The 113,253-nt window shown below is 62.3% G+C and carries 97 protein-coding genes, 2 tRNA genes, 3 rRNA genes and 1 riboswitch (2 of these 103 cut by a window edge); of the genes, 61 read left to right on the forward strand and 41 right to left on the reverse strand.

The genetic code is table 11. From position 1 onward, the window contains the following. The 20 genes from ACN9MW_RS10620 to ACN9MW_RS10715 all read left to right on the forward strand — a co-directional run. A protein-coding gene (locus tag ACN9MW_RS10620) for an ExeM/NucH family extracellular endonuclease (protein ID WP_426170570.1) crosses the window boundary here: on the forward strand, positions 1-2,602 show its 3' portion. It extends 392 nt beyond the left edge of the window; only the last 2,602 of its 2,994 coding nucleotides appear in the window; its start codon lies beyond the left edge, outside the window; its stop codon occupies positions 2,600-2,602. Positions 2,603-2,613: 11 nt separating this feature from the next. Beyond that, positions 2,614-3,225, forward strand: coding sequence for an NF038129 family PEP-CTERM protein (locus ACN9MW_RS10625; protein WP_426170572.1), 612 nt, complete (start codon positions 2,614-2,616; stop codon positions 3,223-3,225). Positions 3,226-3,416: 191 nt separating this feature from the next. Next, the gene (locus ACN9MW_RS10630; RefSeq protein ID WP_426170573.1) at positions 3,417-4,106 is read left to right on the forward strand and encodes a winged helix-turn-helix domain-containing protein; all 690 of its coding nucleotides are present in this window, start codon (positions 3,417-3,419) and stop codon (positions 4,104-4,106) included. Then, positions 4,100-4,795: a LuxR C-terminal-related transcriptional regulator gene (locus ACN9MW_RS10635; RefSeq protein ID WP_426170574.1), complete on the forward strand. Its 696-nt coding sequence runs from the start codon at positions 4,100-4,102 to the stop codon at positions 4,793-4,795. The genes ACN9MW_RS10630 and ACN9MW_RS10635 overlap by 7 nt, the downstream gene beginning before the upstream one ends. A gap of 194 nt (positions 4,796-4,989) precedes the next feature. Further along, entirely contained in the window at positions 4,990-5,715 is a 726-nt protein-coding gene (locus ACN9MW_RS10640; RefSeq protein ID WP_426170575.1) for an NF038120 family PEP-CTERM protein, read from the forward strand. 49 nt (positions 5,716-5,764) lie between these two features. Further along, a complete protein-coding gene (locus ACN9MW_RS10645) occupies positions 5,765-8,929 on the forward strand; it encodes a S8 family serine peptidase (protein ID WP_426170576.1) in 3,165 nt (1,054 codons plus the stop codon). Between the two features lie 144 nt (positions 8,930-9,073). Next, entirely contained in the window at positions 9,074-9,430 is a 357-nt protein-coding gene (locus ACN9MW_RS10650; protein WP_426170578.1) for a hypothetical protein, read from the forward strand. A gap of 354 nt (positions 9,431-9,784) precedes the next feature. Next, a complete protein-coding gene (locus tag ACN9MW_RS10655) occupies positions 9,785-10,456 on the forward strand; it encodes an NF038120 family PEP-CTERM protein (RefSeq protein ID WP_426170579.1) in 672 nt (223 codons plus the stop codon). A 31-nt stretch (positions 10,457-10,487) separates the two neighbouring features. Continuing rightward, entirely contained in the window at positions 10,488-13,661 is a 3,174-nt protein-coding gene (locus tag ACN9MW_RS10660; RefSeq protein ID WP_426170581.1) for a S8 family serine peptidase, read from the forward strand. A 163-nt stretch (positions 13,662-13,824) separates the two neighbouring features. After that, positions 13,825-14,259, forward strand: coding sequence for a type II secretion system major pseudopilin GspG (gene gspG, locus ACN9MW_RS10665; protein ID WP_426170583.1), 435 nt, complete (start codon positions 13,825-13,827; stop codon positions 14,257-14,259). 19 nt (positions 14,260-14,278) lie between these two features. Further along, entirely contained in the window at positions 14,279-15,463 is a 1,185-nt protein-coding gene (locus ACN9MW_RS10670) for a type II secretion system F family protein (protein WP_426170585.1), read from the forward strand. Beyond that, positions 15,460-17,145 (forward strand): GspE/PulE family protein, encoded by a 1,686-nt coding sequence (locus tag ACN9MW_RS10675; RefSeq protein WP_426170586.1) that lies wholly within the window; start codon positions 15,460-15,462, stop codon positions 17,143-17,145. The genes ACN9MW_RS10670 and ACN9MW_RS10675 overlap by 4 nt, the downstream gene beginning before the upstream one ends. Next, complete coding sequence (locus tag ACN9MW_RS10680) at positions 17,138-17,917, forward strand: hypothetical protein (RefSeq protein ID WP_426170587.1); 780 nt, start codon at positions 17,138-17,140, stop codon at positions 17,915-17,917. The genes ACN9MW_RS10675 and ACN9MW_RS10680 overlap by 8 nt, the downstream gene beginning before the upstream one ends. Continuing rightward, positions 17,914-18,459, forward strand: a complete 546-nt coding sequence (locus ACN9MW_RS10685; protein WP_426170588.1) for a hypothetical protein — start codon at positions 17,914-17,916, stop codon at positions 18,457-18,459. The genes ACN9MW_RS10680 and ACN9MW_RS10685 overlap by 4 nt, the downstream gene beginning before the upstream one ends. Next, positions 18,456-18,986 (forward strand): hypothetical protein, encoded by a 531-nt coding sequence (locus ACN9MW_RS10690; RefSeq protein WP_426170589.1) that lies wholly within the window; start codon positions 18,456-18,458, stop codon positions 18,984-18,986. Before ACN9MW_RS10685 ends, ACN9MW_RS10690 begins: the two co-directional genes overlap by 4 nt. Further along, positions 18,983-19,543, forward strand: a complete 561-nt coding sequence (locus ACN9MW_RS10695) for a hypothetical protein (RefSeq protein WP_426170591.1) — start codon at positions 18,983-18,985, stop codon at positions 19,541-19,543. Before ACN9MW_RS10690 ends, ACN9MW_RS10695 begins: the two co-directional genes overlap by 4 nt. Next, positions 19,540-21,561, forward strand: coding sequence for a secretin N-terminal domain-containing protein (locus tag ACN9MW_RS10700; RefSeq protein WP_426170593.1), 2,022 nt, complete (start codon positions 19,540-19,542; stop codon positions 21,559-21,561). Before ACN9MW_RS10695 ends, ACN9MW_RS10700 begins: the two co-directional genes overlap by 4 nt. 2 nt (positions 21,562-21,563) lie before the next feature. Next, positions 21,564-22,034 (forward strand): prepilin-type N-terminal cleavage/methylation domain-containing protein, encoded by a 471-nt coding sequence (locus ACN9MW_RS10705; protein WP_426170594.1) that lies wholly within the window; start codon positions 21,564-21,566, stop codon positions 22,032-22,034. After that, a complete protein-coding gene (locus ACN9MW_RS10710) occupies positions 22,028-22,402 on the forward strand; it encodes a type II secretion system protein (protein ID WP_130314880.1) in 375 nt (124 codons plus the stop codon). The genes ACN9MW_RS10705 and ACN9MW_RS10710 overlap by 7 nt, the downstream gene beginning before the upstream one ends. Then, positions 22,368-23,183, forward strand: coding sequence for a type II secretion system protein (locus ACN9MW_RS10715; protein ID WP_426170596.1), 816 nt, complete (start codon positions 22,368-22,370; stop codon positions 23,181-23,183). The genes ACN9MW_RS10710 and ACN9MW_RS10715 overlap by 35 nt, the downstream gene beginning before the upstream one ends. A gap of 12 nt (positions 23,184-23,195) precedes the next feature. Here the strand turns inward: ACN9MW_RS10715 and murJ are convergent, their stop codons facing one another. Further along, entirely contained in the window at positions 23,196-24,746 is a 1,551-nt protein-coding gene (gene murJ, locus ACN9MW_RS10720; protein WP_426170598.1) for a murein biosynthesis integral membrane protein MurJ, read from the reverse strand. A gap of 195 nt (positions 24,747-24,941) precedes the next feature. Here murJ and rpsT point away from each other — a divergent pair, with 195 nt between their 5' ends. Continuing rightward, positions 24,942-25,208, forward strand: coding sequence for a 30S ribosomal protein S20 (rpsT, locus tag ACN9MW_RS10725; protein WP_055937377.1), 267 nt, complete (start codon positions 24,942-24,944; stop codon positions 25,206-25,208). An 88-nt stretch (positions 25,209-25,296) separates the two neighbouring features. Here the strand turns inward: rpsT and ACN9MW_RS10730 are convergent, their stop codons facing one another. Together ACN9MW_RS10730 and ACN9MW_RS10735 are read right to left on the reverse strand one after the other, a co-directional pair. Then, on the reverse strand, positions 25,297-25,581 hold the full coding sequence (locus ACN9MW_RS10730; protein WP_426170600.1) for a hypothetical protein: 285 nt from the start codon (positions 25,579-25,581) through the stop codon (positions 25,297-25,299). 76 nt (positions 25,582-25,657) lie between these two features. After that, positions 25,658-26,224, reverse strand: a complete 567-nt coding sequence (locus ACN9MW_RS10735) for a pseudouridine synthase (protein WP_426170601.1) — start codon at positions 26,222-26,224, stop codon at positions 25,658-25,660. Positions 26,225-26,326: 102 nt separating this feature from the next. On the opposite strand from ACN9MW_RS10735, the gene icd reads away from it, so the two are divergent. Both icd and ACN9MW_RS10745 read left to right on the forward strand, forming a co-directional pair. Next, positions 26,327-27,580, forward strand: a complete 1,254-nt coding sequence (icd, locus tag ACN9MW_RS10740; RefSeq protein WP_426170603.1) for an NADP-dependent isocitrate dehydrogenase — start codon at positions 26,327-26,329, stop codon at positions 27,578-27,580. A 135-nt stretch (positions 27,581-27,715) separates the two neighbouring features. Then, positions 27,716-28,438 carry a hypothetical protein gene (locus tag ACN9MW_RS10745; protein ID WP_426170604.1) on the forward strand — a complete coding sequence of 241 codons (723 nt, stop codon included), beginning with the start codon at positions 27,716-27,718 and terminating at the stop codon, positions 28,436-28,438. On the opposite strand, the gene ACN9MW_RS10750 is transcribed toward ACN9MW_RS10745, so the two are convergent. Next, positions 28,435-28,947, reverse strand: a complete 513-nt coding sequence (locus tag ACN9MW_RS10750) for a GNAT family N-acetyltransferase (protein WP_426170606.1) — start codon at positions 28,945-28,947, stop codon at positions 28,435-28,437. The genes ACN9MW_RS10745 and ACN9MW_RS10750 overlap by 4 nt on opposite strands. Positions 28,948-29,030: 83 nt before the next feature. Continuing rightward, complete coding sequence (gene cspE, locus ACN9MW_RS10755; RefSeq protein ID WP_130314874.1) at positions 29,031-29,234, reverse strand: transcription antiterminator/RNA stability regulator CspE; 204 nt, start codon at positions 29,232-29,234, stop codon at positions 29,031-29,033. A 324-nt stretch (positions 29,235-29,558) separates the two neighbouring features. On the opposite strand from cspE, the gene clpS reads away from it, so the two are divergent. Continuing rightward, a complete protein-coding gene (gene clpS / locus ACN9MW_RS10760) occupies positions 29,559-29,861 on the forward strand; it encodes an ATP-dependent Clp protease adapter ClpS (protein ID WP_055937573.1) in 303 nt (100 codons plus the stop codon). After that, the gene (gene clpA, locus ACN9MW_RS10765) at positions 29,858-32,158 is read left to right on the forward strand and encodes an ATP-dependent Clp protease ATP-binding subunit ClpA (protein ID WP_426170608.1); all 2,301 of its coding nucleotides are present in this window, start codon (positions 29,858-29,860) and stop codon (positions 32,156-32,158) included. Before clpS ends, clpA begins: the two co-directional genes overlap by 4 nt. Before the next feature lie 51 nt (positions 32,159-32,209). On the opposite strand, the gene ACN9MW_RS10770 is transcribed toward clpA, so the two are convergent. The 6 genes from ACN9MW_RS10770 to prpR form a co-directional block, all read right to left on the reverse strand. Further along, positions 32,210-32,968 (reverse strand): LytR/AlgR family response regulator transcription factor, encoded by a 759-nt coding sequence (locus ACN9MW_RS10770; RefSeq protein ID WP_426170610.1) that lies wholly within the window; start codon positions 32,966-32,968, stop codon positions 32,210-32,212. Next, positions 32,965-33,606: a LytR/AlgR family response regulator transcription factor gene (locus ACN9MW_RS10775; protein WP_426170612.1), complete on the reverse strand. Its 642-nt coding sequence runs from the start codon at positions 33,604-33,606 to the stop codon at positions 32,965-32,967. The genes ACN9MW_RS10770 and ACN9MW_RS10775 overlap by 4 nt, the downstream gene beginning before the upstream one ends. Next, positions 33,603-34,643, reverse strand: coding sequence for a sensor histidine kinase (locus ACN9MW_RS10780; RefSeq protein WP_426170614.1), 1,041 nt, complete (start codon positions 34,641-34,643; stop codon positions 33,603-33,605). The genes ACN9MW_RS10775 and ACN9MW_RS10780 overlap by 4 nt, the downstream gene beginning before the upstream one ends. Positions 34,644-34,758: 115 nt before the next feature. Further along, entirely contained in the window at positions 34,759-35,223 is a 465-nt protein-coding gene (locus ACN9MW_RS10785; protein WP_426170616.1) for a DUF6328 family protein, read from the reverse strand. Then, positions 35,193-37,172, reverse strand: a complete 1,980-nt coding sequence (locus ACN9MW_RS10790) for an acyltransferase family protein (protein ID WP_426170618.1) — start codon at positions 37,170-37,172, stop codon at positions 35,193-35,195. The genes ACN9MW_RS10785 and ACN9MW_RS10790 overlap by 31 nt, the downstream gene beginning before the upstream one ends. Before the next feature lie 79 nt (positions 37,173-37,251). Beyond that, positions 37,252-38,880, reverse strand: a complete 1,629-nt coding sequence (prpR, locus tag ACN9MW_RS10795; RefSeq protein WP_426170620.1) for a propionate catabolism operon regulatory protein PrpR — start codon at positions 38,878-38,880, stop codon at positions 37,252-37,254. A gap of 146 nt (positions 38,881-39,026) precedes the next feature. On the opposite strand from prpR, the gene prpB reads away from it, so the two are divergent. The 4 genes from prpB to prpF are packed head-to-tail and all read left to right on the forward strand — an operon-like array spanning position 39,027 to position 44,876. Next, positions 39,027-39,914: a methylisocitrate lyase gene (gene prpB / locus ACN9MW_RS10800; RefSeq protein WP_426170622.1), complete on the forward strand. Its 888-nt coding sequence runs from the start codon at positions 39,027-39,029 to the stop codon at positions 39,912-39,914. Positions 39,915-39,939: 25 nt separating this feature from the next. Further along, positions 39,940-41,091, forward strand: coding sequence for a bifunctional 2-methylcitrate synthase/citrate synthase (gene prpC / locus ACN9MW_RS10805; RefSeq protein ID WP_426170623.1), 1,152 nt, complete (start codon positions 39,940-39,942; stop codon positions 41,089-41,091). Positions 41,092-41,093: 2 nt separating this feature from the next. Further along, positions 41,094-43,691 carry a Fe/S-dependent 2-methylisocitrate dehydratase AcnD gene (acnD, locus tag ACN9MW_RS10810; protein WP_426170624.1) on the forward strand — a complete coding sequence of 866 codons (2,598 nt, stop codon included), beginning with the start codon at positions 41,094-41,096 and terminating at the stop codon, positions 43,689-43,691. Beyond that, positions 43,692-44,876, forward strand: a complete 1,185-nt coding sequence (gene prpF, locus ACN9MW_RS10815) for a 2-methylaconitate cis-trans isomerase PrpF (RefSeq protein ID WP_426170626.1) — start codon at positions 43,692-43,694, stop codon at positions 44,874-44,876. Positions 44,877-44,911: 35 nt separating this feature from the next. Here prpF and ACN9MW_RS10820 read toward each other — a convergent pair whose 3' ends face one another. The 6 genes from ACN9MW_RS10820 to tssI all read right to left on the reverse strand — a co-directional run bounded on the left by ACN9MW_RS10820 (position 44,912) and on the right by tssI (position 51,270). Next, on the reverse strand, positions 44,912-45,331 hold the full coding sequence (locus ACN9MW_RS10820; protein ID WP_426170628.1) for a hypothetical protein: 420 nt from the start codon (positions 45,329-45,331) through the stop codon (positions 44,912-44,914). Between the two features lie 395 nt (positions 45,332-45,726). Then, positions 45,727-46,098, reverse strand: coding sequence for a hypothetical protein (locus tag ACN9MW_RS10825; protein ID WP_426170630.1), 372 nt, complete (start codon positions 46,096-46,098; stop codon positions 45,727-45,729). Between the two features lie 52 nt (positions 46,099-46,150). Next, positions 46,151-46,534, reverse strand: coding sequence for a hypothetical protein (locus ACN9MW_RS10830; RefSeq protein WP_426170632.1), 384 nt, complete (start codon positions 46,532-46,534; stop codon positions 46,151-46,153). Then, positions 46,535-47,776, reverse strand: a complete 1,242-nt coding sequence (locus tag ACN9MW_RS10835) for a PAAR domain-containing protein (protein ID WP_426170633.1) — start codon at positions 47,774-47,776, stop codon at positions 46,535-46,537. A gap of 2 nt (positions 47,777-47,778) precedes the next feature. Further along, complete coding sequence (locus ACN9MW_RS10840) at positions 47,779-48,609, reverse strand: DcrB-related protein (protein WP_426170635.1); 831 nt, start codon at positions 48,607-48,609, stop codon at positions 47,779-47,781. Positions 48,610-48,621: 12 nt separating this feature from the next. Continuing rightward, positions 48,622-51,270: a type VI secretion system tip protein TssI/VgrG gene (gene tssI, locus ACN9MW_RS10845; protein WP_426170636.1), complete on the reverse strand. Its 2,649-nt coding sequence runs from the start codon at positions 51,268-51,270 to the stop codon at positions 48,622-48,624. Between the two features lie 249 nt (positions 51,271-51,519). On the opposite strand from tssI, the gene ACN9MW_RS10850 reads away from it, so the two are divergent. After that, on the forward strand, positions 51,520-54,816 hold the full coding sequence (locus ACN9MW_RS10850) for a sensor domain-containing protein (RefSeq protein WP_426170638.1): 3,297 nt from the start codon (positions 51,520-51,522) through the stop codon (positions 54,814-54,816). On the opposite strand, the gene xth is transcribed toward ACN9MW_RS10850, so the two are convergent. Next, complete coding sequence (gene xth, locus ACN9MW_RS10855) at positions 54,813-55,577, reverse strand: exodeoxyribonuclease III (RefSeq protein WP_426170640.1); 765 nt, start codon at positions 55,575-55,577, stop codon at positions 54,813-54,815. The two genes, ACN9MW_RS10850 and xth, sit on opposite strands and share 4 nt — an antisense overlap. 364 nt (positions 55,578-55,941) lie before the next feature. Here xth and ACN9MW_RS10860 point away from each other — a divergent pair, with 364 nt between their 5' ends. Continuing rightward, positions 55,942-56,289, forward strand: a complete 348-nt coding sequence (locus tag ACN9MW_RS10860) for a hypothetical protein (RefSeq protein ID WP_426170642.1) — start codon at positions 55,942-55,944, stop codon at positions 56,287-56,289. Between the two features lie 10 nt (positions 56,290-56,299). Then, positions 56,300-56,758: a hypothetical protein gene (locus ACN9MW_RS10865; RefSeq protein WP_426170643.1), complete on the forward strand. Its 459-nt coding sequence runs from the start codon at positions 56,300-56,302 to the stop codon at positions 56,756-56,758. 47 nt (positions 56,759-56,805) lie between these two features. Here ACN9MW_RS10865 and ACN9MW_RS10870 read toward each other — a convergent pair whose 3' ends face one another. Further along, positions 56,806-58,302 (reverse strand): leucyl aminopeptidase, encoded by a 1,497-nt coding sequence (locus ACN9MW_RS10870; protein WP_426170645.1) that lies wholly within the window; start codon positions 58,300-58,302, stop codon positions 56,806-56,808. Positions 58,303-58,344: 42 nt separating this feature from the next. On the opposite strand from ACN9MW_RS10870, the gene lptF reads away from it, so the two are divergent. Genes lptF through ACN9MW_RS10890 form a run of 4 tightly spaced genes read left to right on the forward strand, consistent with a single transcriptional unit; the run spans position 58,345 to position 61,756 of the window. Beyond that, complete coding sequence (gene lptF / locus ACN9MW_RS10875; protein ID WP_426170646.1) at positions 58,345-59,460, forward strand: LPS export ABC transporter permease LptF; 1,116 nt, start codon at positions 58,345-58,347, stop codon at positions 59,458-59,460. Then, complete coding sequence (gene lptG / locus ACN9MW_RS10880) at positions 59,457-60,626, forward strand: LPS export ABC transporter permease LptG (RefSeq protein ID WP_426170648.1); 1,170 nt, start codon at positions 59,457-59,459, stop codon at positions 60,624-60,626. Before lptF ends, lptG begins: the two co-directional genes overlap by 4 nt. A gap of 1 nt (position 60,627) precedes the next feature. Next, positions 60,628-61,008, forward strand: coding sequence for a sirohydrochlorin chelatase (locus tag ACN9MW_RS10885; protein ID WP_426170649.1), 381 nt, complete (start codon positions 60,628-60,630; stop codon positions 61,006-61,008). Beyond that, a complete protein-coding gene (locus ACN9MW_RS10890; protein WP_426170651.1) occupies positions 60,998-61,756 on the forward strand; it encodes a carbon-nitrogen hydrolase family protein in 759 nt (252 codons plus the stop codon). Before ACN9MW_RS10885 ends, ACN9MW_RS10890 begins: the two co-directional genes overlap by 11 nt. On the opposite strand, the gene ACN9MW_RS10895 is transcribed toward ACN9MW_RS10890, so the two are convergent. From ACN9MW_RS10895 to ACN9MW_RS10925, 7 genes are read right to left on the reverse strand one after another with little or no spacing between them, the layout of a single operon-like run. Further along, entirely contained in the window at positions 61,753-62,487 is a 735-nt protein-coding gene (locus tag ACN9MW_RS10895) for a hypothetical protein (RefSeq protein ID WP_426170652.1), read from the reverse strand. The genes ACN9MW_RS10890 and ACN9MW_RS10895 overlap by 4 nt on opposite strands. 31 nt (positions 62,488-62,518) lie before the next feature. Continuing rightward, positions 62,519-63,235: a uroporphyrinogen-III C-methyltransferase gene (cobA, locus tag ACN9MW_RS10900; protein WP_426170654.1), complete on the reverse strand. Its 717-nt coding sequence runs from the start codon at positions 63,233-63,235 to the stop codon at positions 62,519-62,521. A 26-nt stretch (positions 63,236-63,261) separates the two neighbouring features. Then, a complete protein-coding gene (locus ACN9MW_RS10905) occupies positions 63,262-64,569 on the reverse strand; it encodes a sulfate adenylyltransferase subunit 1 (protein WP_426170656.1) in 1,308 nt (435 codons plus the stop codon). Continuing rightward, positions 64,569-65,492: a sulfate adenylyltransferase subunit CysD gene (gene cysD, locus ACN9MW_RS10910; protein WP_426170658.1), complete on the reverse strand. Its 924-nt coding sequence runs from the start codon at positions 65,490-65,492 to the stop codon at positions 64,569-64,571. Before cysD ends, ACN9MW_RS10905 begins: the two co-directional genes overlap by 1 nt. Beyond that, on the reverse strand, positions 65,493-66,206 hold the full coding sequence (locus ACN9MW_RS10915) for a phosphoadenylyl-sulfate reductase (RefSeq protein ID WP_426170659.1): 714 nt from the start codon (positions 66,204-66,206) through the stop codon (positions 65,493-65,495). A 2-nt stretch (positions 66,207-66,208) separates the two neighbouring features. Next, positions 66,209-66,757, reverse strand: coding sequence for a DUF934 domain-containing protein (locus tag ACN9MW_RS10920; RefSeq protein WP_426170660.1), 549 nt, complete (start codon positions 66,755-66,757; stop codon positions 66,209-66,211). Beyond that, the gene (locus ACN9MW_RS10925; RefSeq protein ID WP_426170662.1) at positions 66,750-68,441 is read right to left on the reverse strand and encodes a nitrite/sulfite reductase; all 1,692 of its coding nucleotides are present in this window, start codon (positions 68,439-68,441) and stop codon (positions 66,750-66,752) included. The genes ACN9MW_RS10920 and ACN9MW_RS10925 overlap by 8 nt, the downstream gene beginning before the upstream one ends. Positions 68,442-68,589: 148 nt before the next feature. On the opposite strand from ACN9MW_RS10925, the gene ACN9MW_RS10930 reads away from it, so the two are divergent. The 3 genes from ACN9MW_RS10930 to ACN9MW_RS10940 all read left to right on the forward strand — a co-directional run bounded on the left by ACN9MW_RS10930 (position 68,590) and on the right by ACN9MW_RS10940 (position 71,153). Then, positions 68,590-69,531, forward strand: coding sequence for a CysB family HTH-type transcriptional regulator (locus tag ACN9MW_RS10930; protein WP_426170664.1), 942 nt, complete (start codon positions 68,590-68,592; stop codon positions 69,529-69,531). Next, a complete protein-coding gene (locus ACN9MW_RS10935) occupies positions 69,528-69,980 on the forward strand; it encodes a hypothetical protein (protein ID WP_426170665.1) in 453 nt (150 codons plus the stop codon). The genes ACN9MW_RS10930 and ACN9MW_RS10935 overlap by 4 nt, the downstream gene beginning before the upstream one ends. Positions 69,981-70,070: 90 nt before the next feature. Continuing rightward, positions 70,071-71,153: a porin gene (locus tag ACN9MW_RS10940; RefSeq protein WP_426170666.1), complete on the forward strand. Its 1,083-nt coding sequence runs from the start codon at positions 70,071-70,073 to the stop codon at positions 71,151-71,153. Between the two features lie 83 nt (positions 71,154-71,236). Here ACN9MW_RS10940 and ACN9MW_RS10945 read toward each other — a convergent pair whose 3' ends face one another. The 3 genes from ACN9MW_RS10945 to ACN9MW_RS10955 form a co-directional block, all read right to left on the reverse strand. Next, the gene (locus ACN9MW_RS10945; RefSeq protein ID WP_426170668.1) at positions 71,237-71,908 is read right to left on the reverse strand and encodes a sensor histidine kinase; all 672 of its coding nucleotides are present in this window, start codon (positions 71,906-71,908) and stop codon (positions 71,237-71,239) included. 71 nt (positions 71,909-71,979) lie between these two features. Then, positions 71,980-72,747: a LytR/AlgR family response regulator transcription factor gene (locus tag ACN9MW_RS10950; RefSeq protein WP_426170669.1), complete on the reverse strand. Its 768-nt coding sequence runs from the start codon at positions 72,745-72,747 to the stop codon at positions 71,980-71,982. 64 nt (positions 72,748-72,811) lie between these two features. Next, positions 72,812-74,182, reverse strand: coding sequence for a sensor histidine kinase (locus ACN9MW_RS10955; protein WP_426170671.1), 1,371 nt, complete (start codon positions 74,180-74,182; stop codon positions 72,812-72,814). A 446-nt stretch (positions 74,183-74,628) separates the two neighbouring features. On the opposite strand from ACN9MW_RS10955, the gene ACN9MW_RS10960 reads away from it, so the two are divergent. The 5 genes from ACN9MW_RS10960 to rrf all read left to right on the forward strand — a co-directional run bounded on the left by ACN9MW_RS10960 (position 74,629) and on the right by rrf (position 79,636). Then, positions 74,629-76,159: ribosomal RNA gene (locus tag ACN9MW_RS10960) — 16S ribosomal RNA — on the forward strand. A gap of 67 nt (positions 76,160-76,226) precedes the next feature. Further along, a tRNA-Ile gene (locus ACN9MW_RS10965) sits at positions 76,227-76,303 on the forward strand. A 7-nt stretch (positions 76,304-76,310) separates the two neighbouring features. Next, positions 76,311-76,386: transfer RNA gene (locus ACN9MW_RS10970), tRNA-Ala, on the forward strand. A 179-nt stretch (positions 76,387-76,565) separates the two neighbouring features. Beyond that, positions 76,566-79,437: ribosomal RNA gene (locus ACN9MW_RS10975) — 23S ribosomal RNA — on the forward strand. Between the two features lie 86 nt (positions 79,438-79,523). After that, positions 79,524-79,636, forward strand: a 5S ribosomal RNA gene (gene rrf / locus ACN9MW_RS10980). The 16S, 23S and 5S rRNA genes sit together here with 2 tRNA genes alongside, the layout of an rRNA operon. Positions 79,637-79,704: 68 nt before the next feature. On the opposite strand, the gene ACN9MW_RS10985 is transcribed toward rrf, so the two are convergent. Beyond that, positions 79,705-80,478 (reverse strand): LytR/AlgR family response regulator transcription factor, encoded by a 774-nt coding sequence (locus ACN9MW_RS10985; protein ID WP_426170673.1) that lies wholly within the window; start codon positions 80,476-80,478, stop codon positions 79,705-79,707. 112 nt (positions 80,479-80,590) lie between these two features. Between ACN9MW_RS10985 and ACN9MW_RS10990 the strand changes: the two genes are divergently transcribed. From ACN9MW_RS10990 to ACN9MW_RS11000, 3 genes are all read left to right on the forward strand, one after another. Then, the gene (locus ACN9MW_RS10990) at positions 80,591-81,595 is read left to right on the forward strand and encodes a formylglycine-generating enzyme family protein (protein ID WP_426170675.1); all 1,005 of its coding nucleotides are present in this window, start codon (positions 80,591-80,593) and stop codon (positions 81,593-81,595) included. Between the two features lie 19 nt (positions 81,596-81,614). Beyond that, positions 81,615-82,814, forward strand: coding sequence for a sensor histidine kinase (locus tag ACN9MW_RS10995; protein ID WP_426170676.1), 1,200 nt, complete (start codon positions 81,615-81,617; stop codon positions 82,812-82,814). A gap of 162 nt (positions 82,815-82,976) precedes the next feature. Then, entirely contained in the window at positions 82,977-84,059 is a 1,083-nt protein-coding gene (locus tag ACN9MW_RS11000) for a tetratricopeptide repeat protein (protein ID WP_426170677.1), read from the forward strand. A gap of 42 nt (positions 84,060-84,101) precedes the next feature. Here ACN9MW_RS11000 and ACN9MW_RS11005 read toward each other — a convergent pair whose 3' ends face one another. Together ACN9MW_RS11005 and ACN9MW_RS11010 are read right to left on the reverse strand one after the other, a co-directional pair. Beyond that, complete coding sequence (locus tag ACN9MW_RS11005; RefSeq protein WP_426170679.1) at positions 84,102-84,683, reverse strand: C39 family peptidase; 582 nt, start codon at positions 84,681-84,683, stop codon at positions 84,102-84,104. Between the two features lie 12 nt (positions 84,684-84,695). Continuing rightward, entirely contained in the window at positions 84,696-85,340 is a 645-nt protein-coding gene (locus tag ACN9MW_RS11010) for a hypothetical protein (RefSeq protein ID WP_426170680.1), read from the reverse strand. A gap of 155 nt (positions 85,341-85,495) precedes the next feature. After that, positions 85,496-85,590: riboswitch (glycine riboswitch) on the reverse strand. A gap of 169 nt (positions 85,591-85,759) precedes the next feature. Here ACN9MW_RS11010 and ACN9MW_RS11015 point away from each other — a divergent pair. The 8 genes from ACN9MW_RS11015 to ACN9MW_RS11050 all read left to right on the forward strand — a co-directional run bounded on the left by ACN9MW_RS11015 (position 85,760) and on the right by ACN9MW_RS11050 (position 96,013). Further along, positions 85,760-86,983 (forward strand): ABC transporter substrate-binding protein, encoded by a 1,224-nt coding sequence (locus ACN9MW_RS11015; protein ID WP_426170682.1) that lies wholly within the window; start codon positions 85,760-85,762, stop codon positions 86,981-86,983. Positions 86,984-86,998: 15 nt separating this feature from the next. Further along, entirely contained in the window at positions 86,999-87,817 is an 819-nt protein-coding gene (locus ACN9MW_RS11020) for a carbohydrate ABC transporter permease (protein WP_426172170.1), read from the forward strand. Beyond that, positions 87,814-88,659: a carbohydrate ABC transporter permease gene (locus ACN9MW_RS11025; RefSeq protein WP_426170684.1), complete on the forward strand. Its 846-nt coding sequence runs from the start codon at positions 87,814-87,816 to the stop codon at positions 88,657-88,659. Before ACN9MW_RS11020 ends, ACN9MW_RS11025 begins: the two co-directional genes overlap by 4 nt. A gap of 4 nt (positions 88,660-88,663) precedes the next feature. Next, entirely contained in the window at positions 88,664-89,758 is a 1,095-nt protein-coding gene (locus ACN9MW_RS11030; RefSeq protein ID WP_426170686.1) for an ABC transporter ATP-binding protein, read from the forward strand. Positions 89,759-89,774: 16 nt separating this feature from the next. Further along, positions 89,775-90,806 carry a LacI family DNA-binding transcriptional regulator gene (locus tag ACN9MW_RS11035; RefSeq protein ID WP_426170688.1) on the forward strand — a complete coding sequence of 344 codons (1,032 nt, stop codon included), beginning with the start codon at positions 89,775-89,777 and terminating at the stop codon, positions 90,804-90,806. Between the two features lie 81 nt (positions 90,807-90,887). Beyond that, the gene (locus ACN9MW_RS11040) at positions 90,888-92,255 is read left to right on the forward strand and encodes a GH1 family beta-glucosidase (RefSeq protein ID WP_426170689.1); all 1,368 of its coding nucleotides are present in this window, start codon (positions 90,888-90,890) and stop codon (positions 92,253-92,255) included. 11 nt (positions 92,256-92,266) lie between these two features. Then, on the forward strand, positions 92,267-94,747 hold the full coding sequence (locus tag ACN9MW_RS11045) for a glycoside hydrolase family 3 N-terminal domain-containing protein (protein ID WP_426170691.1): 2,481 nt from the start codon (positions 92,267-92,269) through the stop codon (positions 94,745-94,747). Beyond that, complete coding sequence (locus tag ACN9MW_RS11050) at positions 94,748-96,013, forward strand: sugar MFS transporter (protein ID WP_426170693.1); 1,266 nt, start codon at positions 94,748-94,750, stop codon at positions 96,011-96,013. Here ACN9MW_RS11050 and ACN9MW_RS11055 read toward each other — a convergent pair. The 4 genes from ACN9MW_RS11055 to ACN9MW_RS11070 form a co-directional block, all read right to left on the reverse strand. Continuing rightward, a complete protein-coding gene (locus ACN9MW_RS11055) occupies positions 95,971-97,494 on the reverse strand; it encodes a tryptophan halogenase family protein (RefSeq protein WP_426170695.1) in 1,524 nt (507 codons plus the stop codon). The two genes, ACN9MW_RS11050 and ACN9MW_RS11055, sit on opposite strands and share 43 nt — an antisense overlap. Before the next feature lie 11 nt (positions 97,495-97,505). Continuing rightward, positions 97,506-98,537 carry a cupin-like domain-containing protein gene (locus ACN9MW_RS11060; protein ID WP_426170697.1) on the reverse strand — a complete coding sequence of 344 codons (1,032 nt, stop codon included), beginning with the start codon at positions 98,535-98,537 and terminating at the stop codon, positions 97,506-97,508. Continuing rightward, positions 98,521-99,228, reverse strand: coding sequence for a SapC family protein (locus ACN9MW_RS11065; RefSeq protein WP_426170698.1), 708 nt, complete (start codon positions 99,226-99,228; stop codon positions 98,521-98,523). The genes ACN9MW_RS11060 and ACN9MW_RS11065 overlap by 17 nt, the downstream gene beginning before the upstream one ends. A gap of 64 nt (positions 99,229-99,292) precedes the next feature. Continuing rightward, on the reverse strand, positions 99,293-102,211 hold the full coding sequence (locus ACN9MW_RS11070) for a TonB-dependent receptor (RefSeq protein ID WP_426170699.1): 2,919 nt from the start codon (positions 102,209-102,211) through the stop codon (positions 99,293-99,295). Positions 102,212-102,592: 381 nt separating this feature from the next. On the opposite strand from ACN9MW_RS11070, the gene ACN9MW_RS11075 reads away from it, so the two are divergent. Genes ACN9MW_RS11075 through ACN9MW_RS11085 form a run of 3 tightly spaced genes read left to right on the forward strand, consistent with a single transcriptional unit; the run spans position 102,593 to position 105,978 of the window. After that, positions 102,593-103,081, forward strand: a complete 489-nt coding sequence (locus tag ACN9MW_RS11075; RefSeq protein ID WP_426170701.1) for a hypothetical protein — start codon at positions 102,593-102,595, stop codon at positions 103,079-103,081. Further along, positions 103,082-104,488: a DUF2868 domain-containing protein gene (locus ACN9MW_RS11080; protein WP_426170702.1), complete on the forward strand. Its 1,407-nt coding sequence runs from the start codon at positions 103,082-103,084 to the stop codon at positions 104,486-104,488. Further along, a complete protein-coding gene (locus ACN9MW_RS11085) occupies positions 104,485-105,978 on the forward strand; it encodes a DUF3482 domain-containing protein (RefSeq protein ID WP_426170703.1) in 1,494 nt (497 codons plus the stop codon). Before ACN9MW_RS11080 ends, ACN9MW_RS11085 begins: the two co-directional genes overlap by 4 nt. On the opposite strand, the gene ACN9MW_RS11090 is transcribed toward ACN9MW_RS11085, so the two are convergent. Beyond that, positions 105,930-106,658: an SDR family oxidoreductase gene (locus tag ACN9MW_RS11090; RefSeq protein WP_426170705.1), complete on the reverse strand. Its 729-nt coding sequence runs from the start codon at positions 106,656-106,658 to the stop codon at positions 105,930-105,932. The two genes, ACN9MW_RS11085 and ACN9MW_RS11090, sit on opposite strands and share 49 nt — an antisense overlap. A gap of 103 nt (positions 106,659-106,761) precedes the next feature. Between ACN9MW_RS11090 and ACN9MW_RS11095 the strand changes: the two genes are divergently transcribed. Continuing rightward, positions 106,762-107,685: a LysR substrate-binding domain-containing protein gene (locus ACN9MW_RS11095; protein WP_426170706.1), complete on the forward strand. Its 924-nt coding sequence runs from the start codon at positions 106,762-106,764 to the stop codon at positions 107,683-107,685. Between the two features lie 51 nt (positions 107,686-107,736). Further along, complete coding sequence (locus tag ACN9MW_RS11100; RefSeq protein WP_426170708.1) at positions 107,737-108,660, forward strand: exopolyphosphatase; 924 nt, start codon at positions 107,737-107,739, stop codon at positions 108,658-108,660. A 55-nt stretch (positions 108,661-108,715) separates the two neighbouring features. On the opposite strand, the gene ACN9MW_RS11105 is transcribed toward ACN9MW_RS11100, so the two are convergent. Both ACN9MW_RS11105 and ACN9MW_RS11110 read right to left on the reverse strand, forming a co-directional pair. Next, positions 108,716-109,975 carry a nitronate monooxygenase gene (locus ACN9MW_RS11105; protein WP_426170709.1) on the reverse strand — a complete coding sequence of 420 codons (1,260 nt, stop codon included), beginning with the start codon at positions 109,973-109,975 and terminating at the stop codon, positions 108,716-108,718. A gap of 13 nt (positions 109,976-109,988) precedes the next feature. Beyond that, the gene (locus ACN9MW_RS11110) at positions 109,989-110,474 is read right to left on the reverse strand and encodes a YajQ family cyclic di-GMP-binding protein (RefSeq protein WP_057262600.1); all 486 of its coding nucleotides are present in this window, start codon (positions 110,472-110,474) and stop codon (positions 109,989-109,991) included. 134 nt (positions 110,475-110,608) lie between these two features. On the opposite strand from ACN9MW_RS11110, the gene murB reads away from it, so the two are divergent. Beyond that, complete coding sequence (murB, locus tag ACN9MW_RS11115) at positions 110,609-111,634, forward strand: UDP-N-acetylmuramate dehydrogenase (RefSeq protein WP_426170712.1); 1,026 nt, start codon at positions 110,609-110,611, stop codon at positions 111,632-111,634. Positions 111,635-111,715: 81 nt separating this feature from the next. On the opposite strand, the gene ACN9MW_RS11120 is transcribed toward murB, so the two are convergent. After that, the gene (locus tag ACN9MW_RS11120) at positions 111,716-112,732 is read right to left on the reverse strand and encodes a diguanylate cyclase (protein WP_426170714.1); all 1,017 of its coding nucleotides are present in this window, start codon (positions 112,730-112,732) and stop codon (positions 111,716-111,718) included. Between the two features lie 9 nt (positions 112,733-112,741). Further along, on the reverse strand, positions 112,742-113,253 hold the 3' end of the coding sequence (cheB, locus tag ACN9MW_RS11125) for a chemotaxis-specific protein-glutamate methyltransferase CheB (protein WP_426170716.1). 517 nt of this gene lie beyond the right edge of the window; only the last 512 of its 1,029 coding nucleotides appear in the window; its start codon lies off the right edge, out of view — the gene reads right to left on this strand; its stop codon occupies positions 112,742-112,744.

Raw genomic sequence — 113,253 nt, forward strand, 5'->3', positions numbered from 1 at the left:
GGCGCTGACCGGCGCCCAGCCGAGCAGCGCGGCGATCCAGGACGTGGTCGGCTACGGTTCGGCGAATTTCTCCGAAACTGCGGCGGCGCCGGCAATGAGCGCCACCACCAGCCTGCTGCGCGCCAATAACGGCTGCACCGACAGCAACAATAACGCTGCCGACTTCACTGCCGTCGCGCCGCAATTCCGCACTGCCGCTTCGCCGGCCAATATGTGCGATGGCGGGCCGTTGCCGCAACCTGTCGTGCCGGTTTGCCCGGCCAGCGCCAAGCTGACTTTCGGCACGGGCGGCAGCATCGCCTTGTCAGCCTCGGACGCAGACGGCATCGTCAACGGCGCTGTGATCACGTCGGCAGCCGTGCCAGGCCTGAGCCTGGGCAGCCTGACTGCAGCTGGCGGCATCGGCGGCAGCGCCAGCGTGTCGCTGGTGGCGTCGCCATCGGTGGCAACCGGCACGTATCCGGTAGCCGTCAAGTTCAGCAACGACCAGGGCCAGGACGCCAGCTGTACCGTCAGCGTGACCGTGGAAATGGGAGCCGGCACCGTGGTGCCGGTGCCCCAGGTGCAGGGTTCGGGCGCCACCAGCCCGTACAACGGCGTGAAGCTGACCACCGAAGGCGTGGTGACCGCCAGGGTTGGCAGCGGGTTCTTCATCCAGGACCTGGCTGGCGACGGCGATCCGAATACCTCGGACGGCATCTTCGTCTACATGGGCTCGTCCCCGGTTACCGTGGCGCAGGGCGACCTGGTGCGCGTAAGCGGCACCGTGACCGAGTACAAGCCCAGCGGCGCCACGCGCTCCTACACCGAACTGTCGACGGTGACCAGCGTCGTCACCCAGAGCACGGGCAACAGCATTACCCCTGTCAATATCGACCTGCCCGGCACCAACCTGGCCAATGTGGAAGGCATGCTGGTACGCTTCCCCGCCAAGTTGACCGTCAACGGCACCGAATCGCTGGGCAGCCGCGGCGAACTGGCCTTGGCCGATGGCCGCCGCGAAGTGCCGACCAACCGCTATCCGGCACGCAGCGCTGAAGCCATTGCCATGGCGGCCGCCAACGCGGCCAATATGATCACCCTGGATGACGGCCTGTTCGTCACCCCCGATAGCGTGCCATATCTCGGCCAGGACGGCACCGTGCGCAGCGGCGACACCGTCAGCGGCCTGACCGGCGTCATCGATTTCGGCGCGCTTGGCAGCGGCGGCGCCGGCTTCAAGCTGCAGCCGACGGAAACCCCGGTCTTCGCGCGCGAGAATCCGCGCAGCCTGGCTCCTGAAGTGGCGGCGGGTAACGTGAAGGTGGCCAGCGCCAACGTGCTGAACTTCTTCACCACCTTCACCGACGGCACCGACGTGCTGGGCCAGTCCGGCCAGGGCTGCACCCTCGGTTCGGGCACCAGCAAGAGCAACTGCCGCGGCGCCGACAATATGACCGAGTTCGTTCGCCAGCGCGACAAGATCGTGGCGGAACTGAAGGCAATCGATGCGGACGTGGTCGGCCTGATGGAAATTCAGAACAATGGCGACTATGCCGCCAGCTACCTGGTCGACAGCCTGAACGCCGCCTACGGCAAGGTGGAATATGCCTATGTGCCGAAGCCGGACGCGACCGGCACCGATGCAGTTCGCGTGGCGATGATCTACAAGCCTGCCAAGCTGGCACTGGTGGGCGGTGCGCTGTCCGACGCGAACAGCGTCTATGAGCGTCCGCCGATGGCGCAGACCTTCAAGGCCGCCAACGGCGCGAAATTCAGCCTGGTGGTCAACCACCTGCGGGCCAAGCGCTGCAATAACGCAAGCGGCGCAAACGCCGACCAGGGCGATGGCCAGGGCTGCTACAACCCGGTGCGCATGGCTCAGGTGCAACAGCTGTCCGACGGCTTCGTGCCGCAAGTGGTGGCCGCGTCCGGCGACGCCGACGTGCTCCTGATCGGCGACTTCAACGCCCATGGCATGGAAGACCCGATCCTGTACCTGGCGTCGCAGGACCGCCAGGTCCGCTTCGAAAACCAGCTCGAGCGCTTCGTGCGTCCGAACGGCATTCCGCATTCCTATGTGTTTGGCGCCGAGAGCGGCTACCTGGACCAGGCATTGGCCAGCACTTCGCTGAGCCAGCAAGTGGCCGGCGCCGTGCTGTGGAATGTCAACGCCGATGAACCGGAAGTGCTGGACTACAACCTCATTGGCAAGAACGCTGCAGCCCAGGCGCTGTACAACACGCTGCCTTACCGGGCCTCCGACCACGACCCGGTGGTGGTCAGCCTGAACCTGCCGGCCGCGTATGTGGATGTGACGTCCAGCGTGCAGATCCAGCGCTCCGGCCTGGTACAGGGCCGCTTCAGCAGCGTCGGCACCGCGACTGCCTGGATCACCAACACCAGCGGCGCCGACATGGCCGCGCCGGTGCATTATGTGCTGCAGGGCCTGCCGGCCGGCGTGACCCTGGCCAACGCCACCGGTTACGTCAACGGCATGCCCTACATCACCGCCGCGCCGGCGCTGGCTGCCGGCGCCCAGGCCACCGTCCAGCTGCAATTCAATAATCCGAGCCGTGTAGCCGTCAACTACACGCCAAAAGTCTACAACGGCAGTTTCTGAGGACAGCAACCATGCAAAACACATTCATCACCCGTTTCCTGCGCAGCTTGGCGCTGCTGCTGGCTTTTAGCGCCAGCAGCCACGCCATGGCCGACGTCGTGCGCCTGGTGACGCTGGATACCGCCATTTATGGCGCCGGCCGCGCCGGCTACCTGGACTTCACCTTCAATGGCGTCGATGGCGCGCCGGCCGTGACTGCGACCATGTCGCAACTGCAGGGCTTTGACATGGACCCGGCCAATTTCTCGCCATGGGGCGATGCCGCCGCCGTGCCGGGCGGCTTTGCCCTGTTGAATACTGCCACCCCCAACGATGTGCTGTACCAAGGGGTGTTTGGCGGCGTGTTCAGCTTCCTGCTGACCATTTCCGGCGATCCGTCGGCATTGATGTTTTCCAATTTCGGCGTCCTGGCCCTTGACGATGCCGGCGTCCAGATCAAAGGCAAGGTCCTGGACCTGATGTTTGTCGCCGCGGCGGACGGCAGCCCGGACCTGCAAATCCTCAGCATCAACGACGCGGTGGCCAGCGTTGCGGCGCCGGCCGCCGTGCCGGAGCCGGCTTCGCTGGCCCTGGCGGCACTGGGCTTGCTGGCGCTGGCCTGCGCGCGCCGGCGCCGCGCTTGAATACGGCCGGTTGCACAAACACCACAAGCATCCTGGGAGTTTCGGCTTCCAGGGTGCTTTTTCATTTGGATGGCACAGAGTGAAGCGGGGTATTTATTTCGGCAGAATATTAATACTTAATTAAAATTGTATTAGCGTGCAGGACTTGGCATGATTCATAGTTTTCCGCATAACGACCTGCGTTTTTTGCCATGTCCTTCAACATTCTCGTCATCGACAGCGACCCCGCTGTGCAGCAACTGCTGGCCCATAACCTGGGGCAGGCGGGCTACGCGGTGCAATGCCACGGCGATGCGATGAGCGCGCTCGCAGCGCTGCAGGGGACGTTGCCGGAAGCGGTGCTGCTGGAGTGGGATTTGCCGGGCCAGTCGGGCCTGTCGCTGATCTGTCATGTGCGTGCCGCGCCGCGCACCAGCGAGCTGCCGCTCCTGATGCTGAGCGCGCGCTGCGCCGAACAGGACAAGGTGCTGGCGCTGGAAAGCGGCGCTGACGATTTCATCTGCAAGCCCTTCGGGCCGCGCGAAACCATCGCCCGCCTGCATGCGGTGCTGCGGCGCCGGCGCCCGGCTGGCATGCCGGGGACGCTGCAGGTGGCGGGCCTGCGGCTCGACCCGCATACCCTGAGCGTGACCGCGGGCGACCGCCAGTTGAACCTGGGACGTGTCGAATTCCGCCTGCTGAACTACCTGATGCACCATCCGGGCCGCGTGCACAGCCGCGCGCAGTTGCTGGACCAGGTGTGGGGCAGCCACGTCTTCCTTGACGAACGCACGGTCGACGCCCACGTCGGGCGCTTGCGCAATGCGCTGCAACCGAGCGGCCTGCACCAGGCGATCCAGACCGTGCGTGGCAGCGGCTACCGCTTCCACACCCAATGCTGAGCCCCGACGCCCGCGAACAGGAATACCTGCTGCACGCCATCGATGGCGCGCATGGCCTTGCCACGCTGGGCGAGTTATTCCTGTGGAGCCAGGGCGCCTTGCAGGCCTTGTTGCCGCATGGCGTGCTGCTCTGCATGCAGCTCGACGAACAGGGGCGGGCGCGCAGGGTGGACTGCCTGCACAGCACGATGCTGGCGCCGGCCGAGCGCGCCTTGCTGTGCGATGCGCGGCAAGGGCCGGTGCCGGCCTGGCTGCGGCTCTGGCAGCAGGCCGGCGGCCGGCCGCTGCCACTGCAGGCCGGCGCCATGGGCCATGGCCTGCTGCACGGCAGCGGGCCGCTGGCCTCCGGCGGCAGCGCCGTAGCCCTGCTTGGCTTGCACGCGGCGGCCGGCTTGCGCGAATGCTGGCTGCTGCAATTGCTGCTGCCCTACCTGCACCTGGCGCTGCAGCGTATCGCCACGGCGGCCCAGGCCCCGGCCATCTCGCCGCGCCAGGCGGAAATCATGCAATGGCTGCGTGAGGGCAAGAGCAACGAAGAAATCGGCCGCCTGCTCGGCATCAGCCCCTTGACCGTCAAGAACCACCTGCAACGCCTGTACCGCCAGCTCGGCGTGAGCAACCGCGCCCACGCCGTGGCGCAATTCCCCATCCTGCCTCTGCCTGATTTGTCGAAGATCTTTACAGTTTGATTAATTGCCAATAGTGGCATGACAGCAAGCGATTGATTCTTTTGGAAATGTTGTTTTGGCATGTTTTTTGCGTGCGCCGTCCCCCACGCACAAGTATCCGTGCGTAAAGTTGTGTTGTAGGCAATAGATTGGAGTCAGGCACCTATCCACGAGGCAGGCGCCATTTTCGAGAGTTCAACCATCCAGGGGATTCCGTGGCTAATTTTTCTAAGAACCAAACACATCGCGCAGGCAAGGCGATCAAACAATTCCTGTGTGCGGCAGCGCTGGCAATGGGCAGCGTGGCGCAGGCAGGGGTACTCGATTTCGAAGGCCAGGTAGATTCGCCGTTCGTCTTCGCCGGCGACCACATCAAGGTCGGCTCCTATTGGATCGAGTCGTATGGCGGCAGCCTGACTTCCGACCTGGTCGGCGCCTTTGTCGACGGCAGCGATCCTGCCAGCTGCTTCGGCGTCAGCTGCCCGGTCAACAACGCGTCGCAGTACTACAGCGGCCTGGATGATGGCTACTTCTACTTTGGCATGAATAACGATTCCCTGTTCCGGCTCGGCAGCCTGCGCGCCAGCTTCATCGGCAACGGCCAGGCCAGCTTCCCGGCCGTCGCCGGCATGCTGGTGCTGCAAGGTTTTAATGCCATGGGCCAGGCGGTGGGCGCGGCGCGCCAGCTCGGCCTGTCCGGTCCTGTCGGCGGCCAGTTCCGCTTCGGCACCTTCGACCTCAGCTCCATCAAGGAACAATTCGCCTTCGTGCGCGTGCTTGGCTATGCCTGCGATGCCGCTGGCAGCTGCAACCGCAATTCCAACCTTGGCAACTTCGCCATCGACGATATCGTCACCGTTCCCGAACCAGGCAGCCTGGCGCTGTTCGGCCTGGGCGTGGCCGGCCTCGGCCTGGCCAGCCGCCGCCGCCGCGCGCGCTAAGCCGACGCTCTTTCGCTAACCTGAACCGGGAATCCAAATGAAAATGACCATGAAACTGCGTCCTGCGGCACTGGCGGTGCTGGCCGTGCTGTCCTGCCTGGCCGTGAGCGCCGGCGCGCAAGAGGCGCGCAAAACCTATATCGTGCAATTGAGCGACCAGCCGGCGACGACCTATGTCGGCGGCATCAGCGGCTATCCGGCTACCCAGCCGGCGCCAGGCGCGGTGTTCGACTACCGCGATCCCAACGTGCAGAACTATGTGCGCTACCTGGGCGACCGCAAGGCCGACGTGCTGGCCAGCGTCGGCAATCCGACCGTGATTGCCAATTACGATGTGGTGCTGAACGGCTTTGCCGCGCTGCTGACCGACAGCGAAGTGCTGGCCCTGAAGAACAATCCCGCCGTGGCCGACGTGCAAGCCGATTCGGTGCGCCGCATGGAAACGATTTCGACGCCGCGCTTCCTGGGCCTGAGCACCGCCGGCGGCCTGTGGTCGCAATTTGCGAGCGGCAGCCAGGTCAAGGGTGAAAACCTGGTGGTCGGCATCGTCGACGGCGGCATCTGGCCGGAAAACCCGGCCTTCGCCGACCGCGTCGATGGCAACGGCGTGCCGACCTTCGATGCCGGCGCCAGCCTGGCCTACACCGCGGCGCCGGCCACGTTCACCGGCGGCTGCGTGGGCGGGGAGGGCTTTGATCCTGCCACTCACTGCAACAACAAGCTGGTGGGCGCCAAGTACTACAACGCCGGCTTCCTGGCCAGCGGCCGCCCCAAGAACTGGACGGAATTCTATTCGCCGCGCGATTCCAACGTCGGCAGCAATGGCGTCAGCAGCGGCCATGGCGGCCATGGCGACCATACCGCCTCCACCGCGGCCGGCAACAGCAATGTCCCTGCCGTGGTGGCAGGCATCCCGATGGGCCCGGCATCGGGCATCGCCCCGCGTGCGCGCGTGGCCGCCTACAAGGTGTGCTGGACCTATGACGATCCGGCGGCCGACGACGGCACCGGCGCCTCCAACGGCTGCTTCAATTCCGATTCGGTGCAGGCCATCGACGACGCCGTCAAGGACGGCGTGAACGCCATCAACTTCTCGATCAGCGGCGCCCAGAACACGGTCAACGACCCGGTCGAACAAGCCTTCTACCGCGCTTCGCTGGCGGGCGTGTTCGTTGCCGCTTCGGCCGGCAACAGCGGTCCTGCCAACGCGGTGGCCCACATCAGCCCGTGGCTGACCACGGTGGCAGCTTCCACCCATGACCGCAGCCTGGTGGCCGACGCCACCACCGGCGGCGGCGTCAAGTACACCGGCGCTTCGCTGAACACCCATGCGCTGCCGCAGACGTCCCTGGTGCGTGCCGAGGATGCCGGCGTGGGCGGCGGCAACGCCAGCCTGTGTTTCAGCAGCTCGCCGCCTGCTGGCCAGGTGCTGCTCGATCCAGCCAAGGTGGCCGGCAAGGTGGTGATCTGCACCCGCGGCACCAACGCCCGCGTGGACAAGAGCCTGGCCGTGCTGAACGCCGGCGGCGCAGGCATGATCATGATGGACAATGGCGCCGGCCTGGTGGCCGAGGCGCATTCGGTGCCGAGCGTGCATGTCAGCTCCGCCGACGGCGCTGCCATCAAGGCTTATGCGGTGGCCCAGGGCGCTGCTGCCACCAGCGCCATCGGCACGTTCTACCCGGGCAGCAAGCCGGCGCCGGTCATGGCCGGCTTCTCGTCGCGCGGGCCGAACATGGGCGACGCCAACGTGCTCAAGCCCGACCTGACCGCGCCCGGCGTGGACATCATCGCCAGCGTGTCGGCAGCCTTGACACCGGCCCAGCACAACGCGGTGGTGGCGGGCAGCTTCGTGCCGCCGGCGGCTTACGAGTCCTACCAGGGCACGTCGATGTCGAGCCCGCACGTGGCGGGCCTGTCCCTGCTGCTGCGCCAGGCGCATCCCGACTGGTCGCCGGCCGCCATCAAATCGGCCCTGATGACCACCGCCTATTCGACCCTGAACGACGGCCTGGCCGGCGCGCAGAACGGCTTGCTGCCATGGTCGCAGGGCGCCGGCCATGTGGATCCGAACAAGGCGGTCGACCCGGGCCTGGTGTACGACATGGGCAAGGCCGACTACGTGCAGTACCAGTGCAAGGTCAACCGGCCTGCCGTGCCGGCAGCCGATTGCACCGCCATTGGCACGCTGGACGAGACCTATAACCTGAACCTGCCGTCGATCACGGTCGCTTCGGCACTGGGCGGCGTCGGCACCACGGTGCGCCGCAAGGTGACCAATGTGGGCCCGGCAGCCACCTACACCGCCAGCGCGGTGCTGCCAGGCTTCACCGCAGTGGTTTCGCCGTCGTCGCTGACGCTGGCGACCGGCCAGAGCGGCAGCTTCACTGTCAAGCTGACCCCGAACGGCGCCCCTGCCAACGCCTGGCAGTTCGGCAGCCTGACCTGGAACGATGGCAGCCATAGCGTGCGCATTCCGGTGCAGGCCAAGGTGGGCAAGGCGGTGACGGCGCCCGCCATGCTGAGCGGCGACAAGGTTTCCGGCAGCCGCCTGTTCCCGGTCCTGACCGGCTTCTCCGGCCGCATGGGCTATGCGAAGGGTGGCCTGAAGGCGGCCAGCTATGGCGATGCCGTGACCCTGGAAGCCCAGGCGATCAACTCCGCCACCCTGAAGACCCTGTGCACGGCCGGAGTCGATACGGCCAACGTCAAGGTCTACAAGGTTAGCGTCCCGGCCGGCGCCGTGGCTGCCAAGTTCGCCCTGTTCGGCAAGGACTCCGGCGCGACGGACGACCATGACCTGGGCGTGCTCTCGCCAGGCGGCACCTGGGGCTACTCCGGCAACGACGGCAGCAACGAGTCGGTGCAACTGGCAGCACCTGCGGCCGGCACCTACAATGTCTGCGTGGTGGCATACGGCAGCACGACGCCGCAAGCCATGCAGCACAAGCTGGCATCGTGGGTCGTGACCACGGCCGACGCTGGCGGCAAGTTCGTGGTGGCAGTGCCGAGCAAGGTGGTGGCGGGCAACAACACCACCGTGGGCGTCAGCTGGTCCGGCCTCGACAATGACCAGAGCTATGTCGGCGCCGCCCAGTTCATGGACCTGAATGGCGTGGTGCAGGCGACCACCCTGGTCAATGTCAACACCGGTACCGCGGCCGTTCCGATTGCCGAGACCGACCGCGTGGCGGCTGCCAAGCTGAAAGACTAAGGCCTGGTAGGAGGCATCAGCTCCGCCCTGGCATGCGCAGCAGCGCATGCCAGGGCGGTTTTTTTTTTGCGGCGGGCTGCCGGCACGGTTGACCGGGCGGGCGGCGGGGCCGATGATAGGCCATCGCCTTTGGAGCAATATGTCATGAAACAGTTTGCCATCCTGCTGGCCTGCCTGGGCGCCGCTGCCTGCAGCCACGCCACCCCCGACACCTTGTCGCAGTTGCGCGCGATGGGCCGCGATGCTGGCTGCGACAGCGACCAGCAGTGCCGGACTGTGCCGCTCGGCGCCAAATCCTGCGGCGGGCCGGAAGGCTACCTTGCCTATTCCACTGTGCGCAGCGACCCCGCCAAGGTCGCGCAGCTCGCCGAGCGCTACCGCAAGGAGCGCAGCGATGCCAATGCCCGCTCGGGCATGGCCAGCGACTGCCGCTTCATGGCCGATCCCGGCGCTGCCTGCGTGGCCGGCAAATGCCAGTTGGGCGGCGCGCTGGACCGCTGACCTCCTTTCTTCCTCCCCCGACCAAGCCGGCCAAGTGTCGGCTTTTTGTCGTGCATTCGTATGCAAAGTGTCGGAAATCTTTACACTTTTTGTGGTTAAATAAATCTTGCCAAGATAACATATTGATTCTTTTGATAATTATTTCCTTGGCATGAAATATGCTTCCTACCGGCAACTTGTGGTTAGAAAATTTTCCACAAGTAAAGTTGCTCGATAAGCAACCGTGTTGTAGTGGAGCCGGGCGGTGCGGAGCAAAAGTTCTGCCATCGCCTGTCATGATGATAATTCGCAGAGGAATCGAAGTTGAAATTTTTTAATAATCAAGCACCTCGCGCAGGAAAAGCATTCGGTCAAATGATGTTGGCGGCAACGCTGGCCATTGGCGGCCTCGCCCAGGCAGGAACCTTGAGTTTCGAGGGCAAGCCGCAATCGCCATGGGTGACGGCTGGCCAGCATGTCCAGATTGGCGACTATTGGATGGAAGCCTATGGCGGTAGCCAGCTGGGCGATCTGGTGGGGGTCTTTGTCAAAGGCAGCGAGCCGGAAACGTGCGTCTCGGCCAGTTGCCCCGTCAACAATCCCAGCCAGTATTACGCCGGCCTGGACGATGGTTATTTCTATTTCGGCCGCAATGACAATACTTCCTTCCGCCTGGATAGCCTGAACGCCAGCTTCGTGGGCGCCGGCCAGCAGAGCTTCCCGGACATGGCCGGCCAGCTGCTGCTGCAGGGCTTTGATGCCGCGGGCAAGGAACTGGGCCCGCTGGTGCGCCTGGCCCTGGCCGCGCCGGAAGATGGCCAGTTCAGCTTCCAGCATTTCAACCTGGGCAAGCTGACCGATTACTACAACTCCGTGCTGGTGTTCGGCCTGCAGTGCGACGACGTTGGCCAATGCTTCCGCGGCGCCGGCATGGCGAACTTTGCGATCGACGATATTGCGACTATCCCGGAACCGGGCAGCCTGGCGCTGTTTGGCCTTGGCATGGGCGGCCTCGCCCTGGCCAGCCGTCGCCGCCGCGTGCGCTGAACCTCCCGCTAACCTGAACCGGAAAGATTCCATGAAACTGAATTTGAAACGCCGTCCAGCCGCCCTGGCAGTGCTGGCGCTGCTGTCCAGCTTTACCCTGTCCGCCGCCGCGCAAGAAGAGCGCAAGGCCTATATCGTGCAACTGCAAGACCAGCCGGCCGCCACCTATACCGGCGGCGTCACCGGCCTGGCCGCCACCCAGCCGGCCAAGGGCGAAGTCTTCGATTACCGCTCGTCCAAGGTGCAGAACTACGTCAGCTACCTGGGCGCCAAGAAGGATGAAGTGCTGGCCAGCGTCGGCAATCCGACCGTGGTCGGCAATTATGACGTGGTGCTGAACGGCTTTGCCGTGATGCTGACCGATGCCGAAGTGCTGGCGCTCAAGGCCAATCCGGCCGTGGCCGACGTGCAGGCCGACGCCGTGCGCCGCATGGACACCGTGTCCACTACCCGCTTCCTGGGCCTGAGCACCATCAATGGCCTGTGGTCGCAATTTGCCGGCGGCAGCCAGGTCAAGGGCGAAAACCTGGTGATCGGCGTGATCGACGGCGGCATCTGGCCGGAAAACCCGGCCTTTGCCGACCGTGTCGATGCCAACGAGGTGCCGACCTTCGACCCGGCCGGCACCCTGGCTTACACCGCGCCGCCGTCGACCTTCAAGGGCGGCTGCGTGGCGGGCGAGGGCTTTGACCCGGCCCAGCATTGCAACAACAAGCTGGTGGGCGCCAAGTTCTATAACTCCGGCTTCCTGGCCACCCGCAAGCCGAAACACTGGACTGAATACTTCTCGCCGCGCGATTCGAGCTCCGGCACCGACGGCCATGCCATCGGCCACGGCGGCCACGGCGACCATACCGCGTCGACCGCAGCCGGCAACGCCAATGTGATGGCCACCATCGGCGGCATTCCGATGGGGCTGACTTCCGGCATGGCGCCGCGCGCCCGCGTGGCCGCCTACAAGGTGTGCTGGAGCACGGCCGAAGAGGGCGCAGCCGACGGCACCAATGTCAACAACGGCTGCTACAACTCGGACTCTGTGCAAGCGATCGACGACGCCGTCAAGGATGGCGTCAACGTGATCAACTTCTCGATCGGCGGTTCGCAGACCAGCACCGGCGATGCCGTTGAACAGGCCTTCTACCGCGCCTCGCTGGCAGGCGTGTTCGTGGCTGCGTCGGCCGGCAACGCAGGCCCGGCCAATACCGTGGCCCACATCAGCCCATGGCTGACCACCGTGGGCGCATCGACCCATGACCGCAAGTTCCAGGCCGACGTCAAGCTGGGCAACGGCAGCAAGTATTTCGGCGCCTCCAACAACCTGAACAGCCTGCCCGATACGGCCCTGATCCGCGCCGAAGATGCAGGCGTGGGCGGCGGCAACGCCAGCCTGTGCTTCAGCGCCGCGCCGCCGGCCGGCCAGGTGCTGCTGGACCCGGCCAAGGTGGCCGGCAAGGTGGTGATCTGCACCCGCGGCAACAACGCGCGCGTCGACAAGAGCCTGGCCGTGCTGAACGCCGGCGGCGTCGGCATGGTGCTGAGCGACAACGGCACCGGCCTGGTGAGCGAGATCCACTCGGTGCCAACCGTGCACGTGAGCGCCGCCGACGGCAGCGCCATCAAGGCCTACGCCGTGGCGCAAGCTGCCGGCGCTACCGCCTCCCTGAGCGCCTTCTATCCTGGCACCAAGCCGGCGCCGGTCATGGCCGGCTTCTCTTCGCGCGGCCCGAACATGGGCGACGGCAACATCCTGAAGCCGGACGTAACCGCGCCGGGCGTGGACATCATTGCCAGCTACGCGGCACCGCTGAACCCTGCCGAAACGGCAGCGGTGGCAGCCGGCGCGCCGGGCCAGCAAGCCTATGCGTCGATCCAGGGCACTTCCATGGCCAGCCCGCACGTGGCCGGCCTCGGCCTGCTGCTGCGCCAAGCGCATCCGGACTGGTCGCCAGCGGCCATCAAGTCGGCGCTGATGACCACGGCATACGATACGCTGGACGACGGCCTGGCAGGCGCGCAAAACGGCAAGCTGTCATGGTCGCAGGGTGCCGGCCATGTGGCGCCGAACAAGGCCAACGATCCTGGCCTGGTGTACGACATGGGCAAGGCGGAACTGGTGTCCTACCAGTGCAAAGTGAACCGCGCACTGGTGCAGCCGGCTTCCGACTGCACCACCTACGGCACGCTGGATGAGACCTACAACCTGAACCTGGCATCGATCACGGCCGGCGCGATCCAGAACAGCGTCACCATCAGGCGCAAGGTCACCAATGTGGGCGGCGCAACGGCCACCTACAATGCCAGCGCCTCGGTGGCCGGCTTCAGCACCGTGGTGACGCCTTCCACGCTGACCCTGGCGCCTGGCGCCACCGGCAGCTTCACCGTCAAGCTGACCCGCACCACGGCGCCGGAAACCGTGTGGCAGTTCGGCAGCCTGGTATGGAGCGATGGCAACCACGTGGTGCGCAGCCCGATCCAGGCCCGCACCGCCAAGCCGGTCATTGCGCCGGCGCTGATGACTGGCGACAAGGCTGACGGCACCCGCCTGTTCACCGTGCGCACCACCTTCAGCGGCCGCATGACGGCGCTGAAGGGCGGCCTGAAAGCGGCCACCTTCGGCGACAGCGTCACGCTGGCTGCCCAAGGCCTCAGCTCGGCGGCACTGAAGACGGCCTGCGCGGCCGGCGCCGATACCGCCAACGTCAAGGTCTACAACGTCGCCATCCCGGCCGGCGCGGTAGCGGCGCGCTTCGCACTGTTCCAGAAGGATACCGGCAACGCCAGCGACGACCATGACCTGGGCATGCTGGCGCCGGATGGCAGCTGGAACTATTCCGGCCATGACGGCAGCGCCGAAGCGGTGCAGGTGGCATCGCCGGCAGCTGGCAACTACAAGGTGTGCGTGGTGGCTTACGGCGGCGAGAACCCGGCAGCGATGCAGCACAAGCTGGCATCGTGGATCGTGACCCCGGGCGACAGCGGCGGCCAGTTCACAGCGGCCCTGCCAGGCCGCGTGTACAGCGGCGCCAACGCGATCGTGGGCGTGAGCTGGGCCGGCCTGGACGAGAACCAGAGCTATGTCGGCGGCGTGCAGTTCCAGGACCTGAGCGGCACCGTGCAGGCGACCACCCTGGTCAACGTGAACACCGGCAGCGCCACCGTGCCGGCGGCGGACTCGGACCGCGCCCAGGCCAAGCTGCAGGACTGATTGCGGCTGGCTGAGTGAAAAACCGCCTGGACGCATGCCGTCCGGGCGGTTTTTTTTGCCATTGACTGCAAAGACACACACTATTGCGCAAAATGTTGTTGAATACTTAAACCGCATGGTAGGCTTGCGAGTTTCTTCAGCGGTCATCATAGGAGTCGTCCGGATGCAAGTAGCAAAGTTTCAAGGTCAGCGCCGCGCCACCGGCTTCACCCTGCTTGAGTTATTGGTGGTGATCGTCATCATCGGCCTGCTGGCCGCCTATGTTGGCCCAAAATATTTCTCCCAGCTGGGTAAATCCGAAGTCACGGTCGCCAAGGCGCAGATCGAAGCCTTCGACAAGGCGCTCGACACCTACCGCCTGGATGTCGGCCGCTATCCGAGCACGGAAGAAGGCCTGGCTGCGCTGCTGACGGCGCCGGCCACGGCGGGCGCCAAATGGAATGGCCCCTACCTGAAGAAGGTTGTGCCGGCCGATCCATGGGGCCGTCCTTACCAGTACAAGGCGCCGGGCGCCAAGGCTGAATACGAGATCATCTCCCTCGGCAAGGATGGCCAGCCGGGCGGCGATGGCGAGAACGCCGACATCGGCGCCCAGTAAGAACAGCGCAGACTGGATTATGCAGTTCGACGTTCGCACCCTGTCGCCGGACATGGCTATCGGCCAGATGGTGGTCGACGGCCGCGACGAGGCCGATGCCCGCCGCCAGGTGGAAGCGCGCGGCCTGTTTGTCAGCGCCATCACGCCGCGCAGCGCCGGCCTGCGCGCAGGCAAAGCCAAGGCGCTCTCGCTGGTGCTGTTCAGCCAGGAGCTGCTGGCGCTGCTGAACGCCGGCCTGGGCGTGGTGGAGGCGCTGGAAGCGTTGCTGGAAAAGGAATCGGCGCCGGCCACGCGCGGCGTGCTGGAACGCCTGCTGGCCGGGCTGCGCGAGGGCCAGCGTTTTTCCACGGTGCTGGCGGACCAGCCGCAATTGTTCCCGCCGCTGTATGTGGGCATTGTCAAGGCGGCCGAAGGCACCAGCGACCTGCCGCGCTCGCTCGAACGTTTTATCGATTACCAGCAGCGGGTGGACCTGGTGCGCGCCAAGCTGGTGAGCGCGGCCATTTATCCGTGCATCCTGCTGCTGGTGGGCGGCGGCGTGTCGCTGTTCCTGATTGCCTATGTGGTGCCGCGCTTTGCCGAGGTCTACCAGGGCGCGGGGCGCAACCTGCCGTGGATGTCGCAAGTGATGCTGAGCTGGGGCCAGTTTGCGGCCGCGCATACGCTGCCGCTGCTGGCCGGCATTGCCGCGGCGATCGGCAGCGCGGTATTTGGCGTGCGCCAGCTGGTGCGCAGCGGCGGCATGGCGCGCCTGCTGGCCCGCCTGCCGGGCGTGGGCGAACGCGTGAAGATTTACGAGTTGTCGCGCCTGTACCTGACGCTGGGCATGCTGAGCGAAGGCGGCATCACCATCCTGAATGCGGTGGACACGGTGCAGGCCATGGTGTCGGCCAATGTGAAAGAGGGCCTGCAGGGCGCACGCGCCATGATCGAGGCGGGCTTGCCGCTGTCGTCGGCCTTCGAAGCCAACGGACTGACCACGCCGATTTCGCTGCGCATGCTGCGCGTGGGCGAGCGCACCGGTGAGATGGGGGCGATGCTGACGCAGTCGGCGGCCTTCTACGACGGCGAGATCGGGCGCTGGATCGACCGCTTCACCCGTACTTTTGAACCGCTGCTGATGGCCGGCATCGGCCTGGTGGTGGGGGCTATCGTGGTACTGCTGTATATGCCGATTTTTGACCTGGCCGGAGAAATGGCATGACCTTGCCGGTGCTTGACGCAACCCTGCTGTCGAAGGCGCGCGCGCAAAGCGCGTTGTCGAAACGCAGCCTGGTGGAGGAGCTGGAAGAATTGTCCGGCATTGAACCGCGCATGGCGGTGCGGGCGCTGGCCCAGCCTTTCGGCCTGGCCGTGCTGGAAACGGCGGACATGCTGGCTTTCGCGCCGGCCTTCGACCTGCTGCCGCTGTCGCAAGCGATGGCGCGCCACTGCGTGCTGCTGCGTTCACACGAGGGGGCGGCGGTGGGCGTGATTGCCGATCCTTTCGACCTCGATTTGCAGACCTGGCTGGCGACGCAGGCGCGCTGCTCGGCGGCGGCGCCGCTGCAATTGCGGCTGGCGCTGCAGGCCGATATCCAGGCCTACCTGTCCAAGCAGGAAGAGTCGGCGCGCGCCGTCGACACCCTGGTGCCGGGCGCGGAGGGCACGCGGCGCGACGGCAAGACGGCTGCGGTGCTGTCCTTTGCCTCGGTGTCGGAGGGCGCCAGCCCGGCCGTGAGGCTGGTGAATTCAACCCTGTACGACGCGCTGAAGGCGGGCGCTTCCGACATCCACCTGGAGTCGACCGCCGGCGGCCTGGCGGTCAAATACCGCGTGGACGGGGTGCTGGACCATGCCACGGCCGTCAACGGCATCGACGTGGCGGAGCAGATCATTTCGCGCCTGAAGGTGCTGGCCGAACTGGACATCGCGGAGCGGCGCGTGCCGCAGGACGGCAGCTTCCGCGTCGAATCGATGGGACGCGAGATCGACTTGCGGGTATCGATCATGCCTTCCATCCATGGCGAAGACGCAGTGATCCGTATCCTGGACAAGCGCGCCATGATCGAATCCTATGGCTCGCTGACGCTGGAAGCGCTGGGCTTCGACGAGTCCTCCCTGTCGACCTTGCGTGCGCTGGCGCAGGAGGCATACGGCATGCTGCTGGTGACCGGGCCGACCGGTTCCGGCAAGACCACCACGCTGTATGCGGCGCTGACCGAGATCCACAATGGCCGCGAAAAGATCATCACCATCGAAGACCCGGTGGAATACCAGCTGCCGGGCATCCTGCAGATCCCGGTCAACGAAAAGAAGGGCCTGACCTTTGCCAAGGGCCTGCGCTCGATCCTCCGCCACGATCCGGACAAGATCATGGTGGGCGAGATCCGCGACCGCGAAACCGCGGAAATCGCCGTGCAATCGGCGCTGACCGGCCACCTGGTGCTGACCACCGTCCACGCCAACAACGTATTCGACGTGTTCGGACGCTTTACCCACATGGGCATCGATCCCTACGCATTCGTGTCGGCGCTGAACGGCATCTGGGCGCAGCGCCTGGTGCGCATCAACTGCCCGCATTGCGCGGTCGAAGTGACGCCGTCCGACGAGGAACTGGCCAGCGTGGGACTGTCGCGCGCCGACGTCTACGAATACAACTTCAAGGAAGGCAAGGGCTGCGGCGATTGCCGCGGCACCGGCTACAAGGGGCGCCGTTCGATCGCCGAGATCCTGACCCTGAACGATGAAATCCGCGAACTGATCGTGGAAAAACGGCCGATCCGCCAGATCAAGGCGGCCGCCTATGCCAACGGCACGCGCAGCCTGCGCCACGCGGCGCTGGAAGTAGTGCGGCGCGGCGATACGACCCTGGCAGAAATCAAGCGGGTGACCTTGCATGCTTAAGAATTTCACGCAATCGCTGCGCATCGACGTCACGCCGCAAGCCCTGCGCCTGCTGCGCGTGCGTCGCTGGAGCCCGGCCGCGCCGGAACTGCTGGCCGGGCAAGGCCTGGCCGCCGGAACCGCAGGGCCGGCCGGCGTGGCGGAAGCCTTGCCTGGCGCGCTGGCCGCGCTGCTGGCGGGGCAGGACGCTGCCGGCATGTGCGCCAGCTTTGTCCTGTCCGATGAACTGGTGCGGCTGTGGCAGGTAACCCCGCCGGTGCAGGCCGCCCGCCTGGCCGACCTGGAGGGCGCCGCCGCGCTGCGGTTTTACACGCTGTACGGTGAAACCCCGGCTGCCTGGCACGTCAGCGCGGACTGGAACCCTGCCGCCCCCTTCATGGCCGCTGCGGTTCCGCGCTTGCTGAAGGCTGCCATTGAAAACGCCGCTGCGCAGCATGGCCTGGCCGTCATTGCCATCGTTCCGCATTTCGTGGCGGCCTGGAACCGCCATGCCGGCGCCTTGAAGAACGACGCCTGGTTCGGCGTGGCACAAGACAATGTGCTGGCCTTGGCGGCCTGCGAAGACGGCAAGTTGCGCGCCGTGCGCCACGTCGCGATTCCGCATGGCGCCGATCATTACTGGCTGACGCAAGCGGCGCAGCGCGAGGCGCTGCTGCTTGGCCTTCAGCCGCCGGCGCTGATCCAGTTGAGCGGCGACATCCCGCCGGCGCTGGCAAAGCCGGCCGGCAGCGACAAGCATATCGCCACCGCCGCGCTGGGAGTGGCAGCATGAGGCCGATGCAGATCGATTTCGCCGCTGCGAGCTGGCGCGGCACGCTGTATCGCGTGCATCCGGCCTTCCTGGCTGCCGGCGCGCTGGGCGCCGCATTGCTTCTGGCCGGCGCCGCCTTCGGAATGCAGGCCGCAAAACAGCAAGCGCTGCGCGAAGAAAGCCTGCACGCCCAGCAGCGCAAGCAAGCCGCCGCCGTGCGTGCGCCGGAGCGCAAGCCGGAAACCGTGATTCCGGAAGCGCAGGCCGTGGCCGTCAACGCCGCCATCCTGCAATTGAACCTGCCATGGCGCGACCTGCAGGACGCCGTTGCAGCCGCCAATACGCCGGCCGTGGCCTTGCTGGCGCTGGACCCCGACCCGCGCAAGCAAACGCTGAAAATCACGGCCGAGGCCAAGAACAGCGACGACATGGTTGGCTACATCGAACAATTGAAGCAGCAGGAATTCTTCGCCGGCGCGGCGCTCTTGCGCCATGAAATCAACGACCAGGACCCGAACCGCCCGCTGCGGTTCCAGGTGGAAGTGCAATGGAGGGCGCGATGAACCTTGCCGCCCTGTTGCTGCGCCTGCGCCTGGTGGCGATGCGCCTTGGCGTTGCCGGCTGCGTTGCGCTGGCGCTGCTGCTGGCGGGGGCTTGTGCGCTGGCATGGTCGCTCAAGGCGCGCCAGCAGGCAGCCGAGCCTTTGCCGCCGGCGCCGCCGGTGCTGGTGCAAGCGGCGCCGCCGCCAACTGCCAACGAGAACCTGGCCCATTTCTATGCCACGCTGGGCGAAAAGCGCCTGGCGGAGCAGCAGGTCAAGCAACTGTTCGACATCGCTGCCAAGACCGGGCTGGCGCTGGAGCAGGGCGATTACAAATTCAGCGTAGACAAGGCCAGTGGCGTGTCCGCCTACCAGGTGACGCTGCCGCTGAAAGGCGCCTACCAGAATATCTGGCAGTTCAGCATGCAGGCGCTGTCGGCGATCCCGTTCGCGGCGCTGGACGACATCGCCTTCCGCCGCGAAACCATCAGCGAACCGGTGGTCGAGGCGCGGATGCGCTTTACGCTGTACCTGAAGGAGAAACCATGAAGCCTCGCCACATGCTGATGGGCGTGGCGCTGGCGGGGGCTGCCGCGCTTGTGCTGTTCGGCGACAAGGCGCCCAGCGACACGGTGGCGGAAGCGGTCGAACGCAAGCCTGCGCGCGCCCCGGCAACCAGCGTGGCGCCCGCCACCAAGGCGGACAGTGCGGCCAAGGGGGCGCTGGGCGAAGCATCGATCCTGCGCCTGGTGCCGCGCGAAGAATTGATTGGCGAAGTTGGCGAAGGTTCCTTCAAGAGCAAGGACGGGGTGTTCGGCGGCCAGAACTGGAATCCGCCACCGCCGCCGCCAACGGCAGCGGAACTGAAGCCGCCGCCCCCGCCGCCGCCAACCGCGCCGCCGCTGCCGTTCCAGTTCCTGGGCAAGGCGGCCGCCGACGGCCAGTGGGAAGTCTACCTGGGCCGCGGCGAACAAACTTTTGTTGTGAAAAAAGGCATGCAGATTGACGGCACTTACCGCGTGGATGCCATTGCACCGCCAACCCTGACGATGACCTACCTGCCCATGAACCAGGTGCAGCAGTTAAATATTGGAGTGATTGAGTGAAGCCAAGTCTGAGAACGCTGTCGCTGTCCGTGCTGGTCCTGGCACTGTCCGGCTGCGCGGCCGAAATGGCCTACCGCGACGGCCGCAACCTGGTCGAAAAGGACCAGGTGGAAGCGGGGCTGCTGAAATACCAGGAAGCGATGCGGAGGGAACCGGACAACGCGATCTACCGCTCCGCCTACCTTGACACCCGCGACCGGGCCAGCGCGCGCCTGCTGGTGCAGGCAGACCAGTTCGTGAACGAGGGCAAATACGTCCCGGCTGCACAAAATTTCCAGCGCGTGCTGTCGATGGACCCGCAGAACGAGCGCGCGCGCGCCGGCTTGCGTTCGCTGGAAATGGCCGATCGCCATGATAAGCTGCTGGCGCAGGCCGGCGCGTCCCTCGAGCAGAAGGAATTCGAAGCGGCGAAGAACCGCATCGGCACCATCCTGGCCGAGAAGCCTGACCATGCGCGCGCCCGCGCCATGATGCGCGAGATCAATGAGCAGATGCCGCAGCCGCCGGCTGAAAGCGGCTTGTCCAAGGCCTACAAGACGCCGATCACGATCGAATTCCGCGAGGCGCCGCTGAAGCAGGTGTTCGACATCATTTCTCGCCGATCAGGACTGAACTTCATTTTCGACAAGGACGTCAAGAGCGACGCCCGCACTACCATCATGCTGAAGAACAGCACGGTGGAATCGGCGATCTACTTCCTGCTGATGACGAACCAGCTGGAACAGCAGGTGATGGATGCCAACACCATCCTGATCTACCCGAACACGGCGGCCAAGCTGAAGGAGTACCAGGAAACGGTGGTGCGTACCTTCTACCTGTCGAACGCGGAAGCCAAGACTGTCGCCAACACGCTGAAAACCATTCTCAAGTCGCGCGACGTGGTGGCCGACGAAAAGCTCAACCTGGTGATCCTGCGCGACAGCGCCGACGCGGTGAAGCTGGCCGAGAAAATCATCGCCACGCAAGACCAGGCCGAGCCCGAAGTGATGCTGGACGTGGAGATCCTGGAGGTCAAGCGCAGCCGCCTGCTGAAGCTGGGCGTGGATTGGCCGAACACGGTAGGGCTGTCGGTGCTGAACAGCGCTGGCGCCGGCGACAAGCTGAGGTTGCGCGACCTTGATTCCATCAACCGCGATACCATCGGCGTGTCCGCGCTCGGCACGACCGTCAATATCAAGAAGACCGACGGCGACACCAACCTGCTGGCCAGCCCGCGCATCCGCGTGCGCAACAAGGAAAAAGCCAAGGTCGTGATCGGCGAAAAGGTGCCGGTGATTACCACCACCATTTCGCCGGGCACGGGCGGCTTCGCCTCGGAGTCGGTGAGCTATGTCGACGTCGGGCTGACGCTCAATGCGGAGCCGATCATCTACCTGAACAACGAAGTGGGCATCCGCATTGCGCTGGAGGTGTCGAACCTGATCGACCGGGTGACCACCGCCACCGGCACCACCGCCTACCAGATCGGCACGCGCCAGGCCTCCACCTTCCTGCAACTGAAGGATGGCGAGAACCAGGTGCTGGCGGGCCTGATCAACAGCGAAGAGCGCAGCACGGGCAACCGCGTGCCGGGCCTGGGCGACCTGCCGATCCTGGGCCGCCTGTTCGGCACCCAGACCGACGACAACCAGAAAACCGAAATCGTGCTGTCGATTACGCCGCACCTGGTGCGCAACCTGCAGCGCCCGGAAATCTCGGCCGCGGAATTCTCGGCCGGCACCGAAGCGAACTTCCGCCGCAAGCCTGATGTCGCGCCGCGCCAGGCCGTGGTGTTGCCGGGTGCACGCCCGGCCGGAGCCGCTCCGGCACAGGAGGCGGCACCGGCAGCCGTGCCGACCGCCGTGCCGACCCCTGGCGCCGCGCCAGCAGCCCCGGCCGACCTGTCCGCGCCGCAGAAGCTGCCTTTGTCGAACACCCAGCCCGGCCCCGCGTCTAGCGTGACCAAGCCGCTGCCGCCGCCGGCGCCCGCGCCGGCCAACACCGTGCAGCCGCCTGCCAGCACGGAGCGTAAAGAGTAAGCATGCGCGCGCGCGGATTCACCCTGATCGAACTGCTGGTGACGCTGGCCATCCTTGGCCTGCTCGCCGCGCTGGCGATCCCGGTCGGCCAGACCGTGGTCCAGCGCCGCAACGAGCAGGAGCTGCGCAGCGCGCTGCATGTGATCCGCAAGGCGCTGGACGATTACAAGACCGCCTACGATGAAGGCCGCATTGCCAAGTCCATCACCGGCAACGGTTACCCGCGCACGCTGGAGGTGCTGGTGGAAGGCGTGGTCGACGTGCGCAGCCCGAAGCGCGCCAAGATCTTCTTTCTGCGGCGCATTCCGCGCGACCCTTTCAACGCGGACTCGAACGCCAGCAATGGGCAGAGCTGGGGCAAGCGCAGCTACGCCAGCGACGCCGACGATCCGCGCGAAGGCGAGGATGTTTTTGACGTGTATTCGACTTCGGAGCAGGTGGGCCTGAACGGCGTGCCTTACAAGAAATGGTGAACAAGAAGGGCTTCACGCTGATTGAACTGCTGGTGGTGCTGGGCATCATCGCCTTGCTGCTGACGCTCGCCGTGCCGCGCTACTTCCCGAGCGTGGACAAGACCAAGGAAACCATCCTGGCCGACAACTTGCGCAGCACGCGCGCCATCATCGACCAGTACTACGGCGATACCGGCCGCTTCCCGGACAGCCTGGAACAGCTGGTGGAAAAAAAATACCTGCGCGCGGTGCCGATCGACCCGATCACGGAGAAAAGCGACAGCTGGACCATCGTGCCTCCGGACGACGTCGGCAAAGGCGGCGTGGCAGACATCAAGAGCGGAGCGCCCGGCAATGACCGAAGCGGCAAGCCTTATTCGGAATGGTAGGCAGCGCGGGTTCACCTACGTCAGCGTAGTGATCCTGGTGGCGATAATCGGCCTGGTTGGCGCCATGTCGCTGCGGCTTGGCACGACCATGCAGCGGGCGGCGGCCGAGCAGGCCCTGCTCGATATCGGCATGGAGTACAGCAATGCGCTGGCCAGCTATGCCGCCGCCACGCCACAGGGGCAGCCCAACTATCCGAAGTCTTTTGCCGAACTCCTGAAAGATCCGCGCTTCCCGCAGTTGCGCCGCCATTTGCGCCGCGTGTATGTCGACCCGATGACAGGCAAGGCTGAATGGGGGCTGGTGAAGGCCACCGAAAACGGCGGCATCCTGGCCATCTACAGCCTGTCCAAGGCCACGCCGATCAAGATCGGCAATTTCCCGCCGCGCTTCGTCGCATTTGAAGGCAAGACCAGCCTGGCGGACTGGAAATTCAGCGGCGAAGGCGTGCAGGTCGCGGGAGCCAAGAGTGGGGACGGACAGCAGCCCGCCCAGCAGCCGGGCCAGCCGGCCAAGCCGGGATCGGGCATGCAGCCAGGCAGCCCGCTGACCGGCATGGACGGCACCCAGCCGGGTGGCTTGAATGGCACGCCGCCCGGCAGCAAGACCGGCACGCCGCAAGAGCCGCCAAGGCCGGCCGAGCCGCCAGAGCCGCCACAGGAGCCGCAGGAACCGCCCCAAGAACCGGCACAGGAACCGCAGGAACCGCCGCAAGAACCGCCGCCAGGACAGTCCGGCGAGCAGCCGCGCGAGGAGCCGCCAGCACCGCCGCCGCGGCGCTGAGGCTGCGCCGCCTTATTTGGCGCGGCGCTTGAAGTCGCGCAGGCGGAAACCGAGCGCGAACAAGGTGCCGAAGTACACCACCACGCAAGCGCCGATCACCAGGAACAGCGCACCTGCGCGCAGGAACGCATGGTGGCGCATGGCCAGCCAGTCAAACTGCTGCGCACCGAACCAGCCGGCAAGGCCCATCAGGACGACAGCCAGCAGCAGGCGGGCCAGGAACTTCGGCCAACCCGGTTGCGGCGCGTAGATGCCCTTTGCGCGCAGGCCGCGGTACAGCAGGGCAGCGTTCAGCAGTGCCGCCACGCTGATCGACAGCGCCAGGCCGGCCACCTTGAACTGCCAGACGAAAGCCAGGTTCATCACCTGTGTCGCGAGCAGGGTGATGATGCCGATGCGTACCGGCGTACGCACGTCCTGGCGCGCGTAGAAGGCCGGCGTCAGCGACTTGACCAGGATGATGCCGAGCAGGCCGACCGCATAGGCCAGCAAAGGCTGGGCCGACATCACGGCAGCGAAGTCGGTGAATTTGCCGTTGTGGAACAGGGTCGCCATCAGGGGCAGGGCCAGCACGGCGATGCCCACCGCCGCCGGCATGGCAAGCAGGAAGGTCAAGCGCAGGCCCCAGTCCAGCAGGGCCGAATATTCCGCGTGGTCCTGTTCCTGGCTGGCCTTGGACAAGCTTGGCAGCAGGATGGTGCCAAGCGCCACGCCGAGCAGGGCGTTGGGAAACTCCATCAGGCGGTCGGCGGCGGTCAGCCAGGAAACGCTGCCTTCCTGCATCCAGGACGCATAGGTGGTGTTGATCATCAGGCTGATTTGCGCCACCGAGACGGCAAACAGGGCTGGCACCATGTTCTTCAGCATGCGGCGCACGCCCGGATCGGCCAGGCCGGCGCGCGGATTCCACGACAGGCGTGGCAGCATGCCGATCTTCACCAGCGAAGGCACCTGGATCGCAACCTGCAGGATGCCGCCGACCATGACGGCAATCGCCATCGCGTAGACCGGCTGCTTCAGGTGCGGCGCCAGGAACAGCGCGGCGCTGATGAAGGAAATGTTCAGCAGCACCGGAGTGAAGGCCGGGATCTTGAACTGGCGCCAGGTATTCAGCACGCCGCTGGACAGCGCGACGAAGGACATGCAGGCGATATAAGGGAACATCAGGCGCGTCATCCAGACGGCGGCGTCGAACGATGCCGGATCCTTGCTCAGGCCGGAACCAATCAGGTAGATGAACAGCGGGGCGCCTATAATACCGACTGCGCTGGTGAGCAGCGTGGCCCAGACCAGCACGGTCGCCACATGGTCAACCAGGGAGCGGGTCGCTTCTTCGCCCTGTTTGTTTTTGTATTCTGCCAACATTGGCACAAATGCCTGCGAAAACGCGCCTTCGGCAAACAGGCGGCGCAGCAGGTTGGGAATGCGGAAGGCAATGTAGAAGGCGTCGGTCATGCCGCCCGCGCCGAAAGCGCGGAAGAACAGGACCTCACGAAGCAGTCCCGTAATGCGGGACAACATTGTCATGCTTGAAATAGCGGCGAGGGTCTTGAGCAAGTTCATGGGCGCTGATTATAGCGAAAGCGGCAACGCCCCGATATTTAGAATTGCCCTGGCAGCAAAACCCCGTTATAATTTAAGGCTGTACAGAATTCAGTAAGGCAGGCAGCGACGTTCAGCCGGCTCTGAAAACACCGCACCGGTTTGGCAAACGCTATTGTTTGCAAACGAACTTTGACAACGAATTAGGATTCTCAAATGGCAAATACCGCACAAGCGCGCAAACGCGCTCGTCAAGCAGTCAAGCAAAACGCTCACAACTCCGCTCAGCGTTCGACCCTGCGTACCGCTATCAAGGCTGTTCGCAAGGCAATCCAGGCTGGCGACAAAGCTGCTGCTACCACCATCTTCCAGGCTTCCGTGTCGACCATCGACTCGATCGCTGACAAGAAAATCATCCACAAGAACAAGGCCGCTCGTCACAAGAGCCGCCTGGCAGCTGCCCTGAAGGCACTGTCCGCCTAAGTTCGTGTGCTGGCGGCACTAGCCGCCAAACAGGTGTACCGGAATAACCCGCATGGCATTGCGCCATGGCGGGTTTTTCGCTTTGTGCTTACTTCATCGAAGCAGCCATGGAAGCGGCGGAGGCTGCCGATGCGGCAGCGGAAGCTGCAGCAGAGGCGGCTTTCTTGGCTTTCTTGGCCGATTTCTTGGCGGAGGCCGCGTCCGAAGCGGCAGCCGAGGCGGCCATGGAAGCGGAAGCCATCGGCGCGGCCGACGCCATCGAGGCGGCGGATGCCGCAGCGGAAGCCGACGCGGAAGCTTTCATATGGTGGTCGGCAGCGAAGGCGGAACAGGACAGCAGGGAGGCAAGCAGCACGACAGTAGTCTTAGACATGACGAACTCCTTTTATAGTGGATGCAGGTTCAGGTGAACCTGATTCATCAACGCTGTCGCAACTTGCCTGGTTGACTTATTTCTCCGGGCGCAAATTGTCCGGGGATACTTCCATCCATTCTCCCGGCATCAGCGGGTGGCTGGCCAGCGAAACGCCGCCGATGGCCGAGCGTACCAGGCGCAGCGTGGGGTGGCCGATGGCCGCTGTCATGCGCCGCACCTGGCGGTTCTTGCCTTCCTGCAGGGTGATGGCCAGCCAGGAAGTCGGCTGGTCGGCGCGCTGGCGGATCGGCGGATTGCGCGGCCACAGCCAGGCCGGTTCAGCGATACGTACCGCCTTGCAGGGCAGGGTAGTGAAGTCGCCCAGGTCCAGCGGCGCCTGCAGGCGCGCCATGGCGCCGGCATCCGGCACGCCCTCCACCTGCACCAGGTAGGTCTTGGCCTCCTTGCGGTCGGGGTGGGCGATCTTGTGCTGCAGCTTGCCGTCGTCGGTCATCAGCATCAGGCCTTCGCTGTCGTAGTCGAGGCGACCAGCGGGATAGACGTTCGGGATCTTGATGTAGTCGGCCAGCGTTTCCTTATCTCCGGAGGGGGAAAACTGGCACAATACCTGGAAAGGTTTATTAAAAAGTATCAGAGGCATAGATAGCTAGTATAGCGCCCAGTAAAATACTGGTGCATAATGTGGAATGCTAGTGTCTTATGTCTTATAGAAGACTGCCAAAACCCTTCTTCGGAGAACACGATGTACCAACATATCAAAGTACCTGCCGACGGCCAGAAAATCACCGTTAACGCCGACTTTTCCCTGAACGTGCCTGACACCCCAATCATTCCTTACCTGGAAGGCGACGGCACCGGCGTGGACATCACCCCGGTGATGATCAAGGTGGTGGACGCGGCGGTTGCCAAGTCCTACGGCGGCAAGCGCAAGATCAGCTGGATGGAGATCTTCGCCGGCGAAAAGTCGACCAAGGTCTACGGCCCGGACGTGTGGCTGCCGGAAGAGACCCTGAAGGTACTGAAGGATTATGTGGTGTCGATCAAGGGCCCGCTGACGACCCCGGTCGGCGGCGGCATCCGTTCCCTGAACGTGGCCCTGCGCCAGGAACTGGACCTGTACGTCTGCCTGCGCCCGGTGCGCTACTTCAAGGGCGTGCCTTCGCCAGTGCGCGAGCCTGAGAAAACCGACATGGTGATCTTCCGCGAAAACTCGGAAGACATCTACGCCGGCATCGAGTGGCAGGAAGGCTCGGAAGGCGCCAAGAAGCTGATCGAGTTCCTGACCAAGGAAATGGGCGTGAAGAAGATCCGCTTCCCTGGCACCTCCGGCATCGGCGTCAAGCCGGTCTCGCGCGAAGGCACCGAGCGCCTGGTGCGCAAGGCGATCCAGTACGCGATCGACAACGACAAGCCTTCCGTGACCATCGTCCACAAGGGCAACATCATGAAGTACACCGAAGGCGGTTTCCGTGACTGGGCCTACGAACTGGCGCAAAAAGAATTCGGTGCCGAGCTGATCGACGGTGGCCCATGGTGCAAGTTCAAGAATCCGAAGACCGGCCGCGAGATCACCGTCAAGGATTCGATCGCCGACGCGTTCCTGCAGCAGATCCTGCTGCGTCCGGCGGAGTACTCGGTGATCGCCACCCTGAACCTGAACGGTGACTACATTTCCGACGCGCTGGCGGCACAGGTAGGCGGTATCGGCATTGCGCCGGGCGCCAACCTGTCCGACTCCGTGGCCATGTTCGAAGCGACCCACGGCACCGCGCCTAAGTACGCGGGCAAGGATTATGTGAACCCTGGCTCCCTGATCCTGTCGGCTGAAATGATGCTGCGCCATATGGGCTGGACCGAGGCGGCGGACCTGATCATCGCCTCGATGGAGAAGGCGATCACCTCCAAGAAAGTTACCTACGACTTCGCCCGCCTGATGGAAGGCGCGACCCAGGTGTCGTGCTCCGGCTTCGGTGACGTCATGATCGAGCAGATGTAAGCCAAGCTCGTTTCCATGCAAACCCCGCCATCCGCAAGGAGGCGGGGTTTTTTATTGTGCGCCTGACGCGGCTCAACATGGCGGCGTGTGAAGCGGCAGAGAATAAACCGCTTACGCTCACTCGAGGAGGCTGCCATGCCGCAGAGCTTGCTTGACGATGAATCGTCCCCGTCCGAAGATGATGATGACGCGCGACTTCACCGGCTGGAGAAACAGGTGGATGCCCTTAATTGCGAACTGGCCTTATTACGTCAGCACATGGACAGTGGCTTTGCCCTGGTGCGGTCCGATATGGCGGCGCGCTTTGCCGAAGCCGACCTCAAGAGCTCCGAGCGCTTTGCCGAGGCGGAATGCAAGAATACGGAGCGCTTTGCCGAGGCCGAACGCAAGAATATGGAGCGCTTTGCCGAGGCCGAACACATGAATAGCGAGCGCTTTGCTGAAGCCGAACGCAAGAATACGGAGCGCTTTGCCGAGGCCGAACGCAAGAATACGGAGCGCTTTGCCGAGGCCGACCGCAAGAGTATGGAGCGCTTTGCCGAAGCCGAACGGAAGAATCTCGAGCGCTTTGCCGAAGCCGAACGGAAGAATCTCGAGCGATTTGCCGAAGCCGAGCGCACGACCTGCGAGCGCTTTACCGAGGCGCGCCGAGAGTCGGAACAGCGTTTCGTTCGGCAGGATGACAATATGAAGGCGCTCATAGGCCAGTTGCAAACGCAGATGCTTGAAATGGACAAGCGTCAGGATGCACACATGGTCGAGATGAGACGTCGGCACGATACGTTCAGCCGCTGGATGGTAGGTCTGACGCTCGGTGTCGTTGTGTTGGTGGCGGATCTGGCCAGCCGCATGTTTTAGCGAATTGCGCGAGCGTGACAAAAGTGCAGGCAATCGAGTGCGCTGCCGGCGACTTCTGCCTGGATAGGGGAGGAGCCGGCAAAGATGAAGCCGGCCCGCTGCAGGACGCGGGCGGAGGCGGCGTTGGCGATAGTAACGTGGGCGTCGAGGCCACGTAGCTGCCAGTGGCCGTAAGCCAGTTCCATCAAGTGTGCCAGCGCGGCGCCGGCAAGCCCCCGGCCGCAGGCATAAGAGGCGATCCGGTAGCCGACTTCGGCGCGCAATGAGACCTGGTCGATACCTTTCAAGTTGCAACGGCCAATAATCTCCCCGTCTTCAACCAGCAGGCAGGGATGCATGGTGCCGCTCGCATGGCGCGCCAGGTAGTCTTCGATATGCGCAGCCACGCCGATAAGATTGTAAAAGTCTGGCGCACGGGCATCGACCTGGGATTCGAACCAGTCGCGGTTGGCGAGCTCGAATTCCAGCAGCGCGGGCGCATCGGCTGTTGTCAAAGTGCGGATTTGCATGACGAAATCGGCATAGTGCGGGTATGATGGCAGGCGAAAAAAAACCCCGCGGGGCGGGGCTTTTCGTTGTCCGAGGCCAGGGATTAGTTGGTCTGGATGTTGGAAGCTTGCTTGCCTTTAGGGCCCTGAGTAACTTCGAACTGCACTTTTTGACCTTCTTTCAGGGTCTTGAAGCCGTTCATGTTAATCGCGGAGAAGTGTGCGAACAAATCCTCACCGCCATCATCAGGAGTGATGAAGCCAAAACCTTTGGAGTCATTGAACCACTTAACGGTACCAGTTGCCATTTTAAAAAAACTTTCAATAAAAACGAATCACACGAGCCATAAAAGCAAGAAGCTTCCTGCCCCCTCCTCGACAACTCACTTCTTACCAACATGTACAGATCTGCACAAAGTCGATATCGCATTGTTGGCGGAACAATTTTTAATGTCAAGCGCTTTCACTAGCACATGGTGAGCTTTTTGCAACAGCTTTTTTCGAGCTCTTGATTTTGACCAAGCTGACCGCCATCTGCGGCAATCGGCGAAAACGCGTAAGATGAGTACTGGTGGAAATGGCCCTCTGAAATGGGCGTTGCAACTAGTCTGAAAGCATTAGAATATAAGCGTATGGCAACCAAGCATGACACCGAAACCGTCCTGGAACGGCAGGCAATCAAGCCGCCACCTATGTACCAGGTGGCGCTGCTGAACGACGACTACACTCCAATGGAGTTTGTGGTCGCCATCATCCAGGAGTATTTCAATAAGGACCGGGAAACGGCCACACAAATTATGCTGAGTGTCCATCGCTACGGCAAAGGCGTGTGCGGCGTTTTCTCTAAAGATATAGCTTCAACCAAAGTGGAGTTCGTTTTAACGCATGCACGCAAGGCGGGGCATCCCCTGCAATGTGTGATGGAGGAAGTATGATTGCGCAGGAATTGGAAGTAAGTTTGCATATGGCGTTTGTCGAAGCGCGGCAGGCGCGACACGAGTTCATCACCGTGGAGCACTTGCTGCTGGCGCTGCTCGACAATCCATCGGCAGCCGAGGTGCTGCGCGCCTGCGCAGTGAATATTGAGGACCTGCGCAAAACGCTGACCAACTTCATCGGCGACAACACGCCGACCGTGCCTGGCACCGGCGAAGTGGATACCCAGCCTACCCTGGGCTTCCAGCGCGTGATCCAGCGCGCGATCATGCACGTGCAGTCGGCTTCCAACGGCAAGAAGGAAGTGACCGGCGCCAATGTGCTGGTGGCCATCTTCGGTGAAAAAGACTCGCACGCTGTTTACTACCTGCACCAGCAGGGAGTCACCCGCCTGGACGTGGTCAACTTCATCTCGCACGGCGTGCGCAAGGACCAGCAGATGGATTCAGGCAAGGCATCCGAGGGCGTGGAAGAAGGCGCCGCACCGGAAGGCCAGGCCAAGGAATCGCCGCTGGACCAGTTCACCCAGAACCTGAACAAGTCTGCCGCCGAGGGCAAGATCGACCCGCTGATCGGCCGCGAAGACGAAGTGGACCGCGTGATCCAGGTGCTGTGCCGCCGCCGCAAGAACAATCCGCTGCTGGTGGGCGAAGCCGGCGTGGGCAAGACCGCCATTGCGGAAGGCCTGGCCTACCGCATCACCCAGGGCGACGTGCCGGAAGTGCTGTCGAACGCGGTGGTCTACTCGCTGGACATGGGCGCGCTGCTGGCCGGCACCAAGTACCGCGGCGACTTCGAGCAGCGCCTGAAGGCCGTGCTCAAGCAGCTGAAGGATAATCCGAACGGCATCCTGTTCATCGACGAGATCCACACCATCATCGGCGCCGGCTCGGCGTCGGGCGGCACGCTGGACGCGTCCAACCTGCTGAAACCGGCCCTGGCCAACGGCCAGCTGAAGTGCATCGGCGCGACCACCTTCACGGAATTCCGCGGCGTGTTCGAGAAAGACCATGCGCTGTCGCGCCGCTTTCAGAAGGTCGACGTCAACGAGCCGACCGTGGAGCAGACCGTGCAGATCCTGCGCGGGCTGAAGTCGCGCTTCGAGGAGCACCATGGCGTGAAGTATTCGTCGTCGGCGCTGTCGACCGCGGCCGAATTGGCTGCGCGCTTTATCAACGACCGGCACCTGCCGGACAAGGCGATCGACGTGATCGACGAGGCTGGCGCCGCACAGCGCATCCTGCCGAAGTCGAAGCAGAAGAAAACCATCGGCAAGACCGAGATCGAGGAAATCATTTCCAAGATCGCGCGCATCCCGCCGCAGACCGTCAACCAGGACGACCGCAGCAAGCTGGCTACCATCGACCGCGACCTGCGCAACGTGGTGTTCGGCCAGGACCCTGCAATCGAAGCGCTGGCATCTGCGATCAAGATGTCGCGCGCCGGCCTGGGCAAGCAGGACAAGCCTATCGGTTCCTTCCTGTTCTCCGGCCCGACCGGCGTCGGCAAGACCGAGGTGGCCAAGCAGCTGGCCTTCATCCTGGGCATTGAGCTGATCCGCTTCGACATGTCGGAATACATGGAGCGCCATGCGGTGAGCCGCCTGATCGGCGCGCCTCCTGGCTACGTGGGCTACGACCAGGGCGGCCTGCTGACCGAAGCGATTACCAAGAAGCCGCATGCCGTGCTGCTGCTGGACGAGATCGAGAAGGCGCATCCGGATATCTTCAATATCCTGCTGCAGGTGATGGACCACGGCACGCTGACCGACAACAACGGCCGCAAAGCCGACTTCCGCAACGTGATCATCATCATGACCACCAATGCGGGTGCGGAAAGCCTGCAGAAGCGTTCGATCGGCTTCACCGACAGCAAGGAAGCGGGCGACGAGATGGCGGACATCAAGCGCATGTTCACACCGGAGTTCCGCAACCGCCTGGATGCGACCATCAGCTTCCGCGCGCTGGACGAGGAAATCATCCTGCGCGTGGTGGACAAGTTCCTGATGCAGCTGGAAGAGCAGCTGCACGAGAAGAAGGTGGAAGCCATCTTCAGCGAGAAGCTGCGCAAGTTCCTGGCGAAGAAGGGCTTCGATCCTTTGATGGGCGCGCGTCCGATGTCGCGCCTGATCCAGGACATGATCCGCAAGGCGCTGGCCGACGAACTGCTGTTCGGCCGCCTGGTGTCCGGCGGCCGCGTGATTGTCGACCTGGACGAAGCCGAAGCGATCAAGCTGGAGTTCCCGGAACCGGATGCGGCGCCTACGCCGCCACCGGAGACCGTCGAAGTCGAATAAGCGGTGTGACGCTTCGGAAAACCCGCTCGCCGAGCGGGTTTTTTTATTCCCTCAAAGTTCCTGGAGTTGCTTCAATGTCGCCAGGCGGCGGCGCGACACCTCTACGCTCATGCCGTCGACGCGCAGCAGGACGGCGCCGCCGTCGCCATTCTCGATGCTGCGCACGGCGGCCAGGTTGACGATGTGGCGGCGATTGGCGCGGAAGAACTGCTGCGGATCGAGGCGCTGTTCCAGTTGCAGCAGCGAGCGCGCCAGCAACGGCGCGGCGCCGTCGAAGTAGAGGCGGGTGTAATTGCCCTCAGACTCGAACAGGCGGATGTCTTCCAGCCGCACGAACCAGCAGCGTTCACCGTCGCGGATGAACAGTTTTCGCGGAATGGCGCTGGGCGCAGGCGCGAAGCCAAGCCGCGCAGCGGCACGCTCCAAAGCCGCAGCCAAGCGTCGCGGCTCGATGGGCTTCATCAGGTAGTCGAGCGCACTGGCTTCGAAGGCCTGCAAGGCGTACTGGTCGAAGGCGGTGGTGAAGATCACCTCGGGCGGGTCGTCGAGCGCGGCCAGCAGGTCGAAGCCGCTGGCGCCGGGCATTTGCACGTCCAGCAGCAGCAAGTCGGGCTGCAACGCAGCCACCTGAAGCGCCGCTTCGGCGGCATTGGCCGCCTCTCCAACCACGGCGACGCCGGCGTGGCAGGCCAGCAAACGCCGCAGTTCGGCGCGAGCCAGGCGCTCGTCGTCAACGACCAGGACGCGTATCATGCGGCCCGTACCGGCCAAGCTTGCCAGAAGCGGATGCAGGGTGTCCGCCATTGTCATTGGGTGACACCCGTGACTTCCACAGCCACGCCCGCCACATTCAGCGCCAGTGAACCGCCGGCGGTTTGCACGATGCGATCGACATCGGCCAGGTTGACCAGGTGGCGGCTGCTGGCGCGGAAGAATTGCTGGCGGTCGAGCATTTGTTCGAGCTGTTGCAGGGAGCGCGGGATCAGCGGCGCAGCGCCGTCGAAATAGGCGCGCGTATGCTCGCCTTCCGCCTCGAACAGGCGGATGTCGGTCAGGCGCACGAACCAGCAGCGCTCCCCCTCGCGGATGAACAGCTTGCGTGGCTTGCTGCCCATGCCGGCGCGGACGGCAGCACGTTCCAGTGCGGCGGCAAGGCGTTGCGGGTGGATCGGCTTGAGCAGGTAGTCGGCCGGGCAGTGGCCATGGCCCGTGGTGAAAATAACTTCCGGCACGTCGTCCAGCGCATCGAGCAGGTCGAAGCCGCTGCCGCCCGGTATCTGCACATTCAGCAGGAGCAGGTCCGGCGCCAAAGCCTTGGCCCGCGCGATGCCATCGGCAACATCGGCGGCCTCGCCGACGATTTCAAATTGCTGCTGGCCTGCCAGCAGGCGGCGCAGCTCCTTGCGGGCCAGCCGCTCATCGTCGATAACCAGCACGCGCATCGTCATGACAGAGGGAAGCTCAGGGTGGCGCGTACCCAGCCATCGCGCTCCACCAGTTCAAGGCTGGCGTTGCCGCCCTTGGCATGCAGCAGCCTTTTGCGGGCGTTGGCCAGGCCGACGCGCGTCGAATTGCCTAGCCTGGCCAAGGCGCCGCGGTTGGCCACCTCGATAGCGGCGTGGCCGTTGGCATGGCTGGCACTGATGCGGATTTCCGTGCCGGCGCTGCTTTGCTCGACGCCGTATTTCACCGCGTTTTCAACCAGCGTCTGCACGGCCATCGGCGGAATGGTCACGCTATCCATGCCGTCGGCGATGCAGACGGTGACGTTCAGGCGCTCTTCGAAGCGGATCTTTTCGATGGCCAGGTAGGATTCAACAGCTTCCATCTCTTCTTTCAGCGGCACGGTATCGGCATAGCTGGCAGCCAGCGTATAGCGCATCAGCGTTGCAAGCTGGTCGATCATTTGCGCGGCCGATTGCTGGTTCTCGAAAATCAGGGCGCGCACGCTGTTCAGGCTATTGAAGAAAAAATGCGGGTTCACCTGGGCCTGCAGGGCCTTCAGTTCGGCTTCCTTGGCGAGCACGTCGAGCCGCAGCGCTTCCGATTCGAAGCGGTTGGCGCGCCGCAGGGCCGTGGCAGCCATATATGAGACCTGCCATGCTGTCATGATGCCGGACCAGAACAGCAAGAGCATGGGTAGCCAGCTGCCGCCGTCTGCCACGCCGACCAGCGAACGGGCAATGATGGTGACGAGCGCCAACTGCACGGGGCCGAGGATGAAGATGGCGACAAGGACCTGCCGCCAGTCCACGCTGCGCTTATTCCAGTCGCGCAGCTTCATGTAGCGGCGCCACAGGTCCGTCAGCAGCAGGCCGCTGAGGCCGTCCAGGATGCAGGTCAGGACGGCGCCCGGCCGCGCCAGGAACGGCCCGTTGACCAGCATGAGGAAGGCAATCACGGCGCTCCAGCCAAGCCCTTGCAAGATCCAATACCAGTTGAGCCGCGCCAGCAGCGGCATGTCGCTGCCGTCGGTGCGGTTCATTTGGTCGTTTTCCGTCCCGGTGAGTGCTCTTTTCATGGCATGGGAGCATACCGTATCCATCCAGCTGGCGCTCCAGCGATATGACGAGCGGTCGAATCGGATGACAAGCGGTTGCTCAGGAGCTGTGCCGGCGGCGCCGGGCGCGCAGGGGGAAGACGAACCACGTGCCGATCAGCAGCAGGAAGGCGGCCAGTCCTCCGGCCGCGCTGCCCATATCGCTGCCGGTGACCATGTAGAGCACCACGGCGATGTCCAGCGCCAGGCCTGCGGCCAATGGCGCGAGGGCGTAGCAGATGGCGCGCGAAGAAATGGTGATCGCATGCATGGAAACCTGGCCTGGTTCGGCGAGGCGATGGTAGGCGGCCGGCAACATGACCAGCGCGATGGCCACCACCACCAGGGCCAGGGCGGCAGCGTGGCAGTCCTGGGCATAGACCGGCAGCTGCTCGAAACGGTCGTTGAAGACGGCAATGGCCTGGAAGCCGAACAGGGCCTGGATACCTGGCAGTATCATGCGCGCCTCTTCGATGATGCGGCCCATCTGCTCTTTTAGTGACTCTTGCTCGGTGTGCTCGTCCATGCCGTCGATTCTAGCGAGCAGCCGTTTTGACAGGCGCGCGCCTGTGCTGCCACGACCTGCTGCGCCACCAGCCCGGCGCCGTAGCTGGACATGTGGTCATCATCGAAATACAAGGCCTTGCCATCCTTGACGGCGTAACAGCGCGCAGCGTCACAGAACAGCGTTTCCGGCCGCAGGATGCGCACGCCGGCAGGCAATTCACCCAGCCGCTGCTCCACGAAGGCGCTGCGACGTCGCCACCAGGCGGTCGTGACCCCATCCACCGTGCGCGGGTCGTCGGCCTGGCGTATCAGCTTATCCACCTGGCGCGGGAGTTCGGGCGCCTGCAATACCACGGTGACATGCTTGCCCGCGCTGGCAAAGCGGTTCAATATCGTCTTGTACGAGGCCCAGATGGCGTCGCGCTTGGCATCGCTGAATTCGTCCGGCAGGCGCGGGTAAATGCCTTCATGGTCGCCAAACAGGGCACTGTGAATGCGGTAGCTGACCACGACCTCCTTGATATGCGGATCGGCGGCGATGAAGTCGACAGCCTCGCGCGTCCAGTCGCTGCAGCCGGGATTGGTGTCGGCGCGATGGTAGGAAGGCGAGCAGCCGCTGAAGCTGAACTGGCGCACACCCTGGTGGCGGCCGTTCAACTGTACCGCCAGCGCGTGCGCCAGTTCGATCGCATGGCTGTCGCCGAACACTGCCCATTCCCCGGCGGGACCGTTGAAGGCGCAGGCGTCTTGCGGCTTGCGGTACTCCAGACCCTTGGTATGGCAGGCAGCGCGCTCCGGGCTTGCAGTGACAGTGCGCAGCACCTCTTCCTGCTGCGGGGTGGTCTTGACACTGCGCATGCCGTTGGTCTTGTGGCCTGCCATGCCGATGCCGAAGAACAGCAGCGAGCCGGCAATGGCGAAGGCGAAGATTTGTTGGCGGCCAAACCTGCTGCGGTTGCGGAACGGCTTTTCGACGAACTGCCAGCTAAGATAGGCCAGCACCAGCGTCAGCACCACCAGCGCGGCCATCAGGGCCGGACTTGGCCCGTCCAGGCTACGGTGGCGCGCGAATGCCAGGATAGGCTGGTGCCACAAGTAGGCGCTGTAGCTGACCAGGCCGACGCCGACCATCAGCCGGCTGCCCAGGATCTTGCCGACCGTGGTCGACGGGACTGCGAACAGGATGATCAGCGCTGCGCCGACCGTGGGCAGGAGCGCGTACACACTAGGGAAGGGCGTGTATTTGCTGAAGGCGAAAATGCCGGTGCCGATCAGGCCGAGGCCGGCAAGGCTGGCAAGTTCGCGCGTGCGTTGCGAATGCCGGCCGGCGCCGGGGCGCGACATGTAATAAGCGCACAGCGCGCCGATGGCCAGCTCCCAGGCGCGTGTGGGCAGCAGGAAGAAGGTGGCGGAAGGCTCCCTGGCCACGCCCCATTGCGCCGCACCGAGGCTGGCCAGCGCCGTTCCGACCAGCACCGCCAGCAGCAGCCGCTGGCCGCGGCGCCAGAACAGCATCAGGAACAAGGGGAACAGCAAGTAGAACTGTTCTTCGACCGCCAGGCTCCAGGTGTGGAGCAGGGGCTTGAATTCGGCTGAGCTGTCGAAGTAGTCGCTCTGCTCCCAGAACAGGATATTCGACGCGAAGGCGGTGACGGCCACCAGGCTTTGCGAAAAGCCTTTCAGGTCGTCCGGCACCAGCCAGAGCCAGGCGAACGGCAGGCAGGCAAACAGCAGCAGGAATAGCGCCGGCAGGATGCGGCGCGCCCGTCTTTCATAGAAATTGAGAATGGAGAACTGGCCAGCTTCCAGCTCGTGGATCAGGATCGTCGTGATCAGGTAGCCGCTGATGACGAAAAAGACGTCGACGCCAACGAAGCCGCCGCCAAAGAACTGGAACCCTGCGTGAAACAGGATTACCGGCAGGACGGCAACCGCCCGCAGACCATCAATTTCCCTGCGATATTCCATGTAATGCCCCTGAATTCAACGCAAGAAGATACTACGGGATTGTCATTGATGCAATATGCTGTGGCGTCGATGCCTCGGCTCAGGGTTCCTGCTCTTCGCGCAGGCGGCGCCACAGCGTCGTGCGGCTGATGCCAAGGTAGTCGGCGGCGGCGTCACGGCGGCCGCCGAAGCGGGCCAATACTTCGGTGACGCTGTTCGGCGCGGGGGCGGATGCATGGGGCGCAGGCAGTTGCGTTACCGCGGGCGGCAAGGAATTCAGTTCGGGCGCGACGCCTGCAACGAAGCTGGGCGTCAGGGCCTGCAGCGGTTCGGCGGCGAGGAACAGGGCGAGGCGTTCGGTGAGGTTGCGCAGTTCGCGTACATTGCCGGGCCATTCATAGCGCAGCAGCAGGGGGGCGCAGGCGGCCAGTTCGGCCGGCAGGTTCGGGTGGGCGCGCGCGCCCAGGCTGGCCAGGGCGGTACGCAGCGACCATTCGGCCAGCGGCAGGATGTCGGTCGGGCGCTCGCGCAGCGGCGGCAGCGACAGGCGCAGCACGGCCAGGCGGTAGAACAGGTCGGGGCGGAAGCGCCCCTCGCGCACCCTCGCTTCAAGATCGCAATGGGTGGCGCTGATGATGCGCACATTGACCGGAATCGGCCGCGTGCCGCCGACCCGCACTACTTCGCGTTCTTCCAGCACGCGCAGGAGCCGGGTCTGCAGTGCAAGCGGCATTTCGCCGATTTCGTCGAGGAACAGGGTGCCGCGGTTGGCTGCTTCGAACAGGCCTGCGTGGCCGCCGCGACGGGCACCGGTAAAGGCGCCTTCCTCATGGCCGAACAATTCCGACTCCAGCAGCGATTCGGCGATGGCGCCACAGTTCACCGCGACAAAGGGACGGTTGGCGCCGCCCAGCGTGCGCGGGGATTCGCGGTGGATGGCTTGCGCCACCAGTTCCTTGCCGCAGCCGGTTTCGCCCTGGATCAGCACCGTGGCGGGCGACTTCGCGTACAGCACGACAGCCTGGCGCACGCGCTCCATCGCATCGGACTCGCCGCGCAGGTCGGCCAGTCCATGCTTGGCGCGCAAGGTGTCGGCCACCACGTGGCGCCTGCTACGGTTGGTTTCCAGCTGCGCCAGGCGCGCCAGTTCAAGTGCGTCGTCGAAGGCCTGGCGGATCGATGCGGCGGAATAGACAAAAACGCCGGTCAGGCCGGCTTCTTCGGCCAGGTCGGTGATCAGGCCGGCGCCGACGATGGCCTTGATGCCGGAGGCCTTCAGGTCATTGATCTGGGCGCGTGCATCTTCCTCGGTGGCATAGGTGCGCTGCTCGATCGGCACGCCGAAGGTGGCGGCGAATTCCGCCAGCGCAGGCATGTCATCCTGATAGGTGATCACGCCGATGCGGTCGGAAACCTTGCGGGCGCGCGCCAGGGCCTGCATGAAATCGAAGCCGCTGGCCTTGGCGATTACCACGGGTACCGACAGGCGTCCCTTCAGGTAGGCTGCATTCGAGCCGGCCGCAATGACGGCATCGCAGCGCTCCGTCGCCAGGCGTTCGCGGATATGGCGCGCGGCCTCGTCGAAGCCAAGGTTGATCGGTTCGATATCGGCCAGGGCGTCGTATTCCAGCGTGATGTCGCGGAACAGCTCCGACAGGCGCGAGACGGAAACCGTCCAGATCACCGGCTTGTCGGCCGGGTCGAAGGGCAGGGGAGTGGAATGTCGCATGTTTCACCTGAAACGTTTCACGTGTTTCAACCTGAAACATTATACTCTGGCGCCCGCGTTGCAAGTGCTTGATTTTGCTGGGAAGCCACGGCTGGCATGCCACTTGCACTATGGACGGCAAACATTCCTCAAACAGAAAGGACATCATGAGCCAATATTCCGCAGGCGCCGCCTTCCGCAAGGCCGTGCAAGAAGAATCCCCGCTGCAGGTGGTGGGCGCGATTAACGCCAACCACGCCCTGCTGGCCAAGCGCGCCGGCTTCAAGGCGATCTATCTGTCGGGCGGCGGCGTGGCTGCGGGCTCCCTCGGCCTGCCGGACCTGGGCATCTCCAACCTGGACGACGTGCTGACCGACGTGCGCCGCATCACCGACGTGTGCGACCTGCCGCTGCTGGTGGACGTGGACACCGGATTCGGCGCCTCCGCCTTCAACGTGGCGCGCACCGTGAAGTCGATGATCAAGTTCGGCGCCGCCGCCATGCATATCGAAGACCAGGTGGGCGCCAAGCGTTGCGGCCACCGCCCCGGAAAGGAAATCGTCTCCAAGGGCGAAATGATCGACCGCATCAAGGCTGCCGTGGACGCGCGTACCGACGAAAACTTCGTGATCATGGCCCGTACCGATGCGCTGGCCGTGGAAGGCCTGGACGCCGCAATCGACCGCGCAATGGCCTGCGTGGAAGCCGGCGCCGACATGATCTTCCCTGAAGCGATGATTTCGCTGGATATGTACAAGCAATTCGCCGCAGCGGTAAAAGTCCCGGTGCTGGCGAATATCACCGAATTCGGCTCCACCCCGCTGTTCACCGTGGAAGAACTGAAGTCCGCCGACGTGGGCCTGGTGCTGTACCCGCTGTCCGCCTTCCGCGCCATGAACAAGGCTGCGGAGAATGTGTACACCGCGATCCGCCGCGACGGCACCCAGCAGAACGTGGTCGACACCATGCAGACCCGCGCCGAATTGTACGAGCGCATCAACTATCACGATTTCGAACAGAAGCTGGACGCCCTGTTTGCAGCCGCCAAAAAATAATTCGACGATCCGAGGAGAGACCAAAATGACCGAGCAAGCCCCAACCTTCAAGCCTAAGAAATCCGTCGCCCTGTCCGGCGTCGCAGCCGGCAATACCGCCCTGTGCTCCGTAGGCAAGACCGGCAACGACCTGCACTATCGCGGCTACGACATCCTGGACGTGGCCACCACCTGCGAATTCGAAGAGATCGCCTACCTGCTGGTGCACGGCAAGCTGCCGAACATGGCCGAACTGAAAGGCTACAAATCCAAGCTGAAATCCCTGCGCGGCCTGCCGCAAGGCGTGAAGTCGGCGCTGGAAGCGCTGCCTGCATCGGCTCACCCGATGGACGTGATGCGTACCGGCGTTTCCGTGCTGGGCTGCTGCCTGCCTGAGAAGGACGACCACAATATCGCCGGCGCGCGCGACATCGCCGACCGCCTGATGGCTTCCTTCGGTTCCATGCTGCTGTATTGGTACCACTACAGCCATAACGGCAAGCGCATCGATGTGGAAACCGACGATGAAACCATCGGCGGCCACTTCCTGCACCTGCTGCATGGCGAAAAGCCGTCCGAATCGTGGGTGCGTGCAATGCATACCTCGCTGATCCTGTACGCGGAGCACGAGTTCAATGCCTCCACTTTCACCAGCCGCGTGATCGCCGGCACCGGTTCCGACATCCATTCCGCCATCACCGGCGCGATCGGCGCGCTGCGCGGTCCCAAGCACGGCGGCGCCAACGAAGTGGCGCTGGACATCCAGCAGCGCTACGAAAACGCGGACGAAGCGGAAGCCGACATCCGCAACCGCGTCGCCAACAAGGAAGTGGTGATCGGCTTCGGCCATCCCGTGTACACCGTGTCCGACCCGCGCAACGTGGTGATCAAGGAAGTGGCGCGTTCCCTGTCGCAAGAAGCCGGCTCGATGAAGATGTTCGACATCGCCGAACGCCTGGAGTCGGTGATGTGGGAAGTCAAGAAGATGTTCCCTAACCTGGACTGGTTCTCCGCCGTGTCGTACCACATGATGGGCGTTCCGACCGCCATGTTCACCCCGCTGTTCGTGATTTCGCGCACCTCCGGCTGGTCGGCGCACATCATCGAGCAGCGCATCGACAACAAGATCATTCGTCCAAGCGCCAATTACGTCGGACCTGAAGACCTGGCCTTCGTACCGATCAAGGATCGCAAGTAATCATGAACTCCCAATACCGTAAGCAACTCCCTGGCACCAAGCTGGATTATTTCGACGCGCGCGAAGCGGTCGATGCGATCAAGCCGGGCGCCTACGCCACGCTGCCGTACACCTCGCGCGTGCTGGCGGAGAACCTGGTGCGCCGCTGCGATCCGGCCACGCTCGCCGCGTCGCTGTCGCAGCTGATCGAACGCAAGCGCGACCTGGACTTCCCATGGTTCCCGGCCCGCGTGGTGTGCCACGACATCCTGGGCCAGACCGCGCTGGTCGACCTGGCCGGCCTGCGCGATGCCATCGCAGAGCAGGGCGGCGATCCTGCCCTGGTCAATCCGGTGGTGCCGACCCAGCTGGTGGTCGACCACTCGCTGGCAGTGGAATGCGGCGGTTTCGATCCGGACGCCTTCAACAAGAACCGCGCCATTGAAGACCGCCGCAACGAAGACCGTTTCGACTTCATCAACTGGACCAAGAAGGCGTTCCAGAACGTCGACGTGATCCCGCCGGGCAACGGCATCCTGCACCAGATCAACCTGGAACGCATGTCGCCGGTCATTCAAGTGAGCGATGGCGTGGCCTATCCGGACACCCTGGTAGGCACCGACTCGCACACTCCGATGGTCGACGCGCTGGGCGTGATCGCCATCGGCGTGGGCGGCCTGGAAGCGGAAACCGTGATGCTGGGCCGCGCCTCCTGGATGCGCCTGCCGGACATCATCGGCGTTGAGCTGAGCGGCAAGCCACAGCCCGGCATTACCGCGACCGACATCGTGCTGGCGCTGACCGAGTTCCTGCGCAAGGAGAAAGTGGTTTCGGCCTACCTGGAGTTCTACGGCGAAGGCGCCGCCGCACTGACCCTGGGCGACCGCGCCACGATCTCGAACATGGCGCCGGAATTCGGCGCCACTGCCGCGATGTTCTCGATCGATGCGCAGACCATCAAATACCTGAAGCTGACCGGCCGCGACGACGACCTGGTGGCGCTGGTTGAAACCTACGCGAGGCACACCGGCCTGTGGTCGGACGACCTGGCCAAGGTGGAATACGAACGCGTGCTGAAGTTCGACCTGTCGACCGTGGTGCGCAATATCGCCGGCCCGTCGAACCCGCACAAGCGCGTCCCAACCTCCGAATTGGCAGCGCGCGGGATATCGGGCGTGGTGGAAAACGAGCCAGGCAAGATGCCTGACGGCGCCGTGATCATCGCTGCCATCACCAGCTGCACCAACACCAACAACCCGCGCAATATGATCGCGGCAGGCCTGCTGGCCCGCAACGCGAACAAGGCCGGGCTGCTGCGCAAGCCGTGGGTCAAGTCTTCGCTGGCGCCAGGCTCGAAAGCCGTGACGCTGTACCTGGAGGAAGCAGGCCTGATGCCTGAGCTGGAAAAGCTGGGCTTCGGCGTCGTGGCGTACGCCTGCACGTCCTGCAACGGCATGTCCGGCGCGCTCGACCCGGTGATCCAGAAGGAAGTGGTGGAGCGCGACCTGTACGCCACCGCAGTCCTGTCTGGCAATCGCAACTTCGACGGCCGCATCCACCCGTACGCCAAGCAGGCCTTCCTGGCATCGCCGCCGCTGGTGGTGGCCTACGCCATCGCCGGCACCATCCGTTTCGACATCGAGAAGGATGTGCTGGGCCACGATGCCGCCGGCAAGCCGGTCACCCTGAAGGACCTGTGGCCGAGCGATGAAGAGATCGACGCGATCGTGGCAAGCAGCGTCAAGCCGGACCACTTCCGCAAGGTCTACATCCCGATGTTCGCGCGCAGCGAAGAAGCTGCGGAACGCGCCGAGCCGCTGTACGACTGGCGTCCGCAATCGACCTACATCCGTCGCCCTCCTTACTGGGAAGGCGCGCTGGCAGGCGAACGCACGCTGAAGGGCATGCGCGCGCTGGCCGTGCTGGGCGATAACATCACCACCGACCACCTGTCGCCATCGAACGCGATCATGATGGACTCCGCTGCAGGCGAATACCTGCACAAAATGGGCCTGCCGGAAGAGGACTTCAACTCCTACGCCACCCACCGCGGCGACCACCTGACCGCGCAACGCGCTACTTTCGCCAACCCGACGCTGAAAAACGAAATGGTGCGCAATGCCGACGGCAGCATCAAGGCCGGTTCGCTGGCCCGTGTGGAGCCGGAAGGCAAAGTGACCCGCATGTGGGAAGCCATTGAAACCTATATGGACCGCAAGCAGCCGCTGATCGTGATCGCCGGCGCCGATTACGGCCAGGGCTCTTCGCGCGACTGGGCAGCCAAAGGCGTGCGCCTGGCGGGCGTGGAAGCCATCGTTGCCGAAGGCTTCGAGCGCATCCACCGCACCAACCTGGTGGGCATGGGCGTTCTGCCGCTGGAGTTCAAGGCTGGCGTCAACCGCCTGACCCTGGGCATCGACGGCACCGAAACCTTCGACGTGATCGGCGAACGCGCGCCACGCGCCACGCTGATCCTGGTGATCAACCGCAAGAACGGCGAACGCGTGGAAGTGCCGGTGACCTGCCGCCTCGACTCGTCGGAAGACGTATCGATCTATGAGGCAGGCGGCGTGCTGCAGCGCTTCGCGCAGGACTTCCTCGAAACCGCAAAGGCTGCGTAAATGGCACACAAACCGCAAATCAAGGTAGCTGCCACGTGTATGCGTGGCGGCACCAGCAAGGGCGTGTTCTTCCGGCTGCAGGACTTGCCGGAAGCGGCCCAGGTGCCAGGCAAGGCGCGCGACGCCTTGCTCCTGCGCGTGATCGGCAGCCCGGACCCGTACGGCAAGCAGATCGACGGCATGGGCGGCGCGACATCGAGCACCAGCAAGACGGTGATCCTGTCCGCCTCCACCCGCGCCGGCCACGACGTGGATTACCTGTTCGGCCAGGTCAGCATCGACAAGGCCTTTGTCGACTGGAGCGGCAACTGCGGCAACCTGTCGGCGGCAGTGGGCGCGTTTGCCATCAGCGGCGGCCTGGTGGCGCCGGCCCGCGTGCCGCGCGACGGCATGGCCGTGGTGCGCATCTGGCAGGCCAATATCGGCAAAACCATCATCGCGCACATTCCGATGACCAACGGTGAAGTGCAGGAAACCGGCGACTTCGAACTGGATGGCGTGACCTTCCCGGCGGCCGAAGTCCAGCTTGAATTCATGGACCCTGCGGCGGAGGAAGAGGGGGCAGGCGGTTCGATGTTCCCGACCGGCCGCCTGGTCGACGACCTGGAAGTTCCGGGCGTCGGCACGCTGAAGGCGACCATGATCAACGCCGGCATTCCGACCATCTTCATCAACGCGGATGCCATCGGCTACACCGGCACCGAGCTGCAGGAAGTGATCAACGGCGATGCCGCTGCCCTGGCAAAGTTCGAGACGATCCGTGCGCACGGCGCAGTGCGCATGGGCCTGATCAAGGACGTGTCGGAGGCGGCCACCCGCCAGCACACGCCAAAGGTCGCCTTTGTCGCCCCGCCCACCGGCTATGCCGCGTCCAGCGGCAAGCAGGTGCAGGCCGGCGATATCGACCTGCTGGTGCGTGCGCTTTCGATGGGCAAGCTGCACCACGCGATGATGGGTACCGCCGCCGTGGCAATCGGCACGGCGGCGGCGATTCCCGGCACGCTGGTCAACCTGGCCGCCGGCGGCGGTGAACGCGAAGCAGTGCGCTTCGGCCATCCATCCGGCACGCTGCGCGTCGGCGCCCAGGCCAGCCTGGAAAACGGCGAGTGGACCGTGAAGAAGGCCATCATGAGCCGCAGCGCGCGGGTCTTGATGGAAGGTTGGGTACGAGTACCGGCCGAATAAGCCTTGCGCGCCCGGCTGCCGGCCGGGCGCGCATTTTAAAGCTGCAGTGAGAGCGCGTCCAGCATGCGGGATACCGCCGCACCGGCGTTGGACCTTGCTTTGGCGATGGCGCCCCGCAGTTGCGTGGCTTGGCCGCTGATGTCCAGGCCGTAGCAGGCCAGGGCATTGATCGAGTCGAGCGCGGCGATCGTCACCTCATCGTCTCCCTCTTGCATCAGCCGAAGCAACAAATCGAAACTCCGAGTCTGATTCGTGACTTCGCTGAGCGTTTCTGCGCATGAGCGCTGCCAGAGCCGGGGGCGTTCTGCCAGCAGGTCTTGCAACATGATCCACTCTTGGTCGGAAAATGCCTCCAGGAAGGCAATGGCGTCGAGGATACCGACGTCAGCCCAGTAGTCATCGCATTCGCGCACGACCCTCAGCAGGGCATCATAATTTTTCAGCGTGTAGTTCATCCGAACAGACCGAGATCAGACCTTGCACGTCTTCTGCACGCGTGCTGTGGCGAGAGGTCAACTGATCCAGTAATTGCTGCAGCCTTCCTCGCAGGGAAACTGGCAGTTGAACCTCCATATCGTCTAGTTGGCTGGCAGCGATTGCCGCGACATCGAGGCAGGACGATGACATAAGCAGCGTCGTCAAAACGCCAATCCATCGTTGCTCCTGGACTCGCCAACTGCCTCGGCACAGCGCTCCTGAAGGCATGCGGAAAATGACAGGACCCTGGACTGCAGGTCGCTCCAATCATCGGAGGTAAATTCATTCAAGGCTTCGCTAGCGATCTCCAGGTTGTATTCAAACCAGGGGGAGCTTTCATTGCCAAGCAGTCTTTCAAATTCACCTGTACTCATCATCCGATATCGTCTTCATCATAGAACTTTCCAGGAGGGCCATATTCCCCGTTCTCTAGTACCGGACACCAGCCAAAGCTTGTGTCGAACATGGCCAGGTCGATGATCTTGTAAATGCCCGGCTGCGCAATTTCCAGGGTCACCATGCCAAACGTGTAGTGGGTGTACAGACCGCCAATGCCCGAAATAACCCGCTCGTGAAGCAGCTTCCAATCCCAGCCCTGCACAACACCTGTCGATCCCGGTAATGGATCCAAAAATTCGATCTCGAATTCCTCGGCTACCTTGCAAAGGCAAGGGATGTTTTTTTGCCGGGTCACTTCTTCCGAACTGAGGTTCTTTGGCAAATCAATTTGCAGGTACAAACTCACTACTTCTCCTGGAGCTCATTAGCAGTGCATCGTATCTGCTTAGCGCTGGCCCTCATCTTCCGAAATCGTCTTCTTCGTCATCATCAGAGAATTTTCCTGGGGGAGCGTATTCTCCGTTTTCCAGGATCGGGCACCAACCAAAGATTCTGTTAAAGAACGCCAAATCGACGATCCTGTAAACGTCCGGCTGTACCTGGTCGAGGGTCACGAGACCAAATGCATAGTGCGTATAAAGCCCTCCCGCGCCGGCGACAGCACGTTCATCGAGCAATCGCCTGTCCCAGCCCTGAACCACGCCGGTCGCCTCTGGCAGCGGGTCCATGAATTCGATCTCGAATTCCTTGGCTACTTTACATAGGCATGGGATATTCTTTTGCCGGATCAGGTCAGCGGTGACCAGGTTCTTGGGCAGAGAAATGTTTAACTGCAGACTCACTTATTTACTCCTCGGTACTATGACTTCCCGCGTATAGTTTTTCTCAAATGTGCTAACCGGGCTGAAATACTGCTTGCCGTGAGGGTCCCGGATCGCAACAACCGGTACGCCGTTCCTCGTCGTCACGCCATCGACAACAATGAAGTGACGGAAGCTGGAACCGCCCGTTCTATCTTCAATGACAGCAACGACAGGTGTTCCATCCTTAGTATAACGTGCCAGGTCATTCACGTTGCGCCCAGTCCTGTAATTGGCGCGAACGCCTTCGGACTTGAACAGGGCAACGACGTCCTGCGGATAAATGCCATCCTTGCCGGGTGGGATGCGTTCAATCAGCGCGCCAATCTCAACGGGTTTTCCCATCGTGTCCAGGACCATGCCGCAGGAATTATGGCCGCAGGTCGGTACCCGCCCCTGGTTGACCACCAAGCGGTCCCCATCGCGCGGCATCGCATCGTCCTTCAGCGGGTTGCGGGCCGGGTTGGTATTAACAGTCGGTTCGCCTGCAGGACTCTTTGGAGACCAGAGCTTGCCGCCTTTGGCACCCAACAAGCCACCCAGCAAACCGCCGCCCAACATCGACCACTTCTGTCCATCGGACCCTTCGCCAAAGACTTTTCCACCCACCCAACTGCCGCCCATGCCACCAAGTATGCCGCCGGCAAGGCCGCCAATCGCTACGAGGGGCGCCGCCAAGACAAATGCAGCGCCTGCCCCCACGACGAACATGGTCACATGTACCCAGGTGGGCACCAGGTCTTCGGCGTGAATTTCGTCGGTCTGCACAGTCTCGCCGCCGATGTTCACGTTGGGAGAACCCTTGGTGATGGTGGCGCTGCAGGTCGTCTTGTCGTCGACACGCGCGGCAGGCCAGCTGTTGATGAACACCTTATTGCTGCCGGTCGCCACCTTTTCAGTGTCCGTATGCTTGTCGCATTTTGCCGTGTCGAGATGGGCACGTATGGCGCGCAGGCTGTTGGTGAAGACATTGGGCGAGCCAGTCGTGGTTATATTTCCCACTTCTTCCTTGGGAGCCCAACTCATGGTGCTCAATACTTCGCCGATGCCGCCGCCGGCGGCGGCAGCGCCGCCAATGATGGCAGCGGCAGCCAGGCCGCCAGTGCCGACGACAGCAACCGCCGTCACGGCGATGGCCGCGGCGGCAATCACGCCGGCCAACAGCCAGCTCATGGTCGGGCTATGGCCGATCGGGTCATTCAGCCTTGCAGCAGCCTGCGCCATGGCTAGCCTGCCTGCCGCTCAAGGAAGCTGCGCACCGCATCGAGGTGCGGAAGGCCCGGGATGTCCATCGGGGGATCGTAGATAGCCGCCAGGTGCAGGTTGTCGAGCAGGGTGGCCGCATCAGGATCGGAATGGGCGGCGAGCTGGTACATGCCTGTGTTGCGCAGCCCCGGATCGTAGGAATTGGGCGCCGTGAAATGCGGCTGCAGACGGTTGCCGGCAGCGTCGAAAAACGCCCAGGTTTCCAGCTCCACTTCGCGCGGATCGGTCCTGCGGCAGGCCTCGCCCTGGTTTGCGAAGACGTGCAGGCTGCGCCGGCGGGCGGAAAGCGCGAAGGTATAGGGCTGCGTGGCCACGACGACTTTGCGTTTTGGAGCTGCCGCGGCCACGCTCAAGGGATTGCGCAGCGTCATGCTGGCGAGGAGGCCGTCGAACGCTGCGTTCCATTCGTCGCTGAAGGCATTCAGGCAGGTGGCGGCGACCATCATGGCTTGCCGCGTGCCGGGCGCTGGCCCTTCGACCAGCACGATGGCCTGGCGCTGGTGCATGAAGTTGCCGTCCTTGCGCCAGCTATAGGCCAGCTCGATCGCCGGCGAGCCGCCGACTTGGCATTCCTTCAGGCCCCGCAGCTGGAAGCGGGGCAGGGCGCGGCCCAGTTCCTTTTGCAGGCGGTCGCCGAAGTCGGCCAGGCTCTCTTCCCGCTGAACGTCGGCTTGGGTGATCACTACGCTGAATTCACTGGGCCCGTCGTCGCGCACGACGAACATGTGCATGGACTTGTCCTTGAGCGGTGCCGGAAGCTCGAAGGTGGCGCTGTTGGTGTGATATTGCATGGTTGTCGGCTCCTACTTGTTCAGGTCGATACGGTCGCTACCGACGATGTCGACATACTTGCCCTGGATCGTGATGGTGCCGTCGGCGCGCAGTTCGATCTTACTGGCGCCGACCTGCAGCGTGATGTCGGTGTTGGCCGTCAGGTGAATGTGCTGGGTGTCGGATTTAATGTCGACAAATTTGCTGGCGCCCACTTCCACGTGCTCGGTTTCGGCTTTCAGCTGGATGTGCTTTTTCGCCGTGGCGGCAATGTGTTCGGTCTCCGCCTTGAGTTCCACGAATTTCTTTGCCGTGGCGGCGATATGCTCCGTCTGCGCCACTACTTCGACATGTTTTTTCGCGGTCAGGGCGATATGTTCGGTCTCCGCCGTCAGCGCGATATGCTGCTTGGCCCGCTGGTCGATATAGGATGTCTCGGAAACGATTTCGATCTGCTGCTTGACCGTGTTGCGCTGGTAGCCCTGGCTCACCGTGTTGGTCTGGTGCGGGCCATTGACGGTCGTCGCGTGCGCATTCTGCACGGTCGTGACCATGTCCTTCTGGGCGTGGATGTTGATCAGCTCCGAGCCCTTGGAGTCGTGGATCACCATTTCGCTGTAGCCGCCACCGCCCGGCGTGGAGCGGCTCTTGAAACCCATCATATGGGCGCCGCCGGGCAGCGCATAAGGCGCCGGCTGGTCGGCGTTGAACAGGCGGCCGGTACAAACCGGGCGGTCCGGATCGCCTTCCAGGTAGTCGATCAGTACTTCCTGCCCGATGCGCGGGATGGAAACCGTGCCCCAGCCCTTGCCGGCCCACGGCTGCGAGACGCGGATCCAGCAGGAACTGGCTTCGTCGCGGCGGCCGTACCGGTCCCAGTGGAACTGCACCTTGATGCGGCCATACTGGTCGGTGTGGATTTCCTGCCCTTTCGGGCCGACCACGGTGGCGGTCTGCGGGCCGGGCATGCGCGGCGAACGATGCTCGCGCACCGGGCGATAGGGGATCTTGCGGCGGATCGCCGTGAAGCTGTTGCGATAAACGTCGCTCTGGTCGCTGCCGAAGAAATTGTTGCGGCAGTTGATTTGCACGCCGATGACCAGGAAATCGTTGTCCTTTTCGTCGGTGACGTCGAACCAGTGGTGGCCGTGCAGCTTGAAGGTGTGGCCCGGCGCCAGGCCGCGGCAATCGGATTCGCCTGCAAACAGCTTGGCCTGCCATTCCATGGCTTCCATGCGCAGCTGCGCCTCGCGTTCGCCGCTGTCGCGGTCCTTGTAGGAGAAGGCCGGGTTGCCGTCGTAGACCTCGAGCGTCGGCACGTCACCCTGTCGCGCGGCGGTCGGCAGTTCCACATATTGCACCGTGTTGGGCGACTTGAAGTCGAAGGTATTGAGGGCGACCTTGGTCGGTTGCAGCACACGCCGTGCGGTGAAGGCCGTGACGGCATCGCGGTCGTGCCAGCGGTTGCCGCCATTGAATTCGATGTCGGCATGTGCGGACTGCGGCGGGCAGAACGAGCTGTCACGCGAGTCGTCGCTGATCACCATGACGTGGCCTTCTTCGCTGTGCTCGAAGTAGTAGAACAGGCCATACTTCTCCATCAGGCGGCTGGCGAAGTGTTCGTCGGTTTCGTCGTACTGGACGATGTAGTTTTCCGGCAGGTAGGTCCTGGCGGTGCGGAATTCATAGGCCGCCAGGCTGCCGTAGTCGGAGCTGAAGATCTGCGTCAGCACATCGACCACGCTGGCGTCCTGGAAGATCCGCGAGTTGGTGCGGCGCTGCAGGAAGGCCAGCCAGGGCACGATTTCGGCGTGGTAGAAGGCGAACCCGCCATCCGATCGGGTGAATCCGAATACGTTGACATAGCCGTTGATGAAATGCTCGCTGCCGTCGGCCAGGCGCACGCCGACGCTGACGTTCTTGCCCAGCAGGTCTTGCAGGTCGATGCTGGAGCTCTTGGAGAGCAGGCCTAGCGTGTAGCGGTAAGGCGACGACAGCCTGGCTTCGCCGGTGACCGTTTCGACCAGCAGGGCCTTGTCGCCCTCCAGCGGCGAGTAAAAGCGCAGCAGGCGGCTGCCTTCGTGGAATGCGGCAAAGGGGCCGCTGCCAACTGCCTCCTGCAATGCCGCCAGGTGCGGCTTCATGACGGCCGGCGCATATTGAGGGGCCGGAGACATGAAGTCCTTGATGGCCAGGCCGGCCAGCGGGTGTTCTTCGATTTGCAGCGCCCTGGCAACTGCCGGCGTGGCGACGGGCGCGGCTTGTTCGGCAGCGTACGTCCCCGCGGCGCCAGGCTCGGGGGCCCGGCCTTCAGCAGCGTGGAGCCGGACGGCCTGGGATCCGGCAGTCAGCGCCTCCTCGGCAACCGCCGCCTCTTCCGGCGCGAGCATGCCGCCGAGGCTTTGCACGGCCAGGGCGGTCGCGCCTTGCGTCAGCGCGCTTGCCGGCGCTGCAGCAGGCGCGTCGCCGCTTGCGTTCGTGCCAAATCCGGCGCCAAGTCCGCCGATCGCGGTTTGCGCCAGTTGCGCAGCAGCGGGTGGGATTTTGTCTTGCGCCGCCATCTCAACTGCAGTGGGCACGATGTTGTCGGCCAGCTTGCCGACCAGCGACGATGCGCCAGGCGCTTCGCCCAAGGGCGACGACGCCAATGCTGTCTTGCCATCCAATGGTCCAAACGACATTCAGGCAACTCCTATCAATTATCAAGTTGCGACAAGCGCGTATCTAACGTACTTATCAAATAAGCAAACTTGCGGACGATACCAAATTGCGCCGAATTACTTCGCACGGTTGAAACTGGATAGTGGATTACTGCGTGGCGGCAAAAAGACATGTTTTTGTTGTAACAATGTCAGCAAGCCCGGCCTTTTCTTTGACTAGCCAGGTTTGTACGCTATGATCGGCTGGATACCCCCGGAGTCCAGGCGTACATGAATTCTGTTTCGAGTAATGTTGAAGTTGTGGCCAATGCCTTGCAATTGGTCGGAATGCCAGCCTGCGCCTGCGATGCGGACGGCCTGGTGTTCGCTTCCAACGCCGAATTCGACGCCTTGCTGCAATCCGATCCGCGTGGCCGCAACGTGGTGGAAATGTTTGCCCGCCATGTCCGCGCCGAAGCGAATGCGCAGTTGAATGCCGCGCTGGTAGTGTCTGCGGCATTGCCGAACATGGCGCCGCGCACCGCGCCCAAATGGGACAGTGTGCTCACGAACGCCAGCGGCAATTACGTCGCAGTGCAGCTGACCGTAAAGGCGCTGCCGGGCGGGCTGGATGGCGGCGCCACCATCATCTTCAACGATATCAGCAGTGCCCAGCGCGACCAGCGTGCGCTGCGCAAGGCCATGCTGGAGCAGCAGGCCATCCTGGAAAATGCGGCAGTTGGCATCATCCTTGCCAAGAACGGCTATATCGTCGAGTGCAATATGCGCGCTGCCGAAATGTTCGGCTATGCACGCCAGGAGCTGGAAGGCGCGCCAAGCGAAATCCTGTACTCGACGCCGGAAGAAGCGCTGCGCATCCGCACCGAGTATTTCCCGATGCTGGCGAAAGGCACGCCGCTGACGCTGGAGCTGCAGTTGCGGCGCCGGGACGGCAGCCTGTTCTGGTGCCGTTCCAACGGCCGTGCGCTGGACCCGGCCGATGCCCGCGAAGGCACCGTGTTCATCCTGGAAGACATCAATGAGCAGCGCATGGCGAACGAAGCAATGGGCCGGCTGCTGCGCGAGCAGAAGGCGATCCTGGACAATGCCTCGGTCGGCATCCTGTTCACCAAGAACCAGGAAATCATGACGGTCAATCCGCGCATGGCTGAAATGTTCGGCTATACGCTGGAAGAGCTGCGCGGCCGCCACGCTTCGCAGCTGTTTGAAAACGTGGAGCAGCACACGGCCTTCGGCCTGCAGGCGGGGCCCTTGCTCGCTGCCGGCCAGCTGTTCGAACTGCGCGAATGCCAGCTGGTGCGCAAGGACGGCAGCATCATCTGGTGCCGCGTGCGCGCCCAGGCCGTGGACCAGGAGCACAACGCAGGCGGCACCATCTGGATACTGGAAGACGTGACCGTTTCGCGCCAGACCCAGATGGAAGTCGAGGCCATCATGACCAATGCCTCGATCTCCATCCTGTTCACCAAGAACCGCCTGATCACGCGCTATAACCGCGGCTTTGCCGACATGTTCGGCTACCAGGGCGAGGAAGCGCTTGGCATGCCGGGCCGCGCCATTTATCCCGACGACGAGACCTATCATCGGGTCGGCGCCATTGCCGGCCCCCTGCTTAGCCAGGGCAAGCACTTCCACTGCGAAACGCTGATGCGCCGCAAGGACGGCAGCGACTTCTGGGCGCAACTGATCGGCTATGTCGTGAATCCGGAAGATCCGACCCAGGGCACGATCTGGATCATCGAGGATCGCACCGCGCAAAAGCATGACGAGGAATCGCTGCGCAATGCCTTGCTGGAAAACCAGGCAATCCTGGACAGCGCGGTGATGGGCATTTCCGTCTGCGAGAAGGGGCGCAACCTGCGCTGCAACGCCAAGATGGAAGAGTTGTTCGGCTACGGCCCGGGCGAAATGGCCGGCGTCAGCGTGCAGACCTTCTACCCCGACCTGGCTGCGTGGGACGCGGCGCGCAAGGCCACCGAAAAGGACTTCCTGGCGGGCCATGCCAGCTCCTACGAATACCAGCTTGTGCGCAAGAATGGCAGCAGATTCTGGGCGCGCCTGTCGGGGCGTCCATTCGACATGGCGGACCCCAAGGGCCGCTCGGTATGGCTGATCGACGACGTCACCTCGCGCCGTGAAGCCGCCGAAGCAGTGCGCCGTGCACGCGACGAACTGGAGGTGCGGGTGCTGGAGCGCACCGCCGAACTGGCCGGCGCCAACGCGCAACTGCAGGCTGAAATCGTGGAGCGCCGCCAGGCCGAGGCCCGCGTGCACCATATGGCCTACCACGACAGCCTGACCGGCCTGCCCAACCGCGCACTGCTGGCCGATCGCCTGGATCGCGCCATGCTGGCCGCGCAGCGTTCGGAGCGCCGCCTGGCCGTGATGTTCATTGATCTCGACCGCTTCAAGACCATCAACGATTCGCTGGGCCACATGACCGGCGACGCCTTGCTGAAGGAAGTGGCGGGGCGCCTGGTGGGCGCGGTGCGCGCCAGCGATACCGTGGCGCGCCTGGGCGGCGACGAATTCGTGGTGCTGCTGCCGGGCATCCACGGCACGGACGAATCGAGCCACGTCGCGCAAAAGATCATCGACCTGCTGTCCGAGCCGATTGCGCTGGAAGGGCGCCTGCTGCATATCACGCCGTCGATCGGCATCTGCACCTATCCCGACGACGGCAGCGACGTCGCCACCCTGATGCGCAATGCCGATGCGGCCATGTATCACGCCAAGGCTTCCGGACGCAACAACTACCAATACTTCAACGAAGAGATGAACACGGCGGCGGCTATGCATTTCGAAATGGAGAGCGCGCTGCGTTCGGCGCTGCAGCTCGGCCAGTTCGAATTGCACTACCAGCCGATCATGGATATCGCCACACGCCGCCTGGCCACGCTGGAGGTGCTGCTGCGCTGGCGCCGCCCGGCCGGCGGGCTAGTGATGCCGGACCAGTTCATCCCGCTGATCGAGGAAAATGGGCTGATCGTGCCGATCGGCGAATGGGTGCTGCGGCGCGCCTGCGAGCAAAGCATGGAATGGCAGCGCCAGGGCATGGCGCCGGTGCCGATGGCGATCAACCTGTCGGCGCGGCAGTTCATGCACCGCGGCCTGGTCGATTCGATCCGCCGCACGCTGGAAGACACGGGCATCGATCCGGCGCTGATCGAATTCGAAATCACCGAAACAGCGCTGATGCAGCATGGCGAACAGACGCTGGCTATCCTGGGCCAGATCAATGCAATGGGGATCCGGCTGTCGATCGACGACTTTGGCACCGGTTATTCTTCGCTGGCTTACCTGAAGCGCTTCCCGGTGCGAAAGATCAAGATCGACCGCGCCTTCATCAAGGACCTGGAGCAAAGTGCGGAGGACCGCGCCATCGTGGCCGCGATCGTCGCCCTGTCGGACAGCCTGCAGCTGTCGGTGGTGGCCGAAGGGGTGGAGACGGAAGGGCAGTTCCAGCTATTGCGCGAGCAAGGCTGTACTTATGCCCAGGGCTACCTGTTCTCGAAACCGGTGCTGGGCGTGCGCGCCCAGCTCATGATGGAGCGCCAGGCCGCTTAGGCGCCCAGAGTTGCAATCACCGGCGCGTGGTCGGAGGGCTGCTGCCACTTGCGCGGTGCGCGGTCGATCACGCAGGAAACGCAGCGCTCCTTCAGCGGCGCGGACAGCAGCACGTGGTCGATGCGCAGGCCTTTGTTCTTCTGGAAGCCCAGCATGCGGTAATCCCACCACGAGAAAGCCTTCTCCGGCTGTTCGAACAGGCGGAAGGAATCGTGCAGGCCGAGGTCGAACAAGGCTTGCAGGGCGGCGCGCTCCTTGTCCGAGCAGAAGATGTCGCCTTCCATCGCCGGATCGTGCGTGTCGCGTACATCGGGCACGATGTTGTAGTCGCCCAGCACGGCCAGGTGCGGGTTGCGCGCCATTTCTTCGCCCAGCCAGTCGCGGAAGCCGGCCAGCCAGCCCAGTTTATAGGTGTATTTGTCCGAGTCCAGCGCCTGGCCGTTCGGCACATAGGCACTGACCACGCGAATGCCGTTGATGGTGGCGGCCAGGATGCGCTGCTGTTCGTCCGGGTAGTGCGGATTGTTCTTGACCACGTCTTCCATCGGGTGGCGCGACAGGATGGCGACGCCGTTGTAGGTTTTCTGGCCGCTGAAGGCCACCTGGTAGCCCATCTCCTCGATTTCGCGGACCGGGAACTTGTCGTCGGTGAGCTTGGTTTCCTGGATGCAAAGCACATCGACCGGATTTTCGCCCAGCCATTTCGTAACGTGCGGCAAGCGAACGTTCAATGAGTTAACATTCCAAGTGGCTAATTTCATTTCAGTCTTTCTAATCAGGTGGGGGCAGATCTTATCAATACTCACTATGCTATGGGAAGCTGTCGTATTTGAGCCAAACAATGATTCTACGGTGACATCAAAATTGTGCTTTCTTGTCGCAAAAAAGGTGCCGCTGTAAAAATAATTTCCAATAGTGCTTCATAGTTATCAGATTGGTACTAAAATTACGGTATCAACAACCGTAAATGTCAATATAATTACAAGGTTGGTATCGAAGTTGTTTCCACGAAGCTGGGTGATTTTGCTTATTTACAACGGATTTGAATGTTGTCCTGCGTCAATAAGTGGTAATATAGGGAAACTAATTCCGATTTAACGAGCACTGCAAACTAAAGGAATACACATGCGATCTGCATTCGAAGCATGGGCGCAGAAGGACGGCCAAATCGTCCGTCGGCGCGAAGACAAGCCAGAAGAGTATCTGGTCTATGAGACACAACGTCGTTGGCTGATCTGGCAAGCGGCGTTGGAACATGGCAAATCGCCAAGCGGCCGCAAGTCGGCCCGCGAGGCAAGCGCCCGCGCAGCGTCCCAGCGCCCGCAAGCGATTGCTACTGCTGACGCCGAGGTGCGTAACGAAGTCCTGAACGAAGTCCTCGATGCGTTCCAGGGCATCGGCGCGAACAGCATGGACGACATCATGCACGTCATCCAGGGGCTGCGTCAGAAAAGAGGCCAGTCGGCCGACTGAGCCCGACTGCATGCCATCCAGGCTGAGCCGATCCGCGTTCGCTGCGCTGTGCGCAGCGGCGTTGGTCGGCTGCGCCACGTTGTTCGACTCGACCGAGCAGTCGGTGCTGGTGCAAACCGTGCTGGATCACCAGCAGGTGTCAGCCATCGGCTGCGTGCTCTCCAATGACAGGGGGCGCTGGTTCGTTACTTCCCCCGGGCGGGTGACGGTGCGCAAGAGCACCCAGCCGCTGGTGGTGGATTGCCGCCGCGAAGACGTCTGGGCTTATGACCAGATCGAAGCGCGCCAGAACGCCTCCAAGTGGGGCAACATCATCTTCACGCTCGGCGCCGGCCAGATAGTCGACAAGCAGACTGGCGCCGGCTTTGACCTGCCTTCCACGCTGACGGTCGTCCTGCAGCGCGGGGAGGGCGCCGCCGCGCGCGGTGCGCCGCCGCAGCAGCCGATGCCGGCATCGTCGATCTACTAAACAAAAAAGCCGGGTCTCCCCGGCTTTTTTGTTGGTCACTCCAAATATCAGCCTGCGCGGCCGATCAGGAAGTTGGTCAGCAGCGGCACTGGACGGCCGGTGGCGCCTTTGGCAGCACCCGATTTCCAGGCGGTGCCGGCGATGTCGACGTGCGCCCATGGATACTTGCGGGTGAAGTTTTCCAGGAAAGCGGCAGCGGTGCACGATGCGCCGCCCGGGGAGCCGATATTGGCCAGGTCTGCGAAGTTCGACTTCAACTGTTCGTTGTACTGCTCGCCGATCGGCAGGCGCCATGCGGTATCGCCGGTTGCCTTGCCCGATGCCATCAGGGCGTCGGCCAGCGCGTTGCCAGCTTCATCGTCGCGTGCGAACACGCCGCTATTGTGGTGGCCCAGGGCGACGATGCAGGCGCCGGTCAGGGTTGCCACGTCGATCACGGCGGCCGGGTTGAAGCGCTCGGCGTAGGTCAGGGCGTCGCACAGGATCAGGCGGCCTTCGGCGTCGGTGTTCAGGATTTCGATGGTCAGGCCGGTCATCGAAGTGACGATGTCGCCCGGCTTGGTGGCGCGGCCCGACGGCATGTTTTCGCATGCAGCGACGATGCCGACTACGTTGGACTTCAGTCCCATTTCGCCGATCGCGCGGAAGGTGCCCAGCACGGAGCCGGCGCCGCACATATCGTATTTCATCTCGTCCATGCCGGGACCGGCCTTGATCGAAATGCCGCCGGTGTCGAAGGTGATGCCCTTGCCCACCAGGACGGTCGGCGCATCCTTGGCCTTGCCGCCCTTGTGTTTCAGGACGATGAACTTGGGCGCCTGCTCGGAGCCGTTGGTGACGGACAGGAAGGAGCCCATCTTCAGGGCTTCCATCTGCTTGCGGTCCAGGATTTCGACTTCAAAGCCGAAGTCCTTGCCCAGTTTCTTGGCGACGTTGGCCAGGTAGGTCGGGGTGCAGACGTTGGCGGACAGGTTGCCCAGGTCCTTGGTCAGTTCCATGCCGTTGGCGGTGGCAACCGCTTGCGACAGCGCCAGCTTGTTTCCGGCGTTGTTCGCCACGGCCAGGGCCACTTTCCCGGGGCCGGCCCAGGCAGGGTCTTTCCTGGATTTCTGTGCGTCAGTGCGGTATACGGCGTCGCGGCCGGCCAGCACCACGGAACGGATCGCCCAGTTGGCGTCGCGGCCTTTCACTTCTTCCAGAGGCAGTGCGATAATAGCGTCGCTCGATGCGACGGTGCCCAGCGCCTTGATGGCGGCATTGATCGCGGAGCCGATGGCTTTTTCGGCGACTGCTTCATCGGCGCCCAGGCCTACCAGCAGCACGCGTTCCGCAGCGGCGCCTTTCAGGCCGCGCAGCAGCAGGGTGGTGCCGGCTTTGCCGGTAATGTCGCCGGATTTCAGTGCGGCGGTGATTTCGCCTGCGCTGTCGAGGGCTTTAGCCGCTTTCGAGAGTTTCTTGTTTTCGAAGACGCCGACCACGACGCAGCCGCTTTTGGCGCTGGCGATGGTGTTCTTGGCGTCGAGTGCTTTTATGCTAAAGTCCATTTGGTTTCTCCTTAATTTTGTAGAACGAATTATAAACGTCGAATGATTTTCCATCGCGCCCTCCGCCGTGAGCTGGTCAGCTCTGCCGGGGCTTCCTTTACGGTGCTGTTCTCGATCCTCCTGACGTGGACCCTGATCTCGATCCTCGGCAAAGCCGCAGGCGGCAAGGTCGCGTCCAGCGATGTCATCGCGCTTATTGCGTTCGCAGCCCTGAATTATCTGCCAATTGTCCTGATTTTCACCAGTTTTATTTCCGTGTTGATGGTGGTGACCCGCATCTACAAGGATTCGGAGATGGTGGTATGGTTTGCCGCAGGCGTCAGCCTGACTCGTTTCGTCAGGCCGGTGTTCCTGTTTGTGCTACCGCTGGTCCTGCTGACCGGTGCGCTCAGTTTTTATGCAACGCCGTGGGCGCGCTCGAAGAGCGCCGAATATATTGAGCGTTTCTCCAAGCGGGAAGACCTGCAGAAGGTTTCCCCCGGCCAGTTCAGGGAATCCTCGTCGGCCAACCGCATCTTCTTCGTGGAAGGCGTTTCGGGCAGCAGCTCGGTGGTGCGCAATGTGTTTGTCAACCAGGTTGATGCCAAGGGTACTTCCGTCGTGGTGGCGAGCGAGGGCGTGATTGAGACGCTGCCCTCCGGAGATCGCCACCTGGTCCTGAAGAACGGTCGCCGCTATCAGGGCAAGCCGGGCGATGCCAGTTTCCAGAGCATGGAATTTGAGCGCTACAGCATGCGCGTCTCGCAGCAGTCGTCCGAGGGCGATGGCCAGAAGGAAACCAAAACCCTTCCGACGTTGGAGTTGATCGCCGCCGGTACCAATCCGGCCAAGGGGGAGTTGATGTGGCGCCTGTCGCTGCCGCTGGCCTGCCTGGCGCTGTCGATGCTGGCGATTCCGCTCGGTTTCGTCAATCCACGGGCGGGCAGTTCGGTCAACCTGATTCTCGCAGTGCTGATCTTCTTCACTTATAACAACCTGATCAACGTGTTCGAATCCGGTATCCGGCGCGGCAACTTCACGTTTGGCTTGAGCTGGTGGCCCTTGCACCTGGCGATGGCACTGGCAGTACTGGCATTGTTTGCCTGGCGCCTGAACGTGAATCACCGCTACCATCCACGCGCGATCTGGGCAGCATTCAAGCGAGGCGCGCGCAAATGAGCATCCTGCAACGCTATTTCTTCGTCTCGATCCTGCAGGCGGTCGCATTTGCACTGGCGGCATTGCTTGGATTGCAGGCATTCTTTGACCTGACCGGCGAGCTGCCAGTCGTCGGCAAGAACGGCTATGGCATGCAACATGCTGCCTTGTACACGCTGACGATGCTGCCTCAGCACGTGAACGAGGTGCTGCCCGTGGCCGCCCTGATCGGCACCATCTACACCATGGCGCAGTTCGCGTCGACCTCGGAATTCACGATCATGCGCGCCTCGTCCCTGTCCACGGGCAGGGCCGCGGTCATGGTCGGGAAGGTGGGACTGGTGCTGGTCGTTGTTGCCTTCATCTTTGGCGAACTGATTACGCCACGCCTGGCGCCGGTGGCGGAGAAAGTTCGCTTGATGGGCCGCGGCGCCACGGTGTCGTCGGAGTTCCGCTCCGGCATGTGGACCAAGGATATCATCAAGAGCGGAGGCATGACCGGCGATGTGCAGGGGACGCGCTTCTTCAATGTGCGGGAAGTTCGCTCGGATGGTCAACTGGTGGATGTCAAGCTGTACGACTTCGACAACCGTTTCCGCCTGCGCACGCTGACGCTTGCCGAGACGGCCACTTTCAAGGGCAACAATACCTGGCTCCTGAATGGTGTGACGGAAAACATCTTCAGCAATCCGGCATTGCTGGCCGACGGCGCGCAAGCCAATCTGGCCAATAATTACGCGCAGGCGACCAGCTCGGTGGAGATCCAGCGGCATGCCAGCAAGGAGCTGATTTCGGAGATCACCCCGAAAATCCTGTCGGTTTCCGCATCCGATCCGGAACATATGTCGGCCAACGAGCTGGCGGTTTACACCCGCCACCTGCAGGAAAACAAGCAAGGGACGGAGCGTTTCAAGATCGCCTTCTGGAAAAAGCTGTTCGACCCGCTGGCCATCTTCGTGCTGATGGCGCTGGCACTGCCTTTCGCCTACCTGCATACCCGCTCCGGCGGCGTGAGCCTGAAAATCTTCATCGGCATCATGATCGGTGTCAGCTTCCTGCTGGTGAATACGCTGTTCTCGCATATTGGATTGTTGTCGGCGCTGCCGGCATTCCTGACGGCGCTGATGCCAAGCCTGCTATATCTGTTGCTGGCGCTGGGTGCCCTTTACTGGGTGGAGCGCCATTAGCATGGGCGGCCGCGCGCTGGTGCTGTTTGCCCACGGCGCCCGTTCCGCCAGTTGGGCGGCGCCGTTCGAACAGCTGCGCGACATGGTCGCGGCGCGCGCGCCGGGCATCGATATTTCGCTGGCTTTCCTGGAATTGATGTCGCCGCGCTTGCCGGAGCAGGTGGCTGCGCTTGCCGCACAGGGCATCGACGACGTGACGGTGGTTCCGGTATTCCTGGGACAGGGCGGGCATGTGCTGCGCGACCTGCCGCTGATCCTTGACGAAGTGCGCCTGGCGCATCCGGGAGTGACGATACGCGCAGTCGGCGCGGTGGGGGAAGACCCCACGGTGCTGCGCGCGATGACGGACTACTGCCTCAACTCGGTGACCAATGGCGCCTGACGTGCCGCTGGTTGCGGCAATCCAGTCGCTTTCCATCAAGGGTGATATCGCCGCCAATGTTGCGCGCCATGTGGCACTTGCAAGCCAGGCTGCGGCGCTCGGCGTGCGGCTTGCGCTATTTCCCGAACTTTCCCTGACAGGTTACGAGCCTGAAATTGCGGCAGCCGCGGCGCTGCGTGGCGATGACCCGCGCCTTTCGGCGCTGGCCGCGCTGGCCCGGCGCAGCGGGATGATCATCGTGGCCGGCGCGCCGTTACCAATCGAGGGCGCGCTGTACATCGGCGCCTTGTCCTTCCTGCCCGACGGCCGCGTGGCCGAATATACCAAGCAGCACCTTCACGCTGGCGAGGAGATCGTGTTCGCGGCCGGCTGCGGCGGCGCTTTGCTTGACGTCGATGGCGTCCCGGCCGCCTTGGCTGTCTGCGCCGATTTTACGCATGCCAGTCATGCGCAAGCTGCAGCCAGTGCGGGGGCCATGCTGTATGCCGCCAGCGTCCTGGTCTCGCCAGCCGGCTATGCAAAGGACGGCGCAATCTTGCAAGGGCACGCCTCCCGCCACGCCATGCCCGCGCTGATGGCCAATCATGGCGGCCCTACGGGTGGGTGGCAATCGGCGGGGGGCAGCGCGCTTTGGGACGAAGGCGGGCAATTGGTGGTGCAGGCGGGAGAGGGCGAATGGCTGCTCCTGGCCAGCCGCGTGGCTGGCCGCTGGCAGGGACGGGCCGTGGCGGCTGGCCAGGCGGCTTAAGCGCCCTTGGCGTGGGAGACCATGGCGGCAATGGTGCTGCCCGGGTTGTCGAATTCGCGCTGCACAGCATCGCGCAAGGCTTCCGACTTCAGGGAGTCGACTGCCGCGGCGCTTGCCTTGGCCACTTCCTCATCTTCGCCCAGACGGCGGAACACTTCGACGATCAGGCGCACTTCCTTGGTGTAGTTCAACACGAACGCCAGCAACTGCGGGGCAGACGAGGTGTTGCCGCGCTTGGCCAGTTCTTCGGCGAAGTCGTTGACGCGCTTGGCCAAGGCAGCGATGCGCGCCACCGGGTCCGGCAGGTAGCGGCGCGCCAGCTGGAAATCCTCTAACGCCACCAGGGCCGGCAGGGCCAGTTCGGCACAATCCTTGGCCAGTTCGGGCAGTTGGGCGTCGATCTGGGTGAACAGGTCGTGGGTGGCGCGTTCTTCGCCCAGCGCACTGTTGATGGCGCTGACGTCGTGGAAGCGGGCCAGGGTGGCGCTGCCGTTCAGGATGCGCTGGGTGTCGCGGTCGCGAATGGCCTGCAGTGCGCGGCGCGCCAGCGGGAATTGTTCGGCGAGGTAGATCCAGTCGCGCAGGGCGAAGGACAGGCGAACGCCCGCCAGGGTCGGGTCTTCGTCGAGCGCATGTTCGTGGAACCACAGGTGGTCGCGCAGGGCGTCTTCGTATTTGCCTGCCAGGCGCGCATTGCGGGCGCGCTCCAGGACTTCGTGGACTTGGCTCATCTTGTTCCTCTCATTGCAAGAGGACGATATTCTACCGTTTTTGCTGCGGCCGCGGCGCCATAGCCTTGCCCAGCATGACCAGCACGGGACCGTGCGCGGCCGGCAGGCCATGCGCCAGCTCGGCCAGGGTGATGCGTTCGACGCGCTGGTCGGGGCGGCTGACATTTTCGATCACGACCACCGGCGTATCCGGCGAGCGGCCCTGCGACAGCAGATTGTTGGCAGTGGCAATCGCCTCGCGCCCGCCCATGTACTGCACCAGGGTGTCGGTGGAAGGGATAGTGAGTTCTTCCGGATGGCCCGGCGCGGTGGAGGAGGTGAAGAAAGCCACGCTGCGCGCCACGCCACGCTTGGTCAGCGGCTGCTGTGTTGCCGCGGCGGCGGCAACCGCGGTGGTGATGCCCGGAACGACTTCGACTTCGATGCCGTGCTGCTCAAGCGCCGTCAATTCTTCGTCGGCGCGGCCGAACAGCATCGGGTCGCCGCCCTTGAGGCGCACCACCAGGCGGTAGCGCGCTGCGCATTCGACCAGTTGCTGGTTGATGACGCCCTGGGCGGTGGAGCGTTGGCCGGCCCGCTTGCCGACTGAGATCTTCTCGGCCTGCGGGCACAGTTCCAGCATTTCTTCAGTCACCAGCGCGTCGTACAAAACGACGTCGGCTTGCGCCAGCAGCCGCGCGCCACGCATGGTGATCAGGTCCTGCGCCCCCGGTCCAGCTCCAATCAAATACACTTTCCCGTATGGCATGCGCAGGTTTCCTTTCTTGGCGAAGCTTACTCGCCGAGGCGGATCATGCCTGCAGCGACTGTCTGGTGCGTGACCTCATCGATCAGGATGAAGGCGCCGGTGGCGCGAATATCCGAATAGGCATCGGCCGCCAGCGGTTGCTGCACGGTCAGCGCAATGCGCGCCACGTCGTTCAGCTTCAACGCATCCGCATCGTGCCGCTGCTGGGTGTTGATGTCAAGGATCGAATCGATCTTCGTCACTTTTGCAGCGGTCTGCTTGGTGCCGTGCTTGATCCAGTATTTGCGGCGCAGGTCCAGCGGTTCTTCGGACAGCCAGCACACATCGGCGTTCACCTGTTTGAGCAGGTTGGCCGGCTGCGCCCTGGAGGCCAGCAGGTCGCCGCGCGACACGTCCACGTATTCTTCCAGCACGATGGTGACCGACTGGCCGGCGCTGGCCGTCTGCAGGGAGCCATCGAAAGTGACGATTTCCTTGACCGTGGCGCTTTGACCGGACGGCTGCACCACCAGTTTGTCGCCGACCGCGACGCTGCCGGCTTCGATACGTCCCATGTAGCCGCGGAAGTCATTGGCTTCGTGGCCGTTGTGGCGCGCCACCAGCTGCACAGGGAAGCGGAATGCGGAGTTGTGCGACTCATCGTACACCGACAGGTCTTCCAGCAGCTCGATCAGGGTAGAACCCTGGTACCACGGCATGCGTTCGCTTGCGTCGACCACATTGTCGCCGGCCAGTGCCGACAGCGGAATGGTCTTCACGTCCGTGATGCCCAGCGTTGCAGCGAATTCGCGGTAAGCCTTGACGATGCGCTCGTACACGTCCTGGTCGTAGTTCACCAGGTCCATCTTGTTCACGGCTACCACCACGTGCTCGATCTGCAGCAGGTGGGCGATGGTGGAGTGGCGCTTGGTCTGGATCAGCAGGTCCACGCCACCGTCTTCGCGCAGCTTCACTTTCGACACGTCGACCAGGATGATCACGGCGTCGGCGGTGGAGGCGCCGGTCACCATATTGCGGGTGTACTGCTCGTGGCCCGGGGTGTCGGCGATGATGAACTTGCGCTTTGGCGTGGCGAAGTAGCGGTATGCGACGTCGATGGTGATGCCCTGTTCGCGCTCGGCTTCCAGGCCGTCGGTCAGCAGGGACAGGTCGATGGTGTCGCCCACGGTGCGCTTATGCTTGGCGCGCGACACGGCTGCCAGCTGGTCGGCGAAGATGCCCTTGCTGTCGAACAGCAGGCGGCCGATCAGGGTGCTCTTGCCGTCGTCGACGGAGCCGGCCGTGATGAAGCGCAGCAGGTTACGTTCGTTCAGGTTGTCGTTCAGTGCGTTCATCAGAAATATCCTTGCTTCTTGCGTTTTTCCATGGAGGCTTCGGAGGTCTGGTCATCCATTCGGGTGGCGCCGCGCTCGGTGATCTGGGTCACTGCGGTTTCGGCGATGATCGCGTCCACGTCGGCAGCGTCCGAAGACACGGGGCAGGTGCAGGAGATATCGCCCACGGTGCGGAAGCGCACTACTTGGGTTTCGATGGTCTCGCCTTCACGGGCCGGGGTCAGGTCGGTCAGCGGCACCAGCAGGCCGTTGCGCGGGATCACCTGGCGCTCGTGCGCGAAATAGATCGATGGCAGCGCCAGTTTTTCGCGGGCGATGTACTGCCACACATCCAGCTCGGTCCAGTTGGAGATCGGGAACACGCGCATGTTTTCGCCCGGGTGGACGCGGGTGTTATACAGGTCCCACAGTTCCGGGCGCTGGGCTTTCGGGTCCCATTGGCCGAATTCGTCGCGGAAGGAGAAGATGCGCTCCTTGGCGCGGGCCTTTTCCTCGTCGCGGCGCGCGCCGCCGATGCAGGCGTCGAAACCGTGTTCGGCGATGGTTTCCAGCAGGGTCACGGCTTGCGCGGCATTGCGCGAATCGGTGGCCGGATTGCGCAGGCGCACGGTGCCCTTCCTGATCGAGTCTTCCACCGAGCCGACGATCAGGCGCTCGCCCAGTTCGGCCACGCGGCGGTCGCGGAATTCGATCACTTCCGGGAAGTTATGGCCGGTGTCGATGTGCACCAGCGGGAAGGGGAATTTCCCTGGGCGGAAAGCCTTCTCCGCAAGGCGCAGCAGGACCACGGAATCCTTGCCGCCGCTGAACAGCAGGGCAGGGTTCGAGCATTCGGCGGCAACCTCGCGCAGGATGTGGATGGCTTCCGACTCCAGCGCGTCGAGGTGGCGCGAATTGACGTGTTGTTCTACCAGTGCGTTCATTTAGCCTACTTTCTTAATTCGAATCAGTTTGCCGTCTACCAGGTGCAAGCCGCATTCCTTCGAGTCCGGGTTTTCCCACCACCAGCGGCCGGCGCGTACGTCTTCGCCAGGCTGGATGGCGCGGGTGCAGGGTTCGCAGCCGATCGACGGGTACCCCTGGTCGTGCAGCGGGTTGTAAGGCACGTCGTTGGCGCGGATGTAGTCCCACACTTCCTGTTCCGACCAGTCGGCCAGGGGATTGAACTTCTCCATGCTGTGCGAACCATCATACTCCTGCACCGACAGGTCGGAGCGGGTTGCAGATTGGGCGCGACGCTGGCCGGTAACCCAGGATTTTTTGCCGCTCAGGGCTCGGCCCAGCGGTTCGACTTTGCGGATCTGGCAGCATTCCTTGCGCAGTTCCACACTGTCGTAGAAGGCGTTCACGCCTTTCTTTTCCACATAGGCGTCGATGTCGGCCTGCACGGGACGGTACAGCGCGATTTCGTAGCCGTAGCGCTCCTGCACGCGTTCGACCATGCCCAGGGTTTCCTTGTGCAGGCGGCCAGTTTCCAGTGAGAAGATGCCGATCGGCAGGCCGGCCTTCAGGATCAGGTCCGTCAGGACCATATCCTCGGCGGCCAGGCTGGAGGCGAAAACGGCAGGCGAAAACTCTTCTGCAACGCGTTCGAGCGTGGCTAGCGTATCCCGCACGCGGGTGGCGAGCTCGCTCATGTTCAGGCTCCGGCGGCAGGCGTTGGACGCGCGTGGCGGCGGAACAGCGGTACGCGCTGGTCGACCGATGCCTGGTAAGTCTCGCTGAACACGGTCAGGCCTTTCAGCGCGTCTTCAATGCTGCGGTCCGGACGGGTGTCGTAGGCGTCAAAGCCTACGCGCTGCATCGAGAACAGCTGGTCGCGCAGCACGTCGCCGATGGCGCGCAGTTCGCCGGCCCAGCCCAGGCGGGAGCGCAGGTTCCAGGCGTGGGAGTAGCCGCGGCCATCCGTGAATTTCGGGAAGTCGATTGCAACCAGGGCCAGGCGCGGCAGGTCGTCGTGCAGGGCGACCGGATCTTCGTCAGGCGCCAGCCATACGGCGATCTCGCCGGCGGCGGCGCGGGCAGACAGCGCATCGCGCTGCGCCAGCCAGGTTGCCAGCGGCAGGATTACGCGGCCTGCCGGCACAGCCAGCGCAGCCACGGTGGCGGCTTCGGCGCCTTCCTCGGCGCGCAGCAGGTTCCAGTCGTCGGCCACGATCGCGCGGCCCTTGATGATTTGCTTAGGCATATTCGTCTTCTCCTACCAGGCAGCCAGCGGTTTCAATCGGCGTGGCGTATACATATTCCTTGAACGGGGCAATGCCCAGGCGCTGCGCGGTGTCCACGAAGCGCTCTTCCGGGGTACGCTCGCGTACATACACTTGCAGCAGGCGGTCGATCACTTCCGGCATCTGCTGCGCGGAGAACGACGGGCCAATAATCTTGCCGATGGCGGAGTTGTTGCCTTGCGCGCCGCCGATCGACACCTGATACCATTCGCTGCCGTCCTTGTCGACACCCAGCACGCCGATATTGCCGACGTGGTGGTGGCCGCAGGCATTGATGCAGCCCGAGATATTCAGCTCGAAGTCGCCAATATCGTGCAGGAAGTCGATGCGGTCGAAGCGCTCGGCAATCGCTTGCGCGATCGGGATCGACTTGGCGTTCGCCAGCGAGCAGAAATCGCCGCCAGGGCAGCAGATGATGTCGGTCAGCAGGCCGATGTTCGGGGTAGCCAGGCCGTGCGCCTTGATCTCTTGCCACAGGTCGAACAACCGGGATTGCTCGACATCGGCCAGAACGATGTTCTGCTCGTGGGTCACGCGCAGCTCACTGAAGCTGTAGCGGTCGGCCAGGTCGGCCATGTAGTCCATCTGTTCCGCGGTCGCATCGCCCGGCGGCACGCCGGTCTTCTTCAGCGACAGCACCACGGCTGCATACCCCGGCACCTTGTGCGCTTTCACATTGCGCTTCAGCCAGTTGCCAAAAGCCTTGTTGTCGGCGTGGCCCGCGGCCGGGTCGATGGCTGGCAGCGACTTGTAGGCGTGCGGCTGGAAGTAGGCAATGATGCGCTCCATTTCTTCCAGCGTCAGGGTCTGCTCGGTGCCTTTCAGGTCTTCCCATTCGACTTCCACCTGGCGGGTGAATTCTTCCACGCCCAGGGCTTTCAGCAGGATCTTGATGCGGGCCTTGTACTTGTTGTCGCGGCGGCCGTGCAGGTTATACACGCGCATGATCGCTTCGATATAGGTCAGCAGGTGCTCTCGCGGCAGGAATTCGCGGATCACGCTGCCCAGGATCGGGGTACGGCCCATGCCGCCGCCGACCATCACCTTGAAGCCGATCTCACCGGCTTCGTTATGCACAACTGTCAGGCCGATATCGTGCACGGCGATGGCGGCACGGTCTTCCACGGCGCCATTGATCGCCACCTTGAACTTGCGGGGCAGGGCGATGAATTCCGGGTGGAAGGTGGACCATTGGCGCAGTACTTCGGCGTATGGACGCGGGTCGATGATTTCGTCGGCCGCTACGCCGGCGAATTCGTCCGAAGTCACGTTGCGAATGCAGTTACCCGAAGTCTGGATGGCGTGCATCTCCACCGAAGCCAGGTCGCTCAGGATTTCCGGCGTTTCTTCCAGCTTGATCCAATTGAACTGGATGTTCTGGCGGGTGGTGAAGTGGCCGTAGCCACGGTCATATTTGCGGGCGATGTGCGCGAACATGCGCATCTGCTTGGATGACAGCAGGCCGTAAGGGACGGCAATACGCAGCATATAAGCGTGGCGCTGCATGTACAGGCCGTTCTGCAAGCGCAACGGCAGGAATTCGGCCTCGGTCAACTCATCGTTCAGGCGTCGTTGAACCTGGTCGCGATACTGCTCGATGCGTTCGCGGATGATGAGGTGGTCGTATTGATCGTATTGATACATAGCTTTCCCAGTAAGGCATGCCCAAAGTGGAATCAATGGTAATAAACTGGGGGCTTATTCCAAACAACATAGTCTTTATTTGCTTATATGCTGTTAAGGCATAAGCATCAGCGTAAAATATGCGCTGGGGAGTCCAACGAGAGCGAGAATGAACCTTCACCAACTGCGATTCGTGCGGGAAGCCGTGCGCCAGAACTACAACCTGACCGACGCCGCCAAGGCCTTGTTTACCTCCCAGCCGGGCGTTTCCAAGGCGATCATCGAGCTGGAAGAGGAGTTGGGTGTTGATATTTTCACAAGGCATGGCAAGCGGATTCGCGGCCTGACCGAGCCTGGCCGCCTGGTTTTGTCTTCGGTCGAACTGATCATGCAAGAGATCGACAGCCTGAAACGGATCGGCAAGGAATACGCGGCCCAGGACTCGGGCAGTTTCACCATCGCCACCACGCATACCCAGGCACGCTATACCCTGCCTAAAGTAGTACAAGCCTTCATGCAGAAGTACCCGAAGGTGCGCTTGTCTTTATTGCAAGGAAATCCGAAGCAGATCGCGGAGATGGTGCAACGCGACCAGGCCGACCTGGCCATCGCCACCGAATCCATTGCCGCCATCGATGGACTGATTACGCTGCCTTGCTACCAATGGGAGCACGTGGTGGTGGTGCCGCCGGACCATCCGCTATTGAGGATCAAGTCCGTCACGTTGGAAGAAGTGGCCGAGCACCACATCATCACGTATGATGCCGCCTTCGCCGGCCGGTCGCGCATCGACCAGGCCTTCGAAAAGCGGGGCCTGAAGCCGGACGTGCTGCTGGAGGCGATCGATGCGGACGTGATCAAGACCTATGTGGAACTGGGCATGGGGGTCGGGATCATCGCCGGCATGGCCTTCGACCCTGAGCGCGACCGCAACCTGCGGGCCATTCCCGCCGGCCACCTGTTCGGCATGAATGTGTCGCGCGTGGCTGTCAAGCAGGGCGCCTACCTGCGATCCTATATATATACCTTCATCGAGCTGCTGGCGCCGACGTTGAACCGCAAGCTGATCGAACAGGCGATGAAGGGCGAACATGAGAACTACGAACTGTGATTAACGAAGAAGAATTGTACGAAGTGCGCGAGCACATCGAAGAACTGCTGGATGGCCACGAGGTCCTGCAGCTGGAAAGCGCCGACCTGTCCATGCTGGACGTTCAGCCGGGCCAGTACACGGCTGTCTACGCCGAATTCCTGTGGGCCCAGGTGCCGCGCGAGAACCAGGACAAATTCCTGAAACAATTGCGCGAGAAGGTCGGCAAGGATGTCCTGCTTGTCTTGATGGGTGAAGACTATGTCGACGGCGAGAGTTTCCCGGTTGCGCGCACCGACCAGCACGGAAATACCTACGAGTTCCAGAAAGATGACGAAGGAAATCGCTTCGAAGTGATGAAGAACTACCCATCCGACAGCTGGCTGCGCAAGCGTTTGGGCATCGCTGCGCGTGAAATCAAAGTGTTGCGGTCCGAATATTACTGGGTTGTTACATCACGCCTGAAGTAATTTTTTTCCTGTCACATTGTTGAAGTAATTGAGGGGCAATATAGCTGCGTTTGAAACATTTCCCTCAACTTCAACAACGTAGGACAACAAGTGAAAAAACTTACTCTGGCAGCACTGATCATCAGCGGTTTCGCAGCACAAGCTCAAGCCCAGTCCAATGTGACCATCTACGGTATCGCTGACGCAGGCTTCGTCGCAGAGCGTGGCGGCGTAAACGGCAGCGTCAACAAGGTGACCAGTGGTGTGGGTTCGGCTTCCCGCCTGGGCTTCAAAGGTGTTGAAGACCTGGGTGGCGGCACTTCCGCCATCTTCACGATTGAATCCGGCGTCAAGATCGACACCGGCGACCAGGACACCGCAGGCGTGTTCGCACAGCGCCAGGCCTTCGTTGGCCTGAAGAGTGCTGAAGCCGGCCAGATCACCCTGGGCCGCCAGTACACCATGCTGTACAACGCCCTGTCGCAGGTTGCCGACCCATTCGGCGCCGGCTATGCTGGCAGCGCCAAGAACCTGTTCCCAACCGGCGGCGTCAACACCCGCCTGTCGAACTCCATCGTTTATAACTCCCCAGTGTTCTCCGGCTTCAGCGTCGATGCACTGTACGGCATGGGCGAACAAGCCGGCGACAACACCGCTGGCCGCCAGTTCGGCTTTGGCGTGAACTACACCAGCAAGGAACTGAATGTTCGCCTGGTGCACAACAACAAGAACAACGACACGGCTGCAGTGGGTGCCACTCCAGCCGTGCGTAAGGACAAAGCCAAGAACACCCTGTTGGCAGCCAACTACGATTTCGGCGTTGCCAAGGTCTACTTCGGCTACGAAAAGGACAAAGGCGCCGGCTCGGCACCACTGCCAGTGGCTAACGCCTACGGCCTGAAAGTTGCACCCAAGTCCTCCGCGGACAGCGCTGAATGGCTGCTGGGCGTAGGCGTGCCAATGGGCGGCGGCACCCTGGTTGCTTCTTACATCCATAAAGACGACAAGCAAAACGACCAGGACGCCAACCAGTTTGGCATCGGCTACCTGTACGCCCTGTCCAAGCGCACCACTGCCTACACCGCGATCGCCAAGATCAAGAACAAGAACGGCGCCGGTTACACCGTTGGCAACAACACTGAAGCGGGCACTGGCGACAAGGCATTCAACCTGGGCCTGCGTCACGCCTTCTAAGCAGTTTTTGTAGCAAGCAGTACCTCTCTCTCTCTCTCGAGGTGATTCATGATCTTTGGCGGGTCTTCGGACCCGCCCTTTTTTTATGCGCCTGCGGGGAGGGGAATGCGGATCGCGATGCGCGTGCCGCCGCCGCCGTCGACGTTCATGGTGCCGCGCAGTGCGGCGACACGTTCGCGCATGCCAAGCAGGCCAAGCGCGTCTGCCTTGGCCATGTCGCCGACAGCAATGCCGCGCCCATCATCCGAAATATTGATGAGCAGTTCCCGGCTGTCGCGCCGGACACGCACTTCGGCAGTGGCGGCTTCCGCATGGCGGGCGATATTGGTTAAAGACTCCTGCACCAGCCGATAGATGGCGGTGCTATAGCGCTCGTCAAGCACCAGGGTCTCTGGCCGCGCATCGAGCAGGCAGCTAATGCCGTGCCGTTTTTCGAACTCGCGCCGCAGCGATTCCAGTGCAAAGTACAAACCGCCTTCATCGAGCGCGCGGGGGCGCAAGTTGCCTGCAATGCGGCGCAGCGAACCAATGGCCGTCACGAGCAGGTTGTCCATGCTGGCCAGGCGCGCCTCGGCATCGGGCGAGCCCGGAGGCAGCTGCTTCAGGAGAGTGAGTTCGACGCGCAGGGTTGCCAGCAATTGCCCCAGGTCGTCGTGTAGTTCGCGCGAGATGTGGACGCGTTCATCCTCACGGATTTCCGCCAGCGCGGAATCTGTGGAGCGACGTCCCTGGACGCGGGTGCGGGGATTCTTCAAAGTTGGCCTCCTGGTGGCTGCAACCACCAGGACACCGTATTACAGCAAGCCGGTGGACGGCTTGATCTGGATCACATCTGCTTGAACAGATGGAGGAAGGAGCGGCTGACTTCCAGCTTATCGGGGCGGCCTTTGATCATAACCAGGTGGCGGCCGCGAATGTCGCGCGTTACGCCTTCGATGGCGTTCACATTGACCAGGGTCGCGCGGTGGATTTGCCAGAACAGGGAAGGGTCCAGCTCTTCGGCCAGGTCGCGCACCGGCTTGCGGATCAGCGCCTCGAATTTATCGGTCTGCACGCAGGTGTATTTTTCGTCCGAACGGAAGAACAGGATTTCCTCGACCGGGATCATGCGCAGGTCTGAACCGATGCTGGCCTGGATCCATTGCAGGTACTTCGGTTTTGGCGCTGCGATTTTCTCGGCAAGCTGGTTCAGGATCGCGGCCATGTCGGCGCCTTGAGCGGCGCTGGCTGCCGGCGAAGACAGGCGACCTTTCAGGCGCTCGACGGTGATCTTCAGCCGCTCCGGCTCCGGTGGTTTCAACACGTAGTCGACTGCGCCGCGTTCGAAGGCTTCCACGGCGTAGGCATCGTAAGCGGTGACGAAAACCACATTGCTCTTGTTGCCGATTTCGGCAGCTGCTTCCATGCCGGTCTTGCCCGGCATGCGGATATCGAGGAAGGTGAAATCAGGTTTCAGTTCGTCGACCAGTTCTACTGCTTCGTCGCCGTTCTTGGCTTCGCCGAGGATCTCCAGTTCCGGCCAGACTTGTTCCAGCCGCATGCGCAGTTGGTCGCGCATCAATCGCTCATCGTCGGCAATAATTGCTGTGGGCATAGTGCTCAATATGTGGAAATAAGAAGTATCAATTATTCAATGGATCGCAGCGTAAGGCAATCGCTTATTCCGAACGCGCCAACTGGTATGGCACCTCGATAATCGCGATCACGCCGCTCGGCTGGTTGGGCTCGATTTTCAGCGAAGCCTGGTCGCCGTGCAGCAGCTTAAGGCGTTCGCGGATATTGGTCAGGCCCAGGCCGGTGCCGGTGCTCGGCTTGGCGCCAAAGCCCAGGCCATCGTCGCTCACCGTCACGCGCAGCTTGCTGTGCGCCACTTCGGCGCGGACTCTCAGGTAGCCGCCCTCCGGCTTGCCTTCCAGGCCGTGCTTGATCGCGTTTTCGACCATCGACTGCAGCATCATTGGCGGGAAGGCGGCGGTGCGCAGTCCTTCCGGCACATCGAAGTCGATGGTGAGGCGCTCTTCCATGCGCATCTTCAGCAGGGCCAGGTAGGCCGCCACCATATCGGACTCGCTGCCGAGCGTGCTGGTCAGCTTGTTTTCACGCATTTGCGGCAGTACCGCGCGCAGGTATTTGATCAGGCTGCGCTGCATGGCTGAAGCGCGCGGCGGATCGGTCTCGATCAGATGCTCCACCGAAGCCAGGGTATTGAACAGGAAATGCGGTTCGACCTGGGCCTGCATCATTTGCATTTTGGCTTCGCTCAGTTGGCGCTGCATGGATTCGCGCTCGGCCGCGGCGTTTGCCACTTGCGCCTCGGCTTCTGCCTTCTTCTTGCCGCCAACCAGCGCTTTCATCGCGAACAGTGCCAGCAAGAGCAGGGTGATGAAGCTGGTGAACCAGGTCGACGCCTGCTTGTGGTAGCGCGAGACTTTTTCTTCGGCTGCACTATCGACAGCCTGCTCCAGTGCGTTTGACAGTTCTTCGCCGATCTGCGGCGGCAGTTCGATATGGACTTCTTCGCCAGGCATTGGCGCCACTGGAGCCGCCGGCGCCGCAGGAGGTTTAGCCCGACTGGCCTTCGGCGCCGGCGGGGCAGGGGGCGTTGGGATCGCGGCATCTGCCGGCTCGGCTGGCATCGCCGGCGCTGCTGCTTCGGCTGCCGCCGCTTCAACAGCATCCGCTGATTCATGTTCATTGGCCGCATCATCGCTGCTGGCTTCAGTGCTGGCTGGCTTCTTGATCTTCCCAGCGCGCGGATTGAAATGGATGCCACTGTCGTCAATCGTGATGTTTGGGTCCGCGTTACCTGATTTTGTACGCTTATGGGAGCGAATCACCATCTCTTCGTCGCGGGAAGGCGAGAACAGCTCATCCTGCAGGATCGATGCTGCGATCATCGACAGCGCCGCAAACAAGAAGAATTTCCACCAAGACAAGTGCGTAACCCAGCCGGTCGTCGCATCAAAGCCGCGGTGGAGCCAGGCTAGGATGGTTTTTGCTGTGTCTTGGGCTTTCGGAGTTGGAAACATGCGCGACTTTCTATTGAATATGGGGCAAGTGTAGATAACCTTGCGCAAAGCCGCTACCGATGTGCGACAGAATGCAGAAATACGGGAATAGAAGAAGGCCCTTGCGGACAGCCGGATCGTTTGCTATAGTTCTGTCCCTCGCAACGCAGCGCTGACAACTCAGCGAAGCGAAACGAGGAAAAGATGGGGTTGACGAGTTATTCGAAACATTGCATAATCTCGCTTCTCTGCTGCAACGAACACAACGCTTCGTTAAATAAAAGCAGCGATCTTTAAAAATCAACAGTCGATAAGTGTGGGCGTTTGACGATATGCCCGGACCTTCGGGTCCGATGCTCAAAATATACGTTATAACGCTCGCACAAAATAAACGTAAATCTCGAAAGAGATTTCGTCAGTATTTTGAGTGAGTGACCTGCCGCAGAAATGCGGCAAAAACAGAGATTGAACTGAAGAGTTTGATCCTGGCTCAGATTGAACGCTGGCGGCATGCTTTACACATGCAAGTCGAACGGCAGCGCGGGCTTCGGCCTGGCGGCGAGTGGCGAACGGGTGAGTAATATATCGGAACGTACCCAAGAGTGGGGGATAACGTAGCGAAAGTTACGCTAATACCGCATACGATCTAAGGATGAAAGCAGGGGACCGCAAGGCCTTGTGCTCCTGGAGCGGCCGATATCTGATTAGCTAGTTGGTGAGGTAAAGGCTCACCAAGGCAACGATCAGTAGCTGGTCTGAGAGGACGACCAGCCACACTGGAACTGAGACACGGTCCAGACTCCTACGGGAGGCAGCAGTGGGGAATTTTGGACAATGGGGGCAACCCTGATCCAGCAATGCCGCGTGAGTGAAGAAGGCCTTCGGGTTGTAAAGCTCTTTTGTCAGGGAAGAAAAGGTCGTGGCTAATACCCACGACTGCTGACGGTACCTGAAGAATAAGCACCGGCTAACTACGTGCCAGCAGCCGCGGTAATACGTAGGGTGCAAGCGTTAATCGGAATTACTGGGCGTAAAGCGTGCGCAGGCGGTTTCGTAAGTCTGTCGTGAAATCCCCGGGCTTAACCTGGGAATGGCGATGGAGACTGCGAGGCTAGAGTTTGGCAGAGGGGGGTAGAATTCCACGTGTAGCAGTGAAATGCGTAGAGATGTGGAGGAACACCGATGGCGAAGGCAGCCCCCTGGGTCAAAACTGACGCTCATGCACGAAAGCGTGGGGAGCAAACAGGATTAGATACCCTGGTAGTCCACGCCCTAAACGATGTCTACTAGTTGTTGGGTCTTAATTGACTTAGTAACGCAGCTAACGCGTGAAGTAGACCGCCTGGGGAGTACGGTCGCAAGATTAAAACTCAAAGGAATTGACGGGGACCCGCACAAGCGGTGGATGATGTGGATTAATTCGATGCAACGCGAAAAACCTTACCTACCCTTGACATGGCAGGAATCCTGGAGAGATCCGGGAGTGCTCGAAAGAGAACCTGCACACAGGTGCTGCATGGCTGTCGTCAGCTCGTGTCGTGAGATGTTGGGTTAAGTCCCGCAACGAGCGCAACCCTTGTCATTAGTTGCTACGCAAGAGCACTCTAATGAGACTGCCGGTGACAAACCGGAGGAAGGTGGGGATGACGTCAAGTCCTCATGGCCCTTATGGGTAGGGCTTCACACGTCATACAATGGTACATACAGAGGGCCGCCAACCCGCGAGGGGGAGCTAATCCCAGAAAGTGTATCGTAGTCCGGATTGTAGTCTGCAACTCGACTACATGAAGTTGGAATCGCTAGTAATCGCGGATCAGCATGTCGCGGTGAATACGTTCCCGGGTCTTGTACACACCGCCCGTCACACCATGGGAGCGGGTTTTACCAGAAGTAGGTAGCTTAACCGCAAGGAGGGCGCTTACCACGGTAGGATTCGTGACTGGGGTGAAGTCGTAACAAGGTAGCCGTATCGGAAGGTGCGGCTGGATCACCTCCTTTCTAGAGTCGGCATCAGACTCAAACGTTCACACTTATCGACTGTTGTAATACGAAGAACAGCAATGTTGGGGCTGTAGCTCAGCTGGTTAGAGCACCGTGTTGATAACGCGGGGGTCGTTGGTTCGAGCCCAACCAGCCCTACCAAACCAATGGGGGATTAGCTCAGCTGGGAGAGCACCTGCTTTGCAAGCAGGGGGTCGTCGGTTCGATCCCGTCATCCTCCACCAAGTTTTCAAACGTAAGCGTAGCCGCTTAGGTTTGAACGCTTAAATGTTCATCGTTCTTTAACAATCTGGAAGAAGTAAAAGTTTTATTAAGCGATATCGAAAGATATTACTTAGGGTAGTAGTAAAACTCATCAAACACAGTAGTAAGTGCTTGTAACTGATAGCCGTCAAGGTTATAGGGACAAGTGAATAAGTGCACATGGCGGATGCCTTGGCGATTACAGGCGATGAAGGACGTAGAAGTCTGCGATAAGCTTCGGGGAGCTGACAAACAAGCTTTGATCCGAAGATTTCCGAATGGGGAAACCCGGCCTTATAGGTCATCACTCACTGAATACATAGGTGTGTGAAGCGAACGCGGCGAACTGAAACATCTAAGTAGCTGCAGGAAAAGAAATCAACCGAGATTCCCAAAGTAGTGGCGAGCGAAATGGGAAGAGCCTGTACGTGATAGTCGTTTGGATAATGGAATAGATTGGAAACTCTGGCCATAGCGGGTGATAGCCCCGTACATGAAATCCAAGCGGTGGTACTAAGCGTACGACAAGTAGGGCGGGACACGAGAAATCCTGTCTGAACATGGGGGGACCATCCTCCAAGGCTAAATACTCGTAATCGACCGATAGTGAACCAGTACCGTGAGGGAAAGGCGAAAAGAACCCCGGGAGGGGAGTGAAATAGATCCTGAAACCGTGTGCATACAAACAGTCGGAGCCTCGTAAGGGGTGACGGCGTACCTTTTGTATAATGGGTCAGCGACTTACATTCAGTGGCGAGGTTAACCAGATAGGGGAGCCGTAGAGAAATCGAGTCCGAACAGGGCGCCAGTCGCTGGGTGTAGACCCGAAACCAAGTGATCTATCCATGGCCAGGTTGAAGGTGCGGTAACACGCACTGGAGGACCGAACCCACTAATGTTGAAAAATTAGGGGATGAGCTGTGGATAGGGGTGAAAGGCTAAACAAACTTGGAAATAGCTGGTTCTCTCCGAAAACTATTTAGGTAGTGCCTCAAGTATCACCGACGGGGGTAGAGCACTGTTATGGCTAGGGGGTCATCGCGACTTACCAAACCATTGCAAACTCCGAATACCGTTGAGTGCGAGCTTGGGAGACAGACATCGGGTGCTAACGTCCGGTGTCAAGAGGGAAACAACCCAGACCGCCAGCTAAGGTCCCAAAGATTGGCTAAGTGGAAAACGAAGTGGGAAGGCTAAAACAGTCAGGATGTTGGCTTAGAAGCAGCCATCATTTAAAGAAAGCGTAATAGCTCACTGATCGAGTCGTCCTGCGCGGAAGATGTAACGGGGCTAAGCCAGTCACCGAAGCTGCGGATATCCGCAAGGATATGGTAGGAGAGCGTTCTGTAAGCCTGCGAAGGTGTCTTGTAAAGGATGCTGGAGGTATCAGAAGTGCGAATGCTGACATGAGTAGCGATAATGCGGGTGAAAAGCCCGCACGCCGTAAGCCCAAGGTTTCCTGTTCAACGTTCATCGGAGCAGGGTGAGTCGGCCCCTAAGGCGAGGCAGAGATGCGTAGCTGATGGGAAGCAGGTTAATATTCCTGCACCGTCGTATGATGCGATGGGGGGACGGATCGCGGAAGGTTGTCTGCCTGTTGGAATAGGCAGTTCCTGGTTCATAGAAGGCGCTTAGGCAAATCCGGGCGCGTAATTCAAGGGACTGGGACGAGCGAACTTGTTCGCGAAGCAATCGGAAGTGGTTCCAAGAAAAGCCTCTAAGCTTCAGTCATACGAGACCGTACCGCAAACCGACACAGGTGGGCGAGATGAGTATTCTAAGGCGCTTGAGAGAACTCGGGAGAAGGAACTCGGCAAATTGGTACCGTAACTTCGGGATAAGGTACGCCTCGGTAGCTTGACCACTTTACTGTGGAAGGGCGAAAAGGTTGCAATAAACTGGTGGCTGCGACTGTTTAATAAAAACACAGCACTCTGCAAACACGAAAGTGGACGTATAGGGTGTGACGCCTGCCCGGTGCTGGAAGATTAAATGATGGGGTGCAAGCTCTTGATTGAAGTCCCAGTAAACGGCGGCCGTAACTATAACGGTCCTAAGGTAGCGAAATTCCTTGTCGGGTAAGTTCCGACCTGCACGAATGGCGTAACGATGGCCACACTGTCTCCTCCCGAGACTCAGCGAAGTTGAAGTGTTTGTGATGATGCAATCTACCCGCGGCTAGACGGAAAGACCCCATGAACCTTTACTGTAGCTTTGCATTGGACTTTGAACCAATCTGTGTAGGATAGGTGGGAGGCTTTGAAGTAGGGACGCCAGTTCCTATGGAGCCATCCTTGAAATACCACCCTGGTTTGTTTGAGGTTCTAACCTTGGTCCGTGATCCGGATCGGGGACAGTGCATGGTAGGCAGTTTGACTGGGGCGGTCTCCTCCCAAACGGTAACGGAGGAGTTCGAAGGTACGCTAGGTACGGTCGGACATCGTGCTAATAGTGCAATGGCATAAGCGTGCTTAACTGCGAGACCGACAAGTCGAGCAGGTACGAAAGTAGGACATAGTGATCCGGTGGTTCTGTATGGAAGGGCCATCGCTCAACGGATAAAAGGTACTCTGGGGATAACAGGCTGATTCCTCCCAAGAGTTCATATCGACGGGGGAGTTTGGCACCTCGATGTCGGCTCATCACATCCTGGGGCTGTAGCCGGTCCCAAGGGTATGGCTGTTCGCCATTTAAAGTGGTACGTGAGCTGGGTTTAAAACGTCGTGAGACAGTTTGGTCCCTATCTGCCGTGGGCGTTGGAAATTTGAAGGGGGCTGCTCCTAGTACGAGAGGACCGGAGTGGACGAACCTCTGGTGTACCGGTTGTCACGCCAGTGGCATTGCCGGGTAGCTAAGTTCGGAAGAGATAACCGCTGAAAGCATCTAAGCGGGAAACTTGCCTTAAGATGAGATTTCCCGGAGCCTTGAGCTCCTTGAAGGGTCGTTCGAGACCAGGACGTTGATAGGTCAGGTGTGGAAGTGCAGTAATGCATTAAGCTAACTGATACTAATTGCCCGTACGGCTTGTCCCTATAACCTTGACGGTTATGTAGCACTTACACAGTGTTTGAGAACACTACCCCCACTTTTACTTCTTCCCGATTGTTGACAAGTCATGCCTGATGACCATAGCAAGTCGGTCCCACCCCTTCCCATCCCGAACAGGACCGTGAAACGACTCTGCGCCGATGATAGTGCTGCAACCAGTGTGAAAGTAGGTTATCGTCAGGCTCTTATTAGAAGAGGCCCGCTAAGCATAAGCTAGCGGGCCTTTTTGCTTTTCCGAGCAGGAGAATCAGCTACATCGCCTTGAACAAGTGTACGAACGCACGGCTGACCGGCAGTTCCTTCGCTTGCCCTTTCATGCGTACGAACAGGCGGCTGGCCTCGTCGCGCCGGGTGCCTTCCACGAAAGCCAGGTTAATCAGGGTGGAGCGGTGGACTTGCCAGAACTGGTTCGGATCGAGCTGTGATGCGAGGTCGGTGATGGTGGTACGGATCAGGTGCTCGCCGGCGGCGGTGGTGACCACCGTGTACTTGTCGTCGGCATGGAAGAACATGATGTCGTCGACCGCCACCTGCGATGTCAGTTCGCCGCGCGCCGCGCGGATGTAGCGCAGGCGCGGTTGCTGGGGCGGCGCCATCAGGCGTGCCAGAGCATCGGCCAGGCGCGCGTCGGGTTGCACGGAGGCGCGCGCCGCCTTGATCCGCTCCAGCGTACGTGCCAGCCTTTCGTTCTTGAGCGGCTTGAGAACATAGTCCAGTGCCGCGTGATCAAACGCCTCGACCGCGTATTCATCATAAGCGGTCACGAACACCACGCGCGTTGGTCCTTCGATTCCCTGAGCCACCTCGAGCCCGTTCATGCCCGGCATCTGTATATCCAGGAACGCCAGGTCGGGCGCGAGCGCAGCGATACGTTCGGCAGCTTCAATGCCATTGCGCGCGACATGCACGATCTCGAGCTCGGGCCATAGCAATGCCAACTGGCTGCACAAGTACTGCGCCAGGTGCGCCTCGTCATCGGCGATCAAGGCGCGCCATGGCGATTGCGTATCCAGTTTAGAAGTCATGGCGGCATTGTAGCCACTCGTCGGCTCGATTGTCGATTCGTCGCTTAGCGCGTGGCGTCGCGTGCGGGTTCTGGAATCCTTCTTTCATCTCAACCAACGAAGAAGGAATGCAATGCCAAAAAATATCGTCCTGATGTCCGCCTTGCTTTGGGCAGTGCCCGCTTTCGCGACCGACAAGGTCATGCCGATCGAACCGCCGATGGTCACCATCAAGGCCGGCGAGTTCATGATGGGAAGCGATCGCAAGGCCAACTCGCAGCCGGTGCATGCGGTGGCCATCAAGTCGTTCAGGTTGGGGAAGTATGAAGTCACTGCCGCTGAATTCCAGCGTTTTGTCGAGGCCACCAATTACCGCACCCCGCGCATGTGCACACAAATGGCGTCGAGGAGTTGGTTTCTCAGCATTCCGGGAGAATATCCTGTGGCCACCACGCTGCAGTCGATGAGCAAGTTCGAACCGGCAACCTGCATTGGCTGGAACGGCGCCGACGCCTATGTCAAATGGCTGGCCAAGGAAACCGGCAAGAAGTATCGCTTGCCGACCGAGGCTGAATGGGAATACGCGCATCGCGCTGGCAGCACCCAGCGCTACTTCTTTGGCAACGACGAAGCCCAGGCGTGCCGCTATGGCAATCTAGGCGACCGCTCGGCCGAGGCTGCGATCCGGCGCGACTTCGGGCTGGAGTCAATGAACCACGTCGGCGTCATTCCGTGCGACGACAAAGCCGAGTACGCCAGTATCGTCGGCATGTACGAACCGAATGCCTTCGGGCTGTACGATACGCTTGGAAATGTCGCCGAATTCCTGCAAGACTGCGAACACGATGATTATAACGGTGCGCCGAAGGATGGCAGTGCCTGGGTGAGCGGAGCCTGCAAGGCGCGCGGACTGCGCGGCGGCACTTGGCACTGGCGCGGTTTCCACGCCTCGATGCGCGGCTTCACGGCGCCTGATTTCATCGGTGGCTTAGAGGGCTTCCGCATCGCCGAAGACTTGGGAGGGGGGCAGGCTTCTAGCGATAAGCCAAGCGCATTCGAAGTGGAGCTGGCGCAGGCACAGCGCATCGAGCGCGAACGGCGCAGCGCTCTTGCGGAAATCAAGCCGCCCAGGAACTGAGCCGTTACACTGTCGCCCCATGACGATCATACAAACCCTGAAATATACGCTGCGCACCTTCCTGGTCCTGAAGAAGGAGCGCGTCGATCCGTGGTGGGCGCGGTTGCTGGTGGGGAGCGTCCTGGGGCTCAGCGTTGCAATGGCATTGATGGGGCTGTCGGTCTTCTTGATGGGCAGCGATGCCCAGGGCTGGATGGCCTCGTCGTTACGCACCAATCTGCTGCTCGGACTGTGCGCGGCATGCACAATGATGTTCATGCTGCGCGGCTTCGAACTGTTGCTGCCAGGCGCGAAGCTCGATGCGCTGTCGGCCCGGCCGGACTGGCGCGCGGCAGCAGTCGTGAGTGTGCTATTGATCGCAGGCATGGCCGTGGGCGTGCGCCTGGGCTATATGCTATTGGGGTATCCGTACAATCTCAACCTTTGGAAGAAGCTGTCTGCTGTCCCCATGGTCCAGCTCAAGTTCTTGATCTTTGCGCTTTTCATTGTGGCAGCGAACTGGATCTGGTGGCTGCTGCGGGCGAAGGAGAATGCGTTGGCACAGCAGGCGGCCGAATCGCAATTGCGCATGTTGCAGGCGCAGATCGAGCCGCACTTCCTGTTCAATACCCTGGCCAATGTACAAAGCCTGATTGCCATCGATGCGCCGCGCGCGCAGTTGATGCTTGAATCGTTTACCGACTATCTGCGCGCCAGCCTCGGCCAGATGCGGGCGAGCGACAGCACGCTGGACGTCGAGCTGGAGACTGCACACAATTATCTGCAATTGATGCAGATCCGGATGGGAGACCGGTTGCGCTTTTCGATCGACGTGAGCGAACAAGCGCGCAAGGCGGTGCTGCCGCCGCTGCTGCTGCAGCCGTTGGTTGAGAACGCCGTGCACCACGGGCTCGAGCCGAAGCTGGAGGGTGGCACGGTGCGCCTGTTTGCCGACGTCAAGGACGGGCAACTGAATATTCGAATCGACGACGATGGGCTTGGATTACATCATGCGCGGCGTCCGGTGCGACTGGGCAGCGGCGTCGCCCTGGCGAATATCCGGGCACGGTTGCACACCCGCTACGGCGCACAAGCCTCGCTGGAGTTGGCCGCGCTGGAAGAGGGAACACGGTCATCGCTTACCTTGCCTTACTCCGGCAGCCAGGCGTTTAAACAAGCTAGCGCTGAAACCGCTGTGAAAGCGGGCTATCGTCAGGCACTTATTGGAAAATCCCGCTAGCCATGTGCCAGCGGGACTTTGTTGTGGAAAAGCATCAAAGTTTTCATTTATATTATGTTGCTTAATGGAAAATTCATATAATTTTCATTTTCCACCTAGCAGAAACATAATATGGCGTTGAAGTTCCGGTACGTAGCACTCCTGGCTTGTCTGCACTTCCCCGTGCATTTTGCACATGCGCAGGCATTTTCCCGCACCCCTAATGAAGAGTACGCAAAAGGCAATTACGCGCGCGCTTTCCGAGGGTTCTTTGAGCAAGCCACACGCAGCAATGACCCGAACGTACAGTTCAACCTGGGCATGATGTACGAGCGCGGACAGGGTACCGACCAGAACGATGTCGAGGCCGTGAAATGGTACTCGCGTGCTGTGGACCAGGGCAGCGTACCTGCGATGCGCCAACTGGCTGGCCTGATGGCCGCTGGCCGCGGCATCAAGCAGGACGGCGCCGGTGCACTGGCCTTGCTGCGCAAGGCGATCGAACAGAATGATGTTGCAGCGATCGAGCAGGTGGCAGGCATGTATTTCGAAGGCCGGGGAGTTCCCGCCGACCAGGCGCAGGCAAAGCAGTGGTACCAGAAGGCCGCCGCCGCCGGCAGCAAGAGTGCACAGGAGGCGCTGGACCTGATCGCAGCAATGGAGCGCCAGGCGGCCGGTCCTCTTGCGCCAATCCGCAAGCGCGCCGTGACTGGAGATGCCAACGCCCAGTACGACCTTGCAGTGGCCTATCACACCGGTAACACGGTGCCGAAGGACCCTGCCCAGGCGCTGGAGTGGTACCTGAAAGCTGCCGCGCAGGGACATGCGATGGCGCAGTTCTACGCGGGGCTGCTGTATTCCAACGGCGACGGCGTTGCGCAGGACCTGGCGCAGGCCCGCGCATGGTTCAGCAAAGCTGCTGCACAGGACAACAAGGATGCCGCCACCAACCTCGCCGTCATGCTCGACCTGGGCAAGGGCGGCCCGGTCGACCTGGCGCAGGCCGCGGTGGTCTACCAGCAGGCGGCAAAGCTGGGTAGCGCGCAAGCGCAAGTCAGGCTGGCTGGCATGTACTGGATGGGGCAAGGCGTGAAGAAGGACTACACCCAGGCCGCAAGCTACTATCGCCAGGCGGCGGAGCAGGGAGAAATCACTGCTATCCGCAAGCTGGTCTACCTGCTCGAGAATGGCGTCGGTACCGCCCGCAACGTCGACGAGTCGAAGAAATGGGCCGCCAAGCTGGAACAACTGGGCGGCAGCAACTGACATGAAAAAGCCCGCCAGGCGTTTGCCGGCGGGCTTTTTTGTTTAAGGGCTGACGTTCATGCGTTGCGTGTGCGTCCAATTGTGGTCATAGGCGCTGACGGCCGATGCAAAGGTGCGGTAGGTCTGTCCTTCGCCTGGCCACGGGTTCATGATGTAGATGTAGTTGGTTCCGTTGTAGGTTTCGTAACCGCGTCCCACCATGATATGCCCCCCGCCATTGGTCCAGCCGTAGCGGATCACGAAGGGGCGGTTGCCATTGATCTCATTCACCACCGAATTCCACGACAGGTAGTTGTTGATCGCCGTGTTTGGCACGCCCCAGTTGTACAGGATGTTCTGGACGCTGCCGGACGTGCCGTACATATTGTTCGGCCGGTTGGCGTAGCTGTTCCAGTTGAAGGTGCTGTTGCCGCAGGCGTAGTTGATGCCGTAAGCCCAGTTCACGATCTGGCATTGGCTGGGAGTACGGCTGTAGTAGTTCAGGACCGCTTTGCTGGAGCCTGCCCAGCACCACTGGCTGTGTTCCTGCGTCACCAGCGGGACGTTCAAGGTACGCCATTGCGCGAAGGCTGAGGGCAGGGCAAGCACCAGCGCTGCACCGGCCACGATTTTTGCGATTTTCATAGTCGGTCCTCCTTAGCGAAATGCTTCAATGTTGGCTTTGACGGCGGCGCGCAATGGCTCCAGCAATTCCGTGCCGTCGACCAGCTGGTTGCCGTTCTTCTGAAGCAGCAGCGATTCGCGAGCCGAGTGCAGCGGCGCGAACTTGGCGTGGTCCACTTCCAGCAGGTCGGCGCGGGCCTGGTAGATGCGGATGAAGCGCAGGTTGGAACGCGCGCTGTTGCCGTGAACCGCCATCGCAGCATCCACGTCTTTTGCGAGGATGGAGGCGCCATAGGCGACGGTTTCATAACGGCCGTTCACACGCTGGACAGTCGCCAGTCCGATGGGCTTCCCGTGCAGGGAAATGACGAAGCGCCATTCGCCGGTAGGCTTGGCTAGGGATGCCAGGTCGCCGCGCGCCAGCAGGTCTTTCGGGTCGACGGTGTAGACCTCGAAACCGTGGCCGACCGTGGCTTGCTTCAAGTCGCCCACGTCCGTGATATCGAGCGGGAAGTCGACCGGTGCGCTGCCGGGGCGAATCGCCTGCTGGTGCTCGGCGAATTGTACGAGTCCGCGTTTGGCGGCCTGCAATGCCGCGCCGTTGTCTGCTTTTGCCAGGAACGGGGCGGCCAACATCGCTGCGCAGGCAATGCGCAGCCAGAGTCGATGCGTATGCATGTGACTACTCCTCTGAAGGTTGATCAGATGTTCTTGAGGTGCGAGGTGATTGCCCCCTCTGTGCTGGACCTGAGAGTTTCACAGGCGTTGGCGGCCTGCTTGCTCCTTCGGTGCGCCGGCGCTTACCCTTGCCGGCGGCTCTTCAGAGTTGTGAAAACACGCGACCGGTCCTTTGGCCTGAGAGATTCCGGGGGCGGCTTGCTCCTTCGGCGTTGTCCATGGGTGGGACAAACTCTCCCGATCGCGCGACCGGAATGCTCCGGCAGCGAAATCAGGATATCCCAGGGATTTATTCGATTTCAATCGTTTTCCGATACACGTTGCGTTTTCGCCAAGAAGGACTTTCCTGTTATTCTATTGACACTCGCCTGGGAAATTGGTAACGTTTCCAAAAATAAGCGGCACACAGAGGAGACGGGATGTTTAAGCAGTTATTTGCTTGTGCAATGGCGTTCGGCGCCACCTCCGCGCAGGCTGCCGGGCCAAGCGCAGAAGTGATCCATTGGTGGACGTCAGTCGGTGAATCCGCTGCCGTCAAGCAGCTCGCAAGTGCCTATCGTGCCGCCGGCGGCACATGGATCGATACGGCGATTGCCGGTGGCGAGCAGGCTCGCGCGGTGACCCTCAATCGCATGGTTGGAGGCAAGGCGCCTGCTGCAGCGCAGTTCAATATTTCCAAGCAGTTCCTCGATATAGTGGACCAGGACATGCTGGTGCAACTGGATGATGTCGCACGCCAGGAGCGCTGGGAATCCACGCTGCCGGAACCGATCGTCAACACCATCCGCATCGATGGCCATTACTACGCGATGCCGATGAACATCCACATGCAGACCTGGATCTGGTATTCCAGGGCCGCCTTCAAAAAGGCCGGCATCGCAAAAGAACCTGCAACCGTCGACGAACTTTTTGCCGCGCTGGATAAACTGAAGGCCGCGGGCCTGGTGCCGCTGGCGCATGGCGGGCAGGCGTGGCAGGAGCACATTCTGTTCGCATCGCTGCTGGCAAACATGGGAGGGCGCCAGCTCTACCTGCAAGTGATGCGCGATCGCGACCAGCGTGCGATCAATTCCGAACCGGTGCGCAAAGTGCTGCTGGCCTTCAAGCGCCTGCAATCCTATGTCGATCCCGCGTCACCGGGCCGCAACTGGAATGACGCGACCGCAATGCTGGTTAGCGGCAAGGCGGGCATGCAGATCATGGGGGATTGGGCCAAGGGCGAATTCAGCAATGCAAAAATGGCGCCCGGCGTCGATTACGGCTGCATCGCGGGCCTTGGCGCGAATTCGCCGTACCTGATCCAGGGCGACGCTTTCGTCTTTCCTCGTTCGGAGCAGGCGGTAGTGCAGCAGGCACAGAAGCTGATGACCAAAGTGCTGCTGGCGCCTGCGACACAGGTGAGCTTCAACAAACTCAAAGGCTCGGTGCCTCCGCGTGTGGATGCCGATACCAGCCAGCTCGACGCCTGCGCCCGCGCGGGCGCCGCCATCATGCGCGACCGCAATCGACAGGTCGGGGCGCCCGAAATCTACCTGACTCCCGACCAGAACGGTGCAGTCCAGGACGCGCTGACCGCGTACTGGAACACATCGATGACGGTTGACAAGGCGCAGAAGGCGCTTGCTGCGGCGCTGAGGAACTGAGCGGTGCGTCGAGCCATGTCTTATGCGGCGCTGTTGCCGATGTTGCTGACGGTATGCGTGGGCTACCTCGGCTCCTTCGCCTGGACGTTCTACGTATCCCTCACCAGTTCGCGCAGCATCGCGACCAGCAAGCTGGTTGGCATGGCGCAGTATGAGCGCCTGTTCGACAATGAGCGCTGGCTGCTGTCGCTGCACAACCTGGCGTTGTTTGGCGTGCTGTTCGTGCTGGCCTGCATGGTGATCGGCTTTCTGCTGGCTGCCGCGATCGATCGGCAGGTTGCCGGCGAGGGTGCACTGCGCACCCTGTTCCTGTACCCGTATGCGATGTCATTTGTCGCGACGGGGCTGGTGTGGCAGTGGATCCTGACGCCCGGCGGCATGCCGGGCGTTGAGATTGACTGGCTGGTGGACCAGGACATGGTGCTCTATACGGTGGTGCTGGCGTCGGTGTGGCAGGCATCGGGTTTCGTCATGGCGCTGATGCTGGCCGGCCTGCGCGGCGTTGATCCGGAAATATGGAAGGCTGCGCGACTGGACGGCATTCCGGCCTGGCGCGTCTATGTTTCTATCATTCTGCCGATGCTGGCGCCAACCCTGGCGACCGTTTTCATCCTGCTGGCGACCATGGTGGTGAAGCTATACGACGCCGTCGTGTCGATGACGCAGGGCGGACCGGGTACGGCAAGCGAAGTGCCGGCGAAATTCATCATGGATCACCTGTTCCTGCGCGCGAATATCGGCCTGGCCTCGGCCGGCGCTGTGGTGTTGCTCCTGACGGTGCTGGCCCTGCTGGCGCCATGGGCTTATGCCCGCAGCAGGAGAGGCAGGGCATGAAGACGGCGCGTATCGGGCTTTACGCCTTCCTGGCCAGCGCGGCGCTGTTCTTCCTGCTGCCGCTGTACGTGATGCTGGCGACTTCGCTGAAATCGATGGATGAGATCCGGCTGGGGAATATTTTCGCCTTGCCGCAGGTGCCCACGCTGGACGCCTGGCGGGCTGCCTGGAGCGAGGCATGCACCGGCGCGGCTTGCGAGGGGGTGCAGGGCGGGTTCTGGAATTCGGTGCGTATCGCCGTGCCAAGCACGATGCTGCCGATTGCGCTGGGAGCGCTGAATGGTTATGCCTTGTCTTTCTGGCGGCCGCGCGGCGCGAATCTGTTGTTCGGCATCCTGTTGCTGGGAGCCTTTGTACCGGTACAAGTGATGATCTATCCGCTGGTGCGCATGATGGCCGGCCTGGGTGTCTTTGGTTCGTTGCCTGCCATTGTGATCGTGCACCTGGTGTTCGGCATGCCGGTGCTGACGCTGCTGTTCCGCAATTACTACGCGGCGCTGCCGCAGGAGCTGTTCCATGCCGCGCGTATCGATGGCGGCGGTTTCTGGCGCATCTTCCGGCACGTGATGCTGCCCTTGTCGGTACCGATGCTGGTAGTGGCGGCGATCATGCAGCTTACCGGTGTATGGAACGACTATATCCTGGGCCTGGTTTTTGCCGGGCGCGACAACTTGCCAATGACGGTGCAGTTGAACAATGTGATCAATACGACGACAGGCACGCGTCTTTACAACGTCAATATGGCGGCCACGATCCTGACGGCACTGGTGCCCTTGACGATTTATTTCCTGTCGGGCCGCTGGTTCGTGCGCGGCATCGCAGCCGGCGCTGTGAAAGGTTGAACGGATGTCGAACGTAAGTCTTAAAAAACTGGACATTAGCCTTGGCGGCAACGCCATTATCCGGGGCCTGGATCTGGAGGTGGAGGAGGGCGAGTTCCTGGTCCTGCTCGGGCCCTCCGGTTGCGGCAAGTCGACCTTGTTGCACAGCATTGCGGGGCTGACGGAAGCCAGCGGTGGCACGATCGAGATCGGCGGCAAGGACATGTCGCGCTCGGATCCGAGCGAGCGCGGGATCGGCATGGTATTCCAGTCCTACGCCCTGTATCCGACCATGACGGTCGAAAAGAACATGTCGTTCGGCCTGCGCATTGCGGGTGTGGCGAAGGCGGAAATCAGGCGCCGCGTTGACCGCGCGGCAGCCATGCTGCACCTGGGCGACCTGCTTGGCCGTAAACCGGCGGCCCTTTCGGGAGGGCAGCGGCAACGAGTGGCGATTGGCCGCGCGCTGGTGCGCGAGGCCGGCGTTTACCTGTTCGACGAGCCGCTTTCCAATCTCGATGCGAAGCTGCGTACCGATTTGCGGCGCGAGCTGAAGCTGCTTCACCAGCAACTGGGCGCCACCATGATCTATGTGACGCACGACCAGGTGGAAGCCATGACGCTGGCCAGCCGCATTGCCGTCATGCGGGCGGGGCATATCCAGCAGGTCGGCACACCGGGCGAGGTGTACGAGCGGCCGGCAAACCTGTTCGTCGCCGGCTTCCTCGGTGCTCCCGCCATGAACTTCATTGAAGGCGAAGTCGATGCCACCGGCACGTTTGCGGGCGGCAGCCTGCGCTTGGCGATGGGCGAGCATGCCGGGACTGGCGATGGGCGCAAGGCTGTATTGGGCGTCCGTCCGGAGCATATTTCCCTGGTGCCGGCCGGCCCGATTCAGGGACGCGTCACGCTGGTCGAGCCCATGGGAAGCCATCGCGTAGTATGGCTCGATTGCGCCGGCAAGCAGCTCTCCTGCATCGTGCAGGGCAGCCGCCCGATTGCGCCGGATGACATGGTCGCGTTCGAGATTGATGTACAACGCGCTTCGCTGTTCGATCCGGACAGCGGCAGTCGCTTTGATTTGGCGGGCGCTTCAAGTATGCTCGCGATGACGTTATAAGAAGAAAAGGATTCCAGTGGCCACTATCAAAGACGTAGCCCGCCTTGCGGGTGTAGGACTGGGCACCGCCTCCCGTGTAGTCAGCGGCAAAGGTTCGGTGTCACCAGCCACGCTTGAAAAGGTGAAGAAGGCGATTGACGAACTGGGATTCCGGCCGTCGCATGCGGCGCGCACGCTGCTGACCGGCACCAGCCAGATGATCGGCGTGTATATCCCGGTCCTGAGCGGCACCTTCTACACGCCGATCCTGCAGATCATCGATACCGAACTGCGGGCGGCCGGCCTGCACATGGTGGTGGCTTTCGGCGTCGGCCTGGGCGACGAACGCAAACAGGCCAAGGACGGCATCCAGTTCCTGATGGAGCGTGGCTGCGATGGCCTGATCGTGATGACCAGCGCCTTGCAGGACGAAGATATCGAGGCGCTGGGTACGCAGCAGGGCCGGATCGTAGTGCTGAACCACAGCCTGGCCAGCATTCCCGACCAGTGCTTCACCGTGGACCACAAACTTGGCGGCCGGCTCGCGGCACGCGCGCTTCTGGACCACAAGCACCGCGATATCGCCGTGGTGGCCGGACCGTCGCGCCTGGCCGACAACGTGGAGCGGATCGAGGGCTTCATGGAGGAACTGCAGGACGGCGGCATCGACACCAGCCGCATGTGGGTCGCCGAGAGCGACTTTTCGCCGGCCGGCGGCTGGGCGGCGGCCAAGGAGCTGGTGGAGTCGGGGCACCGCTGCACGGCCCTGTTCTGCGCCAACGATGAAATGGCGGTCGGCGCGCTGTCCTATTTCCAGGAGGCGGGCATCCGCGTTCCGATCGACCTGTCCGTCATTGCTTACGACGATACGCCAAGCGCGGAGTTTTCTGCGCCACGCCTGACTACCGTCCACATGCCATGGCGCGAAATGACGATGAATGGCCTGAGCGCCTTGCTCAACCGCTGTTACGACTTGCGGCGCACGGTCACGCGCAGCTTCCCCGTGACGGTAACACTGCGTGCGTCCCTGGCCAAGGCGGCAAGCGCCAAGCGCAAGGCCGCTGCATGAACTGAACCAGTAGAAAGGGCGCGTGCGCCCTTTTTTTCGACCAGATATGGAAACCTTTCCAATTCCTGTACACTATTGAACATGACTACTCCAGACCAGATTGAACCAGGCGCCCCGGCGCGCAGCGACTTCGCCCGCGATTTTCTTTGGGGCTGCGCCACCTCGTCATACCAGATCGAGGGGGCCGGCAGGGAAGATGGCCGGGCAGAATCGATCTGGGACCGCTTTGCCGCCACGCCCGGCAAGGTGCGCGACGGCTCCAGCGGCCTGGTGGCCTGCGATCACTATCACCGCTGGCCGGAGGATCTGGACATCGCCCGCGACATGGGCTTGAACGCCTACCGCTTTTCGATTGCCTGGCCGCGCATCGTCTCCGGTTTGGGCGAGGAACCCAACCGGAAGGGACTGGACTTCTATTCGCGCCTGGTGGACGGCATGCTGGAACGCGGCCTCCAGCCCTGGGCCACCCTCTACCACTGGGACTTGCCGCAGTACTTGCAGGACCGCGGCGGCTGGGCCGAACGCGACACGGTGCAGCGCTACCTCGAGTTCGTGGACGCTGTAACGCGCCGCCTGGGCGACCGCGTGCAACACTGGATTACGCACAACGAGCCCTGGTGCACCGCCATCCTGGGCAATTTCGAAGGCCTGCATGCGCCAGGATTGACTGATTTCGGCACAGCGCTGCAGGTTTGCCACCACGTGCTGCTCTCGCATGGCAAGGCGGTACCCCTGATCCGCGAAAACGTGCCTGGAGCACGCGCCGGCATCTCCCTCAGCCTGCATCCGCTGCGCGCAGCCAGCTCCAGCGAAGAAGATCGCGCGGCATGCGAGCGCCATGACGGCCTGCGTTACCGCTGGTTCCTCGATCCACTGCATGGCCGCGGCTACCCGGTGGCAGCGCTGGAGCGGTTTGGGGTGGCGGCACCGATGGTACACGAGGGCGATATGGAGGCGATCGCGGTGGCGACCGACTTCATGGGCGTGAACTACTATTTTCCGGAAACGGTTGCCGACGCGCCCGGCCACGAGCCGCTGGATGCACGCGTGCTACCGCCTCCAGCCGGCGCGGAGACCACTGCGATGGGCTGGGAAGTGGCGCCGGAAGGCATGAGTGAGCTGCTTGGCCGCATCCATGCCGATTACGCGCCGAAGGAGTTGTACATCACCGAGAATGGCTCCTGTTATGACGACGAAGTGCTGGCCGATGGCAGCGTGGCCGACTTTGGCCGCCGCCGTTACCTGGCGCGCCACCTGGGCGCCATGAAGGATGCGATAGCGGCCGGAGTGCCGGTGAGGGGCTATTTTGCCTGGAGCCTGGTTGACAATTTTGAGTGGGCTGAAGGCTACCTGCGCCGTTTCGGCCTGGTCCACATCGATTACACAACACAAGAACGAAAGCTGAAGGAAAGCGGCAAGTGGTATCGCGCCTTCCTGCAACAGCCATAAAAGGAGGCAGGATGAAACAGGTTTCAATGCTGGCCGCGGCGCTTGCAATGGCGCTACCGGCAGCGGCAGCGCCGCTGGCCGACTGGCCGCAAGCAAGCAGCGTAATCAAGCGCGACCCGGCGCTTGAGAAGCGCGTCGCCGATATTGTCGGCAAGATGACGCTGGAGCAAAAGATCGGGCAAATGACACAGTCCGAGATCAAGGCCACTACGCCGGATGACGTGCGGCGCTACTACCTCGGCTCGGTGCTGAATGGCGGCGGTAGCTGGCCCAATGGGAACAAGCGTGCCAAGGCGGCCGAGTGGCTGGACCTGGCGCAGAAATACCACGACGCATCGATGGACACCGACATGGCAGTCAAGGTGCCGGTAGTGTGGGGCATCGATGCAATGCACGGCAATAGCAATGTGTTCGGCGCTACCTTGTATCCGCACAATATCGGCCTCGGTGCGGCGCATGATCCCGGGCTCGCCTACGAGATCGGCGCGGCGACGGGCAAGGCCGTGCGCGCAACCGGCATCGCCTGGGTCTTCGGCCCGACTGTCGCGGTAGTGCGCGACGACCGCTGGGGGCGTACCTATGAAAGCTTTTCGGAAGACGGCAGGCTGGTGGCGCAATATGCCGGGCAATACGTGAAAGGCCTGCAGGGGCGATTCAGGTCCGATGCCAACGTGCTGGCCAGCGCCAAGCATTTTGTCGGCGACGGCGGCACCGACCAGGGCAAGGATCGCGGCAACACCAAGGTGTCGCCGGCGGACATGGTCAATATCCACGGTGCAGGCTATGGGCCGGCACTGGCGGAAGGGGCGCAGACAGTCATGGCCTCGTTCAATAGCTGGAACGGGGTGAAAATGCACGGCAGCCGCGAGATGCTGACCGATGTGCTGAAGACCAGGATGGGCTTTGACGGATTCGTTGTAAGCGACTGGAACGGCATCGCCGAAGTGCCAGGCTGCCGTAACGATAGCTGTCCGCAGGCGATCAATGCCGGCATCGACATGATCATGGTGCCGGACGACTGGAAAGCCTTAATTGCCAACACCATCGCACAGGTGAAGGCGGGAGAGATACAGATGTCCCGCATTGACGATGCCGTGACACGCATCCTGCGCGTCAAGCTGCGTGCGGGCCTGTTCGGCAAGAGTCCTTCGCAGAACGCCCATGCCGGCCTGGACGCTGCCCTGCAGGACCGGGAGCTGGCACGCCGCGCCGTGCGGGAGACGCTGGTGCTGCTGAAGAACGAAGGACCGGCGCTGCCGCTGGCGCGCGGCAAGAAGATCCTGGTGGTCGGAAAGAGCGCCGACAATATCGCGAACCAGGCCGGCGGCTGGTCGTTGACCTGGCAGGGGACCGATAATACCAATGCCGATTTCCCGAATGCCGATAGCATCCTGGCCGGCATCCGCGCAGCGGCGGGAGAGGGCAACGTGGATTTCAGCGTGGATGCGCAAGGCGTCGACCTGTCGCGCTTCGATGCAGTGATCGCGGTCGTCGGTGAGCGCCCGTACGCGGAAGGCGATGGCGACATCGGACCGTCGGGCACGTTGCGCCACAGCAGCCGGTATCCGGAAGACCTTGCGGTCTTGGAAGCGGTGGCGGGCAGGGGCAAGCCGGTGATTACCGTATTTGTTGCCGGGCGCCCGCTGTTCGTGAACGACCTGCTCAACCTTTCCGATACCTTTATCGCGGCATGGCTGCCGGGCACCGAAGGCAAGGGCGTGTCCGATTTGCTGGTGGCTGGCCCGCGCAGCTATGACTTCCGTGGCAGGCTATCCTTTTCCTGGCCCGGAGCGGCATGCCAGACGCCGTTGAACTTTGGCCAGGCCGGCTATGCGCCGCTGTTCGCATTGAACTACGGCTTGCGCAAGGCGCAGCGTTCCACGCTGGGCAAGCTGGATGCTTCCTATGCTTCTGGCGGCTGTGGATCGAGCAATAGCGTGCCAGTGCACGGCCAGGCCGACCGCGCCAGCTTCCCTCTCGTGATCCGCAGCGGCGGCGAGCAAATCGCACTGGGCGCGGACCTGAACGCGACGTTCCGCCTGCCCGGCATCACGGTGCAGACAGCGCAGGTGAACACGCAGCAAGACGCCAAGCTGGTGACATGGTCGGCTGGCGCCCCGACCGGCGCCGCCCTCGTTGCGCGCGGCGCAAAGCCTATCGTATTGCCTGCCGCCGCCATGCGTGATGGAGCACTGCAATTTGATGCGATCGTCGCTGCCGCGCCGCGGGGAAAAGTCATGCTGGCGATGCAGGACACCGCATTGGATGCGACCCGGCTGTTCACCCGCATTGCGGGCAAGGGCAAGCAGTCAGTCAAGCTGCCTCTGGCCTGCTTCACGGCCCGGGGCCTGCAGCTGGAGCGCATGGATGCACCGTTCGCCATCAGCGCCGAGGCGCCGTTCGCCGTGGCCATTGCCAATATCGAAATCGCTGGAGGCGCAGCTACAGCTGCCGACGCGATACCTTGCGAAGAACTGGGACAGGAGAACTGAATGGCAAGCATCGCTCCCAACTCATCCCCCGCCACGCAGCAGGAGGCGGCCGGCGCCCGGCAGGACGGCGGCAACACCGGTGCCCTGGTGATCGTCACCATCCTGTTCTTCATGTGGGGCTTGATCACTTCCCTGAACGACGTCCTGATCCCGCACCTGAAGTCGATCTATACGCTGACCTATGTCCAGGCAATGCTGGTGCAGTTCTGCTTCTTTGGCGCCTATTTCATCGTATCGATGCCCGCCGGCGCGCTGATTCGCCGCATCGGCTACCAGAAAGGCGCGGTGGCCGGCCTGCTGATCGCCGCCTGCGGCTGCGCGCTGTTCTATCCCGCATCGTTCGGCGGATATGGCCTGTTCCTGTTTGCTTTCTTTGTGCTGGCATCGGGCATCACCGTCTTGCAGGTGGCCGCCAACCCGTACGTGACGGTACTGGGCGCGGCGCGCACGGCGTCGAGCCGGTTGACAATGACCCAGGCCTTCAATTCGCTCGGCACCACGATCGGCCCGGCAGTCGGGGGCTTGCTGATCCTGTCGGCCGTTGGCGCAGCCGCCGGCGCGGCAGCGGATGCGGCGACGGTGCGCGGTCCTTACCTTGGCCTGGCTGCTGCGCTGGCGCTGCTGGCCGTCCTGTTCCATGCCGCCAGGCTGCCTCGGGTCGCCGCCAGCGATGATCTGGCGCAACCGGGGGACGGGCAAGGTTCCGCGTGGGCGCATCGCCATCTGGTGCTCGGCGCCATCGGCATCTTCCTGTACGTGGGCGCGGAAGTCAGCATCGGCAGCTTCCTGATCAATTTCCTCGGGGAGCCGCATATTGCCGGCTTGTCGCATGCCGAGGCGTCGCGCTACGTCAGCATTTACTGGGGCGGCGCCATGGTGGGCAGGTTTATCGGCTTCGCTGTGATGCGGGTTGTCAGCCCGGGCAAGACGCTGGCCTTCAATTCCTTGCTGGCGATTGCGCTGGTGCTGGCGGGGGTGTTCGGCAAAGGCAGCGCGGCGATGTGGGCGATCCTGGCGGTTGGATTGTGCAATTCGATCATGTTCCCGACCATTTTCAGCATGGCGCTGCATGGGCTCGGCAAGTACACGGGGCAGGGGTCGGGAATCCTGTGCATGGCCATTGTCGGCGGTGCGCTGGTGCCGTTTGCGCAAGGCGCGCTGGCCGATTCGATCGGTGTGCAGGCGTCCTTCATGCTGCCGGCCGCCTGCTACACCTTCATTCTTTACTTCGGCGCCAGGTATTCTTCCATGTACGCGGCGCAGTAGTTTTCCACATACTGCTGGTGCGGCGGCAGCTGCGCTACGGTACGCGCCACATTGTTGCGGATGCTGTCGAGGAAATAGGACAGCTCCGCATCTCCCATCAGGTCCGCGGAAGGGTGGTGCTGGAGCGGCATGATGCCCTGGCCCAGCATCACCTGCACCCATGAGTTTTCGGCGAACAGTTCGTTCGACAGGCGGAACACGCGGCCTGTGTCGCGGAACATGTCAATACGCTGCTGCAGGGATGGAGGCACCTCCATCTCGGCGCAATGACGCCAGAAAGGTGCATCGCGGCGGTTCGTCGCCTTGTAGTGCAGGATGATGAAGTCGCGGATATGTGCGATCTCGTCCCAGGCCTGTTTGTTGTATTCGTCGACCTCCGACTGGAAAATGCCCGCGGAAGGGAACATCTGCAGCAGGCGGATGATGCTGCGCTGGATCAGGTGGATGCTGGTCGATTCAATCGGCTCCAGGAAGCCGCTGGCAAGGCCGATAGCGATGCAGTTCTTGCTCCATACCTGGCGGCGCTGGCCAGGCTTGAAGCGGATCAGGCGTGGCTGCACCAGTTGTTCGCCGACGATGTTCGACATGAGTTTGGCGCGTGCGGTATCGTCGTCGACGAATTTGCTGGAGTAGACGATGCCATTGCCGACGCGATGCTGCAGCGGGATGCGCCATTGCCAGCCCCATTCGTGGGCGATGGCCCGGGTATAGGGCACGGCCGCCCCCGTCGAAGACGTTTGTACTGCGATTGCGCTGTCGTTGTGCAGCCATTGCGACCAGTCTTCCAATGCCGCGCCCAGGGTTTCGCCGATCAGCAACGCCCGGAAGCCGGTGCAATCGATAAACAGGTCGCCTTCCAGCATGGCTCCGGAATCGAGTTGCAGCGCCGTGATATGGCCGATCGCGCCGTCGGTGTGGACCCTGGCAATTTTTCCTTCGATCCGTTGGGCGCCGTAGCCTTCCGAATATTTGCGCAGGAAGCGTGCGTAGGCGCTGGCATCAAGATGGTAGGCGTAGTTGATGCCTTCGCGCGGCAGGTGGCCAAAGCGGTTCAGCTGTGCCGCTTTCAGCTCCAGGCAGTAGTCGCCATAGTCGCCGGCCAGCTTTCGTTCGCGCCCCTTGCGCCAGAAATGATTGAAGCCGGCGGTCCAGTGATCGGTGCCGGTCACGCCGAAGGAATGAATGTAGTCTTCCTGTACGTTGCGCCAGCTCTCGAAGCTGATTCCAAGTTTGAAGGTGGCCCTGGTGGCGGCCATGAATTCCTGTTCATTGATCTCCAGCAGACGATGGAAATTCAACAGGCTGGGGATGGTCGCCTCGCCAACGCCGACGGTGCCGATTTCGTCGGACTCCACCAATTTGATGTCGAGGACCTTGCCAAGGTTGCGGGAAATCGCCGCCGCAACCATCCAGCCTGCAGTGCCGCCGCCTGCAATGACAACGCGCCGCACTGGGCGGCGCAGGAACTGTTCGTCTCTCACTTCGGTCTCCGTTATCGGTTGATTTTCCTGAGAAGCTGGGCGCGCAGCATGCGTGCTGTGTCGTCGTCGATCGGGCCAAGAGCACGCCTTGCGCCGGCGGGGATGTGGGCTGCGGTTTTCTCATCGGCCTGAAATACGTAATGACGGAAGATTTCCTCCCAGGCGTGGCGCTGCTCAGGCGGCAAGTCGCGGATCGATAGCAGCGAGAGCAACAGCGCATTGGCAGGCGTGTCCATGTATGCAGGCGACCGGCGCCACCAGTAATTGACCAGGACATTGAAGCACTCCAACGCTTCCACATGGTGCCACCACATGCTGGGAATGAAGATGGCGTCGCCGGGCTCAAGTTCGGCGGCTTGTGCATGGCGCATCGCTTCCCTGAAGCGAGGAAAGCGCTCGAGGTCCGGCTGGCCCAGGTCGACCAGGCTGATCGGCTGGCCGGCCGGGGTGAAGTCCAGCGGGCCGATATACAGGTTTTCCAGCTGCGCCGGCGGGAACAGCGTGAACCTGCGCCGGCCTGCAGTGACGCAGGCCAGGTTGTCGGGCAGGTCGTAATGGGCCGGAACGCGGGTCTGGTTGCCGATCCAGATGCTCGCGAGCGCGTCGCGCGGATGCAGGTCGAGCGGGTTTTCTTCGAGGTAGCCCGGCAGGGCCGTTTCTGCGGTGGTGGAGCCGACGTAGATGGCGGGTGGGCGCGGGTTGCCGCGGTGTGCCGCCAGTTCGTTCAACACGTGGTCGAGGCGGGTGTGCACCGAGGTGAAATTGAAGCCGCTCAGGTCTTCGTTATAGAAAATGCGTCCGCCGATGGCGGGTGCGCCGAGCATGGCAACCACGCTGGCGTCGCGGCAGAAGCGGCGCAGGTAAGCGTCGGCGCTGGCTGCGCGTGCGATGCCGTCGGCGCCTTTGCGGCCAGCCTGCACCGCCGGCCAGCGCGCCACCAGGCCGCGCAGTACCAGCGGCCGCGTGGACGCCAGCACTTCATCGCCCAGGTCGGACGGGGTTACGCCGTGCAGTTCCCGGATTGGCTCAGCACTGGGCAGCATGGGCGCGGTTCTTGCGTTCGATCAGGGTGCGGAAGTTGGACATGGACGCGATCACCATGTAGACCGGCTGCAGGTAGCCGGCGCGGTTCAGGCGTTCCAGCACGTTGCCCGGCAGCGTAGCGAGGCGCTCTTCGTTGATAATGTGGAAGCCGGCCAGCCGGCACTGTGCGCCATCATCGAGTTCGATATCGAATACAAAGGGCTCGAGCAATTGGTGCTCCAGGAGCGCCGCCAGAAAGCCTCGTGCCTGCCGCAGTCCCTGGTGGATGGCGAGCAGGGTAGCGTTGATGCGTTCCAGGTACTCGGAGGTGCCGCCATGCGGCAGGAATACGCGCTCGCCGCTGGAAGTGCCGACGCGCGGGCTTTCGAGGTCGATGTGCACGGTCAATTCATCGCCGCTCACCCCGATCAGGAAAGGCTGGCGCTCGATTGCCAGCGGCACGTAAGGCGCCTCCCAGCCGTGCAAGCCGAGGAACAGGTTTTCGCCCTCCTGGAAGCCGAACAGCGCATGGGCCTCGAAGCCGCCGCCGGCAGCCCGGCGGAACACGATCGGGTAGCTGGCCTGCACGTCGCGGAATTCGGCCGGGAAGGAGAGGGCGGACATGACGTTGTCGCCGAAATGGGCGCCGCGCCCGGTCTGCACACGCAAGTCTTTGTGGTCGATATTATTCAGCAGGACAGCTCTGGCCATGGAGATCCTCGGTTGGACGGCGGGCCGGGTGGTGCTGCCTCCCCGGGCACGCCGCCGCTTGTCATCAGAATTTGTAGCGGGCGCCCAGCATGTAGCGCGGCCCGGATTGGGTCACGAATAGCGCCATCGTTTCAGCGCGGCCGTGGACACGCTGGATTTCATTGGTCAGGTTGATCGCCTCGAACTGCACGCTGAACTTCTCGTTGAAGGCGTAGCCGACGCTCAGGTCGAGCTGGCCGTAGGCTTCCGTGTAGTTCGGATTGGGGCCTGCGCCGTCGAAGGTCGAGGACAGGAACTTGTCGCGCCAGTTGTAGGCCGCGCGAATCGACCAGTTCTTGTCTTCGTAGATACCGACCAGGTTGGCGGAGTTGCTCAGACCGACCAGCGCAAATTGCTCGCCAATCTTGAAGTTGTCGTACTTCAAGCCCGAATCGACCCAGGTGTAGTTGGCCGAGAGGCCGAAGCCCGAATTGCCGAACATATGCTGCACATTGATTTCTGCGCCTTTCAGCTTCTCGTTCTTCTGGTTGGCGAAAGAGTTGATCTCGAACGACATCACCGGATCGTTTGGCTGGCCGACGATGGTGCCGGTAGCATTGCCGCTGGCGTCGTCCGGACCGCGCGTCACGCCGGGAGCGGTGGGATGGTTGCGGAAGATGTAGTTGCGGATGCAGACACGGTCGGTGCCGCAATTACCCTGCTGGACAGCTTCGTTCCACAGCGCGCCGCCAACCGGGGTATGCAGGTTGAACGGGGTAGCCGTGATCTTCGATTGGCCGGCATAGTTGCTCAGGTCTTTGTGGAACAGGCCGATCGAGGCGAAGCTTTGCTGGCCGTAATACCACTCCCACGACAGGTCCAGGTTCTTCGACTTCACCGGCTTCAGTTGCGGGTTGCCCTGGCTGCCGGTGCCGCCGAAATCGCGCGCCAGGCGGTCCAGCGTGGTGCCGCCCTGGATCTGGTCGTAGCGCGGACGGCCGATGGTTTCGCCGTAGCTGGCGCGCAGCTTCATGTCGGGACGGATATCGGCATCCCAGTCCACGGCGGGCAGCCAATGGCTGTATTTGCCGTCCAGCGTAGTGAAAGTCGGCGCGCCGAAACTGAGAGGGAACTCATTGGCCGACACCCAGCTGATGCCGGTCGCTGCGGGTACCAGCGCGGTCGAGATGACGTCGGTCTTTTCATAGCGCACGCCGATATTGGTATGCATCGGGATCGCGGTATCCCAGTCGGTGCCGAACTGGATATAGGCGCTTTTCGATTTCTCCTGGGTGCGCTGGTCGGAGTCGAAGGTACTCTTCGGCATGTACATGTCCGGCAGGCCGGTGACCTTGGCGGTCAGGGCGCGCACTTCGGCAAAATTGAAAGTGTAGAACTGGTTGAACAGGGCAGGGTTGCCGCTGCCGTTGATCTTGTCGTAGTACTGCCGCAGCGACTCCTGGTGGAACAGGCTGGCCGGGTAGTCCGATGCCGTCGACGCGCCGCCCCAGGAATCGCGCTGCTGGGTCGACATGGCGGAGCGGTTCTTCACTTCGATCGCACCAACGCCGAAGTTCAGGTTCGACGCTTCCAGCAGCTTCATGCTGCCCTTGAATTGGGCCTGTTCGATCTCGCCTTTCATGTAGCCATTCTGGAATACGGAGCCCGTCACCTGTTGCGGAGCCCTGGCGAAATCCGCGCCCTGGATGCTCAACACCGGGAAGTCGTCGCGGAAGTCGACGGTAGTGTCGCCGCGGCTGAAGCTTGCGGTGCCGATCACGTTGCTGGAGCCGAAAGGACTGTCGGCCTTGGATACGGCGCTGGACATGTGCATGTCCAGCTCCAGCTTCAGGCCATCGGTCTTCCAGGCGGCGTTGAAGCCGAGCGATTTGTTCTGGGTCTTGGTGGCAAAGTCGGCGCCGCCCATGGCGATATCGCTGTTGGCCGCCGGCAGCAGTTCGGTGTAGACCAGCGGCGCGGCGACCGGTCCGTTGCTCCAGGTCGAAGTGGACGGGCCGAAGTTGAACCAGGCGGACAAGTCCTGGCGGCGGGTCTGGATCTTGTTCTCGGAGTAGGTGTAGTCCAGCGTGGTGGTGAGCTGCTTGAGCGGCGCCCACTGCAAGGTCAACTGGCCGTTGGTGCGCTGGCGCTGCACGCCGTTCATGTTGTAGTTCAGGTTTTGCGGCAGCGAGTAAATGTCGCTGTCTTTCGGATGGTTGGTGGCGCCGGCTTGCGGGACCGGCCCCGCATTGCCCTGGTAAGGGCCGCGCCAGCCGTTCGAAACGGCTGCCTGGTTGAAGCCCAGGTTGCGCTCCTGGTAGCTGGCGCTGAGCGCCACGCCGAAGCGGTTGTCGTCGAAGGTATTGCTGTAGATGCCCGACACCTCCGGCGTGGTGGCGCTGCCTTGCTTGACGTCGCCTGGCAGCTTGTTGTGCGAGGTGTCATGTACCGCCTTGACGCCGACGCTGGCCACCATGCCCGGGCGGTCGAGCGGACGCGCGGTCAGCACATTGACGGTGGCGCCGATGCCGCCGGTCGGCGTTTCGGCGCGGCCGGTCTTGTAGACCTGGATCTGCGAGATCGCTTCCGAAGCCAGGTTGGCAAAGTCGAAGGCGCGGCCATTCAGGTCGCCCAGGTTGGAGGTCGGCATCTGGCGGCCATTCAGCAGCACCAGGTTGAAGTCGGGACCCACGCCGCGCACGGTGATCTTGGAGCCTTCGCCGATGGAGCGGTCGATCGACACGCCGCTGATGCGCTGCAGCGATTCAGCGAGGTTAGTGTCGGGGAATTTGCCGATATCGGCTGCCACGATGCCGTCCACGATACCGTCGGCATTGCGCTTCAGGTTCATCGAGGAACCCAGGCTGGCGCGCAGCCCGGTCACAACCACCGTGGTCACGTCGCCTGTACTGGCAGGGGCGGGCGCCACCCCTGCCTGGTCCGATTCCTGCGCCTGGGCTGGTGCGATGAGCGCCGCGCTGGCGGTGGCTACTGCAAGGCTCATCAATGTCTGCTTCGCCTTTGGATAGTGCATTTGGTCTCCTTGGTTCTTATAGTCTGGCCGCCTCCCAACTAGCATGGAAACGTTTCCATAACATGCTTAAAAATACTAGGGGCAGCAAAATCGATTGTCAATAAAATACGCCGGGGATCAGCTGGAAGTGTGGGATTTTCGTCATCAAACTGGAAACGTTTCCACTCTGGTTGGCGCAATATAGCACTCCTCAAATTTTGAAGTCAACAGCCTTTCCGTGCCGTGTTTGCAACAATAATGGGAACGTTTCCAGTGTGCGTGCGCGCTGACCCTGTGGCCGTCCTTGCAGTGGAAACGTCGCCAGGCGATATTCGGATTTTTCACTGGAGAGTCTGGTGGTACACTCGGTGCATGAATGCAATCATTCTTGCTGCGGCAATGCTGGCCGCCCCGGCCACGCCGGAACAGGCAGTCGCCACCCTGTGGCGTTCCCTTAGCCACGCTGCCGGCCAGGCCGGCGATGAGGCGGCCCTGCGCGCCATCCTCCACCCTGACGCCATGGTCTACGGCGCCCGTTACCGCGACGGCGTCGCCGCGCTGTCCGTGGCGCGCGGCAGCGATTTCGCCGCAGGCATTGGACGTGCCGCTGAAAAGGGCTTCTACGAATGTGAAGTGGCGCGCGAAGTGCGCCAGTACGACCGCTTTGCCACTGTCTACAGCGTGGTCGAATCGCGCAACGAGCGCAATGCGCATCAAGCCAGTTTCACGGGCGTCAACAGCATCCAGTTATACCGCGCCGATGATGGCTGGCGCATCATCGGACTGTATTACCAGGTCGAACGGCCCGGCCAGCCGATCTCGCTGCAGGGCGGAAAATCCGGCGCCTGCCTGGAGGGCTGAATGAACGAAAAGACCGCCCGAGCCATCATGCTGGTCAAGGCCATCGAGGAGGCCGACCAGCACAAAGAAGTGCTGACTGACGACGACAGAAAATTCGCCAGCCGCACAGCGCGCGAGCTGGCGCACTGGCAGGCGGCCGAGCAGCGATCGGCGTCCACGCTGCCGGACTTCCTTTACCACCGCGCCGAGCAATTGCTCAAGCGCCTGGCGGCACGCCACAAGCTGTTCGCCTCCGTCACGCAAGGCCATAGCGGCCTGTGGGGAGCAAGCTGGATGCTGCCGCTGGCGGCGCTGCTGGCTGGCGGCATGGCAGAGCGCTTCGGCGACCCGCACCGCGTCGACTTGCTGTCAATGCCGCTGCTGGGAATCATCGCCTGGAATATGCTGGCCTACCTGTTGCTCGTCTTGTGGGCGCTGCTGCCTGCACGCCGGGCCGGCCTGCGGCGGGGCCTGGCCAACCGCATGGCGCTGGGCGGCGGCCATATACCGCGCCGGCTGCCGCAGGCGCTGGCGAGCGGCGTGCTGCAATTCATGGTGGACTGGGCGCGCGTGGGCGCCCGCCTGAACCTGGCCCGCATCGCACGCATCCTGCACTGGTCGGCCGCCGCCTTTGCCGCCGGCGCCTTGTTGTCGCTGTACGCACGCGGTATCGTCGAGAGCTACGCGGCGGGCTGGGAGAGCACCTTCCTCAGCCCGTGGCAGGTACACCATCTGCTGTCGGTGCTGTTCGCGCCGGTGGAATTCATCTTTGGCCTGGAAGGCTTCACGATGGACGAGGTGATGGGCTTGCAGAACTGGGAAGGATCGCGCCTGGGCAACGGCGCGCGCTGGGTGCACCTGTATGCTGCAAGCCTGCTGCTGTATGTGGTGCTGCCGCGACTTGCGCTGGGCGCCATTGCCGCGCTGCGCGCCTTGTGGCTGCGCCGGCATTTTCCGCTCGACCTGGACCATGCTTACTACCGCCAGCTATCGGCGGCTGCCGGCGGCGAACCGGGCCTGTTGCGCGTGCTGCCCTACAGCCTGACGGTGGACGAAGCGCGCAGCAAGGGACTGGATATCCTGGCGCAAGCGATGCTTGGCGAGCAGGCTCGCCTACGGCTGCTGCCGCCGGCCGCATACGGCAGCGAAGCGCCGGCGCTGGAGGCCGGAGAAGGCGTGACCAATGCAGTGTTGTTTGGCATCGCCGCCACGCCGGAACAGGAAAATCACGGCGTTTTCCTGGCTGCGCTGGGGCGCGGGCGCAAGCTCATTGCCTTGCTTGACCAGTCCGCGCTGGCAGCACGCATGGACGCCGCCCGCTTGAGCGAGCGTATCGAGTTATGGCGCGAGTTCTGCATACAGCACGGCGCCGAGCCCATGGTGGTCGATTTGCTGGCGCCCATGGCGGCAAGCGAGAATCCGGCATGAGCGGCGCGCCTGTCACCATCCAGCTTGCGCTGGTCTCCCACACCAACAACGGCAAGACCACGCTGGCCCGCACCCTCCTGGGCACCGACGTCGGCCAGGTGCGCGATGCCGCCCATGTCACGGCTTTCGCCGAATCGCATGCGCTGATGACGACCCAGCAAGGCGACCGCCTGGTTCTGTGGGATACGCCGGGCTTTGGCGACTCCATGCGCCTGATGAAGCGCCTGGCGCTGACCGGCAATCCGATCGGCTGGTTCCTGCGCGAGGTGGTGGATCGCTACCGCGACCGTCCTTTCTGGCTTAGCCAGCAAGCCGTGCGCACCGCGCGCGACGAAGCGGACGTTGTACTGTACCTGGTCAATTCCACCGAGAACCCGGCCGATGCCGGCTACATCCCGGCCGAAATGCGCATCCTCGACTGGCTGGGCAAGCCGGTGCTGGTGCTGCTGAACCAGATGGGGCCTCCACGGCCGCTGCCGGAAGAGCAGGCCGAACTGCTGCGCTGGAAAGACTTCATGCTGCAGTTCGGCCAGGTGCGCGAAGTGCTGCCGCTGGATGCCTTTGCCCGTTGCTGGGTGCACGAGCGCGTGTTTTACGATGCGCTGGGGGCGCTGGTCGGGCCGGAAAAGCAGCCGGCCTACGAGCGCCTGTTCTCCGTATGGGAAGACACCAATGCGCGCCGCTTCAAGCAATCCATGGCGGTGATGGCGCACCAGCTGGCCGATGCTGCGCACGACAGGCAGATCGTGGAAACGGTGGAGCGCGGCGTCATCGCATCGGCCCTGAAGATCATCGGCATCGGCAAGGGCGAGGACCGTAAGCGGCAGGACCGGGCCATGAATACGCTGGTGGCGCGGCTCAACCTCTCGATCGGCCAGGCGACCGTCAACCTGCTGGCGCTGCACAAGCTGGACCCGAGCGAGGCGCCCAAGATCAATGCCCGCGTCAGCAACAACTTCGTGGTGCTGGCGCCGGTCGACAAGGGACAGGCGGCGCTGCTGGGGGCCATCGTCTCGGGAGCGGCAACCGGCTTGTCGGCCGACCTGGCTGCCGGCGGCCTGACGCTGGGCACGGGTGCATTGCTGGGCGGCGTGATCGGCGCACTGACCTTTGCCGGCGCGGCCTGGGGCTTCAATGTCGGGATGGAGCGTGAAGTGCCGACCATGTCGCTGTCCGACGATTTCCTGCGCACGCTGCTGGTATCCAGCGTGCTGCGCTACCTCGCCGTCGCGCATTTCGGCCGCGGGCGCGGCAACTTCGTCGAGAGCGAAGCGCCTCCCTTCTGGCAGGAGGAAGTGGAGCAGGCCGTGGCGTTGCATGAAACGGAGGTTGCCGCCCTCTGGAAGACCCTGCGCGAGCAGGAAGAGCGCGACCTGGCGCCGGCCAGCGCCGTGATCACCGGCATCACGGCGCACGTGCTGGCACGGCTGTACCCCGAAGGTCAGGCGGCGAATCCGCCGTCGATATTGAGGCCGGCACCGGTCACGTAACCGGCATCGTCGCTGGCCAGGTAGGCCACCATGGCGGCGATCTCCTCGCCGCGCGCGTGGCGCTTGATCGGCATCAGGTCGTGCAGCGCCTTGGCAAAATCGCTGTGCGCCGGGTTCATGTCGGTGTCCACCGGGCCAGGCTGCACATTGTTGATGGTGATGCCGCGCGGGCCCAGGTCACGCGCCAGGCCTTGCACCAGGCCAGTCAACGCCGATTTGCTCATCGCATAAATCGAACCGCCAGGGAAGGGCATGCGCTCGGCATTGGTGCTGCCGATATTGATCACGCGGCCGCCGGCTTTCATATGCGCCACAGCTGCCTGGGTGGCCGCAAACACGCCGCGCACGTTGACGGCGATGGTGTGGTCGAAGTCTTCCAGCGTCAGTTCGGACACGTCGCCCAGGTGCAGCACGCCAGCGTTGTTGACGAGGATGTCGAGGCGGCCGAAGCGCTTGGCGATATCGTCGATGGCGGCGCGGGTTGCAACGGCATCGGTGGCGTCGACTTTCAGTGCGAGGGCCTTGCCGCCGGCAGCGGTGATTTCGCTGGCCAGGGCGTCGGCTGCTGCGCCGGAGCTCTGGTAGGTGAAGGCGACCGTGGCGCCATCCTTGGCCAGGCGGCGCACGATGGCGGCGCCGATGCCGCGGGAACCACCGGTAACGAATGCGATCTTGCTCATGATTTTGCTCCTGAATGTTGGTTGGGATGAAGCTAGTATGGTCGCGACATTGCATGCCGACTAGATGGTAATATTGATTATCACTTTCAACCAAATGTATCAAATGCAGCCACTGAATCTCCTGGAATCCTTCCTGCAGAGCGCCGAATGCGCCGGCTTTTCCGAGGCGGCGCGGCGCCTGGGACTGACGCCGGCGGCGGTCAGCAAGAACGTGGCGCGGCTGGAGGCGCAACTGGGCGTACGCCTGTTCCAGCGCAGCACGCGCCGGCTGGCCTTGACCGAGGCCGGCGAACGCTTGCTGCAGCAGGTGCGCGGCCCGCTGGCCGAATTGCAAGGCGCGATCGCAGGCGCGGCACAGGATGCGGGCGAACCGGCCGGCACCCTCAAGGTGGCGGTGGCGCATGGGGTGGGCCGCATGTACATCCTGCCGTTGCTGAAGGGCTTCCTGCAGCGCTATCCGGGCGTGCAGCACGACTGGCGTTTCGACAACCGCACGGTGGACCTGATCGGGGAAGGCTATGACGTTGCTATCGGCGGCGGCATCGAACTGGCCCCCGGCGTGGTGGCGCGCGAACTGGGGCGGCCGCGCATCCTGGTCACGGCCGCCCCGTCCTGCCTGGCTGGCCGCAAGCGGCCTTCCCATCCGTCCGAGCTGGCCGGGTGGAAAGGCATTGCGCGCCGCTCCGCCGAAACCGGACGCCTGCGCGAATACCTGCTGCGCAACGCGGCAGGGGAAGAGGCGGTGGCCCAATTCAGCGCAGTCGCCACCTTCGACGATCCGGAAGCGATGGCGCAGGCGGCCTGCATGGGGCTGGGCGTGGCGCTGCTGCCAGGGCCGCATGCGGCCCCGCTGCTGGAATCCGGCCAATTGGTGCGCCTGCTGCCGGACTGGCATGCGGAGGTGGGGCCGCTGTCGATCTACTATTCCAGCAAGAAGCTGTTGCCGGCCAAGACGCGCGCCTTCGTCGATTACGTGATTGCTCAAATGCGCGCGGACGACTTTGCGGGGCGGCTCGACAGGCTTTGAAAGATCACGGTAATATGGGCTTCCAATTCATCAGCGATAGGGGTGCCTTCCATGAAGTTCCGCCTTGTTACCCGCAGTGATTTTGATGGCCTGGTGTGCGCGGTGCTGCTCAAGCACCTGGACTTGATCGACGAGATCCTGTTCGTGCACCCGAAGGATATGCAGGATGGGAAAATCGCCATTACCAGCCGCGATATCACCACCAACCTTCCTTACGTATCCGGCGCTTATCTGGCGTTCGACCACCACCTGTCCGAAACCATCCGCAATACGGGCGAGCGGCAGAACCACGTGATCGACCCCGGTGCGCCGTCGGCCGCGCGCGTGGTGTACGACTACTACGGCGGCGGCAACAAATTCCCTTCGGCGTGGAACGACATGATGCTGGCGGTGGACAAAGGCGATTCGGCCCAGTTCAACCGCGATGAAATCCTCAACCCGCAGGGCTGGGACTTGCTGAACTTCCTGATGGACGCGCGCACGGGCCTGGGGCGCTTCCGTGATTTCCGCATTTCGAACTACAACCTGATGATGGACCTGATCGATTACTGCCGCTCGCACACGATCAGCGAAATCATGGCGCTGCCGGATGTGAAGGAGCGCAGCGACCTGTATTTCGACCACGCGGAAAAGTGCAAGGAGCAGATTCGCCGCTGCTCGAGCGTGCATAAGAACCTGGTGGTGCTGGATCTGCGCCATGAAGAGACGATTTATGCGGGTAACCGCTTTGTCATTTATGCACTGTATCCTGAGCAGAATATCTCTATCCACGTGCTGTGGGGCCTGAAAAACCAGAATACGGTGTTCGCGACCGGCAAGTCGATCCTGAACCGTACGTCAAAGACCAATATCGGGGCGCTGATGCTGGAATACGGCGGGGGCGGGCATGAGAATGCCGGGACGTGCCAGGTGGAGAACGAGATGGCGGAGGATGTGCTGGGCGCGCTGATCGTGCGCATCAACAAGGAAGGGTAGAACCTCTAACCGGTGCCCGACCCGCAGGGTCGGGCACCATTGCCCGGCAAGCGAATTAGAAGTCTTTTTCAGGTAAAGCTATAGAATTATCGGTCGAGAACTGGTAGTCCTTGAACACGTGCTCCGCAGTCAGGATCTGGTAGGAACCATCCGGCTTCCTGAACGAAGTGTCCTTCAGGCGGTAGGTGTAATGACCGCAAGTCCAGCAGTTGAAGTTGCGCATGTGGGTGCACAGGCAGGTCTTGTCCATCACCTTGATGCCCTTGTCGCTGCCGCCGTTGGCCATCACTTCACGGTTGTACGAATTGATGTAGGCGCAGTTGCCGGTGGCATCGAGCAGGTAACCGTAGGATTCGCAGCCCGGACGAATGCCGGCGCCGATTGCCGGGGTGCTCTTCAGCATGCGCATCGGATAGCCGGTCGGCGAAACGCCGTTGACGATGATGTCTTCCTCGCTGGCCTTGAAGTATTCCTGCTTCACGTCTTCAGGCAGGCCGCATTCCTTGGTTACGGTAAAGCGGGTCGCTACCTGCACGCCGGCCGCCCCCATCTCCAGGAAGGACACCGCATCGCTGCCGGTGAACACGCCGCCTGCGGCGATCACTGGAACGTCCAGGTTTTCCGCCTTCATGTAGTCCAGGATCTCTTGCACGATCTGGTGCAGGTCGAAATCCTTCCAGTCTTCCAGGCCGAAACCCAGGTGGCCGCCGGCCAACGGGCCTTCCACGATCACGTAGTCGGGCAGGCGGTTCAGCTTCTGGTTCTTCCGCAGGAAGATCTGCAGCGCGCGCACGGAGGAAACGATGATGCCCAGCTTCGCTTCGCGGAAGCGCGGGTGGTCGGCCATCAGCGCGAAGGAGCCGAAGTGCAGGCCGGCCGACAGGGTGATGCCGTCGATGCCCGCGTCCAGCGCCGCGTTCAGGCGCGTGCGCAAGGTTTCCTTCGGGCCGTTCATGGTCAGCTTTTCCATGCAGTTCACGAAGATCAGGCCAGGGCCTTCCTTGCGCTGCATGGTGTCGCCGATGTGGCGGCGCTGGGCTTCTGCCAGGCGTCCCAGGTCGAACTGCACCTCGGACTTGTCCATATTGTTGATGTTGTGCTTGTACAGGCGGGTCTTGTCCTTGACGAAGGTGGTGTCGAACTTGCGGTCCGAAACATCCTCCACCATGGCATCGGAAATATGGCCGATGCCGCCAAGGCGCGCTGCTTCCAGCGCCAGTTCGGTCGTGGAAATATCCACGCCCATCCCGCCGATCATGATTGGCACATACTCTTTGTCGCCAAACTTGAGGCGGAAATCGTCAACACGTTTCATTACAGTCCTTCGATCAATCGCGGAAATTGTTGAACTCCAGAGGCGTGTCCGGCACGTCCTTGCGCAGCAGCTGCATCGCAGCCTGCAGGTCGTCGCGCTTGGCACCGCTCACACGTACCGACTCGCCCTGGATGCTGGCCTGGACCTTCATCTTGCTTTCCTTGATTACCTTGGTGATCTTCTTGGCGGTCTCGGAATCGAGACCGTTTTTCACCTTGATGACCTGCTTGACTTTGTCCCCACCAATCTTCTCTACCTTGCCTTCGTCGAGGAAGCGCACGTCGACCTTGCGTTTGGCCAGCTTGTTGGTCAGCACATCGCGCACCTGGCCAAGCTGGAATTCCGAATCGGCGAATGCCGTCAGGTCGTTTTCTTTTTGTTCTACGCGCGCATCGCTGCCTTTGAAGTCGAAGCGGGTCGAGATTTCCTTGTTGCTTTGGTCGACGGCGTTGCGCACCTCGATCATGTCCGCTTCGGATACTACGTCAAACGATGGCATATTCTTTCCTTTACAATGAAGCACCCGCCCAAGGGGCGGATTCAAAAGAAGCGACATTTTAACGGACAAACAAGCGAACGCTCGGTCGTTTTTGTCATAATTGCACTATAATCGAGCAAAAACTTGATCTACCCATGCCTTTCCCTGATTTTCTCCAGCACGAATACCCACTGAAGCATTTAAATACGTTTGGTATTGATGTACGCGCCAAACATTACCTGCGCGTGACATCGCTGGAGCTGTTGCGCGACGCCCTGGCCGATCCCCAACTGGCGGCCATGCCGCGCCTGGTGCTGGGCGGCGGCAGCAACCTGCTGCTGACCCGCGATTTTCCGGGCCTGGTGCTGCATATTGCGCTGGAAGGCCGCGAAATCCTGGCCGGCACCGCGACTCACCACCACGTCCGCGCCGCAGCCGGCGAAACCTGGCACGGCTTTGTGCAGTGGGCGCTGGCGCAGGGCGTCGGCGGGCTGGAAAACCTTTCGCTGATCCCGGGTACCGTGGGCGCAGCTCCAATCCAGAATATTGGGGCGTACGGGGCGGAAACCAAGGACTGTTTCCTGTCGCTGACGGCGTTCGACCCGGCCAGCGGCAAAGTGCGGGTAATGGACGGCGCCGACTGCCGCTTCGCCTACCGCGACAGCATCTTCAAGCACGAAGGACGCGAGCTGATCATCCTCGACGTGAGCTTTGCCTTGCCGCGCGCCTGGCAGCCTAACCTGCGCTACGCCGAACTGGCCAATGCCGTGGCGGAGCAGGGCCTGGCGGCGCCAACGCCGCAGCAGGTAGCCGACACTGTGATCGCGATCCGCCGCCGCAAGCTGCCCGACCCGGCGCAAATCGGCAATGCCGGCAGTTTCTTCAAGAATCCCGTGGTCAGTGCCGAGCACTGCGCCCAGTTGCTGGAGAAGTTCCCAACACTGGTGCACCACCGCCAGCCGGACGGCAGTGAAAAGCTCGCTGCGGGCTGGCTGATCGACCAATGCGGCTGGAAAGGGAAGTCGATGGGCGCCGCCGGCGTCTACCCAAAACAGGCCCTGGTGCTGGTGAATAACGGCGGCGCCACCGGCACCGAAGTGCAAGCCCTGGCCGCAGCCATCCAGGCCGACGTATCTGCGCGCTACGGCGTATTGCTCGAACCCGAGCCAGTATTCATTTAAAAGTCGGGGTCAGGTCTGGCAATCCGCCATGTTTTTCGCGATGCGAAAAACATGGCGGATTGCCAGACCTGACCCCGACTTTCATTCTGCGTTGACGACGCGGTTGCGGCCGCCTGCCTTGGCGGCGTAGAGCGCGCGGTCGGCGGCCGATACCAGTTCACTCCACGATGATTGCTTGGTGGGCACGACGGTCCGCACGCCGATCGACATGGTGAGCACGCCGTAAGGCGCGGCATTGGCGTTTTCGATTTCCAGTTTCTCCAGCTGGCGCAGGCAGGACTGGGCCACGTTCATCGCACCGGCATTGTCGGTCTCCGGCAGGATGATGGCGAACTCTTCGCCGCCGTAGCGCGTGACCAGGTCGGCCGGGCGCTTCAGGTTCTCGGTCATGACTGCCGCTACCTTTTTCAGCGCCAGGTCGCCTGCCGGGTGGCCGTAGCTGTCGTTGAACTGCTTGAAATAGTCGACGTCGATCATCAGCAGCGACAAGGGTGTCTTGTCGCGCTTGCCGCGCTGCCATTCCAGCATCAGCGTTTCATCGAAACGGCGTCGATTGGAGATGCCGGTCAGCGGGTCGAGCGCGGCGAGCTTTTGCAGCTCCACATTGGCGGCGGCGAGCTTTTGCTGGCTTTCGCGCAGGAAGCGGAAGGCCTGGTCGCGCTGCAGGCGGTGGATGTGGGCATTCGAGTGGTGGCGTACGCGCGCCAGTAGCTCCAGCTTGTCGGGCAGCTTGACCAGGTAGTCGTTGGCGCCGACGGCAAAGCCGTGTGCTTTGAGCTTGGGGTCTTCGCGCGCCGACAGCACGATGATCGGAACATGCGCCAGCATTTCCTCGGCGCGGAAACGGCGGATCAGCTCAAAGCCGTCCACTTCCGGCATCACCAGGTCCTGCAGGATTACGGTAGGCTGCATCGAGTTGGCGACGGCAATCGCTTCGCGCGCATCGGTGATGAAGTGGAACTCGATGTCTTCCTGGTCGGCCAGCATGCGCCGTACCGCTTCCGCAATGATCAACTGGTCGTCAACCAGCAGCACGCGTACCTTGAAGTGGGTCAGGCTTGGCTCGGTTTCCAGGTTCAAGGTGAGTACGTCAGGCATCGCTTTCCTTTAAATCAGTTTGCCTCCGATCGTGCTTCGCAGGAATGGCCCGATCTTATCGAGAGGCAGGATGGTTTGCGCCGCGTCCAGTTCGATCGCGGCGCGCGGCATGCCGTATACCGCGCAACTGGCCTGATCCTGGGCAATGGTGTTCTTGCCCGCGCGGCGCAATGCCAGCATGCCCTCGGCGCCATCGCGTCCCATGCCGGTCAGCAGCACGCCGACTGCGTCGCCTTTCCAGTGCTGCGCCACGCAATTGAAGAACACATCGACCGAGGGCCGGTAGGCATAATCCTTCGGGTTGGCATCGTAACCCAGTTGGTGTTTTTCATCCAGTACCAGGTGGTCATTGCTCTTGGCGACCATGACGATACCACCCTGCAGGGGCGTGCGGTTTTCAATTGGGCGCACCGGTACCGCCAGTTGTTCCGACAGCCATTTGGCGAAATGGTCGGCAAAGTTTTCGTCGATGTGTTGTACCACGACGACGGCGCAATTGGCGGGCGGGGTCCAGCCGGCCA

It is taken from the genome of Pseudoduganella sp. R-34, from assembly GCF_049904655.1.
GTDB lineage: Bacteria > Pseudomonadota > Gammaproteobacteria > Burkholderiales > Burkholderiaceae_D > Rugamonas.

What these genes read in the sequence shown, in the direction of transcription:
- ACN9MW_RS11095 (WP_426170706.1), top strand. Translation starts at nt 106,762, where the DNA reads ATGCAGCCACTGAATCTCCTGGAATCCTTCCTGCAGAGCGCCGAATGC.
- murJ (WP_426170598.1), bottom strand. Translation starts at nt 24,746, where the DNA reads ATGAACTTGCTCAAGACCCTCGCCGCTATTTCAAGCATGACAATGTTG.
- ACN9MW_RS10680 (WP_426170587.1), top strand. Translation starts at nt 17,138, where the DNA reads ATGCTTAAGAATTTCACGCAATCGCTGCGCATCGACGTCACGCCGCAA.
- lptG (WP_426170648.1), top strand. Translation starts at nt 59,457, where the DNA reads ATGAGCATCCTGCAACGCTATTTCTTCGTCTCGATCCTGCAGGCGGTC.
- ACN9MW_RS10770 (WP_426170610.1), bottom strand. Translation starts at nt 32,968, where the DNA reads ATGACAATGGCGGACACCCTGCATCCGCTTCTGGCAAGCTTGGCCGGT.
- ACN9MW_RS10735 (WP_426170601.1), bottom strand. Translation starts at nt 26,224, where the DNA reads ATGCCTCTGATACTTTTTAATAAACCTTTCCAGGTATTGTGCCAGTTT.
- ACN9MW_RS10645 (WP_426170576.1), top strand. Translation starts at nt 5,765, where the DNA reads ATGAAACTGCGTCCTGCGGCACTGGCGGTGCTGGCCGTGCTGTCCTGC.
- ACN9MW_RS10730 (WP_426170600.1), bottom strand. Translation starts at nt 25,581, where the DNA reads ATGTCTAAGACTACTGTCGTGCTGCTTGCCTCCCTGCTGTCCTGTTCC.
- ACN9MW_RS11110 (WP_057262600.1), bottom strand. Translation starts at nt 110,474, where the DNA reads ATGCCATCGTTTGACGTAGTATCCGAAGCGGACATGATCGAGGTGCGC.
- ACN9MW_RS11050 (WP_426170693.1), top strand. Translation starts at nt 94,748, where the DNA reads ATGGCAAGCATCGCTCCCAACTCATCCCCCGCCACGCAGCAGGAGGCG.
- ACN9MW_RS10835 (WP_426170633.1), bottom strand. Translation starts at nt 47,776, where the DNA reads ATGGCGCAGGCTGCTGCAAGGCTGAATGACCCGATCGGCCATAGCCCG.
- tssI (WP_426170636.1), bottom strand. Translation starts at nt 51,270, where the DNA reads ATGTCGTTTGGACCATTGGATGGCAAGACAGCATTGGCGTCGTCGCCC.
- clpA (WP_426170608.1), top strand. Translation starts at nt 29,858, where the DNA reads ATGATTGCGCAGGAATTGGAAGTAAGTTTGCATATGGCGTTTGTCGAA.
- ACN9MW_RS10635 (WP_426170574.1), top strand. Translation starts at nt 4,100, where the DNA reads ATGCTGAGCCCCGACGCCCGCGAACAGGAATACCTGCTGCACGCCATC.
- ACN9MW_RS10650 (WP_426170578.1), top strand. Translation starts at nt 9,074, where the DNA reads ATGAAACAGTTTGCCATCCTGCTGGCCTGCCTGGGCGCCGCTGCCTGC.
- ACN9MW_RS11025 (WP_426170684.1), top strand. Translation starts at nt 87,814, where the DNA reads ATGAAGACGGCGCGTATCGGGCTTTACGCCTTCCTGGCCAGCGCGGCG.
- ACN9MW_RS10930 (WP_426170664.1), top strand. Translation starts at nt 68,590, where the DNA reads ATGAACCTTCACCAACTGCGATTCGTGCGGGAAGCCGTGCGCCAGAAC.
- ACN9MW_RS11090 (WP_426170705.1), bottom strand. Translation starts at nt 106,658, where the DNA reads ATGAGCAAGATCGCATTCGTTACCGGTGGTTCCCGCGGCATCGGCGCC.
- ACN9MW_RS10790 (WP_426170618.1), bottom strand. Translation starts at nt 37,172, where the DNA reads ATGGAATATCGCAGGGAAATTGATGGTCTGCGGGCGGTTGCCGTCCTG.
- ACN9MW_RS11065 (WP_426170698.1), bottom strand. Translation starts at nt 99,228, where the DNA reads ATGGCCAGAGCTGTCCTGCTGAATAATATCGACCACAAAGACTTGCGT.
- ACN9MW_RS10710 (WP_130314880.1), top strand. Translation starts at nt 22,028, where the DNA reads ATGGTGAACAAGAAGGGCTTCACGCTGATTGAACTGCTGGTGGTGCTG.
- ACN9MW_RS10925 (WP_426170662.1), bottom strand. Translation starts at nt 68,441, where the DNA reads ATGTATCAATACGATCAATACGACCACCTCATCATCCGCGAACGCATC.
- ACN9MW_RS11105 (WP_426170709.1), bottom strand. Translation starts at nt 109,975, where the DNA reads ATGAAACGTGTTGACGATTTCCGCCTCAAGTTTGGCGACAAAGAGTAT.
- ACN9MW_RS11075 (WP_426170701.1), top strand. Translation starts at nt 102,593, where the DNA reads ATGAATGCAATCATTCTTGCTGCGGCAATGCTGGCCGCCCCGGCCACG.
- ACN9MW_RS10840 (WP_426170635.1), bottom strand. Translation starts at nt 48,609, where the DNA reads ATGCAATATCACACCAACAGCGCCACCTTCGAGCTTCCGGCACCGCTC.
- prpB (WP_426170622.1), top strand. Translation starts at nt 39,027, where the DNA reads ATGAGCCAATATTCCGCAGGCGCCGCCTTCCGCAAGGCCGTGCAAGAA.
- ACN9MW_RS10850 (WP_426170638.1), top strand. Translation starts at nt 51,520, where the DNA reads ATGAATTCTGTTTCGAGTAATGTTGAAGTTGTGGCCAATGCCTTGCAA.
- ACN9MW_RS10785 (WP_426170616.1), bottom strand. Translation starts at nt 35,223, where the DNA reads ATGGACGAGCACACCGAGCAAGAGTCACTAAAAGAGCAGATGGGCCGC.
- ACN9MW_RS10705 (WP_426170594.1), top strand. Translation starts at nt 21,564, where the DNA reads ATGCGCGCGCGCGGATTCACCCTGATCGAACTGCTGGTGACGCTGGCC.
- ACN9MW_RS11080 (WP_426170702.1), top strand. Translation starts at nt 103,082, where the DNA reads ATGAACGAAAAGACCGCCCGAGCCATCATGCTGGTCAAGGCCATCGAG.
- ACN9MW_RS10950 (WP_426170669.1), bottom strand. Translation starts at nt 72,747, where the DNA reads ATGCCCACAGCAATTATTGCCGACGATGAGCGATTGATGCGCGACCAA.
- ACN9MW_RS10780 (WP_426170614.1), bottom strand. Translation starts at nt 34,643, where the DNA reads ATGAACCGCACCGACGGCAGCGACATGCCGCTGCTGGCGCGGCTCAAC.
- ACN9MW_RS10675 (WP_426170586.1), top strand. Translation starts at nt 15,460, where the DNA reads ATGACCTTGCCGGTGCTTGACGCAACCCTGCTGTCGAAGGCGCGCGCG.
- ACN9MW_RS10660 (WP_426170581.1), top strand. Translation starts at nt 10,488, where the DNA reads ATGAAACTGAATTTGAAACGCCGTCCAGCCGCCCTGGCAGTGCTGGCG.
- ACN9MW_RS10655 (WP_426170579.1), top strand. Translation starts at nt 9,785, where the DNA reads ATGATGTTGGCGGCAACGCTGGCCATTGGCGGCCTCGCCCAGGCAGGA.
- ACN9MW_RS11030 (WP_426170686.1), top strand. Translation starts at nt 88,664, where the DNA reads ATGTCGAACGTAAGTCTTAAAAAACTGGACATTAGCCTTGGCGGCAAC.
- ACN9MW_RS11070 (WP_426170699.1), bottom strand. Translation starts at nt 102,211, where the DNA reads ATGAGCCTTGCAGTAGCCACCGCCAGCGCGGCGCTCATCGCACCAGCC.
- lptF (WP_426170646.1), top strand. Translation starts at nt 58,345, where the DNA reads ATGATTTTCCATCGCGCCCTCCGCCGTGAGCTGGTCAGCTCTGCCGGG.
- ACN9MW_RS11120 (WP_426170714.1), bottom strand. Translation starts at nt 112,732, where the DNA reads ATGCCTGACGTACTCACCTTGAACCTGGAAACCGAGCCAAGCCTGACC.
- ACN9MW_RS10690 (WP_426170589.1), top strand. Translation starts at nt 18,456, where the DNA reads ATGAACCTTGCCGCCCTGTTGCTGCGCCTGCGCCTGGTGGCGATGCGC.
- cysD (WP_426170658.1), bottom strand. Translation starts at nt 65,492, where the DNA reads ATGAACGCACTGGTAGAACAACACGTCAATTCGCGCCACCTCGACGCG.
- ACN9MW_RS11085 (WP_426170703.1), top strand. Translation starts at nt 104,485, where the DNA reads ATGAGCGGCGCGCCTGTCACCATCCAGCTTGCGCTGGTCTCCCACACC.
- xth (WP_426170640.1), bottom strand. Translation starts at nt 55,577, where the DNA reads ATGAAATTAGCCACTTGGAATGTTAACTCATTGAACGTTCGCTTGCCG.
- ACN9MW_RS10890 (WP_426170651.1), top strand. Translation starts at nt 60,998, where the DNA reads ATGGCGCCTGACGTGCCGCTGGTTGCGGCAATCCAGTCGCTTTCCATC.
- ACN9MW_RS10955 (WP_426170671.1), bottom strand. Translation starts at nt 74,182, where the DNA reads ATGTTTCCAACTCCGAAAGCCCAAGACACAGCAAAAACCATCCTAGCC.
- ACN9MW_RS10685 (WP_426170588.1), top strand. Translation starts at nt 17,914, where the DNA reads ATGAGGCCGATGCAGATCGATTTCGCCGCTGCGAGCTGGCGCGGCACG.
- ACN9MW_RS10905 (WP_426170656.1), bottom strand. Translation starts at nt 64,569, where the DNA reads ATGAACGCACTGAACGACAACCTGAACGAACGTAACCTGCTGCGCTTC.
- clpS (WP_055937573.1), top strand. Translation starts at nt 29,559, where the DNA reads ATGGCAACCAAGCATGACACCGAAACCGTCCTGGAACGGCAGGCAATC.
- ACN9MW_RS10915 (WP_426170659.1), bottom strand. Translation starts at nt 66,206, where the DNA reads ATGAGCGAGCTCGCCACCCGCGTGCGGGATACGCTAGCCACGCTCGAA.
- ACN9MW_RS10670 (WP_426170585.1), top strand. Translation starts at nt 14,279, where the DNA reads ATGCAGTTCGACGTTCGCACCCTGTCGCCGGACATGGCTATCGGCCAG.
- ACN9MW_RS10920 (WP_426170660.1), bottom strand. Translation starts at nt 66,757, where the DNA reads ATGCCTAAGCAAATCATCAAGGGCCGCGCGATCGTGGCCGACGACTGG.
- ACN9MW_RS11040 (WP_426170689.1), top strand. Translation starts at nt 90,888, where the DNA reads ATGACTACTCCAGACCAGATTGAACCAGGCGCCCCGGCGCGCAGCGAC.
- prpR (WP_426170620.1), bottom strand. Translation starts at nt 38,880, where the DNA reads ATGCGACATTCCACTCCCCTGCCCTTCGACCCGGCCGACAAGCCGGTG.
- ACN9MW_RS10775 (WP_426170612.1), bottom strand. Translation starts at nt 33,606, where the DNA reads ATGACGATGCGCGTGCTGGTTATCGACGATGAGCGGCTGGCCCGCAAG.
- ACN9MW_RS11005 (WP_426170679.1), bottom strand. Translation starts at nt 84,683, where the DNA reads ATGAAAATCGCAAAAATCGTGGCCGGTGCAGCGCTGGTGCTTGCCCTG.
- ACN9MW_RS11010 (WP_426170680.1), bottom strand. Translation starts at nt 85,340, where the DNA reads ATGCATACGCATCGACTCTGGCTGCGCATTGCCTGCGCAGCGATGTTG.
- ACN9MW_RS10995 (WP_426170676.1), top strand. Translation starts at nt 81,615, where the DNA reads ATGACGATCATACAAACCCTGAAATATACGCTGCGCACCTTCCTGGTC.
- ACN9MW_RS10870 (WP_426170645.1), bottom strand. Translation starts at nt 58,302, where the DNA reads ATGGACTTTAGCATAAAAGCACTCGACGCCAAGAACACCATCGCCAGC.
- cspE (WP_130314874.1), bottom strand. Translation starts at nt 29,234, where the DNA reads ATGGCAACTGGTACCGTTAAGTGGTTCAATGACTCCAAAGGTTTTGGC.
- ACN9MW_RS10625 (WP_426170572.1), top strand. Translation starts at nt 2,614, where the DNA reads ATGCAAAACACATTCATCACCCGTTTCCTGCGCAGCTTGGCGCTGCTG.
- ACN9MW_RS10865 (WP_426170643.1), top strand. Translation starts at nt 56,300, where the DNA reads ATGCCATCCAGGCTGAGCCGATCCGCGTTCGCTGCGCTGTGCGCAGCG.
- ACN9MW_RS10695 (WP_426170591.1), top strand. Translation starts at nt 18,983, where the DNA reads ATGAAGCCTCGCCACATGCTGATGGGCGTGGCGCTGGCGGGGGCTGCC.
- prpC (WP_426170623.1), top strand. Translation starts at nt 39,940, where the DNA reads ATGACCGAGCAAGCCCCAACCTTCAAGCCTAAGAAATCCGTCGCCCTG.
- ACN9MW_RS10860 (WP_426170642.1), top strand. Translation starts at nt 55,942, where the DNA reads ATGCGATCTGCATTCGAAGCATGGGCGCAGAAGGACGGCCAAATCGTC.
- ACN9MW_RS11020 (WP_426172170.1), top strand. Translation starts at nt 86,999, where the DNA reads ATGTCTTATGCGGCGCTGTTGCCGATGTTGCTGACGGTATGCGTGGGC.
- cobA (WP_426170654.1), bottom strand. Translation starts at nt 63,235, where the DNA reads ATGCCATACGGGAAAGTGTATTTGATTGGAGCTGGACCGGGGGCGCAG.
- ACN9MW_RS10985 (WP_426170673.1), bottom strand. Translation starts at nt 80,478, where the DNA reads ATGACTTCTAAACTGGATACGCAATCGCCATGGCGCGCCTTGATCGCC.
- ACN9MW_RS11060 (WP_426170697.1), bottom strand. Translation starts at nt 98,537, where the DNA reads ATGCTGCCCAGTGCTGAGCCAATCCGGGAACTGCACGGCGTAACCCCG.
- gspG (WP_426170583.1), top strand. Translation starts at nt 13,825, where the DNA reads ATGCAAGTAGCAAAGTTTCAAGGTCAGCGCCGCGCCACCGGCTTCACC.
- ACN9MW_RS10885 (WP_426170649.1), top strand. Translation starts at nt 60,628, where the DNA reads ATGGGCGGCCGCGCGCTGGTGCTGTTTGCCCACGGCGCCCGTTCCGCC.
- acnD (WP_426170624.1), top strand. Translation starts at nt 41,094, where the DNA reads ATGAACTCCCAATACCGTAAGCAACTCCCTGGCACCAAGCTGGATTAT.
- ACN9MW_RS10990 (WP_426170675.1), top strand. Translation starts at nt 80,591, where the DNA reads ATGCCAAAAAATATCGTCCTGATGTCCGCCTTGCTTTGGGCAGTGCCC.
- ACN9MW_RS11100 (WP_426170708.1), top strand. Translation starts at nt 107,737, where the DNA reads ATGAAGTTCCGCCTTGTTACCCGCAGTGATTTTGATGGCCTGGTGTGC.
- ACN9MW_RS11015 (WP_426170682.1), top strand. Translation starts at nt 85,760, where the DNA reads ATGTTTAAGCAGTTATTTGCTTGTGCAATGGCGTTCGGCGCCACCTCC.
- ACN9MW_RS10630 (WP_426170573.1), top strand. Translation starts at nt 3,417, where the DNA reads ATGTCCTTCAACATTCTCGTCATCGACAGCGACCCCGCTGTGCAGCAA.
- ACN9MW_RS10820 (WP_426170628.1), bottom strand. Translation starts at nt 45,331, where the DNA reads ATGAACTACACGCTGAAAAATTATGATGCCCTGCTGAGGGTCGTGCGC.
- murB (WP_426170712.1), top strand. Translation starts at nt 110,609, where the DNA reads ATGCCTTTCCCTGATTTTCTCCAGCACGAATACCCACTGAAGCATTTA.
- ACN9MW_RS10750 (WP_426170606.1), bottom strand. Translation starts at nt 28,947, where the DNA reads ATGCAAATCCGCACTTTGACAACAGCCGATGCGCCCGCGCTGCTGGAA.
- ACN9MW_RS10745 (WP_426170604.1), top strand. Translation starts at nt 27,716, where the DNA reads ATGCCGCAGAGCTTGCTTGACGATGAATCGTCCCCGTCCGAAGATGAT.
- ACN9MW_RS11045 (WP_426170691.1), top strand. Translation starts at nt 92,267, where the DNA reads ATGAAACAGGTTTCAATGCTGGCCGCGGCGCTTGCAATGGCGCTACCG.
- ACN9MW_RS10715 (WP_426170596.1), top strand. Translation starts at nt 22,368, where the DNA reads ATGACCGAAGCGGCAAGCCTTATTCGGAATGGTAGGCAGCGCGGGTTC.
- ACN9MW_RS10895 (WP_426170652.1), bottom strand. Translation starts at nt 62,487, where the DNA reads ATGAGCCAAGTCCACGAAGTCCTGGAGCGCGCCCGCAATGCGCGCCTG.
- rpsT (WP_055937377.1), top strand. Translation starts at nt 24,942, where the DNA reads ATGGCAAATACCGCACAAGCGCGCAAACGCGCTCGTCAAGCAGTCAAG.
- prpF (WP_426170626.1), top strand. Translation starts at nt 43,692, where the DNA reads ATGGCACACAAACCGCAAATCAAGGTAGCTGCCACGTGTATGCGTGGC.
- icd (WP_426170603.1), top strand. Translation starts at nt 26,327, where the DNA reads ATGTACCAACATATCAAAGTACCTGCCGACGGCCAGAAAATCACCGTT.